Consider the following 112087-nt stretch of genomic DNA (forward strand, 5'->3'; position numbering starts at 1 on the left):
GGAGCGGGTTGGTTGGACGCCGCCGTCGTTCGGAAGGGGCCATTACTGCTTTCCACCCAGTCGGGACACCGCGTCCATCACCTGGCGCACACCGGCGGCCCGGTCCGCCAGATGCAGGCGCAGGACGGGGCGGCCGCCCTCCCGCAGCACGTTGGCGTCGCCGGCGGCCTGGGCATCGATCAGTTCGCCGAAGCTGAACTCGCGTCCCGGAATGGGGATGTCCGTCGCGGCCTCGCCGGTCAGCTGCAGGTAGACCCCGATGCCCGGCCCGCCCTTGTGGAACTGCCCGGTGGAGTGCAGGAACCGCGGGCCCCAGCCGAAGGTGACGGGCCGTCCGGTCGCCTCGGCCAGCAGGGGCCGGATGCGTTCCAACTCGGCCTGGCCGAAGCGGTCAAGGTAGGCCTGCACGCTCACGTAGCCGTCCGGCCCCAGGTGGCCCAGCAGGCCACGCAGCGCGTCGTCCAGCGACGCACCCATGGCCAGGCCGCTGCCGCGCACCTGGACGGAGCCGTCGGTGAAGTCGGGCAGCGCCGCTGCCGGGCGTTCGTCCAGCAGTCCGCGTGCCGCGGCCTTCGCCGCCTCGACGTCCGGCTGGTCGAAGGGGTTGATGCCCAGCAGGCGGCCGGCCACCGCCGTGGCGTATTCCCACAGCAGCAGCTGGCTGCCCAGGCTCCCGCCCACGGCAACCTCGTCGGCTCCGACCGTCACCTCGTGATCGGGGGAGACCAGCCGGACCACCAGCACATCCTTGGCTCCCGAGACGGTCTCCGGGTCGCCGGCGTTGACCACCACCGGCAGCAGTCCGGTTCCCTGTTTCCCGGTGGACTCGGCGATCAACTGCTCGGCCCAGTCCGCGAAGCCGACGATTCCGGAACCGTCGTCGGCGATGGCTACCTTGTTGCGCAGCGGCTCCGTGCCGGCCAGCGCGGCGCCCAGGGCCAGGGCCATGTTGTCGGCGGAATCCTCGGAGAGCACCTCGGCGGCCTCTTCGGCGTCGTCGAGCAGCCTCTCGATGTCCACGCCGGCCAGTCCGGCAGGGACCAGCCCGAACGCTGTCAGCGCGGAGTACCGTCCGCCGACGTTGGGGTCGGCGTTGAACACCGCACGGTACCCGGCTTCCCGCGCCGCCTCATCCAGCGGGGAGCCGGGATCGGTGACCACGATGATGCGTGAGGCGGCGTCCAGCCCGGCGTCGGCGAAAGCCTGCTCGAAGACACGGCGCTGGGAATCGGTTTCCAGCGTGGAACCGGACTTGGAGGACACTATGATGGCGCTGTCGGCCAGCCGTTCGGCCAGCGCGGCACCCACCTGCTGGGGATCCGTGCTGTCGAGCACGGTGAGCTCCACGCCGGCGGTATTGGCGATCACTTCGGGCGCCAGCGAGGAGCCGCCCATCCCGGCCAGCACAAAGCGCGTCACGCCCTCGGCCGCAAGCTCCTTGCGCAGCTCCAGGATCTCCGGAACCAGCGGCCGGGACAGCGCCGCCGCATCGACCCAGCCGAGGCGGACGGCCGCCTCGGCTTCTGCCTCCGGGCCCCACAGGGTGTTGTCCTGCGTCGCGATGCGGGACGCGACGCGGTCCTCCACCAGGGTGCCGATATGACGGCGGACGGCGGCCAGTGCGGCTCCCGACGCTTCGAAAGCCAGCGAACTCATGACTGCCGGGCTCCGTGCACCGAGTCGAGGGCGTTCTGGACGGTCTCCCGCAACTGCTGCCAGCTGGCCACGAACTTCTCCAGGCCCTCCTCCTCGAGCAGTTCCACCACCTCGTTATAGGAAATTCCGGCCTGCGCGATGTCGTCCAGCACCTTGTTCGCTTCCGCGTAGGTGCCGGTGACCCGGTCTCCCTCGACCTTCCCGTGGTCGGCGAGGGCTTCCAGCGTCGGCTCCGGCATGGTGTTGACCACGTTCGGGGCCACCAGTTCGGTGACGTACAGGGTGTCCGGGTAGTCCGGGTTCTTCACGCCGGTGGAGGCCCACAGCGGCCGCTGCGGCCGGCCGCCGGCAGCGGCCAGCACCTGCCAGCGTTCGGTCGCGAACTGCTCCTCGTAGATCTGGTACGCGAGGCGGGCGTTGGCGACGCCGGCCTTGCCCTTCAACGCGGCCGCCTCCGCGGACCCGGCGGCGTCCAGGCGCTTGTCGATCTCGGTATCGACGCGGGAGACGAAGAACGAAGCCACCGAGTGGATGGTCGACAGGTCCTTGCCGTTTTCCTTGGCCTGCTCCAGGCCCAGCATGAAGGCGTTGATCACTTCGCGGTAGCGCTGCAGCGAGAAGATCAGCGTCACGTTGACGCTGATGCCGAGCGCGAGGGTCTCGGCGATGGCCTCCAGGCCTTCGCTGGTGGCCGGGATCTTGATGAAGGCATTGGTGCGGCCCACGGCCTTGTGCAGATGCTGCGCCTCGGCGGCCGTGCCGTGCGCGTCACGGGCCAGCCGCGGATCCACCTCAATCGACACGCGGCCGTCGACCCCCTCCGTATCGGCGGCGAGCGGGGAGAACAGGTCGCAGGCCTCGGCCACGTCGGACGTGGTGATGGCGAAGACCGCCGTATCCACGTCCGCGCCGTCGGCGGCCAGTTGCTGGACCTGCGCTTCGTAGCTGCGGCCGTCCTGCAGGGCGGCGGCGAAGATGGAGGGGTTGGTGGTGACGCCCACCACGTTCCGTTCGTCGATCAGGGCCTTCAGGGTCCCGGAGTTGATCCGCTCCCGCGAAAGGTCGTCGAGCCAGATGGAAACGCCCGCGTCGGAGAGTGCCTGGGTATTCGGGTTGGACATTGCGTCCTCCTTAGGAATCGGTGGTCTGGGAGAGCGAGTCGCGGGCGGCCTCGACAACAGCCTCGGCCGTGAGTCCGAATTCGCGGAACAGGGTCTTGTAGTCGGCGGAGGCGCCGTAGTGCTCCAGGGACACGCTGCGGCCGGCGTCGCCGACCAGGCCGTCCCAGCACTGCGCGATGCCGGCTTCAACCGACACGCGGGCCTTGATGCCGGCCGGGAGTACGGACTCGCGGTAGGCGGGGTCCTGCCGGTTGAACCACTCGAGGCAGGGGACGGAGACCACGCGGGTGGCGATGCCGTCGGCCTGCAGCGTTTCGCGGGCCTGGACGGCCAGCTGCACCTCGGAACCGGTGGCGAGCAGGATCACCTGCGGCGTCGTGTCCGTGCCGCCGGACTGCGCCTCGGCCAACACGTAGGCGCCCTTTGCCACGTTCTCGGCGGAGGCGAAGCCGTTCTCGCCGCGCTCGTAGACGGGCAGGTTTTGCCGGGTGAGCACGATGCCGGCCGGGTTGCTGTGGTTCTCCAGCACGGCCTTCCAGGCCTGCGCCACCTCGTTGGCATCGGCCGGGCGGACGACGTCGAGGCCCGGAATGGCACGCAGGCTTGCCAGCTGCTCCACCGGCTGGTGGGTCGGTCCGTCTTCACCCAGCCCGATGGAATCGTGCGTCCACACATAGATGGAGGGAACGCCCATCAGGGCGCCCAGCCGGATGGCCGGCCGCTGGTAGTCGCTGAAGATCAGGAACGTGCCCGAGAAGGCGCGGGTGTTGGAGCTGAGCACAATGCCGTTCACGATGGAAGCGGCCGCATGCTCGCGGATGCCGAAGTGCAGCACCCTGCCGTACGGCCCGCCGGACCACATATCGGTCTGCCGCGACTCGGGAACGAACGACGGGGAGCCTTCGATCGTGGTGTTGTTGGACTCGGCCAGGTCCGCCGAACCGCCCCACAGCTCCGGCAGCACCGGGCCGATGGCGTTGAGCACCTTGCCGGAGGCGGCCCGGGTCGAGACGTCCTTGCCGGCCGGGAACTCGGGCAGCGCCGCCTCCCAGCCTTCCGGCAACTCGGACGCCTGCACACGGTCCAGCAGCGCGGCGTTCTCCGGGTTGGCCTCGCGCCAGGCCTGGTAGCCGGACTCCCAGTCCGCGCGGGCCTGCTTGCCGCGGACGGCCACCTGCCGGGCGTGATCCAGGACCTCCGGCTCGACCGCGAAATGCTGCTCCGGATCGAAGCCGAGCACCTCCTTGACGGCGGCGACCTCCTCGGCACCCAGGGCGGAGCCGTGGATCTTGCCGGTGTTCTGCTTCTTGGGGGCGGGCCAGCCGATGATGGTGCGCAGCGAGATGATCGAGGGCCGGGACGTCTCGGCCTTCGCAGCCTTCAAGGCCTCGAACAGGGCCGGGACGTCTTCGACGTATTCGCCGGTCTCGGTCCAGTCGACCCGCTGGGTGTGCCAGCCGTACGCCTCGTACCGCTTGAGCACGTCTTCGCTGAAGGCGATGTCGGTGTCGTCTTCGATCGAGATCTTGTTGTCGTCGTAGAGCACCACCAGGTTGCCCAGCTCCTGATGGCCGGCCAGGGAGGAGGCCTCCGACGTGACGCCCTCCTGCAGGTCGCCGTCGGACGCGATCACCCAGACCGTGTGGTCGAACGGGCTCTCGCCGGCGGCAGCATCGGCGTCGTACAAGCCGCGGGTGCGGCGCTGCGCATAGGCGAAGCCGACGGCGGAGGCGAGCCCCTGGCCCAGCGGGCCGGTGGTGATCTCGACACCCGGGGTGTGCTTGTACTCCGGGTGGCCCGGCGTGAGCGATCCCCAGGTCCGCAGCGCCTTCAGGTCCTCCAGTTCCAGGCCGTAGCCGGAGAGGAACAGCTGGATGTACAGCGTCAGCGAGGTGTGGCCGGGGGAGAGGACGAACCGGTCGCGCCCCACCCAGTGCGGATCGGTGGGGTCGTGGCGCATGAACTTCTGGAAGATCAGGTACGCGGCCGGGGCCAGGCTCATGGCGGTGCCGGGGTGGCCGTTGCCGACCTTCTCGACTGCATCCGCAGCGAGGACACGCACCGTGTCCACCGCCCGCTGGTCCAGCGATGTCCAGGACAATTCCTGATCTTCCATGTGTGGCACCGGGTGGGCCCCTTTCTGATCTACGTCTAGGCGGCAGCCGACGGTCCGGAAAACAGCCGTGGCCGCGGACCGATTGGGCCATTCGCCGTTGTTGCTGCCTCAAGCTTGTTGCGCCCATAACCGCGGATTGGCGCTCCTTCCCCACTCTATCCGTTGCGTCTGCAATGCGCAGGACGTGGTGCAGTGCCAGCAGTCACAGCGGTCACTGTTTGACGCCAGCGGCCGCCCCGGGCCCGCGCTGGTTTCGGCGAGGGCGGGCGACACCCGTTTCCACGGGCAGGAAACCGGTTTCTACGAGACATAGAAGGAGTATGATGTAGGTGCACCTTGGCCCGTCCTTAACGGCTGGGCGCTTTCGTGTGTCAGACGAACTCCAGCAGAACTGAGTGGTTTTTCCTTGAATATCCAGACCGTTCCGGACCAGGCGTTGGCCGTTCCGGCCAAGCCCGGCTTCTCGCGCAAGGCCAAGGCCTACCTGTCGCTCACGAAGCCCCGCGTGATGGAACTTCTGCTGGTGACCACCCTGCCCACCATGATCTTCGCCCAGGGCGGTTTCCCCGACCTCTGGCTGATGGCTGCCACGATGGTCGGCGGTGCCCTCGCCGCCGGCGCGGCCGGGTCCTTTAACTGCTACATCGACCGGGACATGGACAAGCTCATGCACCGGACCGAGAACCGCCCGCTCGTGACCGGGGAACTGACTCCGCGCGAGGCGCTGGTGTTCTCCTGGGTGCTCGCCGTGGTGGCCGTGGCGCTCCTCTGGTTCGGGGCTAATCCGCTGGCCGGCATGCTGGGCGTCGGCGCGATCTTCTTCTACGTCGTGATCTACACGCTGATCCTCAAGCGCCGCACCTCGCAGAACATCGTCTGGGGCGGCGCCGCCGGGTGTTTCCCCGTGCTCATCGCCTGGGCCGCGGTGACCAACACGGTGGCGTGGCCGGCGGTGATCCTGTTCATGGTCATCTTCCTGTGGACGCCTCCGCACTACTGGCCGCTGTCCATGAAATACAGCGACGACTACAACGCGGCCAACGTGCCGATGCTCGGCGCGATCGCCAGCGCACGGCAGGTCTCCGTGCAGGTTGTCCTCTATGCCTGGGCCACCCTGGTCTGCTCGCTGCTGCTGGCTCCGGTCGGCGGCGCCGGCTGGGTTTACACCATCGTGGCCCTGCTCAGCGGTTCCTGGTTCGTCTACGAATCGCACCGGCTCTACGCGCTGACCAAGCGCGGAACCGAAAGCACCGCCGTCACGAACAAGAGCGCCATGCGCGTGTTCCATGGTTCCATCAGCTACCTCACGGTGCTGTTCCTGGCCCTGGCCCTGGATCCCTTTATCGGCGGTCCCGTCTTCGGCTAGGCGCAACCCGCCCGACGCCGGCCTGCTGCCTCCCGGCGGTGCGCCGGGGGCCCTGCTGCCCCGTGCCGGGCCCTGCGGGGGCGGCCCTGCTGCCCTAAGATTGCGGCATGAATCCCTTCCGCGGCCTGATTGCCTATCCGGTGACCCCCTTCCATCACGACGGCGGCGTCAACCTCCCGGAGCTGATCCGCCATATCGCGGCCGTGAGCGAGGCGCCCGTCGACGCGATCACGGTGCTGGGCAGTTCGGGCAACTTCGCGTATCTGGACCGCGCGGAACGACGGGATGTCGTCACGGCGGCGGTGGAGGCGGTTAAGGCGGTCCGGCCCGGGCTGCCGGTGTGCGTCGGCGTGAGCGCGGTGGGCACCCGTGAACTCCTGCAGAACATCGACGACGCCAACGCGGCCGGTGCCGACGGCCTCCTGGTCTCCACGGTGTCCTACTATCCCCTGACGGACGAGGAAGTAGCGGCCCAGTGTGTTGCGGCTGCCCGCCGGTCCGGCCTCCCCGTTTGCCTGTACAGCAATCCCCGCACCACGCAGTTCAGCTTCAGCCTGGAGCTCGTGGCCGAGCTGGCCGCGGAACCCAACATCGTGGCCGTGAAAGAATCGGCACCCTCCGCCGAAGTATTCCGCGGCCGATATGAAGAACTCCGCGGCCTGCTGCCGGTCGGGGCCGGCGACTTCAGCCACGGCATGAGCGGCGACGCGCTGATCGCCGACGCCGACTTCGCGGCCGACGCGTGGCACGGCGGGCCGATCGCCGTGTTGCCGGCGCATTACCGGGTGTTGCGCGACGCCGTGGTAACCGGCGATGAGGAAACCGCCGCCGCGGCACGGGCCGCGTTGGCTCCGCTCATGGCCTATTTCGCGTCGCTGCGCCCGCTCAGCAATCTCTACTCGCTGGCGAGGGCCGCCGGGATCGATGCGGGCGATCCGCGGCTGCCGCTGCACCCATTGCCCGGGAGCAGCCGCCGCGAACTCGCGCGCCTCCTGGAGGATATCGAGGCGTTCCGCCCGGCAAACCGGGCGCCGGCAGGACAGTAGCGCCCGCCCCGCCGCCCGGCCGGACTAGAGCGGGAACTTGCCCGTCGACCGGCGGACTAGAGCGGGAACTTGCCCGTCGACCGGCGGACTAGAGCGGGAACTTGCCCGTCGAACGGTCCCAGACGTTCGTGGCCGCGACGGTCAGCAGGGCGGACCCGAGCATGTGCAGCAGCACGAGGCCGACGGGCAGGCCGGTGAAGTGCTGGAGGTAACCGATGCCGCCTTGCAGCACGACCACGGCGGCCAGCCACCAAAGAGCGGTGCGCAGTTGCGGGGAGGTGGCGCGGCGGTAGGCGAGCACCAGCGCCAGCACTATGGCCGCGACCAGCAGGTAGACCGGCACCACGTGGATCCGCGTGACCAGGTCGGCGCTGAAGTCGTGCCGCGGGGCACTGGCGTCGCCGGCATGCGGGCCGGTGCCGGTCACGATCGTGCCCAGCAGGATGGAGGCAGCGGAGGTAGCGGCGATGGTCCAGCCCAGGGTTGCCTGGATGCGCGGGACCGGAGCGACGGCCACGGCGGAGCGGCCGCGCAGGTACATGCCGGTGCGGTTCACCAGCAGCGTGGCCACGGCCACCAGTGCCGCCGAGGCCAGGAAGTGCAGGCTCACCACCCACGGGTTAAGGTCGGTCCATACGGTGATGCCGCCGATCAGGGCCTGCACCGGAATGACGCACAGCAGGGCCACCGCCAGGCCGAACAGGGTGCGGTGCGAACGGCGCATCCGCCACAGCGACACGAGCATGGCCACGGCGATAATGACCAGGATGAACGTCAGCGTGCGGTTGCCGAATTCGATCAGCCCGTGGATGCCCATCTCCGGCGTCGGCGTCATCGAACCGGGCACGCAGTTGGGCCACTCGGAGCAGCCCAGGCCGGACTTGGTCAGCCGCACGGCGCCGCCGGTGATGATGATGCCCATCTGCGATACCAGCGAGGCGATGGCCAGCCCGTGCACGGTTCGAGTGACCGAGACGGGCAGCCGATCCTTGAGGTCGCGGGACTTCGGGGTGGCGGTGGTCATTGACTTAGCTCCATTTGAACCAGCGGATGGCGGCAAGGCTGGCCACTACGGTCCAGGCCAGCAGCACGATTGAGGCGGTGAGATTGAACTGCGCGTCGATCAGGGCGCTGCGCAGGGCGTCGCCCAAGGCCGTCGAGGGCAGCACGTGGGCGGCCGGCTCGAAAACGTCGGGCCAACTGGCCACCGGAAAGAGGATACCCCCGGCCGCCGCCAACAGCACCCACAGCAGGTTGGTGATCGCCAGCGTGGCTTCCGGCCGGACGGTACCGGCGATCAGGAGGCCCAGCGAGGTGAAAGCAGCGGCACCGAGCACCAGTTGCGCGGTCGCCGGCAGGAGGCCGCCGAGCGCGGGCTGCCATCCGAGGAAGACGAGGGCTGTCCCGCCCACCACCACCACCTGGATGACCATGATGGCCAGCACGGCGAGGATCTTTCCCAGGATCAGGCCGCTCTGTCCCAACGGCGTGGTGGACAGGAAGCGGAGGACCCCGTAGCGGCGGTCGAAGCCGGTGGCGATTCCCTGGCCGGTCAGGGCCGTGGATACCGTGCACAAGGCCAGGACGCCCGGGGCGGCCATGGCGATCCTGTCGTCGGTGAAGGTGTCCAGCAGCGGCGTGACGGTCAGGCCGATGAGCGCCAGGAGCGGCAGGATGATGGCGATCAGCAACTGCTCGCCGTTGCGCAGCATGCCCAATGTCTCGTAGCGGCCCTGCAGGGCGATCCGGCGGAACAAGGCGGCGGGCGCGCTCATCGCAGGTCCTTCCCGGAAATATCGAGGAAGACATCTTCCAGTGAGCGCGGTGCCATGTGGATGGACGCCGGCATGACATTGTGGGCCGCCCACTCCGCCGCCAGTGCGGCCAGCAGCGCGGGGGTTATGTGGCCGGCCACCATGTAGCGGCCGGGAACGTTTTCGACGGCGGCGAACGGCTCGGGCAGGGTGAAGGACAGGCCCGGGGCGGCATCGAAGGTCAGCAGGCGTTCGACGCCGGCGCTCTCGTCCGTGGCCGCCGTGAGTTCGGCCACCGTGCCGTGCACCACGGTCCTGCCGGCATCGATGATGAAGACGTAGTCGGCCAGCCGCTGCGCGTCGTCCATCAGATGCGTGGTGAGGATGATGCCCAGCCCCTCGGCCCGCAGTTCCTGGATCAGGTCGAACACCACCGCCCGGGACTGCGGATCCAGGCCCGCGCTCGGTTCGTCCAGGAAGAGGACCTCCGGATCGCCGACCAGCGCGGCGGCCAGCGCGACCCGCTGCTTTTGGCCGCCGGAAAGCCTGCGGATGGGTGTGTTGGCGAAGCCGTTGATACCCAGCCGCTCCGCCAGTTCGTCCACGCTGCGGGGGTCCCGGTACATCCCGGCAACATGCTGGAGCAGGGCCAGCGGCCGGATGGCCTGCGGCAGGCCGCCTTCCTGCAGCATGACGCCCACCCGGCTGCGCAGCCCGGCTCCCGCCTGGTAGGGATCCTGGCCGAGCAGGCGGACCGTCCCGCCGTTGGGGCGCATCAGGCCCTGCGCGCAGGCTAAGGTGGTGGTCTTGCCCGCGCCGTTGGGCCCGAGCAAGGCCGTGACCTGCCCGGGATAGGCGCGCAGGTGGACCCCATCGATCACGCGGATCATCTTGTTGTCCAGGGCCTCCACCGGTCCCAGATCTTTCACGAGTCCCTGGATGTCCAGGCAGGGTTCGGAGGTAGGCACCCGAACATTCTACGGGACGTAGAGCGGTCGACGCAGAGCACGCTTCGCTAAGGCCTGCCTTACTGGTAGCGCGGAATAGAATACGTCATGATTGTGTTGTGTATTCCATGACCAGTAGTGCTTCTTTGCGTGCCCAGGCACCGGAGTCCGAGGAGCGGACCCGGGACCGGGTGTTGAATGCCGTTTTGGAACACGGACCCGTCAGCGCCGCCGGGCTCGGCGAGATACTGGGCTTCACGCCCGCGGCCGTGCGGCGCCATCTGGATGCGCTGTCCCGCAAGGGCCTGATCGAGGTCAAGCTCACCGCGAATTCGGCCACCGGTGCCGGTCGCCCGGCCCGCAAGTACGTGCTGAGCCGGCAGGGCCAGACGCGCCTCGGCAACGACTACCTGGATATTGCGCGCACCGCATTGGCGGCCCTGGGCGAGGCCGCCGGCCGCGAGGCGGTCGCTGAGTTCGCGCGGAACCGATACCGGGACATGGAAGAACGCTACCGCCCGGTGGTGGAGGCGGCAGGGCCCGGAATTGAAGAGCGGGCCAAGGCGCTGGCGGAGGCGCTGAGCGCCGACGGCTTCGTCGGGTCCACCAACGTGGTGGGAACCCAGGCGCCGCACAGCACCATGCTGGCCGTTCAGCTGTGCCAGGGGCACTGCCCTGTGCAGCAGCTGGCAGCGGATTTCCCGGATTTCTGCGACAGCGAAACCGAAGTTTTTTCCCGGCTGCTCGGGGTGGATGTCAGGCGACTGTCCACGCTGGCCAGCGGGGGACATGTGTGTACGACCCACATCCCGGTGGGTCGAACAAGGTCTGCGGTTCGACCCGTCGAACCGGCGACAGGCACGAGACGAGTATCCATCAATCTGCAAGAGAGGCCGTGATGACGGACCAAGTGGATCAGAGCATGAGGAACGCGGTCGGGACGACCGATGTAGCCGACACCACCATTTCCGAAATCCTGGAAAAGAACCCCGAGCTGCATGGCATCGGGACCTACGAATACGGCTGGGCCGACGCCGACACCGCCGGCGCCAACGCCCGCCGCGGTCTGAATGAAGAAGTGGTCCGCGACATCTCCGCCAAGAAGGGCGAGCCGCAGTGGATGCTGGACCTGCGTTTGAAGGGCCTGAAGTACTTCGACCGCAAGCCGATGCCCACCTGGGGCGCCGACCTGTCCGGCATCGACTTCGACAACATCAAGTACTTTGTCCGGTCCACGGAGAAGCAGGCCAAGACGTGGGAGGACCTGCCCGAGGACATCCGGGTCACCTACGAAAAGCTGGGCATCCCCGAGGCCGAGCGTGAGCGCCTGGTTTCCGGCGTCGCGGCCCAGTACGAGTCCGAGGTCGTCTACCACCAGCTGCGCGAAGACCTGGAAGCCCAGGGCGTCATCTTCCTGGACACCGACACCGGCCTGAAGGAACACCCGGAGATCTTCCAGGAGTACTTCGGCTCGGTCATCCCGGTGGGCGACAACAAGTTCGCCTCGCTGAACACCGCCGTCTGGTCCGGCGGCTCCTTCGTCTACGTCCCCAAGGGCGTCCACGTCGACATCCCGCTGCAGGCCTACTTCCGGATCAACACCGAGAACATGGGCCAGTTCGAGCGCACGCTGATCATCGCCGACGAAGACTCCTACGTGCATTACATCGAGGGCTGCACGGCGCCGATCTACAGCTCGGACTCGCTGCACTCCGCCGTCGTCGAGATCATCGTGAAGAAGGGCGCGCGCGTCCGGTACACGACGATTCAGAACTGGTCGAACAACGTGTACAACCTGGTGACCAAGCGGGCCATCGCCCACGAGGGCGCCACCATGGAGTGGGTCGACGGCAACATCGGCTCCAAGGTCACCATGAAGTACCCGGCGGTCTACCTCACCGGTGAGCACGCCAAGGGCGAAACGCTGTCCATTGCCTTCGCCGGTGCGGGCCAGCACCAGGACACCGGCTCGAAGATGGTCCACATTGCGCCGAACACGTCCAGCGCGATCGTGGCCAAGTCCGTGGCGCGCGGCGGCGGCCGCTCGGCCTACCGCGGCCTGGTCCAGGTGCGCGAGGGTGCGAAGAACACCAAGAACAGCGTGGTCTGCGATGCCCTGCTGGTGGATACCATCTCGCGCTCGGACACGTACCCGTACATCGACGTCCGCGAGGACGACGTCACCATGGGCCACGAGGCGACCGTGTCCCGGGTCAGCGAAGAGCAGCTGTTCTACCTGATGACGCGCGGCCTGGCCGAAGACGAAGCAATGGCCATGATCGTGCGCGGTTTCATCGAACCGATCGCCCGCGAGCTGCCGATGGAATACGCCCTCGAGCTGAACCGCTTGATTGAACTGCAGATGGAAGGATCCGTAGGTTAATGACTGAGATCACTGAGAAGGCACGCATCGGTGCTCCGGCCATCGACGGATTCACGGAGGAAGGCGAAAATCTTTCCCCGGCCAACGCTGCCGCAGGCCCGCTGGCAGGCGACAGCGCCAAGAGCCACAGCCACGGAGGCGGCGTCGGTGTTCCGGACAGCTCCCGCGCCGGCCGCCTGACCTCGTACAAGGCGGAAGACTTCGGCCCGCTCACCGGACGCGAAGAAGACTGGCGGTTCACGCCGCTCAAGCGCCTGCGCGGCCTGCAGAGCGACGCGCTGACCGGTACCGCCCCGGCCGTCACCGTCACCGGCCCCGAAGGCGCCGAGCTGCCGGCCGGCGTCCTGGTCGAGACCGTCGGCCGCGCCGATGCCCGCATCGGCGTCGCCGGCATCCCCGAGGACCGCGTCTCCGCCGCCGCCTGGGAGGCCTTCCGCGAAGCGACAGTGGTGACCATCCCGGCCGAGGCCCAGCTGGACTCCGGCGTCGCCGTGGTGGTGGAAGGCAACAGCACCGAGCTGTCCGCGCAGCACCTGGTCATCGTGGCCGAAAAGTTCTCCAAGGCCGTCGTCGTGCTGGACCACAAGGGCAGCGCCACGGTCTCGCAGAACGTGGAGATCGACGTGCAGGACGGCGCCGACCTCACCGTCGTCTCGGTGCAGGAATGGGCCGACGACGCCGTTCACGCCTCCTCGCAGCAGGCCCGCGTGGGCCGCGACGCGAAGTTCAAGCACGTGACCGTCAGCCTGGGCGGCGACCTCGTCCGCGTCACGCCGTCCACCCGGTTCACCGCCACCGGCGGCGATGTGGAAATGTACGGCCTCTACTTCGCCGACGCCGGACAGCACCTTGAGCACCGCCTGTTCGTGGACCACGCGGTGCCGAACTGCAAGTCGCGGGTGCTGTACAAGGGCGCCCTGCAGGGCAAGAACGCGCACACCGTCTGGGTGGGCGACGTGCTGATCCGCAAGGAAGCCGAGGGCACCGACAGCTACGAGGCAAACCGGAACCTGGTGCTGACCGACGGCGCGCGCGCCGACTCGGTGCCGAACCTCGAAATCGAGACCGGCCTGATCGAAGGCGCCGGCCACGCCAGCACCACCGGACGCTTCGACGACGAGCACCTGTTCTACCTGATGGCGCGCGGCATCCCGCAGGACGTCGCCCGCCGCCTGGTGGTCCGCGGGTTCCTCAACGAAGTCATTCAGCAGATCCGGGTGCCCGCCCTCGAAGAGCGCCTCAATGCGGCGCTCGAGCGGGAACTCGAGGCGGGCAACCTCTGATGAGCGGGACGCCGCGCGGCGAACTGGTGTGCCAGGCCTCCGACATACAGGTCAACCAGGCAGTGCGCATCCTGATCGATGACTACCCGGTAGCCATCGTCAGGGACTCCGAGGGCGAACTCCACGCCATCGGGGACACCTGTTCGCACGCGGACGTCTCCCTCTCCGAAGGCGACGTCGAAGGCTGCGCGATCGAATGCTGGGGCCACGGTTCACAGTTCGATCTGCGCACCGGCGAGCCGCTGAGCCTGCCGGCGTTCGAACCCGTCCCGGTGTTCGCGCTGGCGCTCGATGGCGACAGTGTCTACGTAGACGTCACGAACGTCCTCAACGGGGCGCCTGCCCCGGACCTCAACTAAAAACTTCCATCACGTGAACGGCGCCCGCCCGCACCGGGCGCAAAGGAGAAAGCAGACAGATGTCTACTCTTGAAATCAAGGACCTGCACGTCAGCATCGACACCGAGCAGGGCAGCAAGCAGATCCTCAAGGGCGTGTCCCTGACGATCAACACCGGCGAGATCCACGCCATCATGGGCCCGAACGGTTCCGGCAAGTCCACCCTGGCGGCCACCATCGCCGGACACCCGCGCTACAACGTCGACTCCGGCTCCATCACCATGGACGGCGAAGACGTGCTGGCCATGAGCGTTGACGAGCGCGCCCGCGCCGGCCTTTTCCTGGCCATGCAGTACCCGGTCGAGGTTCCCGGCGTGACCATGACCAACTTCCTGCGGACCGCCAAGACCGCCCTCGACGGCGAGGCCCCGAAGCTGCGTACCTGGACCAAGGACGTCAAGGAAGCGATGAGCCAGCTGCGCATCGACGCCGACTTCGCCCAGCGCAACGTGAACGAGGGCTTCTCCGGCGGCGAGAAGAAGCGCGTGGAAATCCTCCAGCTCGAACTGTTCAAGCCCAAGTTCGCCATCATGGACGAAACCGACTCCGGTTTGGACGTGGATGCGCTCAAGGTGGTCTCCGAAGGCCACAACCGCGTGCATGCCGGCGGCGCGATGGGCACCCTGCTCATCACCCACTACACGCGCATCCTGCGCTACATCAAGCCCGACTTCGTGCACGTCTTCGTGGATGGCCACATCGCCGAAGAGGGCGGCCCCGAACTGGCCGACCGTCTCGAAGAAGAGGGCTACGACCGCTACCTGACAGCAGCGAAGGCCTGATCATGACAGAAGCCAAAGCCCCGCAGACGTCCCTGGAGGACGTCGAGGAAGCGCTCAAGGACGTCATCGACCCTGAGCTGGGCGTCAACATCGTGGACCTCGGCCTGCTGTACGGGCTGAAGTACGCCGACGACGGTGCCCTGCTCATCGACATGACGCTGACCACCGCCGCCTGCCCGCTCACCGATGTCCTCGAGGAGCAGACCGGCCAGGCGCTGGACGGCGTGGTGGACGAGTGGCGCCTCAACTGGGTATGGATGCCGCCGTGGGGTCCGGAGCGGATCACCGACGACGGCCGCGACCAGATGCGCGCCCTCGGCTTCAATATCTGATTCGACGAATCGACGGCGGACCGGTCACCTTCGGGTGGCCGGTCCGCTCCTGTCTTGACGCCGTCCCGCGGGCTAGGATCGGGTCATGAGTGCGTCGAGTGCGTCGAGTGCGGCAACGAAGCGGCGGCGGGGACGCTATGACGAGGTTCACGTCGCCGCCGCCTACCACGGCCTGACCGCCCTGCTGGCCGTCGTGGGCCTCGCCGTCGGCATCACAGCCGTGCCGGCGGCGCCCGGCTATGGCGCCGACGCCGCGCATGCCTGGTGGAACTACGCCAGCGCCCCGGGGGTGCAGGCCGCGCTGCTCGTTTTTGTGGTGAGCCTGACGCTGCTGATGGATTCGACCACGGCCGGGGGACGGCTCTGGCGGGCAGCCCGGGCCGCCACCCTGGCGGCCATGCTGCTGGTCTTCCTGGCCCAGTTCACCCCGTTCCGGGGCTTTCCCGAAGCCGCCGGGCTGACCGCTGCCTGGGTGATGGCGGACCGGCTCCTGCATTACGTGCTGCCCGTCGTCGTCGTGACCGGCTGGCTCATCTTTGGTCCGCGGCCCCGCATCGGCGCCGGCGCCGTGACGGTCGGGCTGGCCTTCCCCGGTTTCTGGCTGCTCTGGACGGGCATCAGGGGTGCCGCGACGGGTTGGCTGCCGTACAGCCCCGGGACGGCGGGGCCGGGGGAGTTGCTGATGACGGGCATCGGCCTGATCCTGGTCTGGCTGGGGGCGGGCATGGTGTTCCTGCTGCTGGACACGACGATGGGCCGCGAGCCCGACGGATATCTTCCGGGATTCGGGCCCGGGGATCCCGACGAGGGCATGGCCGGGGCCTCCGGGGGCACCCCGCCGGCCGGGGTCTCCGGGGGTGCACCGCCGTTTGCCGCGGGCATCCGGGAGGCGGACCCCGTGGATCCACGGGACCTGTAGCCTTCGCGGGCTGCGTCCGGGACCTGCAGCCTTCGCACCTGCGTCAGGCGGGTCGGTCGAGGTCCGGGGCCGAGAACGTATCGCACCGGCCGGCGTCGCCGGTCCGGTAGCCGTGCAGGAACCAGCGCTGCCGCTGCTCGCTGGAGCCGTGCGTCCAGGTGTGGGGGTTGACCTGCCCCGCGGCGGCTTGCTGGATGCGGTCGTCGCCGACGGCGGCCGCGGCGGAGAGGGCGTCCTGCAGGTCCCGCTGGGTCAGCGGCTGCATGAAGGGTTCCCCGGTCCGTTCGTCGATCTGCTCGGTGGCGTTGCCGGCCCACACCCCGGCATAGCAGTCCGCCTGCAGTTCCACCCGGACTGCGCCGGATTCGGGTCCCTGGGGATCCTGCCGGGCGTAGTCGATGGCACCGGTGAGGTTCTGGATGTGGTGCCCGAACTCGTGCGCCACCACGTATTCCTCGGCCAGCGGCCCGCCGCTGGCGCCGAAGCGGGTGGTCAGTTCGGTGAAGAAGGAGGTGTCGAAATACGCGGTCTGGTCGGATGGACAGTAGAACGGGCCCACCGCGCTGCTGGCCCTGCCGCAGCCGGTGCTGACGCCGCCGTCGAACAGGACGGTCTGCGGGGCCGGGTACCGCATGTTGTAGCGGGGGAGATAGCCGGCCCAGAAATCGTTGAGGCTGTTGACGGCCCCCACGATGCGGCAGTCGGTGCGCTCGTTGGCGTCGGCGCCGGTGCGGCATTCTTCCTGCAGGGCCGAACCACCCGGCTGCTGCTGTTCCTGGCCGGCGCCCAGGCCGAAGCCTTCCAGCACTTCGGGCGAAACGCCCAGGAGGCTGGCAATGAGGACCAGGAGGCCGCCGCCACCGATGGCGATCTTGCCGCCCAGGCCGCCGCGGCGGTCCTGAACCTGTGACGTATCCAACTGGGAGCCGCGGGAGAAACTCATTCGCCTAGGATAACCGTCCGATCAGAGCGGGGCGGAGGGGTGGGGACGGCTTGGGTTGCCGGTAGACTGGAAAGGTTGATTTCCGCCCGTCCCGTCTGGACGGCGCCCGGGCATCCCTCCCGCACCCCTTCGAAAGGCTTCCACTGTGATTACCGTCAACGATCTTGAGCTGCGTGCCGGGGCCCGTCTGCTCATGGAGGCGGTGTCCTTCCGTGTGGACAAGGGCGACAAGGTGGGGCTGGTGGGCCGCAACGGCGCCGGCAAGACCACACTGACCCGCGTCCTCGCCGGAGAAGGCATGCCTGCCGCCGGGACCGTGGTGCGCACCGGTGAAATCGGTTACCTGCCCCAGGACCCGCGCACCCCCGACATGGAACAGCTGGCCCGCGACCGGATCCTCTCGGTGCGGGGCCTCGACGTGGTGACCCGCAAGCTGCGGGAAACGCAGTCGGACATGGCCAGCACCGACGCCGACGTCCAGGCCAAGGCGATGCGCCGCTACGACCGGCTGGAGGCCGAGTTCATCTCCGGCGGCGGTTACGCCGCCGAGGCCGAGGCGGCCGCCATCTCCTCCAACCTGGCCCTGCCGGAGCGGATCCTGAACCAGCCCCTGCGGACGCTGTCCGGCGGCCAGCGCCGCCGCGTCGAGCTGGCCCGGATCCTGTATTCGGGTGCCGACACCATGCTCCTCGACGAGCCGACCAACCACCTCGACGCCGACTCGATCAGCTGGCTGCGCGAGTTCCTGAAAAACCACCAGGGCGGCCTGATCGTGATCAGCCACGACACCGGGCTGCTGGAAGCGACCGTCAACAAGGTGTTCCACCTGGACGCCAACCGCGCCACCATCGACATCTACAACATGAACTGGAAGCGCTACCTGTCCCAGCGCGAGACCGACGAGCGGGCCCGCAAGCGTGAGCGCGCCAACGCCGAAAAAAAGGCCCAGGTCCTCATGGACCAGGCGAACAAGATGCGCGCCAAGGCCACCAAGGCGGTGGCGGCCCAAAACATGGCCAAGCGCGCCGAACGCCTGCTCAGCGGCCTGGACGAGGTGCGCGCACAGGACAAGGTGGCGGCGCTGCGCTTCCCCGATCCCGCACCCTGCGGCAAGACTCCGCTCACCGCCGAAGGCCTGAGCAAGTCCTACGGCTCGTTGGAGATCTTCACGGATGTGGACCTGGCCATCGACCGCGGCTCCCGCGTGGTGATTTTGGGCCTGAACGGCGCCGGCAAGACCACGCTGCTGCGCATGCTGGCCGGGGTGGACACCCCCGACACCGGCGATGTGCTGCCCGGCCACGGACTGAAGATCGGCTACTACGCCCAGGAACACGAAACCCTGGACGTGGACCGGACCGTGCTGGAGAACATGCGCTCGGCCGCCCCCGACCTGCAGGATGCCGAGGTGCGGAACATCCTCGGTTCCTTCCTGTTCTCCGGGGACGACGTGAACAAGCCCGCGGGCGTGTTGTCCGGCGGCGAAAAGACCCGGCTCGCCCTGGCCACCATCGTGGCGTCGTCGGCCAATGTGCTGCTGCTGGATGAGCCGACCAACAACCTGGACCCCGCCAGCCGGGCGGAAATCCTGGGCGCACTGCGCAACTACAGCGGCGCCGTCGTCATGGTGAGCCACGACGAAGGGGCCGTGGCGGCCCTGAACCCGGAGCGCGTCGTGCTGCTGCCGGACGGCGTCGAAGACCTCTGGAACGAGGACTACCTGGACCTGGTCACGCTGGCCTGATGCCGGGCACAGCGCCGTCGCAATCGAAATTGCCTAGGCGCGCATCGCCGAGCGAGGAACGAGCGCAAGGGAGCAGCGAGGGACCCGGTCTGAGCTTGCGAAGGCCGGGTAGCTGCGACCGCTAAGCGCCGTGCAATTTCGGTTATAGACGGCGCTGCAGTTCAGTCGTCGCGGCTGAGCAGGGTGCCGTCGGTGCGGAACCCCTGGGCGTCCAGCAGGGCGTCTTCCTCTTCTTCGGCCGTCGGCCGCTTGCTCCGGCGTTTCGGGGCAGCGGCGCGCGGCGCCGGATTGGCCTGGTGGTATCCGCTCAGCGCCTCCTCTTCTTCCGCGTACCGGCTGTGGTGCGCCTGCTGGCGGGCGGCATAGCCGTAGCCGACAAACAGGAGCACACCGAAGGCGTACCACTGCATGGAGTACGACAGGTGCGGTCCCTCGTCGATGGCCGGTTTGGGGATCTGCACGGGCTGTACGGCCGCGGCGGGGGATTCCGACGCCATCAGGCCGTAGCTGCCCGTATGCACCGGGTACCCCAGCTCGGCCGCATAGGCGTCCAGGTTAATGGACGCGAGCTGGCCGTCCGGGGCCCCGCGGCTGACCGGGCCTTCGCCTGGCTTGACCCGCGCGACGACGGTGACGTCGCCTTCCGGGGCGGCGGGAATGGTGTCCGGATGGCCGGCCTGGTGGTTGCCGATCGGGAGCCAGCCCCGGTTGATCACCACGGCGCTGCCGTCCTCGAGGCGCAGCGGGACAAGTACCTCGTAGCCAGGCCGGCCGTTCAGCGGGCGGTTGCGCACGATCCGCTGCCCGGCGTCGTCGTACTCGCCGGCGAGGACCACCGGCGTCCATTCCACCGCGTCATCGGCGCTGGCGAAGATGTCCGGCACCTCGCTGAACGGCACCGGATCGGCGTCGTAATTGTTCTCCACCGCTGCGATGACGTCGCGCGCCTGGTCCCGGCGGTCCATCTGCCAGTTGCCCAGCAGCACGCACACCGCGGCCAGCAGGGCAACGATCAGCAGCCAGCCCAGCCACTTGCCGCTGAGCAGGAATCGGTAGGACATTCAGGCACCTTCCAAGGGGAGCGTTTCGCGCCAGAGGCTGCGCTGGATGAGATAGTCCTGCAGCCACTCCCGGTGTCCACCGCACGCCAGCCAGATTTTGCGGCGCTCGGGGGTATGGATTTTCGGGTTGTTCCACAGCAGCTGCCACTGCGCGGCCTGACGGCAGCCCTTGCGCGAGCAGACGGGGGAGTCGGCCGCCAGCCCGCCGCCGAGCTGGTCCAGAAGATTCACGCGGCCGCCTTCCGCCGGCGCCGCTTGGTGACGGGGCTCAGGTTTCCGAGAAACGCGGACGGCTGGTCGTCGGCCTGGGGACCGTCGGCAGGAACGTCCCCTGGGGCTCGAGCGTCGGCTGCGGCGGGTGCGTCGGCCGCCGTCGGGGCCGGGCCCTGCGGCTCCGACCGGTCGGAGGCGGGGCGGACGGGCGGGGAGGACGGGCCGGGGCTGCCGTCCGGTCCCTGCCCGGCGTCGTCGATAAGTTCGCCGGTGAGGACTTCGTCCGGGTCGGCCCCTGCGTCTCCCGCCCGGGCGGAGGGGGCCTCCAACTCCGGCTGCGGCGCCTGGTCCAGCAGGGCGGTGCTGTGCTGCAGGTTCGATTTGTCGCTGCCGCCATTGGCGATGATCACGGCGATCCACGGCAGGAAAACGGCGCCGCCCACGAAGAACCAGCGGAACCAGCTGTCGATGAAGAAGAAGAGCAGCAAACAGGCCAGCCGGATACCCATGGCGAGCGTGTACTGGACCATGCGCCGGTGCATCTCATCGGTATGGCTTTCGGGGACGTCCGTAATGCTCAGGACTTCCGGCTTCTCGTCAGGCTGCTTGCTCATCACACTCCATCAGGGCTGTATCAATTCTCCCACGATGGCCGGAATGTCTAAAGCCGCGCGACGATGACCGGGCGGCGGATATCCCGGGCTAGGATTCCATAGGAAAACAGCAGCGTGATGGAGGTAAGAGTGAGCAACGAACAGCAGCCCGGCCGCAGCGTGCTGGTCACGGGCGGCAACAGGGGAATCGGGCTGGCGATTGCCCGGGCCTTCGAAGCGAACGGGGACAAGGTGGCGATCACCTACCGCAGCGGCGAGGTTCCCGACGGACTCCTGGGTGTGAAGGCCGATGTGACCGATGCCGGGTCCGTGGACACTGCCTTCACCGAGGTCGAGGCTGCCCACGGTCCCGTGGAGGTCCTGGTCGCAAATGCGGGCGTCACGCGCGACATGCTGCTGCTGCGGATGAGCGAAGAAGACTTTACCAGCGTGGTGGACACCAACCTGTCCGGTGCGTTCAGGGTGATCAAGCGGGCCTCCAAGGGCATGATCCGGCTGCGGAAGGGCCGCGTGGTGCTGATCTCCTCGGTTGTGGGCCTCTACGGGTCGCCCGGCCAGATCAACTATGCCGCGTCCAAGGCCGGCCTGGTGGGCATCGCCCGTTCGCTGACCCGCGAGCTCGGATCGCGCAACATCACCGCCAACGTGGTGGCCCCGGGCTTCGTCAACACGGAAATGACGGCCGTGCTGCCGGAAGACACGCAGAAGAACTACCTGGCGTCCATCCCGGCCGGCCGCTTCGCCGAACCCGAAGAAGTCGCGAAGGTGGTCCGCTGGATTGCCAGCGACGAAGCCGCCTACATCTCCGGCGCGGTGATCCCGGTGGACGGCGGACTGGGAATGGGCCACTAGGCAGCTCGGGCAGGTGTTCGGCCTGCGTTTTGTCGGCTCTCGACAACGGATAAGGCTTCGGGGACTGGCAAGATGGAACCCGAAGCCTTTTCCGGTTGGGCGTTCCCTACAACGCGCCCGGCCGGACCACTACTGAGAACCTCGAGGAGCAGCCATGGGCGCACTGGACGGCAAAGCAGCAATCGTAACGGGATCATCGCGCGGCATCGGCGCGGAGGTGGCCAAGCTCCTGGCCGCCGAGGGAGCGTCGGTGGTAGTCAACTACCGCCAGAAGGCACCCCGCGCCAACAAGGTAGTGGCGCAGATCGAGGAAGCCGGCGGCCGCGCCGTCGCCGTTGCCGCCGACCTCACCGCGGCAGAGGGGGCCGAGGCGCTGGTCGAGGCCGCCCGGGAGAACTTCGGCGGCGTCGATGTGCTGGTGCTCAACGCGTCGGGCGGCATGGAGTCCAGCATGGGCGAGGACTATGCCCTGCGCCTGAACCGCGACGCGCAGGTGAACATGCTCAAGGCCGCGGCCGAGGCGATGCCGGCCGGCTCCCGGGTTGTGTTCGTCACCAGCCATCAGGCTCACTTCATCCGTACCGTGCCGACCATGCCGGAGTATGAGCCGGTGGCCCTGAGCAAGCGCGCCGGCGAAGACGCGCTGCGCGAACTGCTGCCGGAGCTGGAGGCCAAGGGCATCTCGCTGGTGGTCGTGTCCGGCGACATGATCGAAGGCACGGTGACCGCGACGCTGCTGGACCGTGCCCGCCCCGGCGCGATCGAGGCCCGCCGGGCAGAGGCCGGCAAGCTCTACTCGGTGGAAGAATTCGGCGCGGAAGTGGCCAAGATGGTTACCGCCGATGTCCCCTCCGGTCACACGGAATACGTGGGCGGGGCCGAGTCCTTCGTGCAGGCGCAGGACTAAGGGCCCGCAAGAACCCGACTACTCCCGGACCAGTCGGCGCGCGGCGGCGGCTATGTGCCGCGCCGAGATGCCCGCCGCGTCCAGCAGGTCCTGTGGCGCACCGGAAGTCGGCAAGCCTTCCACGGCCAGCCGGACCAGTTTGAGGTCCGGTACCCGCGCCTGGGTCAGGGAATCGGCCACGGCCGAACCGAGCCCGCCTTCCGGATAGTGGTCCTCCACCGTGATGATCCGGCCGCCCGTGGCCCGGCACGCCGCCAGCAGCGTCTGGTGGTCGATGGGCTTGACCGAATAGAGATCGACCACCCGCGCGCCGATGCCGTCGTCGGCGAGCCGGGCGGCCGCGGCCAGGCATTCGTGCAGTGTGACGCCCGCTCCGACGAGGGTGACGTCGTCGTCGTCCGTAGCCCGGTGCACCTTCGCCCCGCCGATGGGGAATTCTTCGCCCTCCCCGTACAGCACGGGGTAATCGCCCCGCGTGGCCCGGAGGTAACAGATGCCGGAAGTGTCCGCCATGGCGCGGACCAAACCGGCGGTCGAGGGCGCGTCGGCGGGGTAGAGGACGGTCGAGGTGTGGATCGCCCGCATCGCGGCCAGGTCCTCCAGCGCCATCTGCGACGGCCCGTCCTGGCCGATTTCGACGCCGGCATGGGTGCCGACCAGGCGGATGTCCACCTCGGATACCCCGGCCATCCGGATGAAGTCGTAGCCGCGGGAGACGAGGAACGCTGCAAAACTGGCGGCAAACGGCACATACCCGCGCACGGAGAGTCCGGCCGCCGCCGCCACCATCTGCTGTTCGGAGATGAACATCTCGAAGAAGCGCTCGGGCGCCGCCTTGCTGAACTCCCCGGCCTTGGTGGAGTTGCCCACCTCGCCGTCCAGGACCACCACCTCGGGCCGGGCGGCGAGGGCAGCCAGAGCCTCGCCGAAGGCGGTCCGGGTGGCGACGGAATCGCCCGCCGTGTAGGCGGGCAGCGCGACGGCGGCCGCGGGGTTGGGTGTGATGGCCGGGTCGCCGGGTTCCGGCGGCAGCGGGGTGATCCGCAGCCTGGTCGGGCCGCCCAGTGCCTCGATGGCGGTCGCGGCGACGTCCTCCGGCAGCGCCTTACCGTGCCAGCCGTCCCTGTCCTCCACCGCGGGAACGCCCTTGCCCTTGACCGTGCGGGCCAGGATGACGCTGGGCCGGTCGGTGGTCTCACGCGCGGTGGCGAAGGCTTCGTCGATGGCGGCGAGGTCATGGCCGTCGATCGGCAGCGGCTGCGCGCCGAAAGCCCTGATCCTTGCGGAGTACCGGTCCAGGTCCCAGCCCAGTGCGGTCGGCCCGTTCTGGCCCAGCCGGTTCACATCCACGATCGCCGTCAGGTTTCCCAGCCGGTAGTAGGCGGCCTTGTCCAGCGCCTCCCACATGGATCCTTCGGTCATCTCGCTGTCCCCGCAGAGGACCCATGTCCGGTAGGGGAGCCGGTCCAGGTACTTGCCGGCCAGGGCGATGCCGACGGCCACGGGCAGCCCCTGGCCGAGTGATCCGGTTGCCACATCCACCCAGGGCAGGGCCGGCGTGGGATGTCCCTGCAGCCGGCCGCCGAACTGCCGGTAGGAATCGAGCAGCTCCGTTTCGTCGATCACTCCGGCGGCCCGGAACATGGCATAGAGCAGCGGCGAGGCATGCCCCTTGGAGAACACCAAGTGGTCGTTCGCGGCGAGCTCCGGCCGCTGCCAGTCATATTGCAGGTGGTTCGCCAGGAGCACCGCCATGAGGTCGGCCGCCGAGAGCGACGAGGTGGCGTGGCCGGAGCCGGCGCGGGTGGTGGCCCGGATGGAGTCGACCCGCAGCTGCGCCGCCAAGCGCCGGCACGTCTCGGCCGCGTCCGGATCCAGGGTGGCGGTTGGTGTGGAGTGCGTGACCATCGCTGGTTCTCCTTCACGGCAGGTTCCGGGAACCCCTGCCCGGAGGCCGGCAGCACGGGCGCGGTCCGGGGAGGTTCAACCGACCCTACTCCGGCACGTGGCCCTGCGGTAGGGTCAGCGTCCGGCGAAAACCGGCCGGCACGGGATGGCGGGTCCGGCCGTCGCGGGCGGGGTCAGACTCCGCGGGCGGTGTCAGACGCCGGCGAAGTAGCGGGCCACATCCAGGTAGGGGATGTTGATGGCGGCGTCGGCGGCCGCCCGGACCGCCGGCTTGGCGTTGAACGCCACGCCGAGACCGGCGGCCGCGAGCATGTCCAGGTCATTGGCGCCGTCGCCGATGGCAATGGTCTGCGCCAGGTCGATGGCCTCCGCGGCGGCCCATTCGCGCAGCACTGCCTCTTTCACCGCCCGGTCCACCACGTCACCGTCCACCGTGCCGGTCAGCAGCTCCGCGTCGATGCCCAGCAGGTTGGCCCGGTGGTAGGTCAGCTTGAGCTCGGCGGCCAGCGGATCCAGGATCTGGCTGAAGCCGCCGGAGACCACGGCCACCGCGTGGCCGGCGGCCAGGAAGGCCTCCACGAGTTCCCGGGCGCCGTCCGTCAGCCGCACCGCGGCACGGACACGGTCGATCACGTCGAGCGGTAGGTCCTTCAGGGTGGCCACCCGGGCGTGCAGGCTCTGGGCGAAGTCCAGTTCACCGCGCATCGCCGCCTCGGTCACGGCGGCCACCTCCTCGCGCTTGCCCGCATGCTCGGCCAGCAGTTCGATGACCTCCTGCTGGATGAGCGTGGAGTCCACGTCCATGAGCAGCAGCTTGCGCTGCGGCCCGGCCAGCGACGCGTCCATCACGGCCGTGCCCAGCTCGTCGGTGAGGACGGGGGCCAGCGCCGCCCGCAAGGCTGCGACGCCGTCGGAGGCACCGCCGTCGTACTCCACCGTCAGGACGGTGACCTGGAAACGGTCGTTGGCCGCGTTCTCCAGCTCCCTGATGCTCCCGCCGGCTCCGGTGACCGCTGCCTGCACGGCAGCGAGGTAGGCGTCGGGGAGTTCCCGGCCGTAGGAGACGACACGGAGGAGCGAGGGCATGGTGATTCCGTTCTACGCAAAGCTTGGGGGAGGGCCGGGTCCATCATGGCAGGCTCCGGCGCCGCGTTTGGCGAATACTACGCGTTTTAGCCTACTGTCTACTGATATGAGCGATGTACTTGAATTTGCCGGGGTCACTGTTGTCCGCGGGCGGAAAACCCTGCTCGACGGCATTGACTGGCAGGTCAAGGAGGGGGAGCGCTGGGTAGTGCTCGGCCCCAACGGGGCGGGCAAGACCACGCTGCTGCAGATCGCCGGCGCACGCCTGCACCCCACCCGCGGGATCGCCGGGATCCTGGACGAGACCATGGGCAAGGTCGACGTGTTCGAGCTGCGGCCGCGGATCGGCCTGGCCTCCGCCGCGCTGGCGGGCCAGATCCCCGAGCACGAGCAGGTGCTCAATGTGGTGGTCACCGCCGCCTACGGGGTGACCGGCCGCTGGCGCGAACAGTACGACAAGATGGACGAGCGCCGGGCCTTCCGGCTGCTGGACGCCTGGGGCATGTCCACCTTCATGAACCGCACCTTCGCCACCCTGAGCGAGGGCGAACGCAAGCGCGTGCAAATTGCCCGGGCCCTGATGTCCGATCCCGAACTGCTGCTGCTGGACGAGCCGGGTGCCGGCCTGGACCTGGCCGGCCGCGAGGATCTGGTGCGGCGGCTGAGCGAACTGGCCCGGGACGAGGACGCGCCGGCGCTGGTGCTGGTCACCCACCACCTGGAGGAAGTGCCGCCGGGCTTCACCCACGCCATGCTGCTGCGCGAGGGCGGGGTGGTGGCCCAGGGGCCCATCGCGGAGGTGCTGACCGAAGAGAACCTGAGCACCGCCTTCGACATGCCGCTGAGCGTGAAGCACGACGGCGGCCGCTACACTGCCGTAGCCAAGCGCGCCTAGGCGGCTCCCGCCTCATGGATGTGCTGAACGCTGCCCTGATCGGGCTGGGCGGGCTGTGGGCCGGCACCATCAACAGCATTGTCGGCTCCGGCACGCTGGTCACGTTCCCCATTCTCGTGGCGCTGGGCTATGCGCCGGTGACCGCGACCATTTCGAACGCGATGGGCCTGATCGCCGGCAATGTGGGCGGCGTCTACGGCTACCGAAGGGAACTGGCCGGGCTGCGCCGCACCCTGGCCATCCTGCTTCCGGCCTCACTGCTGGGCGGGATCACCGGCGCTTGGCTGCTGCTGCACCTGCCGGAGGAAGTCTTCGGCGTGGCGGCCCCGTTCCTGATCGTGGTGGCGCTGCTGTTCGTGGTGTTCCAACCGAAGCTCCAGGCCTGGGTGCGGGACCGCCAGGCCGCGCAGGCCCGGACCCGGCCGCGGCCGTGGCTGCTGCTGGGGCTGGTCTATTTCGCCGGTGTCTACGGCGGCTACTTCGTGGCCGCGCAGGGCGTGCTGCTGGTGGGAATCCTCGGGGTCTTCCTGCACGGCACCCTGCAGCAGGCCAACGCGGTGAAGAACGTGCTGGTGCTGGGCGTGAACATCATCGCCGCCATCTCCTACATGCTCTTCGCGTTCGACCGGATCGACTGGCCGGTGGTGCTGGTCATCGCCATCAGTTCGCTGATCGGTGCGCTGATTGGCTCCGCCGTGGGACGCCGGCTGAAGCCGGTGGTGTTGCGCAGCATCATTGTCACCCTTGGCCTGGTGGCGCTGTTCGTGCTGGTCAGGAACCTCTTCGCATGAACCTGGTGCGCCTGGACTCCGCCGCCGATCCGCGGGTGGCCGACTACGCGCAGCTGACGGACACCGCGCTGCGCCGCCGCCGCGAGCCCGCCGAGGGGATGTACATCGCCGAAAGCTCCAAGGTGCTGCGCCGCGCCATCGCCGCCGGCCACACCCCGCGGTCTTTCTTCCTGACCGACAAGTGGCTGGACGACCTGCGCGATGTGATCGACCGGTTCCCCGAGGTGCACGTGTTCGTCGGGACGCCCGAGGTGCTGGAGACGATCACCGGATTCCACCTGCACCGCGGCGCGATGGCCGCCATGCACCGGCCCGCGCCGCTGCCCGTCGAGGACGTGCTGGCCGGTGCCCGCCGGGTGGCAGTGCTGGAGGACATCGTGGACCACACCAACGTGGGCGCGATCTTCCGATCCGCCGCCGCCATGGGCATGGACGCGGTGCTGCTCAGTCCACAGTGCGCCGACCCGTTGTACCGGCGCAGCATCCGGGTCTCCATGGGCACGGTCTTCCAGATTCCGTGGGCCCGGCTGCCGGAGTGGCCGGAGGGTGTTGCCGCGCTCCGCGACGCCGGGTTCATTACGGCGGCGTTGGAGCTGACCGAGGACGCCATCGCCCTGGATGAGCTGGAACGGCGCAGCTACGACAAGCTGGCGCTGGTGCTGGGCACCGAGGGTGCCGGCGTGAAGGAGCAAACGCTCGACCGGGTGGATCTGACCGTGATGATCCCCATGCGTGCGGGAGTGGACTCCCTGAACGTTGCGGCCGCCAGCGCGGTCGCGTTCTGGGCCTGCCGTGTCACTTCGACGTGAGCCCGCCGAATGCGGTAGAGTTGTGTGCTGGCCCTGATGGGGCTGCCATCTTTCCATCCTTCTAGCCGCTGGCAAAATCCAGGGGCGCGTAGAAAAGGTACAACTATGAAGTCTGATATCCATCCGGCATACGCCCCGGTCGTGTTCCGCGACCTGGCCTCCGGCGTTTCCTTCCTGACCAAGTCCACCGCGACGTCCAAGCGGACGGTGGAGTGGGAAGACGGCAACAGCTACCCGCTGATCGAGGTTGAAATCTCCTCGGAGTCCCACCCGTTCTACACCGGCAAGCAGCGCATCATGGACAGCGCCGGCCGCGTGGAGCGCTTCAACGCACGCTTCAAGGGCTTCGGCGGCAAGAAGTAACACTTCTCCCCGCAAGTCTTCAGCGAAGCCCGCACCGCCCGGTGCGGGCTTTGCCGTTTAATGCGGCGGCCTATTGGCTCGGGTTTGTGGCCCGGGGCCCGGCGCGTCGTGCACCGGCTCCTGGCGTCCCCTGCCGGCCGCGACGTTAGGCTGCTGGCATGGCACCAACTCCACACCGTGAAGCGGTCCGCACTGGGCGGCACCGGGACCATCGCCGCCCGCGGGCGATCGGGGGCCCGGTCACGCTGGCCGTTTCCGCCCTTCTGCTCACGGCATGCGCAGCAGGGCAACAGCAACTGCCGGCCGAAATCACCTGCACCACGCAGTACCGTCCGGACTTTGGCGGCAGCGTCGGAGAGGAGGCCGGCCAGTTGGTCCTGCCCAGGGTCGACGGCACGACGGGGGACCGGCAGCAGTTGATCGCCGGCTCGTTCCGGCTGTCCGGAAGCTACACGGGGGAGGCCCCGGACGGCCGCGCCGTCTCGCTGGCCATTACCGACGAGTCCGGCAAAGCGCTGGCGACCATGCTGTACCAGCTGGAGGACGGCGCCTCCCTGAAGTCCCGCTTCGCCGGGGGACACGGGTTCACAGGGCTGCACTACATCCGTGACGGAGACGCTGAACTGCAGCTGTTCTGCGCCGCGGACGGGTAAGTTGCCGGGCGGGAGTTGATCGCGGATCCCAACCGGCGGAACAGCGCCCGGACCGGCTAGTCGAGGGGCGGGCAGTGGCTGTGCTCAAACTTCATCCGTGTGACATCGCCGCTCTTGGCCGGGTCGAGCACATAACCCTTCCACACCTGCTCGGGGTCTTCGAAAATCTGGGTGAAGTACGGATCCGAAACCCAAGTGTCGAGCATGGCAAGGGCTGCGGCCTGCCGGCCCTGCTCATTGCTCTCGAAGGCGCCAAGGAATTCACCCTCCCAGGCGCAACGCCAGTAATGCGAGGCAATGGATTCGCCGAGCCCACCCGACTCATACAGCCCGGTCGGGTCGTCGTAACCGCCGGGAATGCCGGCAGGCCAATCGACCCCGGCGGGAAGGGGATGGGGAAAGTCATCGAGCGCGTTCCGGTACAAAGCGGGAATCTCGGCCATGCTGACAAACCCGGAGACGCCCGCGGGTGGTTCCGGCAGCGGGTCGGACGGTGGGGTGGACGCCGGCGTGGAGGGTGGAAGCGAGGTGGACGCGGGGGAAGATGCTGCTGGCGGGAGGTCCTGTGTTGCTTGCGCGGTCGCTTCCGCACACCCGGCCACTGCGATGAACATTGCGCTGACCGCCGCAACGCTGAGGAATTGAGTGGATCGTTTCCTTTTGACCCCCGACATAAGCCCCTGCTTCTTCCCAATGGCCGTGACCTGCCACCTGACGGGCGGGTTTCGGAACAGCATATGCGAAGTATGGGGGTGCGGCATCGCTCATCTGTAGACTGCCCTGTCATGAACAGGACACCGTGGGACGGAGCGTACAACCTCAGCGACCTCGGCGGCATGCCGCTGCCTGCAGGTGGTCTAACACGCCGGGGGCAGTTATGTCGGTCCGGGGCGCGCGAGTACATGTCTCTCCAGGGGTGTGGCAGGATGCGCTGGACTCCGGCCTCACCACCGTGATTGACCTTCGAAACCCCGGCGAAATCAAAAGAGAGCGGCATCATCCCGTTATCGACGAAAAGGTGCTCGAAGACCTGATGATCGCTAACTTGCCTCTGCTGGATCACACTGCGTCCTACGGGGACAATCTTGCCTTCTATCCCGAGAAGTTTGCCCAAATCTTCCGGACGATAGCCCACGCCGAAGGAGCGGTCCTGTTTCACTGTGCAGGCGGTCGCGATCGGACCGGAATGATCGCCGCCGTTCTCCTCGCACTTGCCGGAGTGCAGGTTGAAGCGATTGCCAGCGACTATGGGGGTGCGGTTCGCAGCGTGGACAAACACGCGCGCCGCAACCGGACGCACAGCAAGGTCAGGGTGCACTCCATCGAAGAGTTAGAGGACCGTATTGCGGAGCGACGGACGGAACTCATTACCTGGCTGGTAGGATTTGATCTCCGCTCCTATCTTCGCGAAGCAGGGCTCAGTCAAGAAGAAATCGAGCTTCTGAAAAGTCGCTTGGGACCCGCAGGATCGGCAGGGGCGTAGCTCACTCCGTGCGGGCGCCAGCTGGTTCATGGCTCGGTCGGCGGTAACCCCGCAGACCAGCAGCCGTCTTGCGGCCCACGATGCCACGTCTGTCGGGGACCTTCCCATTCCCGTGCCACGTCGGTGAGCCAGATCGTGGTATCGGGGTTCCACCCGGCGATGACACTTGCCGTGGCTGAATCAATCCAAAGCGGGCGCGTGGCGCCGTTGAGATATGCGACAACAGTCAGGTGGACGGCATCCCATTCCTGCGCAACTTGTGCCCAGTCCGGAATCACCCATCGGCCGGTCCCTCCGGTAGTGCGGTACCAGTCGTGCCGGCGGGAGGCGGTAACCTCCAGGGGGAAGGCGCGGCACAGGCGGATCCAGTCATCCCCCGTGCGGATCTCATAGGTTAGGCCCACTCCACGGACCGGGATGGTGGTGGCATCTTCCCAGCCAAGGCTGTCTTCGACGAGGTCCAACCCTGACGGAATCTGCCCGACGGTCTGGAGCAACCCCTGCGGGATAGACCACCACGTGCCGGACCAAGGTGCCCCGGGGTCATCGGGCCGGTCTTTCGCAGCCCGAGCTTCTTCGGCTCGCTCTCCACGTCCCCACTCAGCCAAGCTGCGCTGAGGGTCTTTGGGCAGCGGCGACGGATCCTCCGCCGATCGCCAGTCAATTGCCCACTGCTCGGTCCGGCGAGGCAGACCCCATTGCCGCCCCGTCGATGAATCCATGACCTCTTCGGCCACGGGGTAGAGGGCGGCGACGACGGCGGGATGTCCGGCGAGCACGTCTTCACCCTCCGGCTCCTGCCAGTACCTGGCCGACGCAACGGCTAGTTGCAGCGCCGATTGAATGACTACACCCTTCAGGGCGCCCGGATTGATGGAAGCAATCGCTGCTGCAAACTCTTTCAGTGATGCAGGAGGGAGAGTAACACCTTGACCGGCGGTCAGCAGGACTGTTGAGGAGCCCCTTCCAGGATCGAGTTCGTATGCCAGCCTGGATGCGGCCGTTCTGACGTCCGGGCTGAGCGCCTTCGCCAGCTCGAGGCATAGGCGTCGCCCGCGCGGTCCCTCGAGGAGCAAGTCGGCCCTGTTCTGCATTCGATCATCGTCGCACTTGGAGAGGCCGTGCGGTTGGTTTCAGACCGCGGCGCGGCCTGGCAGGGCACAACTCCGTGTTACCTGCCCACTCCTTTGAGGGTTTGGGGCGGCCCGTGTTGCCTACTCAGCGGCGCTGGAGCCCCTGCGGAATGCGCCCGCCAGTGATCTTCGGGTTCCGCCATGTAGTGGAGCCGTTCGGCGCCAGGGCGGCATCCCCTTCGATCATCTCCAAACTGCAGTCCCGCGGGAGTTAGGTACGGTGTCTCGGGCAAGGGGGTACAGCACTACGACTCAGAGGGGCCCATATGTTTAATGAGGAACTGGCTGGTGAGTCGTACCCAGCTCGCTAGGAAGTCGCTGGGCTCGTCCCCATGGAGAAAACGAAGCCCACCTGTGACTAAAGCCATGCCTTCGGATTGTTCTGCATCGGAAAGAGTATCGCTGCCGAGTACAACGCTTATCTCTTCCAACAAATGGTTTATTAGATTTATGTTCGTCTTGGTCAGGTTGACTGACGGTTCATGCCGAGCCGGTGGGGTTTCGCGCTGGTCAAGTCGTTCCACCTTCAATGCGAGCTTATCCAACGCCCTAAGCAACACCTCATCCGTTCCCCCTGATTCGCCGACTTTTTGTCGATCGGTCCAGTCCTTGAACGCAGTGGCAACTGGGTTCAGCATGTTTCTGAAGGCACCATCGGGTGGCGTATGATCAACTTTCTTTCGCAGCTGCTTCACGGCTTCGGCGGACTGATCCACACGTAAACCGTATTTAATGACACGGAAATCCTTGATATCGAAAGGCGTCGGCCTGTCGTCGCTTGTCATGACGATCACTTTCTTATCGGCAGCATGTGCCAGCGCGAGTTCGTACATGACATTCGGGTTCAATCCAGTGATATCTGCGACACAGATATCAGCATCCAAAATCTTTCCAAGCATTGATTCTGTAATGGCGTAGGGAGAGTCGTCTTCGTCAGCCCTACTTACTTCGAAGTCTGAGTCTGGCAACGCTGTGCGAACGATGTGCTCCAAAAATAGGTCGGCGTTCTCACGGACTTCGCTCTGATCGCCACCGATAGGGGATATGACGAAGACCTTCTTTTTTTCCGATTGCTCTGTCGGTTGCACGGACTTTCACTCGCTCCTTGTCGTGGGTGACGTTGTTCACCGACGCTAAGAATAGTCTGGTTTTGTGATCCCAGAGACACCAAAACACGTGCTCTCCTGATCATGCTACTGGAATGCTTGTTTGGTTATTGGGAAGTCTCAATGAGTTGCGGTCATGGGTGGCCCTGATGGAACGTCCTGTGGACTGCGTGTGTGTGATTCTCAGCCTTGGCCACACTCACCACGAGCTTGCGCCGAGCCGGCGCGCGGACATGCACCCGGTGCCCCCTACCCTCCTGACCCCCCCCCAATCAGGCCCGCCACCGGAGGCGGCTGTCCGTGGAGGACGCCTTGCAGGTGTAGGTCTTGCCATTTGTTTTGCCGATGCCCTTCTTGCCCTTCATGGACGAGGCGCAGAAAGCACCGGGGGAGACCTTCAATGCAGTGGAGGGCTTGGCGGCCTTCGTCGGCGTTGCCTTGCTGGCCGGCTTGATGGCGGTGACCTTCACCGTCTTCTGCCCGGGGCAGGAGGTGAGGACCCGCTTCATAGCGGCCTTCTCGGCGGGAGTGACCGACAGGGCGTACTTCTTCTTGACCGCGATTTGGGTGGCGACGAGGGGACAACGGAAGGACTTGTTCTTGGGCAGCCACGCACTGGCCTCGCGGTCGCCCTTCGCCCGATTCGCGGAGGAATCCACGGCCAGCAGGTTCAGCGGGTCGTTGGCCAGGGCGGTGCGCTGGGCGGTAGAGAGCTTCTGGGCACCGGACACCCAGGCCTGGCTCAGTGCCACGACGTGGTCGATGTCGACCTTGTTGCCGCCGCGGACGTAGCTGATGGTCTTGCCGGTGTAGGGATCCTTCAGGGTCCCGGAAGCGATGACGCAGTTATTCGTGCCGGGCTTAAACCTGTCCTTGGTGAGGTCGCGCTTGAGGATATCGTTCCGGGTATCACAGCCGTTGCGATCGGTGTCCTTCCATGAGGGTCCGAACTTGTCCCGGGAATAGCCGGTCTTGGCGGCCTTGCCCTTGACCGGCAGGGTGTTCAGCACCGAGGAGGCGCTCGGCCCCGTGGCTTTCGGCCCGAGGGCCTCAGCCGGGGCTGCGGCCGTGAACCCGCCAAGCAGCAGGGCTCCGGCGGTAACGATGGAGGCCAGCATTCGGCCCGGATTCTTGCGCAAGTATTCCCCCAATATGTCCGGCATCAGTCACGCACGGATTCAGTGCGATTGCCTGGGAATTATCCTGCCATACAAAAGGCCTGCCTTTGTGCGGCAGGCCTTCCTTTCCCACGTCGAAGATCCGGAGCTCATCGGTTATGTAGACGGAATGGCCCTCAAGCAGGCCGAAATCCAACTAGCGATAAAACCAGGCAGGGCGAGTAGGAAAGTGGTTTCGCTTGGCTGAGCGCAGGTTATTGGAATTCCCGGGAAGGCGCTGCGGGAAAGCCTAGGGGCGGTGCGGTTCCCCAGGGATTTCGCGGGGTGAGCGTGCGTCTGCGTTCTTGAGGGCCTCAATGAACTGCAACCGCTCATCATCATCGATGACCAACTCTGCATGCGTTCCTCGGGGAGGGGCGAGGAGTCGTGGGCCTGTGTAGGTGGCGCCCAGGTATAAATCGTTGAGCGTCTCTCCGGGCTCCGCCATCGGTTGAGTGATGCTCTTTCTACCTCCAAGCGCAAGCCTGGCTACAAATACCACCACGGCGATGAGCATCAAACCCTCGATGGCATATCCTCCCCATTTCGTATATCCAATGAAGAACAACCCGGCGCTGACCAGGATCATGCCGATTACTAAGGCAACCGCGATCTTAAATGTTCTACGCATTGCCCTCTTCCAATTTCGGCCTTCCAGCGCCCAGACTTTTCTGATCAGGGTATCCCGACAGGACGTATCATTCGATAGTTCGAGGAGTGGCCGTCCGTTCAATGTCCCAAGGAGTCCGCAGCATGCACCTAAAACGCAGCGAAAGGGGCCGGCAGTTCATGAAAAAAATCCCCGTTGCGGCAGCCTTCGCATCCGGCATCTCCATGGTGTTCCTTGGCCTCGTGTTGGCCTTGTTTACGTGGATTGGTTTCGGGGGAATCAGCGAGGCCGATCAAGGACTGGCTCCTGCCCCTCTCAGGATCGGTTTCGTTCTGGTTTTCCTCGGGCTAGGCGCGCTCGGCTTCGTGATTGCAGTTGTATCGGCCCTTCGAGCTGCGTGGCACCTGGCGAAACGCAGGAAAGCAACAAACGATTAGAGGGCCATCAACGACCGGGGCCAGGCCACAGGCCGGTGAGGTTGGCCACCAAAGCTGCGCACCGGCGTCGTACTTTGCTATTTTCAAGTCCAAGACCTGTTCCTTGGGTCTCCGGACGACGGTTCAGTACCCGGTGTGCGACAAGACTGGCCAAAGGAATCACACATGGAATGGCTGATACTTGTTCTGTCCGGCGTCCTGGAAGCCGTCTGGGCCACGGCCCTGGGCGCATCAAAGAATTTCCGCCGGCTCTGGCCCACCATCATTTTCGTAGTATCCATGGCCCTGAGCATGGCCGGCCTGGCCTACGCCATGACTGCCATACCGGTAGGGACCGCCTATGCGGTCTGGGTCGGCATCGGTGCGGTGCTGACCGCGGCGGTTGCCATGGTCACCGGCGCCGAGAAGGCGACCTTGATACGCGTCCTCCTGCTGCTGGGCATCATCGGCTGCGTCGTCGGCCTCAAGGCGATCGGCTAAGGGGGCTGGCATGCATTGGACTGTCTTGTTAATCAGCGCCGTCCTGGAAGCTGTGTGGGCAACAGCGCTGGGGATGTCGGACGGACTGAGCCGCACGGTGCCCGCCGTGGTGTTCTTCGTGGCCTTGACCCTGAGCATGGTGGGCCTGGGCTATGCCATGCGCGGCATCCCCATCGGCACGGCATATGCGGTGTGGACCGGAGCCGGGGCAGCGCTGACCGTCGGCTACGCCATGCTGTTCGGCGGAGAACCTGCGAGCGTGCTCAAACTGCTGTTCGTTGCCGGGATCATCGGTTGCGTGATCGGGCTGAAGCTTGCCGATACGGGCGACGGGAACAAGTCATGAAAAAGCGCCGGCGGGTAGTGGAGAGGTTGGGGGAGTTACTCCATACCCGCCGGCGCTTGGACCGGGCACGTCCGGCCCCTCTTTCACTCGCACCGTGATGAGGTGTCTATGACACTACGAGCGGGTTCTGGGCACAGCCCCGGCAGCAGCTGGGAGGAACCTGAGTCCCGCGCCGCACGGGCCGCCCCCGGGCCTTGATTAGACTGGGAAAACCGACGACCGCGCCGCCTGACGGCCAACACCGTCCGCCGCCAAGATAGCCCCAAGACAGCCAAGGAGTGCACATGACCGACCACCGCCATGGAGAGTACAAGGTCCAGGGCGGCAAGCTCGTGGTCGTGGACTTCGAGGTGGCGGACGGACAGATCACCCGGCCGTCCGTCAGCGGAGACTTCTTTCTGGAACCGGATGAAGCACTGGCAGACATCAACGCAGCGCTTGACGGGATGAGCATCGAAAGCGCCCACGGCCACTATGCCAGCGCGATAAACGCTGCATTGCGGCCGGACGCGCAAATGTTTGGTTTCTCGGCCGATGCGGTTGCCGTGGCCGTGCGCCGCGCGCTCAACAAGGCCACCGGTTGGCTTGACCATCAATGGCAGGTTATTCCACCCACCCCGCTGCCGACGCACCTGCATGTCGCGATGGACGAGGTCCTGACCCGCCAGGTGGGGGCCGGGAAGCGCCCGCCGACGCTGAGGTTCTGGGAATGGGAGGCGCCGTCGGTGGTGATCGGCAGCTTCCAATCGGTCCGCAACGAAGTGGACCCGGACGGGGTGGAACGCCACGGCATCACCGTGGTGCGCCGGATCAGCGGCGGCGGCGCCATGTTCATGGAACGCGGTAACGCGATTACCTACTCGCTGTACCTCCCACAGACTCTGGTGGACGGGCAGAGCTTTGAAGCGTCCTACGCGTACCTCGACGCCTGGGTCATGGCGTCGCTGGAGAAGGTCGGCATCAAGGCGTTCTACCAGCCGCTCAACGACATCGCCACGCCGGAGGGCAAGATCGGCGGCGCGGCGCAGAAGCGGTTGGCCAATGGCGGGATGCTGCACCACGTAACCATGTCCTACGACATCGACGCGGACAAGATGACCGACGTCCTTCGGATCGGCAAGGAAAAAATCTCCGACAAGGGCATCGCCAGCGCCAAGAAGCGGGTGGATCCGCTGCGCCGGCAGACCGGCCTGACCCGCGAAGAAATCATCGACGTGATGATCCGAACCTTCAAGGACCGCTATGCCGCCGAGGACAGCGGTTTTTCCGAGGAAGAGTTGGCCATGGCCCGGGAACTCGTGGAGACCAAGTTCGGCACGGAAGAATGGCTGCACCGCGTACCGTAGGTGAGCGGCGGAAGCCAAGCGGCCGGGCTACCGGTCCCTGCTCCTGACCAAGCGGGCGTGAGCCGCGGCAGGCGAGGCGGCGAATTCGACGCATTCGTAGCCGAGAGCCGCGGCGTCCAGATCGTCGAACACGCGCTCGCCGGAGCCGAGCAGAACGGGCACCATGGCCAGGTGCAGTTCGTCCACGAGCCGCGCTCGCAGGTATTGACGGACTGCAGATGCGCCGCCGCCGAGCCGGACGTCCTGCCCGGCGGCGGCGTCGAAGGCCTTGCGCAGGGCGGACTCGATCCCGTCGTCGACAAAGTGGAAGACGGTCCCGCCGGCCATGGTGATGGGCGGCCGCGGGTAGTTCGTCAGCACGAAGACCGGATGATGGAACGGCGGGTCTTCACCCCACCAGCCCCGCCACTCCACGGAGGGCCACTCGCCGCGCACCGGCCCGAACATGTTCCGGCCCATGATGGTGGCCCCGATGCCCTCTCCTGCCCGGCCTCGACAAAGTCGTTGTCCAGCCCGGTGGAACCCCCGGCCTCGCCGCCCATCCGCTTGCCGGCCGCGGTCCGGAACACCCACTCGTGCAGCTGTTCGCCGCCCACTCCCAACGGGTCCTCAACGCTCTGGTTCGGGCCGGCTGCGTAGCCGTCGAGCGATACGGAAAAATTGTGCACTCGCAGTCTCGGCACGATTCCTCCTGCTCCTGAACCCCGGCGTCCGGGGGTCCGGGTACCTGGAAGACGACAGCCTATTCCACGGAGGCTGCGCAGGGAACCGTGCGGCGGCTACCGGCCGCCAATGGCCGCCGATGCGCCTGCAGCCGCTCGCCCGCCGTCGTCCGCCGTCGTCCGCTGTGCCGCTGTGTGCGCTCAGCCCCGGGTGCCGGCCTGCTGCGCGCGGAGTGCCCGGAGCAGATGGTCACGCTGTTCAATGACGATGCGGCGAAGCGCGGCCGGCGCCTCCGCGTGGCTGTCGAGCCAGGCATCGGTGCGTACGACGACGGGGTGGTCCGCAGGGGCCTGTCCGGGGACCAGGTCCTGCGCGATGGGGTAGAGCCCCCGAACCAGCCTGCCCGCTATCTCGATGCTCTTAACCGACCAGATTCGATCGAGTTCCTCAAAGTACGGTTCGGCATACCCTGCGTGAAGCCCGGGCGGGCCCTGGCAGAAACCATCGATGGTGGCGTCCAGCAGCTCGTTGGACAGCGAATCGGTATGCACCGCGGTGTGCCAGGCCTGGGCCTTCACCTCCGGAAGGGGCCGCGCGGTCATGGCTGCCAGGTGGCCGGCACGCGCCGCCGCGCTGCGGTCGGCTTCCAAGGCCGCATCCAGCTCCGCCGCCGAGGCGTGGCCGGTGGCCGCCAGCGCCTGCCAGAAGCGCCAACGTAAATCGGTGTCCAGCTTCAGCCCCTCCAGCACCGTGGTCTTGTCCAGCAGGCCGCGCAGGAAAGGCGCCTGGCCGTCATCGGCGCGCGCGACCGCCGCCAGCGACCGCGCCCAGGTCAGCTGCCGGTCGCTGCCCGGCTCCGCCGCTTCCGCCTCCCCGCGGGCGGCGGCCAGAAAGGCTTCCCGCAGGCCTGTCCGGAGTTCCGCCGGCGCGTAGCGGTCCATCGCCGTCTTGGCGCAGTCCAGGACCACCTGCAGCACGCTGTTCTCGGTTTCTGCCGGCGCGAAGCGCTGCACAGCCTCCACGTAGTCGGCGGCCGGGAGGCGCCCGTCGCGGGCCATGTCCCACAGGGTTGACCAGCACAGGGCGCGGGCCAGCGGATCGGTGACCTTGTCCAAGGAGGAAAGCACCGTCTCCAGGGAGCCGGTATCGAAGACGACCTTGGCGTAGCTCAAGTCCTCATCGTTGAGCAGCAGCAGGGCGGGAACCTCGCGGCCCGCCAGTTCCGGAACCTCGGTCCGCGGCCCCGCCACGTCCAGCTCCAGCTGGTCCGTGCGGACCAACCGGCCGGAGGCGTCCGGGTTGTACAGGCCCAGTCGCAACCGGTGCGGCCGGAAGGACGGCTCCTGCGTCACCGGATCCACCGCCTCCTGGACGACGCCCGCGGAGGCGATCGCACCGCCGTCGTACTCGAGGTCCACGCCCAGCGTGGAGATGCCGGCGGTTTGCAGCCACTGCCGCGCCCACTGCTCCATGTCCCGGCCGGAAGCCGCGCTGAGAGCGGTGAGGAAATCGGCCAGCGACGTATTGCCGTAGGCATGTTCGCGGAAATACCGGCGCGAGGCGCCGACGAAGGAGTCGAAACCGGCATAGGCCACCAGCTGTTTGAGCACCGAGGCGCCCTTGGCATACGTGATGCCGTCGAAGTTCTGCTTGGCCGCTTCCAGGTCAGGGATGTCGGCGACGATGGGGTGGGTGGTGGGCAGCTGGTCCTGCACGTACGCCCACCCCTTGCGCCGGTTGGCGAAGGTGATCCAGGCGTTGGTCCATTGCGTAGCCTCGGCGGACGCCAGGGACCCCATGTAGTCGGCGAACGATTCCTTCAGCCAGAGGTCGTCCCACCACTTCATGGTGACCAGGTCGCCGAACCACATGTGCGCCATCTCGTGCAGGATGGTGTTGGCGCGGGCCTGGTACTGGGCGTCGGTGGCCCGGGAGGAGAACACGTAGGCCTCGGTGAAGGTGACCAGGCCGGGGTTCTCCATGGCGCCCAGGTTGTATTCGGGCACGAACGCCTGCTCGTACTTGCCGAACGGGTAGGGGTAGTCGAAAAGTTCGTGGAAAAAATCCAGGCCGGCCTTGGTGACGGCGAAGATCCGCTCCGGATCGAAGGAGTCGGCCAGCGAGGCCCGGCAGTAGGCGCCAAGCGGCACACTCAGTTGTCCGCCGTCGGGCAGGGTGCCCTGCCAGGTGTCCGTGGCCGCGTGGTAGGGCCCGGCCAGGACGGTGGTGATGTAGGTGGAGATGCGTGGCGTCGGCTCGAAGCGGCGCACGGAGTAGCCGGGCGTGGAGCCCATCGGCTCGGTCACGGCCACCGCGGCGTTCGAGGCCACCAGCCAGTGGGCGGGGGCGGCGACGTGGAAGCTGAAGCTGGCCTTCAGGTCCGGCTGCTCGAAATTGGCGAAGACCCGGCGCGCGTCGGCCGGTTCGTATTGGGTGTAGAGGTACGTTCGGGCGTCCACCGGATCGACGAACCGGTGGAGCCCTTCGCCGCTGCTGCTGTACAGCGCGGTGCCCGTGATCGTGGCCTGGTTCTCGGCCTCGAGGCCGGGCAGCGTGATCCGGGAACCGTCCACCACCTCGTCGAGGTCCAGGGGCCGGCCGTTGAGCGTGACGGAGTGGACACCGCCGTGGATGAAGTCGGCAAACACGGTCGCGCCCGGTTCGCTGCAGCTGAACGTGATGACGGTGCTGGAGACGAAACCCGGCGCGTCGGGGTCCTCGGCAGTGCGCAGGTCCAGCGAGACCTCATAGCTCTCCACCTGCAGGATGCGTGACCGCGCGGCCGCTTCGTCGCGGCTGAGGTTCTGGTTCGTCATCCGGCCCATTTAACCATGCGCGGACCCGGTCGGGGCCCCCTCAGCGTGCGCCCATCGCCAGCCAGGCCGCGCCTATGCCCAGTGCTGCTATCAGCAGCCAGGAGAGCAGGGCCGTGGAGATGGCCGGCAGCGAGGAGCGGAGCAGTTCCCGCAGGCGGACTGCCGAGCCCAGCCCGAACAGTGCCGCGGCCAGCAGGAGTTCCTGCACGGACGCCGTGCCGTCCAGGACCGGCTGCGGCAACCATCCCGCGCTGCGCAGCATCATCAGGGCGAGGAACCCGAGCACGAAGAGCGGCACCAGCGGCGGCTGCTTGCCGGGCACCGCGGTCCCGTCTCTGTGTGCGGCTCCGGCCTTGGCCCTCCGCCGGCTGTGCAAGGCCGAGGCGGCCGTGACGGGTGCCAGCATCACCACGCGGGCGAGCTTGACGACGACGGCGATGGTCAGGGCCGCCGTGCCGGCACTCTGGGCGGTGGCGACCACCTGTCCGACGTCGTGCACGGAGGCCCCGGCCCAGAAGCCGAACACTTCCGGGGTCATGCCGGTGACCGCCATGACGGCCGGCAGGACGCCGATGGCCAGCGTGCCGCACAGCGTCACCAGGGCGACGGGCATCAGCGTGTCCTGGCTCCGGCTGCCCCGGGCCGCGGCGACGGCGCCGATGGCCGAGGCCCCGCAGATGGAGAATCCGGCGGCCAGCAGCACGGGCTGGTCGCCGGGCAAACGATGCCAGCGCGCCAACAGGAAGGTTCCGCCGAACGCCAGCAACAGCACCAGGACCACCAGCACCAAGGCGAACCAGCCCAGCTCGGCCAGGTCCGAGAGCGCCAGCCGGGCGCCCAGCAGCACAATCCCTGCACGCATCAACGTCCGTCCGCAGAAGGCCAGCCCGGGAAGTGCCGCTCCACGCGTCCACGAAGCAGTAGGCGGCAGGTTCGCCGCCAGGATACCCAGGACCACGGCGATGCTCATCACCGGGACGGCCGGCGCGAGCCAGTGCAGTCCGTGGGCGGCAACTACGGCGGCCGCCGCAAAGAGCAGCCCCGGTCCGACGCGGAGCAGCCAAGGCCTGGCGCGCGGCCCCGGATCCTGCGGCCCGGCCGGCGGATTAGGCCGAGCAGGGCGGGGCTCCGGTGACTGAGGTTGAGGCACTTCGCTACCGTACCGCCTGCAGTCCGCGGTCCGGGCGCAATCGGCACCCTCCCTTCAACAGAAAGGGTGAGCAGCGGGACAAGGTCATGAACTTGTGCCCGCTGTTACAAAGAAGCTGCCTTGTGCTCGGCGCTCGCCGTCGGGCCGAGGATGACCTTCTGGTCCTTGCTTAGGACGGTCAGCCCGGACTCGGTGACCGTGAAGCCCCGCGCGCGGTCCAGTTCGGGATCGACGCCGATGGTGGCGCCGGCCGGGATACGGACGTTCTTGTCCACGATGGCCCTCCGGACCACGGCTCCCTCGCCCACCGTCACCTTGTCCAACAGCACGCTCCCGTGGATTTGGGCGCCCTCGGCGACGAAGACGTCGGTGGAGAGCACCGACTCGGTGACTTCTGCCCCCGAAACCACCACGCCCTGGGACAGCAGGGAGTCGTGCGCGGTGCCCGCGGTGCCGCTGACTCCGCGCACCAGCTTGGCCGGGGGAGACACCGACTGGCGCGTATAGATCGGCCACCGCAGGTTGTAGAGGTTGAAGGCGGGCAGCGGGCTGATCAGGTCCATGTGGGCCTCGTAGTAGGAATCCAACGTGCCGACGTCGCGCCAGTACTGTTGGTCGGCCCCGGTGGAACCGGGAATATCGTTCGCGGTGAAATCGTAAACGGCCGCTTCGCCGCGTTCCACGAAGTAGGGAATGATGTCCCCGCCCATGTCGTGGTTGGTGTCCAACCGCTCGGCGTCGGCCTCCAGGGCCTCCAGCAGAGCGTCCGTGTTGAAGACGTAGTTTCCCATGGACGCCAGGAAACTGTCCGGGTCATCCGCCAGGCCGGGAGTGGTTGCAGGCTTCTCCACGAAGGCGCGGATCTTGGTGGGTGCATCGGGCTCGGACTCGATCACGCCAAACTGATTGGCCAGCGCGAGCGGCTGGCGCACCGCGGCCACGCTGGCGGCCGCACCGGACGCTATGTGCTCCTCCACCATCTGGGAGAAGTCCATCCGGTAGACGTGGTCCGCGCCGACCACCACCACGATGTCCGGCCGGGCGTCATGGATCAGGTTCAGGGACTGGTAGATGGCATTGGCGCTGCCCAGAAACCAGCTCTTGCCCCGCCGTTGCTGCGCCGGTACCGAGGCAACGTAGTTGCCCAGCTGCGCGGCCATGCGCCAGGTTTCGGAAATGTGCCGGTCCAGGCTGTGCGATTTGTACTGCGTCAGCACCACGATCTCCCGGTATCCGGAATTGACCAGGTTGGACAACGCGAAATCGATCAGCCGGTAGCTGCCCGCAAAGGGCACGGCCGGTTTGGCCCGGTCCGCTGTGAGCGGCATCAGGCGCTTTCCCTCGCCGCCGGCTAGCACAACGGCCAAAACCTTCTTCTGTGGCATCGTCCATCCCATCGCATTCGCGGTCCAGTGCCGGACCGACACACGTCCCCCTTGTCAACACACAGTAGAGGAAGGGCCGGGCGTGCACTACGTTAGGTGTCGTGCGTGTAGACATTGTGACAAAAGAATTCCCGCCGGAAATCTACGGCGGAGCCGGCGTACACGTGGCCGAGCTCAGCCGGGTGCTGGCCGGCAGAGTGGATCTGCACGTGCATGCCTTCGGGGCCGACCGGCCGTCCGACTTCCATGGCGCGACGGTGCGCAGCTACGGGGTCCCGGCCGGACTGCGGAAAGCCAATGCCGCGGTGCAGACCCTCGGCGTCGACCTTGAGATGCTGGACGGCTTCGCCGGTGCGGACTTGATTCATTCCCACACCTGGTATGCCAATATGGCCGGGCATTTGGGGTCGCTGCTGCACGATGTGCCGCACGTGCTGAGCGCGCATTCGCTGGAGCCGTTGCGGCCGTGGAAGGCGGAGCAGTTGGGTGGGGGCTATCGGCTCTCGTCCTGGGCGGAGCGCACCGCCTACGAGGCGGCCGCTGCGGTCGTTGCCGTGTCGGCCGGGATGCGCAGGGACATTCTGCGCAGCTACCCCGACGTGGATCCGGACAGGGTGCACGTGGTCCACAACGGCGTGGACGTGCAGGAATGGAAACCGGATTACGACGACGACGCGGTGCGCGCCTTGGGAATCGACCCTGACAGGCCCAGCGTGGTCTTCGTGGGGCGGATCACCCGGCAGAAGGGCGTGCCGTACCTGCTGCGCGCAGCGGCGTTGCTGCCGCCGGAAGTGCAGCTGGTGCTGTGTGCCGGCGCCGCCGACACCCCGGAACTGGCGGCCGCGGTGAATGCCCTGGTGGCCGGGCTGCGCGGGACCCGCGACGGCGTCGTGGTGATCGAGCGGATGCTCCCGCGGCCGGAACTGATCCAGGTGCTCAGCCAGGCCACCGTCTTCGCGTGCCCGTCGATCTACGAACCGCTGGGCATCGTGAACCTTGAAGCCATGGCCTGCGGCGCCCCGGTGGTGGCCAGCGCCACCGGCGGCATTCCGGAGGTCGTCGACGACGGCGTCACCGGCACCCTGGTGCCCTTGGAGCAGGCGAGCGACGGGACGGGCACCCCGCTGGACGAGGAACAGTTCGTCCGCGACTTCGCCGCCGCACTCAACAAGACGCTGGATGATCCCGCCGCCGCCCGCCGCCAGGGCGAGGCGGGGCGCCGGCGCGCCGAGGAGCACTTCTCCTGGGACTCCATCGCCGAGAAGACCCTGGGTCTTTACCGCAGCGTGCTCGCGTAGGAGGCGCAGCCCGCTACTGGCGTTGGGGGAACCGGCGCACAAACCGTCGCCGGCACGGGGTTTCGACGGCGCCGGGGCGGTAGTGCTCACGGACGTAGCGGGTGGCCTCGGCGGCGGGAACGCCGTCGAGAATCGCAATGCAGGCCAGCGCCGTGCCGGTCCGCCCCCGGCCTCCGTAGCAGGCGACCTCCACCCGTTCGTCCCCGGCGCGCAGCCAGGCTTCGCGGAAGGCCGCCTCGGCGTCCGACAGGTCTTCCGGCAGCCGTAGATCGCGCCAGCGCACCCACCGCTGCTCCCACAGGGTGGAGGCCGGAGCACGGTGCTTCAGGTACAGGGCGAATTCCGGCGCGGGACCCGGCGGCAGCGGAACACGCAGCGCACGGCCGCGCAGCAGCCTCCCGGACGGCAGCCGCAGCACCCCCGGCAGCCCGGGATCCCACGGTGATCCCATGCCAGAGAGGATAGCCCCGACGGCGCGCCACGTCTCACCGTGTGGATGCCTAAGCGTTTGCGCAGCTGTGAGAAGAATGCAAGTAAGCCATATCCGTTGTAGGCGTGGCAGCGATGAGAGGCTGCTGGGTTCCGCCCTCAATCTCGCTGACCGGCTGCGCATAGCGTTCCGGCGTGTCGGTTACTCGATCCCCGCTGAATGCGGCATGAAAGGGGCTACACCTTGCCGTCTCGGCAGTACGTCTGCGGATGAACGTACGCTTCGCCACTCACCTTCGCCCGACGTCCCGCGTTGCAAACTGCTCCGGAGATGTCTCGTCCTGCGTTTTCGACAGACAAAAGTCGACGTCGATTCTGATAACGAGCGCAATGATCAGTCTCAGTACCGTGAGAAGGTTTGAAAATAATCGTACTGGTTTTCACAGATTAATTGCGATCCGTGGAGGTGCTTCTAGGGCGTCACCGCGAACGACGTGGTCCGGCTTCATTTGTAAAGGCACTCTGGTCGTTTCCTCGGCTTCGCTGAGGTCGCGTATCCCATGGCGTTGTCATGACGCTGCCTCCACCTGTCTTACGTCCTTAAAGTGTAAAGGGACTGGAGATAACGGCTATCTCGCACTCATCCGGTGCATCCTTAAGAAAGCGGCTCCCGAGAGGCTCTGACTTTGGGTGCCAACAGAGCGGAAAGAGGACTCAGAACGTCCGCTTCCGGTGTCTAAAGCAGCGGGTGTGACCTCCCATCGGACGGACCTGCCTTCACGGTTACGTCACATCTCGATCACCTTTTCCACAGCTTCGGGCTGGGGGCGATAAGGTTTATTGGTCTTATGTAGTAATGGGGCTTGCCTTGAATTCTCTGGCTATCGCCTCCAGAGCAGCAGGTCACATCAATAATCGCTACTTGGAGCGATCCAATCAGGGGGTTTTCATGAAAAGCAACACACCACTACCTAACGGTAAGCCGTCGGATCAGCGTCCCGGAGGAGAGCAGCCCGTGGGGACAGCCCAAGTTAAGACTGCCCGTCCCTGGTACAAGAAGAAGCGCGTAATCATCCCGGCCGGTGTACTGGCACTGATCATCGGCATCGGCAGCTGCGGCGGCGAAGATCCAGTCTCGTCCGACCAGAGCAGCCAGGTTCAGGAAACCCCGGTGGCGGCCGAGCCCAGTGTGGACGCTGAGGCCGAGGCCCAGGCCAGCGCTGAAGCTGCCGAGAAGGCCGAAGCGGAAGCCGAGGCAAGAGCAAAAGAAGAAGCGGAAGCAGAGGCTGCCAAACAGGCTGAGGACGAGGCTGCGGCCAAGGCTGAAGCAGAAGCCAAGGCGGCTGAGGGTACGGTCAGCCAGAAGAACGCCCTGCGGTCCGCTCAGAACTACATCGACTTCCAGGCTTTTTCGCGCACTGGATTAATCCAGCAGCTGGAGTTTGAAGAGTACTCCACTGAGGACGCGACGTGGGCGGTTGACCGTGTTGAGGTCGACTGGAACGAGCAAGCAGCCAAGGCAGCCCAGAACTACCTCGACTTCCAAGCTTTCTCCCGCCAGGGGCTGATCGACCAGCTAATCTTCGAGGGCTTCACGCCGGAGCAGGCAGAGTATGGAGTGAGCCAAACGGGTCTCTAATTTTTAGTAGATGTGTTGCCCCGATAGGGCTTGTAGTCAACCGTCGAGCGGCTATGAGCCCTATCTGGTTGTCGTTGGGAAAGCCGTTCATACGGGATCACAACGGATAACAGGAGCGCGAGCCTGCCCGGGAACTCCGTGGAACTCGGCGGTCCAGATGGTTTAAGGTGTCGCCGAGGCTCGTAAACAGCCATCGACGGGCCAAGGGCCCGCTCACCGTGACCAAGACCCACGATAAGCCAGACCGTGACCTACGAGGTCACCAGTCTGAAGCGAACGGAGAAGCAATCGCCACGCGCAAGGTCCTCTGCAGCCAGAGTTGCGCCCAGACGGCAGCCAACATCGCTGTCACCAAGGCATCCAAGGATGCCTCCGTGAAGTTCGTCAAGGACTAAGCCGAAACGAAAGCCCAGGCAAAGGCCAAGGCGAAGATCACCAGCACGCTGAAGGCGTAGGCTAAAGGACGCGAAAGCCAAAGCACTCAAGGCCGGTAGCGCGCAGACGCAGACGTAGTCGATTCAACAGGAAGCCCCCTGGTGGTCATTCCGGCGGAAATTCACCCGCTCGACAACGCACGGCAGGCCTTCGACGCCACGTCCCGCGCCGAGCACTGCCGCTCATGTTGCCGTTTCATGATGAGCACGTGCCTGCATTCGCCAGCGACGCGGCAGAAGATTTCGCTCCCTAGTGGCAACCTGCGTTCTCGACGTCGCACTGGGCGACAACGCAATCCGCTGAACGTGGAGGTCATCGCCCTGCTCCACAGTGGCCACTTCGCCTCCGGCCCTTCCCGGTTCACCAAGGCCCTCGCTGCCGCCCCCAAACGCAGCGCCATGTCCCACCGCACTAGGCCATAGCCACGGGTGCCGACGTTTGCGCGGGCCCAAGGCCGGTATTCGGCGGGGAAACAGGCTACCCGGCAGCTTATGAATCAGGGGGCAGGATCGGCGTCGCGTCCCGGCGGGTGATGGCCGGCTGTGGCGGCCCGGACGTCGCCCTCTTCATGCCCGCCCTTGTTCTTGCCGAAGGGCAGCACTTTGAGCAACGGGTGCAGGATTGCCATGACGACCAGGCCCCAGGCGAGTCCGAGGACGGCCGAGCACAGGGTGTTCACGAGCCAGGCCAGGAAGCCGCCGGCCACCGGGATCCCGGCGAACGGGCCCTCGAGGACGTGGACCAGGTCATAGGGAGCGTGCCAGCCGAGGTCGTATGCCCCCTGGAGCATGATGTGGCCGCCGACCCAAAGCATCGCGATCGTGCCGACGAAGGTGATCGCGGCCAGCACCGCGGGCATGCCCTTGACGAGCAGCGCGCCGAAGCGCTGCGAGCCCGCGGAGTCCTTGGTGGTCAGGTGCAGGCCGATGTCGTCCATTTTGACGATGAGCCCGACGGCGCCGTACACGAGCACCGTGATCGCAATCGCCACGACGACCAGGATGAGCGCCCGGACCCACAGAGAGGCGTCGCCCACCTCGTTCATCGAGATCACCATGATCTCGCAGGACAGGATGAAGTCGGTGGTGATGGCGCCCTTGACGACCTTGGACTCCGCCTCCGGACCCCGCTCGACCGCCGGCGCCTTGTCGGCCTCGTGGTGGCCGCGAACCTTGTGCCAGACCTTTTCGGCGCCCTCGTAGCAGAGGTAGGTGCCGCCCAGCATGAGGATGAACGGGATCGCCCCCGGGATGAAGGCGCTGACCAGCAGCAGCGCCGGCAGGATGATCAGCAGCTTGTTCCGGAGCGAGCCCCAGAAGATGCGCTTGATCATCGGCAGTTCGCGGGAAGGGTCCGCCCCGGACACGTACTGCGGGGTGACGGCGGCGTCGTCGATCACCACGCCGGCGGCCTTGGCCCCGGCCTTGGCGGCGCCCGCCGCGACGTCGTCCACCGAGGCGGCCGCGATGCGGGCCAGGGCCGCGACGTCGTCGAGCAGGGCGACGAGACCGCCGCTCACAGATCGCCTCCGCGTTGCTCGATGGCTGACTGCTGGACGTAGAGGCCACGGTTGAGGTGCGTGATCGGCATGCTCAAAAGTATACGGCGGCGCGACGCCCGTCCGCCCGGGGGAGTGCGTTGATGGAGGCCAGGCGGGAGGCGTTCATCGAGGTCGGCCAGGGACGAGCAATCAGCGCAACACGATGTCCACCGGCCGTGCCAGGGAGTGGCCGCGTTCCAGGATGCCCGACCGGTTGGCGGATTCGTCGCGCAGGACTTCGGTGACCGAACCGAGGAAGCGGGCCAGGTCCACCTTGTCCTCGGGGGCGGCCAACAGCAGCTGGAAACCGAATTCGTGCAGCGCGTTGATGCTGGCCTCGGCAAACGCCAGCGATGATTTCACGAAGGCCTCGTCCATCATCACCGTGCCGAAGGTGCTGAAGCCCTGCCCGGCGATGCCCAGTTGGTAGGCCAGCGCCGACGCCATGATGAACGCGGTGAAGCGCTGGCCCTCGCCGCCGGACATCAGGCTGGCCTGCAGGTTGGTGTAGGCGCGGCCGTCCGCCAGGAGATTGGTGCAGGTGATGTCCACGTGCGACCGCACGTCCAGGACCTCGGCGCGCCAGCGGCGCTCGTCCTCGGAGGCCAGCCTCTCCACAATCCGCTCCAGGGCGAGGTAGCGGGCGTCCATGTCCTCGGCGGTCTGCCGCCTGCCCATGACCGGCAGCGCGTTCTTCAGGTCAGTGCGGAACTTGTGCGAGGCGTCGGGCACCGCGTTGGCGATCTCAATCTGCAGGTGGCTGTCCTCGTGGTACTTCACGCGCCGCAGGATTTGGTTCAGCGGCTGCAGGCGGGACGCAATGCTGCGGCGTTCTTCGTCCAGCAACTGGAGCAGGTCGCTGAAGCGTTCGTAGGTGCGGTTGTTGAAGTACTCGCGGAACTCCGTCTCCCGCTGCGGCAGCCCTTCGCCCACGATGTCGTGGTAGCGCGCCTCGTAGTCGGCGGCGGCCTCCAGCGACGTGCCGTGGTCTGATCCCCACTGCCTGCCGTAGGACTCGAAGATCTTCACCAGCTGGTTGCCGGCCTCCAGCCGGGTCCGCTCCAGCAGGCCGCGGGAGTCCAGCAGCGCGCGCTCCACCCGGGTGCAGACGTCCCCCAAAAAGGCCAGGTCGGTGATCTCCCCGTACGGGGCAAAGAGGTCGTCCAGCTCGGCGGCCAGTTCGTCGGTCAGCTGCCCGGCGGTCTCACCGGTGGCGGCCAGGGCGTCCCGGCGACTGCGCGCGGCGTCCAGTTCGGCGGTCAACCGGGCGGCGTCGCCCTTGAGCACACCGATCTTCTCCGTGGCGGCCGTGAGGTCCAGTTCCGCCGTTTCCAGCTCGAACCGCAGCTGCTCCAGGTCCGCGTTGGCATCCCGGGCCTGCTCCAGGCGTTCCGCCGCCGCTTCCACGGCGGCGGCGTGTGTTTCGGCGGAAACCTCCGCCCAGTCGCGGGTGTCGGCCGCCACGGCCTTGGCTGCGGCCAGCCGGCGGCCCAGATCCTGCTGCTCGCGGGCGCGTTCGGCGGATTCGGCATCCGCCGTGCCGTACGTCTCGCGCAGTTCCAACAACCGCGCGGCGAGGGCCGCAATCTTGTCCTGATTGTCGAAGCCGAGCAGATAATCGGACGCCCCGGTGTGCCGGTCGTCCTTTTCCGTGGTGCTGCTGCTGCGCTTTACCGCGCCGCCCAGGGTGACGCCGCGGGCGACGTGTGCCAGTTCGTCCGGGTCGTCGACGCAGACGTAGTCGTAGTGCGCCGTGATCTTGCGCCGGACCCAGTGCCCCATGGCGGTGTCCTTGGTGACCAGTTTGGTGACCAGGTCATCGTCGCCGGCGTCGGCCTTTCCGTCCAGCGGGGCGCTGACGTCGATGATCCGCAGGAAGCCACGGATATTGTGCTCGTTCAGGTAGCGGGTGACGGCCTTCATCCGGTCGCCCGGTACCAGCATTGCGGCGGCCAGCGACCGCAGTGCGCGTTCGGCGGCCGGGCGCCAGCGGGCCTCGGCGGCGGCCATGTCGATCAGCTCGCCGGCAAACGGAAGTTCCTCTTCCGCGATGCCCGTGGCGGCACAGACCTGCCGGCGGCGCTCCAGGCTGTCGAGACGGATGTTGCTGGTACGGCGGCGGAAGGACTCGATTTCTTCCTCCAGCGCACGGATCCGGCCCTTGAGGGTCCAAGCCTCGCCCTGGGCATCGTTGCTCCGTTCGCGGGCCGACTCGGCCTCCTTGGCCAGGTCCTTGGCCAGCACGGCGGCACGGCTGCGCGCGGCGGCGAGGCCGGCGGGACTGAAATCCGCTTCAATCCCGGCGGCCGCCATCTCGCCCCGGAGGGCATCTTCGACGGACTGACGGGCCCGCAGCTCGGCCTGGGCCGCCGCCAGCTCCCGTTCCAGGGTGGCGACGGCGGAGCCTCCTTCGCTGCCGTAGCGCGCCCTGAGCGACGCCGCCTTCTCCCGGAGCCCGTCGCGTGCCGCTTCGGCGGTTGCCAGCGCGGCCGTCGCCGCCGTTGCTTCCGCTTCCAGCCGGTCGATCTGCCGGCCATGGCAGTCCAGCGCCAAACGTCGCCGGTAGAGCGGCAGGGCCTCGTCCGCCAACACCTGGTTGCGCTCCAGCCCGGCCTGCGCCTGCTGCAGCTCCCGATGCAGGCGGGGCACGGGGGCCAGCAGGTCCCGCTGCTGCCGGGCGCGTTCCAGCTGCCGCCTGATGCTGCTGAGGTGGCTGAAGTCTTCCACGGCCTCCTCCGCGGCGGCCAGCGTCCGGGGCGTGTCCAGCACGTGGTTGCGGAAGAAGTCGTTCACGGTGCCGCCCAGGCCCCTGCCCGTCTGCAGCGTCCGCAGCAGGCCGAAGGCCTTTTCCTGGTCGATGCCCAGCGCTTGCCGGAATCGCTCGGCAAACGCCTTGTGCGAATCAAAGACCTGGCTGCCCGGCAACAGGGCCTCCAGCGAGGTCTTGCTGAACCGCCCCAGCATGCGGGCCTCCAGGGCGGGAATGTCCAGCGCCTTGTTGTGCAGCACATAGAAACGGCCCATATTGTGTTCGGTCCCGTTGGCCGGCAGGTCCAGCAGCACGGACAGGCTGGTGGTCTGCCCCAGGGCGTTGTCGAAGGTCAGGCAGACCGCCGACCAGGTGGCACCGGGACGCTGGTAGAACGTGGCGTTCCGGGACCCGTCGCCGTCCGCCGGCGTGGCGCCCAGCCGTCCGCGCATGTAGCTGAACGCGGTGCGCCGTTCCTCGGCGGCGCTGCCGGCGCTGGTTTGGGCAGCCTCGTTCATCTTTGGCCGCGCGTCCAGCACCTGGAGCATGCCGTCGAAGATAGTGGACTTGCCCACGCCGGAGCCGCCGGTCAGCAACGTTCCGGCGCGGTCCACGCGGATGGTGTGGGAGCCGTCGAAGGTGCCCCAATTGACCAGCTGCACGCGGCTGAGGCGGTGTTGGCCGGGATTGAGCAGCCCGTCCAGGGGCAGGATCGTCTCGATGCTCATGTCAGGCCTCCTCGCCGTCGACAGCCAACTGGTCGGTCTCCGGTGCCTCGCCGGCCGGCGGGAGAGTACCGGCCATTAAGCCGATCACCGCCGGAATGTCGCCGATGTTCTCGAAGGGCAAGGCCAGCGGCAGGGCCGGGGAAATGACCCACACGTCCGAAAGTTCGGTGGCTTCCAGCAGCCGGCGCTCGTTGGACAGCTTGCGGATGGAGGCATCGGCCAGGTCCTCGACGTGTTTGGCGTCGTGCTGTTCGGGGTCCACGTAGTCCTGCAGCACGTCGATCACGTCGGCCCGGCTGATCAGCGGCTCCGTCCCGGTGCCGGCGTGGCGATCCTGGATGAGCCGCATGCGCAGGAGCAGCAGCGTCTCCTCGCGCGTCATCTCCCGCTGCCGCTGCAGGGCGTTGGTGTGCGGTTCGGCCATGGGGACCGGCCGCAGCATGGCAACCTTGCGGTCTTCGTCGATGACCAGTTGCAGGAACAGCTCGCTGAGCCGGGAGGCGAGGACGCGGCGGTGTTCCACCACGGTGTCGTAGACCCGGTCCGTGGAGCCGGCGTGCAGGTATGGGCCGCGCAGCAGCCGGACCAGGGCCTGGCGCAGCTTCAGGGGCAGCTTGCCGGTATCGCCGTCGAAGAGTTCGGGCCCGTCCACAATCTCGTTGCGGGCGGGCGCCTCGTCAGCCTCGGCGGAGTCCGCCTCCTCCGGCCCGTCAGCCTGGGCGGGATCCGCTTCCTCCGGTGCGGCCCCGTCCTCGGGCCCTGCGGACGGATGGGCGGAAACCCCGGTCAACTCGTCCTCGGTCAACTCGTTCATTAGTCTGCAGCTTTCGTGAAAGTGACGGCGGGCAGCACCGCGGTTCGTTCGCTGCCGTCGATTTGGATCAGGGTCACGCTGTCGGTCGCGTCCGGATCAAGCACGCCGCCGGTATTCAAGGCCCGGTGCAGCAGCCAGCGCAGGCTGTTCAGGTGCCGGTGTTCCGGTTCCAGCTGGTCGTAGACCGCCGACAACGGCGCCGGCCCGCGTGCTTCGACGGCCGTGCGCACCGCCCGGGAGAGCACCTCGGCGTCAGCCTGCGGCGTGCGTACCGCGCGGCGGATGTCCGCTTCGGTGAACTCGGGCGGCGGCGGCAACTTCGCCGGCGCCTGGTGATCCTGCGGGTCGTAGAGCCGGATCATGCTCACCGATTCGAAGCCGGAGCCGTACAACTGCGGCGCCGGTACCACCGCACGCCGGCCCGGCAGGCTGTGCCGCGACTTGAAGATCGCGGCCTCGGCAGCCCGGATCGCCTGGCGCAGCTGGACCGATTCGCGGTAGTCGTCCGACTGCACGAAGGTGTGCATGCTCTCCGAGAGCCGCCCGTAGATGCGGTGGATCTCGGCCGCCTGCGCCCGCAACTGGGGCATGAGCTGCTGCAGGGCCCTCCGGTCCTCCGGCTCCAGGCCGTCGGCGAAGTCCCGCTCGAGCACGTCGGCGATTGCCTGCCGGAAACGCTGCTGCTGGTCCTCGTCGTTCAGGAACGCCGTGAAGCTCTCGTACGTCCGGCCTTCGCTGGTGCCGCGCAGCCGTTTGTCGGCGTCGAGCACCTCGCCCATGGTGATGCCCTTGGTGGCATTCGACTCGACGATTTCGGCGCGCAGCGTGTGCAGCATGCGCTCCAAGCCGTCGCGCATCCGCTTGAAGTCGGCCGGCAGCCCGGCCGCCAGCGCCAGGATGTCGCGTGCCGCCTCCGCTGCCGCGGCTGCGGGCACCGCCGCCGGCGCGTCGCCTGCTTCCAGCGCGCGGATCTTTTCCTGCCGTTCGGCGATTTCGGCCCGGAGCACGGCAATGCGCGCCTCGGGGTCGGGATCGGTCTCATGGGCCAGGGCCTCGACCCGGGTGAGCAGCGTGGCCAGGCGGGAGCTGTTCAGGGAGGAGGAGGCCCCGGTCAGGCCGTCCAGGTACTCCAGGAAGCGCACTGTTGCTTCGGTGGGCTCGTAGACGAACCGGCCGCCCTCGCGCAGGCGGGAGAGGAACCTGCGGCCCACCCAGTCGTCGGCGTACTGGCGGGCGGACCAATCCTCGCGCAGCGACACCCCGGCGCGCCGCAGCTCGGCCAGGAACGCGTCGGTGTTGCGGTGGAACTCCTCCAGCGGCAGCTGCGGCCGGGAGCGCGTGAAAGCGGTCCGGAACAGCGCGGGCACCCACGGGCTGGCGGCGGCCAGCTTGAGGCCCGGCGTCGCGGACAAGGCCTGCAGCTCTTGCCAGCGGGCAAGGGCGTTCTGGGTGAAGGACATGCTGTGCTTTCCGCCCGCGGAAGGGAAAAGCGGGCCCAGAAGATCTTAGCCGCTCCTACTGCGCTGACGACGGCGGCGGCCGCCACGGGTGGGCCGTGTCGCCCGGGGGTATACCTGCTGACGACGGCGGTGTGCCCGCCACATGTGGGCCGTGTCGCCCGGGGATACCCCGCTGACGACGGCGGTGTGCCGGTGTGCCCGCCGTGGCGAAACGGATCGCCTCCGGCCTGGGCCCCGCCGTCGTTCGCCTAGCTGCTTGCCGGCAGCTTCTGGCGTCGCGCGGCGAGCTTTTCGGCGGCCTTCCGGCGGGCGACGAGCACCTTCTCGTCCATCGGGGCGTCGCCGCTGGCCCGCCGCGAGCGGGAATAGGCCATGGCTTCGTCCTGGCGTTCCTGCTCGTCGCCGGTGGCAATCTTCGCGCGCAGATGCTCGGGCCCGTAGCCAAAGGCGTCCACGAGGTCGCGTGCGTGCGGGCGGAGCCTGGACAGCAGACGGTTGATGTACCCCCCGAGGATGCGGGCGCGCTGGGCGGAGAGCCGTCCGTGCATGAGGTACCAGCCCAGGTTTTTCTCCACCAGCGACAGGCCGAACAGGTCCCGCAACCACGTCAGCACCTGGCGGGTACCGTCGTCGTCGATCTGCCCGAGTGCGGCGGTAAAGGCCTCCCACTGCAGCAGTTCCGCGTGTGCGCGGGCGGCCTCGATCAGCTCGTGCTGGTGTTCGTTGAACAGCGCCGCGGCCTCCGCCTGCGGCAGCCTCGTGGCATTGCGGAGCGCGCCGCCGATGCCGGCGACCATGGTGGAGACCCGGTCGGTGAGCAGCTGGCGCTGCGACTCCGGATCCTTCAGGTAGTTGGCGCTCTTGCGCTCCGAACCGCTGTCCGCGAACGTCTGGGCCACCTGGCGCAGGCCGGTGCGGTGGAAGGTGGCGTCGGCCGCCTGGTGGGCAACCCACCGGGCCATCACGCCGAAGTCTGCGTGGCGGAACTCCTTGGCGTAGTCCGCGAGCAGCCGCTTGGCGACCAGCTGCAGCAGCACCGTGTTGTCGCCTTCGAAGGTCGCGTAGATGTCCAGGTCGGCGCGCAGCGCCGCGAAGCGGTTTTCGGCCAGGAACCCTGCCCCGCCGGTGGCCTCCCGGCATTCCTGCAGGGTGTCCAGCGCGTGCCACGTGCTGAGCGACTTCAGGGCGGCGGCCAGGGTTTCCAGGTCCTGCCGGTCCTCGTCGGTGTCGTGGGCGCCGGAGAACACGTCGTCGAACTTCTCCAGCAGTTGTTCGTGCGCCAAGGACGCCGCGTAGGTGGTGGCCAGCCGCGGCAGCAGACGCCGCTGGTGGCGCTGGTAGTCCAGCAAGACCTCTTCGGAGGTGTCCGAGGACGCATTGAACTGCCGGCGCTCGGTGCCGTAGCGCACCGCGATGGCCAGGGCTACCTTGCTGGCGGCCACCGCGGCGCCATCGAGCGAAACGCGGCCCTGCACCAAGGTTCCCAGCATGGTGAAGAAGCGGCGGCCCGGGCTGGCGATGGGGGAGGTGTAGGTGCCATCCTCGGCCACGTCGCCGTACCTGTTCAACAGGTTGGTGCGCGGGATGCGGACATGGTCGAAGTGCAGGCGGCCGTTGTCGATGCCGTTGAGTCCGCCCTTGTAACCGTCGTCTTCGCCGCCGATGCCGGGCAGGAAGTTGTGCTGTTCGTCCCGGATGGGCACATAGAAGGCGTGGACGCCGTGGTCGACGCCCCGGGTGATGAGATGCGCGAACACCACCGCGGCCAGGCCGTCGTTGGCGGCGTTTCCCAGGTAGTCCTTCCACGCGGCCCGGAACGGTGTGTGGATGACGAATTCCTGCGTGGCCGGTTCGTAGGTGGCGGTGGTGGCGATGCTGGCCACGTCGGATCCGTGGCCGGTTTCGGTCATGGCGAAGGCGCCCGGCGTCTTGAGGCTCATGATGTCCGGCAGCCACTGGTCATGGTGTTCCCGGGTGCCCAGGTGCAGCACCGCCGCGCCGAACAGGCCCCACTGCACACCGGCCTTGATCTGCAGCGAGGGGTCGGCGGTGACAAGTTCCTCGAAACCGGCCACGTTGCCGCCGTGATTGTCTTCGCCGCCGAGCCGTGCGGGGAAGGCACGGTGCACGGCGCCGGTGTCCACCAGGTACTTCAGCTGCCCGAAGACCCGCTGCCGGTGCTCCTCCATCGTCAGCCCGTCAATGCGGTGGAGTTCCGGGCGGCCGGCCAGGTCGCGTGCCGCCTGGCGGATGTCGGCCCAGCGGCCCAGCAGGAGCCGGCCGAGTTCGGCCACATCCACGGTGGCTCCGTTGTCTTCAACCGGTTCCGGGGTTTCCAGGGCGGGCGTATACGTCATCGGATGATCCTTCGGTCGTCAGGTGTGTGTCGGTGGGGCCGGGGAAGGCGGCGGGGCGGGGCGGCCGGGTGCGGGCGGTCAATCCATGCCCGGGGTGTTGCGGGAACGGCCGGGTGGCCCGGAGCCCGCTGCGGGAGCTCCGTTGTCCGGTGCGACGCCACCCAGCAGCCATTGGGTGAGCAGGCCCGTCATGACTTCCCGGCTCGGCTTGGTTCCATCATCGGAAGCCGCCAGCCAGCATTCACCGGCGGCACGCACCATGCCGATGGCGGCCCGGGGCCAGTAGGAAGCGGCGGCCAGTTCCGCGGCACTTCCCGCTGCCGCGGCCAGGTGGCCGCGCAGCGGGGCCTCGATCATGGCGGTGACGTTGGCGAAAAAGTCCTGCAGGACGGCGGAACTGCCGTCCTCCGGTGCGGCAGCCGGCCGCGCATCGTCCCGACCGGGTTGCGGTGCGGCCGGCGGCTCGGACGGCGCGGCGCGGGTAACGAACGCGTACACGTGCGGCGAGGATTCGGCCATTTGCAGGTAGACCGACACCATGGCGTGCAGGCCCTCCCGGGCCGTGGTCGCGGTGGCGGCGGCCTCCTGGAGCCGGGCCTGCATCCGGCCGATCACCACCTCGCCCATGGCCCGCTGCAGGCCGGCCTTGTCGCCGAAGTAGCGGTAGAAGACGGGCTTGGACGTCCCGGCCGCCGCCGCGATCTCCTCCATGGACGCATCGGGCCCAAGCCGGTGCACCGCGTGCCGCGCCGCCCGGATCAGCTCCCGGCGGCGTTCCGTCCGGTGACGGTCCCAACGGGCCGAGCGGCCGTCCGCGGGCGTCGCCGGATTCGAGGCGGCCTGGCGGCCTGTGGCGGTGTTCACGTAACTCAGCGTATCAGGTACGCTTGGTTACGGTAACTGTCGTTTGTTCCGCTCCGCACCCAATCGAGGAGAGCCCACATGGCCACTTCACCTGACGCCACCGGCACCCGCTCCGCCAACGGACTGCGCAGGGCAGTAGTCGTCGGCGGCAACCGCATCCCCTTCGCCCGCGCGAACGGAGCCTACACCCAGGCCAGCAACCAGGACATGCTCACCGCGGCCCTGGACGGGCTGGTGGCACGGTTCGGGCTGCAGGACGAACGCATCGGCGAGGTGGCCGCCGGCGCTGTCCTTAAACACTCGCGCGACTTCAACCTCACCCGCGAGGCGGTGCTCGGCTCGGCGCTTTCACCGCAAACACCTGCGTACGACCTGCAGCAGGCGTGCGCCACCGGGTTGGAAACCGTGATGGGCCTGGCGAACAAGATCAAACTGGGGCAGATCGACTCCGCCATCGCCGGCGGCGTGGACTCCGCCTCGGACGCACCGATCGCCGTCAGCGAGGGCCTCCGGGCCGTCCTCCTGGAACTGAACCGCGCCAAGAGCATGCAGCAGAAGCTGACCGCCATCGCCAAGTTGCGCCCCAAGGATCTGGCCCCCAACGCGCCGGGCACGGCCGAGCCGCGGACCGGGCTGTCGATGGGCGAGCACCAGGCGCTGACCACCGCAGCCTGGAACATCAGCCGCGACGCGCAGGACGAACTTGCCCTGGCCAGCCACCACAACCTCGCGGCAGCTTACGAGCGCGGATTTTTCGATGACCTCATGACGCCCTACCGGGGCCTGGCCAAGGACTCCAACCTGCGCGCCGACACCACCTTGGAGAAGCTGGGCAAGCTGCAGCCGGTGTTCGGCAAGAACCTCGGCGCCGAGGCAACCATGACGGCCGGCAACTCCACGCCGCTGACCGACGGGGCCTCCACCGTGCTGCTGAGTTCGGAAGAGTACGCCCGGAGCAACGACCTGCCGGTGCTGGCGGAGGTAGTGGACTCCGAGGCCGCCGCCGTTGATTTTGTGCACGGCAAGGAAGGACTGCTGATGGCGCCGGCCTATGCCGTGCCCCGGCTGCTGGCCCGGCAGGCCCTGACGTTCGCCGACTTCGATTTCTTCGAGATCCACGAGGCCTTCGCCGGGACGGTGCTGTGCCACTTGGCCGCGTGGGAAAGCGAGGAGTTCTGCCGCAACAAGCTGGGCCTCGAGAAGCCCTTGGGCGCCATCGACCGGACCCGCCTCAACATCAATGGCTCCTCGCTGGCCACCGGCCATCCCTTCGCGGCCACCGGTGGCCGCCTGGTGGCCAGCCTGGCCAAGATGCTGCGCGAGAAGGCCGACGCCGAGTCCCGCACCACCCGAGGCCTGATTTCCGTCTGCGCCGCAGGCGGCATGGGCGTCGTCGCCATCCTGGAGGCGAACTGATGACCGACCGGTACGTGGATTTGGTCAACGCCGGACCGGTGAAGAGCCTGGCCAAGAAGCTGGGGCTGCCGCAGCCCGCCGTGCTGCGGCGCTACCGGCCGGGCGCACCGCTGCTGCCCGGACCTGTCCTGGTGCTCGGCGCGGGCGCCGGCGCCGACACGGTGGCCAAGGAAATGCTCGGGTGGGACCTCGACGTTCGCCGGCATGCGGCACCAAAGGAACGCGTCGGCGGCATCGTGCTGGTGCTCGACGAGCTGGAATCGCCCGAGGACCTGTCGGAGCCCATGCTCAGCGCCGGCGCCAGCCTCAGGGACCTGGCCCCCGGCGGCCGCGTGATCACCGTATCCCGGCCCGCCGACGGCGCCGCCCGGCCCGCGCAGGCCGCCGCGCGCCAAGCGGTGGACGGGTCGCTGCGGTCACTGGCCCACGAGCTGCGCGGGGGTGCCACCGCCAACGGCATCCTGCTCGGCGAAGGCGTGGACGCCGGAGCATCGGCCGTCCTGGGACCCCTGCGCTTCCTGCTCTCGGCCCGGAGCGCCTACGTCAGCGGGCAGTTCCTGCTGGTCGGCTCCGACGACGGCTCGCTCCCCGCGGATCCGGACCGTCCGCTCGCCGGCAAGGTCGCCGTCGTCACCGGCGCCGCGCGCGGCATTGGCGCTGCCATCGCCGAGACCCTGCACCGCGACGGCGCACAACTCGTCGTCGTCGATGTCCCCGCGGCGGGGGAACAGCTGGCGCAGGTCGCGAACCGGGTGGGCGGCACCGCCCTGCAGTTGGACATCACCGCGGCCGATGCCGGCGCGAAGATCGCCGCCCATGCCGTGGAGCGGCACCACGGACTGGACATCGTGATCCACAACGCCGGCATCACCCGCGACAAACTGTTGGCCAACATGGACCAGGCCAAATGGGACTCCGTGATCGCCGTCAACCTCACCTCGCAGCTGACGATGAACGGGCAGCTGCTGGCCTCGGGCGCGTTCCGCGGGCGGCCGCGCGTGGTTTCACTGGCCTCAACCAGCGGCATTGCGGGCAACCGCGGGCAAACCAATTACGCCGCGTCGAAGGCGGGAATCATCGGCATGGTCCGGGCCTCGGCCGCCGGGTTCGCCGACGCCGGCGGCAGCATCAACGCCGTGGCACCGGGCTTCATCGAGACGGACATGACCGCCCGGATGCCGTTCCTGACCCGGGAAGTGGCACGCCGGCTCTCCTCGCTGCAACAGGGCGGACAGCCGCGCGATGTCGCCGAGGCCGTCTCCTTCCTGGCCAGCGATGCTGCGGGCGGCATCAACGGCCAAACCCTGCGGGTCTGCGGGCAAAGCATGGTCGGCGCATGAACGAAGTCATCCTGGGGGAGATGCCCACGCTCTCGCGCCTCTACCTGACGGCGGCGTCGACTGCCGCGCGGCACAAGCTGGGCGTGGGACAGCACGCCGAGCAGGTCCCGGCGGCGCGGCATACCCTGCACGGAGTTCAGATCACCCCCGAGCGGATCAGCGGGTTCCAGCAGTTGGTCCACGGCACCGTGCGGGACACCCTGCCCTCCGTGTTCCTGCACTCGGTCGCGTTCCCCGTGGCGATGAGCGTGATGACGCGGCCGGACTTTCCGCTGCCGCTGCTCGGCATGGTCCATCTGGCCAATCGGGTGCGGCACTTGCGGCCGGTCCACTTCACCGAGCCCCTGGCCGTCACGGCCTGGGCCGAGGGCCTCCGCGGCCACCACGCGGGCACGCAGGTCGAACTGCACACCCGGATCGAGGCCGACGGCGAGGCCGTGTGGGAAGGTGTCTCGGACTACCTGGCCAAGGCGGTCTACTTGCCCGGCCTGGACAAGGCAGCCCGCCCGGAGCGCGCCGATTTCACGCCGCCGCAGCCGACGGCCCGCTGGCGGCTCGGGCCGGAGGCCGGGCGCGAGTACGCCGGGGTGTCCGGCGACTTCAACCCGATCCACCTGAGCGCGGTGTCCGCGAAGATGCTGGGGCTCAAGCGGTCCATCGCCCACGGGATGTACCTGGCCTCACGAGTCCTGACCAGCGTGGAAGCCACGGCCAGCGAACCCTTCAGCTGGCGCATCGACTTTGCCGCTCCGGTCTTCCTGCCCGCCACCGTGGCCGTCAGGATCCATGACACGGAACGCGACGGGTCCTGGGAAGCTTCCGAGTTCACCGGCTGGGGGGAGCGCAGCCACCGGCTGCACTTCACGGGCAGCGTCCACACGCTCGCCGGCTGAGTGGCGTGGCCGGACCGGGTCAGCCGGTGACGGCCCGGCGTTCGAGGACCTCCCGTTCGCGATCATTCTTCGCCAGCGCGGCGGCGGCGGCGAACTCGGAGCGGGCCTCGTCCGCCCGGCCGAGCCGGGCCAGCAGCTCGCCGCGGACGCTCGGGAGCAGGTGGGAGCCGCTCAGGGCGCCTTCCGAGGCCAGCCGGTCCACGATCGCCGGGCGGTGGCGGGGCCGGTGGCCATGGACACTGCCACAGCACGGTTGAGCTCCACCACCGGGCTCGGCGCCACCCGGCCAAGCGCTTCGTAGAGCAGCACGATCTGCGCCCAGTCGGTGCCGGCGACGCTGGGGGCGGCCGCATGGCATGCGGCGATGGCCGCCTGCAGGGCGTAGCTGCCCCGGCCGCGGCCCAGCGCGTCGGCCCTGGCCAGGGCGGCTCGGCCGCGTTCAATCTGGGCGCGGTCCCAACGCGTCAGGTCCTGGTCGGCGAGCAGGACCGCGCTGCCGTCCGGCTGTGTGCGGGCGCCGAAACGCGACGCCTGGAACTCCATCAGGGCCACCAGTGCGTGCGCTTCGGGCTCCCGGGGCACCAGCGACACCAGGAGGCGTCCGATCCGCAGGGCTTCGCCGGCCAGGTCCGACCGGATCCAACGGTTCCCGGAGGTCGCCGCGTACCCTTCCGTGAACAGGAGGTCGACCACGCGCAGGACGGCGCCCAGCCGCGGGCCCCAGTCGTTCGGTTCGGGGACTTCGAAGGGGACCTTCGCCGCGGCCAGGGTTTTCTTGGCCCGGACGATGCGCTGTTGCACCGTGGCGACCGGAATCACGAAGAGCCGGCCGATCTCCTCGGCAGACAGGCCGGCGACGACCCGCAGCGTCAGGCATACCTGCGCTTCCCGCGAGAGGACCGGGTGGCAGGCGGTAAAGACGAGCCGGAGCACGTCGTCGGGTACGGGGTCCCAACGCAGGTCTTCTTCGTCCCGCAGCCCGCGGGCCAGCACCTGGTAACGGTCCTCCAGGCGTTCGGCCCGCCGCCAGGAGTCGATGGCCCGGCGCTTGGCCACGGTGGTCAGCCACGCCGCCGGGTTGCGGGGGACGCCGGCGTGCGGCCACCGGGCCAGCGCATCGGCCACGGCTTCCTGCGCGACGTCCTCGGCGAAACCGACATCCCCGGTGGCACGGGCCAGGGCGGCGACAGTCCGGGCGCCCTCGATCCGCCACAACGCATCGATCCGGCGCCGGATTGCCGCTTGGGCCTCGGCCCCCGCCTCCCCGGGCTCCTGGGCCTCGGATCCCGCCGCCCCAGGCTCCTGGGCCTCGGCCCCCGCCGCCCCGGGCTCCCGGGCCTCGGCTCCGGGGGTCAGGCGTTCTCCGAGCGGAGCCTCGCCTCTTCCTCGCGCCATCCTTCTTCCTTCCGGATGTACTCGTTGTCGGCGAAGTCCGCGAAATCGGCGGCCTCGGTCACGCGGCGGACCTCCAGCTTTGAGCCCGGTCCCAGCGGGCAGCGGCTGGCCCACTCCGCGGCTTCCTCCTTGGAGGCCACCTGGACGATCCAAAAACCGTTGAACAGTTCGTGCGTTTCGCCGTACGGGCCGTCGGTCACAATCGGCGGCTCCTCCGAGAAGTCCACGACGAATCCGCTGCCGTCGGAAAGATCCGCCAGGCCTTCTCCCGCCAGCATGACGCCGGCGTTGATCATCGCCTCGTTGTAGGCGCCCATCTTGTTGATCATTTCTTCGAACGGCATGGATTTGGACGCCTCAAGGGCTTCATCCGTGGACCGCATGATGAACATGTACTTCATGGCTTTTCTCCTTCTCGGAACGAGACGCAGGCATGCGCCTTCTACTATGCCGTCGAACGGGGGCCGTGGATATCGACATGCCCGGGAATTATTTTCGGAATCTTCGCGCCGCGGTTCGGCGGCCCCGCGGCAGCCGCCTCTATGCTTGCCGTATGACCAACGACGATCAGTTGCGTGACCGCGCCCGGATGCTTGACGCCGCAGACCCGCTGGCCGGATACCGGGCCCGGTTCGCGGGCCACGACGACGACGCCGTCGTGGCCTACCTCGACGGCAATTCGCTGGGCCGGCCGCTGGCCGCCAGCATCGAGCGCGTCCGGGACGTCATGGCGCAGCAGTGGGGCGGCCGGCTGATCCGGGCCTGGGACGAGGTCTGGCTCCAGCTGCCGGAGCAGATCGGCGACGAGCTGGGCCGGGTCGTGCTGGGAGCCGCGCCGGGCCAATGCGTGGTGGCCGACTCCACCACGGTGCTGCTGTACAAGCTGGCCCGCGCCGCGATCGATGCGCGGCCAGGGCGCCGGCGCATCCTGGTGGACCGGGACAATTTTCCGTCCGACCGCTTTATCGTGGAAGGCATCGCCGCCGAGTGCGGCCTGGAGCTGGACTGGCTCGAGCCCCCGCACGCCGGGGGAGTGACGGCAGAAGCGGTCCGGGGCGCCGTGGGGCCCGACACAGCGCTCGTGCTGCTCAGCCACGTGGCCTACCGCTCCGGCTATGTTGCGGACATCCCGGCCATCACCGCCGCCGCGCACGACGCCGGTGCCCTGGTTTTGTGGGACCTGTGCCATTCCGCCGGGGTGCTGCCCGTGGAACTGGACGGCTGGGGCGTCGACCTGGCCGCAGGCTGCAGCTACAAGTACCTTAACGGCGGTCCGGGCGCCCCGGCCTGGGCCTACGTGCGGACCGAGCACCAGCACCTGAGCCAGCCGATCCAAGGCTGGTTGGGCAGCGCCAAACCCTTCGAGATGGGTCAGGGGTACCAGCCGGCCGGCGGGATCCGCCGGTTCACGTCCGGAACTCCGCCGATCATCGGCATGACCGCCCTCCAGGACATGGTCGCCCTCATCGACGAGGCCGGGCTGGCGGCGGTCCGGGAAAAGTCGATCGCCCTGACCGGGTTTGCCGTCGAGGCCGTGCGGGAGGCGCTGGCCGGTTTCGGCGTCGCCATCGCCTCGCCGCTTGATCCGGCGGAACGCGGCGGCCACGTCACCATCGACCACCCGGACTTCAAGCAAATCACCGGCAGGCTCTGGGAGCAGGGAGTGATACCGGACTTCCGCGAGCCCGACGGCCTCCGGCTGGGGCTCTCGCCGCTGTCCACCAGCTTCCAGGAGGTGTGGCGCGGCATCGCCGCCATTCGCGCCGAGCTCGAACGGATGTAGCCGAGCTCGAACGGGTTCAGCCGCCCCGCCGGACCATCCGGATCTCGTGCAGGCCTTCCCACAGGCCGGTCAGGGGCTCGCGGCGTCCGTCCGGGCCGAATCCGTGCTTGCGGTAGAACGCCTGGGCGCGCGGGTTGTCCTCGAGGACCCAGAGCAGCGCGGGCCCGCCACCGATCGCCGCCTCCAGCAGTTGCCGCCCGAGCCCGGTCCCGTAGGCCTCCGCCAGCACGTAGAGCATCTGCAGTTCGTGCGGCACGCCGGCGTCGGCGTCGTCGTCCTGCACGGGGCCGCCGCCCGAGCAGCCGATGATCCGTCCGGCGGGGTCTTCGGCGACCCACAGCTCCGCCCCCGCCGCCAGCCCGCGCGACCACCAGTCGATCTGCTGGTCCCGCCGGGCCGCTTCGGCGGCGAAGAAGCTCTCCGGCCGCTGGGACGAGTAGGTTTCCCGCCAGGCGGCGAGCTTCATGTCGAGCGTGGCGGGGATGTCGTCTCGGGTGGCGCGGCGGATGCGGAAATCGGGGGTTGGCACCCATGAATCCTAGCCGTGCGGCTGCCCGGATCCCAGATCATGCCGGCACCGCAAGGCTCAGCGGCGGAAGTGGTCGACCGCGAGCTGGTAGCTGTGCGCCGTCAGCGCGGCGGTCTGCTCCCAGCCAAAGGACGAGGCGTGCACCGCGGCATTGGCGCCCAGCCGCCGGCGGAACTCCGGGTAGTCGTGGAGCTCGCGGAGGGCCCCCGCCCACCGGACCGGGTCGTGCCCGTCCACCAGCAGCCCGGTGAGCCCGTGGCTGACCGCCACCGGCAGCCCGCCCACGTTGGTGGCAACGACGGGCGTACCGCACGCCTGCGCTTCCAGGGCGACCAAGCCGAAGGATTCGCTGAAGGACGGGACCGCCACCACATCGGCGCTGCGGAAGGTGGCCGCCAAGGCGCGCGGCTCCACGGGGGGCGAGAGCGTCACGGTGTCCGCCAGCCCCAGCTTCCCGGCCAGCGCCGGCAGGTCAAGCCCGGCGGACCCGCTGATCTCGCCGATGATGGACACGCGCAGCCGGATGTCGGGCCGTTGGCGGCGCAGTTCGGCCGCGGCGGCCAGCAGGACCTGCGGCCCTTTCAGTACCTGGATGCGGCCGGCAAACACCAGGTGGAAGGTATCCGGCCCGATGCCCGCCGCCTCCCGGTCCGCGCGGCGGCCGTCGGGGCGGAAGGTGTGCAGGTCCACCCCGGGCGGGATCACGTCCACCGTCCCCTCGTCCGCGCCGTAGAGATCGACCAACTCGGCCGCCTCGGTCAGGGTATTGGCGATCAGCCGGCCGGCTCCGGACGCTATGGCTTGCTCCCCGTCGATCCGGGAGGCCGGCTCGGGCAGTTCGCCGGGCTGCAGGTGCAGGTTTTTGACCAGCCCCATCGTGTGCATCGAGTGCACCAGCGGAATGTGCCAGTCGTGCTGCAGCCGCAGCCCCACGGCACCCGAGAGCCAGTAGTGCGAGTGCAGCACGTCGTACCGTGCCCCGTCCTGCTGCGTGAACTGCCGCAGCGAAGCCTCCAGCGCGGCCAACCGCTGCGGCAGGTCTTCCTTGGTTACCGCGTCGGCGGGGGCTCCGTCCAGATGGATCACGCGGACGCCGGCCCGGGGATGTTCCACGGGTTCCTGCCCGTCATGCAGGGAGCGGGTGAAAACGTCGACGGCGGTGCCCAGCGCCGCCTGTTCCCGCGCCAGGGCGCGCACGTAGACGTTCATCCCGCCGGCATCGCCCCCGCCGGGGAGGGCCAGCGGCGAGGTGTGCAGCGACAGCACGGCGATGCGCTCCGCGCCGACCATGCCCACCTCCAGACCGTGTCAGCCGGGACGTCTCCGGCTCGGGAAAATCGACGTGCCGCCGAATTTGTCTAGCAGCCACTTTAGCCGCCCGGGTAGGCCCCGGCCGCTTGATGACGGATCAGTGCATGGTGAAGCGGCTGGCCACCGTGTCCTGCACTCCGGGGAAGCGGGTGAGGGTGCTGAACAGGCGGTTGCGGGCCGCGAGCACCGGCGGCGGCAACGGCCTGCCCAGGGCCATGTTGAGGTGCGCCTGCCAGACGGCGGTGTTGGCCGCCCGCCGCCGGTCCGCCTCGAATCTCCGCAACGCCATGCCCGTCGGCTCGCCCGCCAGGGCCGCGGCCACGATCGGAGCCAGGGCTGCGGCATCCAGCCAGCCCAAATTCATGCCCTGCCCGCCGATCGGACTCACCTGGTGTGCTGCGTCGCCGACCAGCGCGACGCGTCCAGCTACCAGCCGCCGCGGCGTCCGGGAGCTGACGGAGAAGGCGCTGAGCATGGAGCAACTGCCAGGGTCCGGGCCCGTCCCGGTGCGCCGCGCGACCAGGGAGGCGAGGCCGTCCGGCGTCGGATGGCTGACCACGCCGGGCATCCTGGCCACCCAGCGCCGGGTACCCCCGGGGAGCGGGAAGGATTCGACGATGCCGCCGGCCTCCATATAGAGCACGGCGGTGCTGCCGTCGCCGGTGGTGTCGGCGAAGTCTCCCATCAGGTAGGCGTCCGGATACACCCGCGTTCGCACCGGGACGCCGAGTTGGCGGCGCAGGGCGGAATAGGCGCCGTCGGCCGCCACCACCAGCCTTGCCCGCACCGTCTCCGCAGCGGCAGCCGGTGCCACGCCGGCAGGCGGTGCCGGTCCCGCGCCCCGGCGACAGGACAACGTCACGGTCGCGCCGTCGTCGTACGCCCCCTGCACCGCCACCGCGCGGCGCACCGCCCCGGGACGCAGCGCCTCCAGCCGTTCTTCCAGCAGCCGTTCGGTGATGACCTGCGGCACGGCCAGCACGTAGGGATGCGCGCCGGGAATGCCGTCAAACGAGAGCGACGCGACGTCCCGGCCGCGGCTGCGGGCCACGCCCCGGCGGATGCGGACGCCGGCCGCCAACAGCTCCGGACCCACGCCCGCGTCGTCGAGCACGGCCAACGCCGGCGGATGGATCCCGATCGCACGGGAGTGGCTGCTGCGGGCGCTGCGCCGTTCCAGGACCGCGACGTCCACCCCGCGCCGGGCCAGCAGGATGGCCATCAGCAAACCCACCGGGCCGCCGCCGACCACGGCGACATCGAGCAGGCGGCCGCCGGGCGATTCAACAGGCCGGCCCCGGGGGAGCGCCGCCTCAGGCATCGGGCTCATGGATCACCAGCTGGCGGAAACGCGAATCGGGCAGCACCCGCCACTCCGGCGGGAGGGCGGCGCGCAATTCCTCCGGGGTGTAGCTGCGGCGGATGGAGGTCAGCCCGTCCCGGCGGATGAAGGAGCGGTGGAAAAACGGCAGCGTCCCGGCGGCGAACAGCACATACGCCGTGCGGCTGCGGATGATGTCGCTGTGGACTGCGAGGACGCGCGACAACCGCTGCGAGTCCGCCAGCAGGCCTGCCAGCTCGGGGGCGGTCAGGTGGTGCAGCAAGTGGTTGGACACGACGGCGTCGAAGCTGCGTCCTTCTGCCACCAGCTCCGAACTGAACGCCTGCCGGAACTCGAGGCCCGGCGACCGCGGCCGGGACACGGCGAAGGCATGCGCGCGCGGATCGGGATCGATCGCCGTGATCCGCAAGTCGAGGCCGTCCCGGGCGGCCAGGCGGGCGAGCAGCCGGGGAACGTCGCCGCCGCCGGAGCCGATATCGAGCAGGGTGGGGGCCTCGAGGCCGGCCAGGCGCGGGCGGAGCAGGCGCCGGTAGATGCCGTGCCAACCCGACACCGCCCGGTTGATCAGCGGAAACTGGGCGTAGGTGCGCCGAAGCATCGCGGGGTCGCAGTCCGGCTTGTCCATTTCCTCCACGGCGTCTGTGGCGCGGAGGGCCAGGAACGTCGACGCCTTGCGATCCGGCGGGCGGGCGGCCACGGCGGTCGGTTCCCGCCCTACACCGACGCTGCCGCGGAAACCTGGCGGGCCCGGAGGGTGGCGGCGGGCACGGTCTTGGTGAACAGGCCGGTTTCCACGGTCAGGCCCGGGCCGAAGGCCATCGAGCAGATCCGCTCCTCCCCGGACCCTGCCGGCTGCTCCAGAATGTGCTTGAGCACAAACATCACGGTGGCGCTGGACATGTTCCCGTACCGCCGCAGCGTTTCCCGGGCCGGCACGAGCTGTTCCCCGGTCAGCTCCAGCTTGGCCTCGACCTTGTCCAGGATGCTGCGGCCGCCCGGATGGATCGCCCAGTGCTCAATATCGCGGTATGGTCTTGCCGCCACGTCCGGTTCACGGGCCAGCAACGGCTCCAGCGCACCAACGATGTGTTCGTCGATAATGTGCGGAACATAGGTCCCCAGGACCATCTCGAAGCCCTCGTCACCGATGTTCCAGGCCATGGATTCCTCGCCGACCGGGGTGAGGACGGTTTCGAAGTGGTCCAGCCGGATGGCAGGACCGGTCTCGTCCAGGCCGCGCGCGGTGATGACCGCTGCCGCCGCGCCGTCTGCGAACAGGGAGGACCCGACAATGGTGTCCGGGTCGTTGGACGTGCGCACGTGCAGCGTGCAGAGTTCGGCCGATACCACCATCACCACCGCCTGCGGATCGGCGTCGCAGAACGACTTGGCCGCCCGCAGGGCCGGGAACGCCGCGTAGCAGCCCATGAAGCCCAGATGGTAGCGCTGAACGGCGGGATTGAGCCCCAGAGCACGCACGATCTTGTAGTCGGGTCCCGGGTTGAAGAACCCGGTGCAGGAGACGGTGATGAGGTGTGTGATGTCCGCCGGGCCGATTCCCTCACAGGAGGCAAGCGCCTTGCCGGCCGCCTCGATGAACAGCGGGGTGGCCTTGTCCGCGAAGATGTCGTTGCGCACCTTCGTGCTGGGAGAGAGCAACTGCCGGGATTCGGCGTCGAAGAACACCGGGTTGTCCGCCCGCTTGGCCGTCGTGAGTTCCTCGACGGCGGTGTACCGGGTGTCGATGCCCGACTGGTCGAACGATGTGGTCACCAGGCGCTGTCCCAGGCGCGTCAGGCCCGGTTGCGTGGAGAACACGTCCCGCGCCTCCGACTGGATCAGGATGGTATCCGGAACAGCGGTTTCCAGGGCTCTCAGCGTGGCCGTCATAGTCCATTCATAGAGCAGGCAGCCGGGTAAGACAATGGACCGGCTGCCCGGCTCCCGGCTGAACCGCTACGTAACACCCGGGCGTCTTACCGGTTGACGGGCCAGGTCTGGGACACAAGGAGCGGATCCGGTGGAGTACGAAATCAATTCCCTGCCGCTGCACGTGCTCCTGGTCCACGCCACCGTGGTGTTCGTTCCGCTGGCGGCTTTGTGCGTTGCGCTCACCCTGCTCTGGCCGGCGGCGAGGCGGCGCCTGGGGATTGCCACCCCGCTGATCGCCCTGCTGGCCCTGGTGCTGGTGCCGGTCACCCAACAGGCCGGCCACTGGTTGTTCCTCAGGATCGACCAGACGCCGCTGGCCGTCGAACACATGCGGTTGGGCGACATGCTGCTGCCGTGGGTGGCCGGTCTTTTCGCCGCGGCGCTGGGACTGTGGCTGTGGTTCCGTTACGGAACGACGGCGGACGCCTCCTCCCGGCGCAGGCTTGGCGCCGGATACCGCGTCATTGCGGCGGTGGTCGCCGTCGCCGTGCTGGCCGTGTGTGCCGGCGCCACGGTGGCAGTGGTGCTGACCGGTGAATCCGGAACGCGGGCGGTCTGGGAAGGCGCCTACTCCGGGCCGCCGGCGCTGCCCTGACCAACTCCGGCCTCGCCGGCTCGGGTCGTGGCCCGGCGCTTTTAGCGGCCCAGGCGCCGGTAGGAGGAGCCGAAGTGGATGAGCGGGTCGGCGCTTTCCGCACCGGCAGCGTCCCGGCCCATGGCCAGCACCTCGCCGACGATCAGCAGGTGGGTGGCCGCCGGATGCACCGCCGTCGTCCTCAGCTCGAACCACGCGGGGGCTCCGCCGATCACGGCGGCACCGGTGGCCGGGCCGCGCCGGTACGGCACCTGGTTGAGCAGGCCTTCCACCGGATTGCCCGGGCTCGCCAGCCAGTTCGCCGTGCCCTGGTGCTGCGAGGCCAGCAGGCTCAAGGCCCAGGTCCCCGAGTCGGCCACGGCGTCGCAAATCCTCGACTCCTCGAAGAGGCTGACCAGCATGGTGGGCGGATCGTAGGACACCGAGAGATAACCGCTGACGGTCGCCGCGTAGTCCCGGTTCCGCCACCGCGTCGACACCACCGCGACGCCCGCTGCAATGTCGGCGCTGAGCGTGCGGTACAGGTCGATGTCCCGCTGATCCGCCGCGCCCTGCCTGACGGGATGGGCCGCCAGTTCTCCGTCCAGTTCCATGCCGCCATCTTTGCATGCCGGCCGCGGGGCGGCTCAGGGACGGTTCAAAACGGAGGCAGCGGATGATAAGGATGTTAAACAGTAAGCACCCTGAGAATTGCGAGTGGAGTGGATATGGCCCAGCGGCTCGTTGCAGACCTTATTGTCGATCGGCTTCGCGCGTGGCAGGTGTCGCGGATTTTTGGCTACAGCGGGGACGGCATCAACACGTTCATGGGCGCGCTGCGGCGCGCGGGGACGGTCGAATTCGTCCAGGCCCGGCACGAGGAAAATGCCGCCTTCATGGCGGTGGGGCACGCCAAGTACACGGGCGGGGTGGGGGTGGTCACGGCCACCCAGGGTCCCGGAGCCGTGCACCTGCTCAACGGCCTGTACGACGCCAAACTCGACAGCGTCCCGGTAGTGGCCATTGTCGGGCAGCAGTCGCGCACCGCGCTCGGCTCCGGGTACATGCAGGAAGTGGACCTGGCCAACCTGACGAAGGACGTGGCCACCTTCCGGCAGCAGGTGAGCACCCCTGAGCAGGTTCCGCTGGTGCTGGACCGCGCCTTCAAGGCGGCCCTGAGCGGCCGCGGCCCGGCCGTGGTGATCATTCCGCACGACATCCAAAAACTTCCCGCCCCCGAACTTGAGCACACCCACGGCGTGGTGGCCACCGCGCCGATCTGGCGTGCCGCGCACGTGGTCCCGGACCCGGACGACCTGCGCGCGGCCGCGGCCGTGCTCAACGCCGGGCAGCGGGTTGCCCTGCTGGTAGGACAGGGAGCGCGGGATGCCCGCGGGCAGGTGGTTGCGGTGGCGGAGAAGCTCGGGGCCGGCATTGCCACCAGCCTGCTGGGCAAACCCTATGTGGACGAGTCGCTGCCCTTCGCGGCCGGAACCATGGGGCATCTGGGTACCGCCGCCAGCGGCCAACTGCTGGGACACTGCGACACCTTGCTGATCGTGGGCTCCAATGACCCCTGGACGGAGTTCTACCCGCCGCCCGGTGCCGCGCGCGCGGTGCAGATCGACAATGACGCCAGTGCCATCGGCAACCGCTATCCGGTCGAGGCGGCGCTCACCGGCGACGCCGCCACCACCCTGGCGGCGCTGCTGCCGCTGCTTGAGGACCGCGCAGGCGGCGGGTGGCGCGAGCAGGTGGAAGGCTGGGTGCGGCAGTCGCGCGAGCTGTCGCGGCAGCGGGCCATGACGCCGGCGCAACCGGTCAACCCGGAACGGGTGGCCTTTGAGCTGAGCGAAAGATTCCCGCCGGACGGCCTGCTCGCCGTCGATGTCGGCAGTTCCGTCTACTGGTATGCCCGGCAACTGCGGCTGCCGGCAGGGGCCCAGGCGCACCTTTCCAGCACCTTGGCAAGCATGGGTTGTTCGATACCGTACGGCATCGCCGCCAAGCTGGCCGCCCCGGAACGGGTGGTTGTTGCCCTCACAGGAGACGGGGCCATGCAGATGAGCGGCCTGGCCGAACTGATTACCGTCGGCCGGCTCTGGCAGCGGTGGATGGACCCCCGTTTTGTGGTCTGCGTCCTGAACAACCGGGAACTCGCCGAAGTGACCTGGGAACAACGGGAGATGGAGGCCGAGCCGCGGTTTGCCGACAGCCAGGCCCTGCCCGATGTCGACTACGCGGGCTACGCACGGTTGCTCGGACTGCACGGGAAGCGGGTCGAGGACCCCGAGCAGCTCGGGGCCGTATGGGACGAGGCGCTGGCCGCCGACCGGCCGTATCTTATCGAGGTGCTCACCGACCCCGACGTTCCGCTGCTCCCGCCGTTCCCGGCCGGCCGGGAGAACGCGGAAACCATGCAGCGGACGCTGGATCAGGAAGGGCAGGTGGCCGGGGGCGCGAAAGACCTGCTGCGCACCTACACCGGCCAGGAAGAAGCCGGTCACGAACGGGCGTCCGGACAGGAAGAAGCCGGCAACGACCGGGCATCCGGACAGTAAGAAGCCGGCAACGACCGGGCATCCGGACAGGAGGGTAGCGGCCGGGACGGTGAGTGAATGAAAGAATTGCTGGATGAGCGAGGCGGCAGAATTCATCGACCGCACGTTGCGGCGGGAAGCCTCCTGGGCACGGGCGAAAGCGCAGAACGAGGCGGGCGACGGATTGCGCTACTACGGTGCGTCGGTCGGTGCGGTCCGGGGTACGGTCCGGGACGCCGGGCGGAAGTTCCGGCTGCTCTCGCACGACGAGGTGACCGCCCTCAGCTCCGAACTGTGGGCCCGGCCGGTCTTCGAGCGGCGCCTGGCCGCCGTCGTGCTGCTGCAGTCGAACCAACGCCTGTTGCGAAGCTCGGACCTCACCCGGCTGGAAGGCTTCCTGCGCGACGCGCGCCTGGCGGCCTTGGCGGACCCGCTCGCCATTGACGTCGTCGGTCCCTTGATCCAGGGGCTGACCGGCCGGTCCCGCATGCGTGCGGAAGCAATCCTCGATCGGTGGGCGGAAGACGAGGACCCGTGGCTGCGCCGGGCCGCCTGTGCTCTTCGCGCGCTGCGGGCACAAAAAAGCCCCGGAAGTCCGGGGCTTTCTCTGTGCGCAGGAAGGGACTCGAACCCTCACCCTCAATAAGAGGACTAGCACCTCAAGCTAGCGCGTCTACCATTCCGCCACCCGCGCAGGTGGACTTTCGCCGGTTCTCCAGAGGCCCTCAGGCGCACCGATTCCGTCGAAAGCAGCGAGAAAAACTCTAACATGTTTTGCCCGAACTGTTGAATCGGCCCTCCGGGCGCGCGACGGAGCCGGCACCGGGGCCCACTCCGGCTGTACCAACTGCGGCGCCACCTGCGGCGCCCCTGCGGCCAACTGCTGCCCTCGACTGCTCCCGCTCGTTAGGCTGGGGACAGACATCGATTCCGAGGAGCCTTCATGACTGTACCGAGCCCGCACGAAGAAGTGGCCGAGATCTGCCAGGAACTGATCCGGATCGACACCTCCAACTACGGCGGCAACGAGGGGCCGGGCGAGCGGCTGGCCGCCGAGTACGCCGCCGGACTGCTGGAAGAAGCCGGACTGGCCACCGACGTGTTCGAGTCCGCGCCCGGCCGGACGTCGGTGGTCACGAGGATGGCCGGCACGGACCCCTCGGCGCCGGCGCTGGTCGTGCACGGCCACTTGGACGTGGTGCCGGCGCAAGCCGATGACTGGCAGGTGGATCCGTTCAGCGGCGAGGAGCGGGACGGCCTCATCTGGGGCCGGGGCGCCGTGGACATGAAGGACATGGACGCGATGATCCTCTCGGTGGCGCGGCACATGGCACGCAGCGGCACCCGGCCGCGCCGAGACATCGTCTTCGCGTTCTTTGCCGACGAAGAGGCCGGCGGCACCTACGGGGCGCGCTGGGCGGTAGAGAACCGTCCCGAGCTTTTCGACGGCGCCACCGAGGCCATCTCGGAGGTGGGCGGCTTCTCGGCCACCATTGGCGGCCGCCGCGCCTACCTGCTCCAGACCGCGGAGAAGGGGATCGCGTGGCTGCGGCTGGCAGTCGCCGGCCGGGCCGGGCACGGTTCCCAGATCAACACGGACAACGCGGTAACCACGCTGGCGGCGGCGGTGGCCCGGATCGGGGCCCACCAGTGGCCGATCGAGCTGACGGACACCACCCGCCGGTTCCTCGACGGGGTGACCGAGCTGACCGGCGTCGAATTCGACCCGGACAACCCGGACATCCTGCTCAAGGAACTGGGCACCCTGGCCCGCTTCGTCGGCGCCACCCTGCAGAACACGTCCAACCCCACGGTGTTGAAGGCCGGCTACAAGGAAAACGTGATCCCCGGGCTGGCCGAGGCGCGGATCGACGCCCGGACACTGCCCGGACAGGAAGAGCTCGTGCTGGCCACCATCCGCGAACTGGCGGGCCCCGACGTGCAGGTCAGCTACGTGCACCAGGACAGGTCGCTGGAGGTGCCGTTCGCCGGGAACCTGGTGGACGCCATGATCGATTCGCTGGCGCACGAGGATCCGGACGCCGTGGTGCTCCCGTACACGCTCTCCGGCGGCACGGACAACAAGGCGCTGGCCCGGCTGGGCATCACCGGCTACGGCTTCGCTCCGCTGCGGTTGCCCGACGACCTGGACTTCACCGGGATGTTCCACGGCGTGGACGAACGGGTGCCGGTTGACTCGCTGAAGTTCGGCACCCGCGTCCTGCAGCGCCTGCTCACCACCTACTGACCACTTGGAACGACGACGAAAGGACCACCGGCATGCCCGCCAGTGTTGAAGAACTGCTCCCGGACGACCTGCTTGAGACCATCAGGGGCCGGGCCGCAGGTTACGACGAAGCGAACAGCTTCTTCCACGAAGACTTCGCCGACCTCGTCGAGGCGGGCTACCTGAAAATGTTCGTCCCGGAGGAAGACGGGGGCCTGGGCTACACGCTGGAGGAGGCAACCCGGGCACAGATGCGGCTGGCCACCGCGGCGCCCGCCACGGCGCTGGCCGTCAACATGCATCTGGTGTGGACCGGCGTCGCGCGGGTCCTCAAGGCCCGCGGCGACGACAGCATGGACTACGTCCTGGCCGAGGCCGGCCGCGGCGAAGTCTTCGGGTTCGGGGTCTCCGAGGCGGGCAATGACCAGGTCCTCTTTGATTCGCGCACCGTCGCCGCACCCCGCGGGGACGGCGGGTACGGGTTCACCGGCACGAAGGTGTTCACCAGCCTCTCGCCCGCCTGGACGCGGCTCGGTGTCTTCGGCCGCGACGATTCCGGCACCGAACCGCAGCTGGTGTGGGGGTTCATCGACCGGGACAAGCCCGGCTACCGGATCAAGGACGACTGGAACACGCTGGGCATGCGCGCCAGCCAGTCCAACACCACGGTGCTCGAAGGCGCGGTCGCGGCGCCGGAGCGGATCTTCCGGAAACTGCCGGTGGGACCCAACCCGGATCCGTTGATCTTCGGCATCTTCGCGTGCTTCGAAATCCTGCTCTCGTCCGTCTATGCGGGGATCGGCACCCGGGCCCTGGATCTCGCGGTGGAAGCCGTGCACCGCCGTCGTTCGCTGAAAACGGGCAAAAGCTACGCGCAGGATCCGGACATCCGCTGGCGGGTGGCCGACGCCGCCCTGGCCATGGACGGGCTGTACCCGCAGCTGGCGTCCATTGCCAGGGACGTGGATACGCTGGCCGACCACGGCAAGTTCTGGTTCGCCAAACTGTCCGGCATCAAGATCAGGGCCACCGAAACCGCCAAGGACGTGGTGGAGAAGGCCGTACGCGTCTCCGGCGGCGGCGGGTACTTCCGCGGCGGTGAACTGGAGCGGCTGTACCGCGACGTGCTGGCCGGGCTCTACCACCCCTCGGACGACGAGTCCGCGCACAGCACCGTTGCAACGGCCTGGCTGGGGCCGCTGGAAGACTGACGCGGGCCGCGCACCGCCTGCCGGGGGTCAGGCGGTGCGTTCGACCTTCAGCACCCTGCGGCGGAGCCAGTACTTGCGGCCGCCGCCCAGGTACAGCCGGGTCCGGACCAGATCCCACTTGCCGTACTCGGCGTGCTCGGTCAGCGCGCGGCGGGCCTCGCCGACGGATTCGTCTTTGTTCACGGTCAGGACCAGGTATTCGTACTGCCGGGCGTAGTCGCGTTCGCGGGTGACGGCGGCACCCAGAAATTGTTCTCTCATTGCCCTCCTGTTCTCTTCACTTATTCTCCACAATGCGGCTAACGTCTACAGCATGAGCATTGATCCGCGCGTCGCACTCGAGTCACTGGTTTCCGCCCTGCAAGAGCACCTGGCCGCCGCATCCAGCCGCCGGGGTGATGACGATCCTGCCGTGGAAGCGGCCTTCTCGTCCATTATGGAATCGTTCGAAACCTACGAGGACGCGCTCTACGATGCTTACGGCGAAGTGACCCCGCTGGTCATTTACGACGAGTCGGACGACGAGGGCATGGACGAACCCGACGACGTGGTGGACCCCTTCGACGACGATCTGGAGATCGAAGAAAAGTAGCACGCCCCCGAGGCCGCCCGGACCCGATCAAGCGTTGACGGGCCGGCGCCGCCGCGCCCGGGACGGAACGTTACGGCGTGGAAATCTCGTCCAGCGCCTGGCCAATCGCGGCGGGCAGGGCGTCCAAGGGCGCCTTCAAGATTTCTGCCAGCTGGGCGGGCGTGCGGGGACCCACCACGGCCGTGCCGACGGCGGGCCGCTGCAGCACCCAGCTCAACGCCAGGTCCAGCGGCCGGACGTCCAGGCCGCGCGCCGCCGTGGCCAGCGCATCCACAATCCGGGCCGGCCGGCCGCTCAGGTACGGTTCCACGTACCCGGCGCGCTGCTCGGAGGCGGCCCGGGAATCGGCCGGAATGCCGGAGCGGTACTTGCCGGTCAGGACGCCGCGTCCCAGCGGCGACCAGGCCATCAGGCCCGGCCCGAGGGCCCGCGCCGCCGGAATGACTTCGTGTTCGGCCCGGCGGTGCAGCAGCGAATATTCGTTCTGCACCGCGACCAGCGGAACCGGGCTGATCGAGGCAGCCCGGGCCAGCTGCCAGCCGGAGTAGTTGGAGACTCCCACATAGCGGGCGCGGCCCGACGACACCGCGTGCTCGAGGGCGGACAGGGTCTCTTCCAGCGGCGCGCCGCCGTCGTCCCAGAGATGGACCAGCCACAGGTCCAGGTAGTCCGTGCCCAGCCGGGCCAGGCTGGCGTCCAGGCTGCGCAACATGGCGCCGCGGGACGTGTCCACCTCGCGCCGGCCCTCGCTGCGCGTCACGCCCGCCTTGGAGACCACCAGCACCTCCTGCCGGGGAACCAGTTCGCCCAGGAACGCCCCGAGCATGGCCTCGCTGCGGCCTTCGGCGTACGGCGCGGCGGTGTCCAGGAGCGTGCCGCCGGCGTCCAGGTAGGCGCGCAGCATGGTGCCCGCGGCCTCCTCGTCCGTTTCCTCTCCCCACGTCATCGTTCCCAGCGACAGCTGCGGGACCTTCAGCCCGCTGTGACCCAAACGATTGTGCTCCATAAAGCCAGCTTATGGCCTGCGCTGCCGCGCCCTTGGCAGCGGCCCGCCGACGCAGGCGCGTGCCTCGTCCTCCCGCACGGGCAGCCCATCCGCCCCGGCCCCACGCCGGGTGCCCGGCGTCGTGCCGTGGGCGGATCTTCGCGCCGCGGCTGTGTCCGTTTCCGTTCCGTGGGCCTTGGTGCCATAAGGTCGAGGATGTGAATTGGCTAGAAGCAATCATCCTGGGGCTCGTGCAGGGCCTGACCGAGTTCCTCCCGATCTCATCCAGCGCGCACCTGCGCATCATCGGAGAGGTTCTGCCCGGTGCCGCCGATCCCGGGGCCGCCTTCACCGCCATCACCCAGCTGGGCACGGAAACCGCCGTCGTCGTCTATTTCTGGCGCGATATCGTCAACATCATCAAGGCCTGGTTCGGCTCCCTCACCGGCAAGGTGCCGCGGAACGACCCGGACGCCCGGATGGGCTGGCTGGTCATCATCGGCTCGATCCCCATCGGTGTGCTCGGGCTGCTGTTCCAGGACCAGATCGAATCCACCTTCCGCAGCCTGTGGATTGTGGCCAGCATGCTGATTGTCTTCGGCGTGTTCCTGGCCATCGCCGACTCCATCGGCCGCCAGGTGCGCACGCTGGACAAGCTCACCTACAAGCACGGCATCCTGTACGGGCTGGCCCAGGCGCTGGCTCTGGTCCCGGGCGTCTCCCGCTCCGGCGGCACCATCACGGCCGGCCTGTTGATGGGCTACACCCGCGAGGCCGCCGCCCGGTATTCATTCCTGCTGGCGATTCCGGCGGTCTTCGCCTCGGGCCTGTACCAGCTGGCCAAGAGCTTCGGTGAACCCGGGCCGTACGGGCTGGGGGAGACGGCGCTGGCCACGGTGGTGGCCTTCGGCGTCGGCTTCGTGATCATCGGGTGGTTCTTGAAGTATGTGTCCACCCGCAGCTACCGGCTCTTCGTCTGGTACCGGATCGCCCTGGGCGCGCTGTTGTTCGTGCTGCTGGGCGCCGGAGTCATCAACGCCTGACCCGCGGGAATTTATCCGGCTCCTGCATTCTTGAATGTTAGGAGCGTCATTTACGACGGCGGCCCCGCCCGCCATCCGCGTCCGTTCACCTCATCGGAAGGAAACCCAAGAGTGCTTGGTTGGAATGCCCGTGCTGTACCCGAAATTCCGGGCGGCAAAGACGAACTGACCATCCACGACACCTCCGTGGGGTCGCTGGTACGGCTTGAGCCGTCCTCGACGGGAAGCCTGTACGTCTGCGGCATCACCCCGTACGACGCCACGCACATGGGCCATGCCGCCACCTACGTGGCCTTCGACCTGCTCAACCGCTATTGGCGCGACGCCGGGCGCACCGTCAACTATGTGCAGAATGTCACGGACATTGACGATCCGCTGCTGGAACGTGCCGCGGCCACCGGCATGGACTGGCAGCTGCTGGCGAAGGACCAGACCGAGCTGTTCCGCACGGACATGGAAGAACTCAACGTCATCCCGCCCGGCGAGTACATCGGAGCGGTGGAATCGATTGAGTGGATCGTTCCGGTGGTGGAGGACCTGCTGGCCCGCGGCCTCGCGTACCGCGTACCGGGCACCGACGGCGAGCCCCACGGCGACGTGTACTTCGATTCCGTTGCCGCAGCGGGACCGGGCTGGCACAACGGCGCCACCTCCAGGCTGACCGAAGATCAAATGCTGCCGCTCTTTGCCGAGCGCGGCGGCGATCCGGAGCGCCCGGGCAAGAAACACCCGCTGGACGCACTGTTGTGGCGCGTCGCCCGTGACGGCGAACCCGAGTGGCCGGGCGCCTCGCTCGGCCCCGGCCGCCCCGGCTGGCACATCGAGTGTTCGGTGATCGCGCGCAAATTCCTGCCGGAAACCTTCGACGTCCAGGCCGGCGGCTCGGACCTGAGTTTCCCGCATCACGAAATGAGCGCCGGGCACGCCTATGCGATGACCGGCAAGCCGCTGGCCAAGCACTTCATGCACGCTGGCATGGTCGGCCTCGACGGCGAAAAGATGAGCAAGTCCAAGGGCAACCTCGTGCTGGTCTCGGCCCTGCGCGAAGAAGGCGTGGAGCCGGCTGCGATCCGCACCGTGCTGCTGGGCCAGCACTACCGCAGCGACTGGTTCTGGACCGGGGATCTGCTCCGCCAGGCGCAGGCGCGGCTTTCTGCGTGGCGCGGCGCGGCCCCCTATGTGCAGGCCGAACAGGTACCCGAGCTGGCACAGCAAATCCGCCAGGCGCTCTCGAACGACCTCAACGCACCCGCGGCCCTGGCCGAAATCGACGGCTTCGCCGAGCACTCCCGGCAGCAGGCCGGAGGGCAGGCCGGTGACGGCGCCGGGCAGTTCGCGGCGCTGCTCGACGCGCTGCTGGGCATCCGGCTCTAAGCCAAGAGTTAGGGCCGGAGGCGGGAACCACTAAGCCGCGCATCGCCGAGCGAGAAGGGCGGGGCGGGCAGGGACCCGGCGTGGCGACGAAGTCGACACGACTGGGCCCGCCCCAACCGGCTAAGCGGCGTGTGGTTCCCGTGGAGGCCCCTACTCTTTACCGCGCTTTTTGAGGTAGCGCTCGAATTCGCGGGCGATGGATTCCCCGGTTGCCTCCGGCAGCTCGGCCGTGTCCTTGGCCTCCTCCAGCTGCCGCACGTAGGCGGCGACTTCCGGATCCTCGGTGGCAAGTTCGTCCACGCCGCGCTCCCACGCTTCGGCTTCTTCGCTCAGGACGGACACTTCCAGCGGGACCTGCAGGATGTCCTCCAGCCGGTGCAGCAAAGCAAGCTCGGCCTTGGGGGAGGGCGACTGTCCCACGTAGTGCGGCACCGCGGCCCAGACGGACATCGTGGGAATGCCGGCCAGCGAGGCGACATCGGACAACACTCCGACGATTCCGGTGGGGCCTTCGTACTGGCTGGACTCGGTATTCAGGGCGCGGCGGACGTCGTCGTCGTCGCTGGTGACCGTGACGGGAATGGGACGCGTGTGCGGCACGTCGGCCAAGAGGGCGCCTACCAGGATGATGCAGTCCACGCCCAGCTCTTCGGCGTGGGCCAACAGTTCCGCGGTGTACGCCCGCCAGCGGTAGGACGGCTCCACCCCGTGGACAAAGATAATGTCCAGCCGGCTGCTCGGGATGCTGCTGCGCGTCAGTTTCGTCGTCGGCCATTTGATCCGGCGTTCCCCGGAGGCGGTGCGGTGCACCACCGGCCGGGTGAACTGGAAGTCGTAATAAAGATCCGGGTCCACCGTGGCCACCTTGTGGCTGTCCCAGAGCCGGCTCAGGTACTTGACGGCGTCCGTGGCGGCTTCGCCGGCATCGTTCCAGCCTTCGAATGCAGCCAGCATCACGGTATAACGCCGCGGTGTCTCGCCGGGCTTCGTCTGCGGGAACAGCAAGTGCAAACCGCGCTGCTCGCCGTCGCCTTCCGTGGGCAGGTCGCCACTGTCCTGAGTACTCACGGTTTCACCCTAATCCTCCCGGCACGGCTTGTCAGTGAGCCGACATTCGATTCGCGCCCAGCATAGCCCCCGATTCCGGTGCCGTAGCCCCGTGCCGGAGCCCGTGATGGGGCCGATGCCGGGGCCGGGCAGGAAGGGCCCGTAGACTGGATGCATGCCCGAAATTTCCCCTTCCCCCGCTGCGTCCAGCCATCCGTCGTCCGGCCTGCAGGCCGTTTTCTGGGACATGGACGGAACGCTCGTCGACACCGAGCCGTACTGGATCGAAGCCGAAACCGAATTGGTTGCTTCGTTCGGCGGGGTGTGGGACGACGAACTGGGCAAAAAGCTGGTGGGCAATGCGCTGGAGACATCCGCCGCCGTGCTGCAGCAGGCCGGCGTCGAACTGGGCATCCGCGAGATTGTCGACCGGCTGATCGACGCCGTGACCGAACGCGTCCGCGGGCGCATCCCGTGGCGCCCCGGCGCACGGGAGTTGCTCGCGGAGCTGGCCGGGGCAGGCATTCCGTCGGTCCTGGTGACCATGAGCGAGACCAAGCTCGCCGCCGAAGTGGTCAGGGCGCTGCCCGAGGGCAGCTTCCGCCACGTCGTCACCGGTGACATGGTCACGCGCGGCAAGCCGGACCCGGAACCGTACCAGCAGGCCTTCGACTGGCTCAGCGGCCACCTGCCCGGCGCCGACAAGCAGTACGTCGTGGCGCTGGAAGACTCGGTTCCCGGGGTTGCCTCCGCCGAAGCCGCCGGCCTCGTGACCGTGGCCATCCCACACGTCGTGCCCGTTCCGCCGGCACCGGGGCGCCCGCACTGGGACAGCCTGGCCGGAAAGGGCCTGGCGGACGTGGAGGGCGTCCTGGTGGGCGCCGCCCAGGAAGCAGGAGTATGAGCACGCAAACCCCCCGGCCGGCCGAGGAAAAGGAACGCAGCGAAGGCATTCCCCTGGGCCGCATGTTCGGCGTCCCGGTGGTCCTGGCCTGGTCCTGGTTCGTGATCGCCGCCTTCATCGTGCTGATCTTCGGCCCCCAGGTGCAGCGCCTGATGCCGGAGATCGGCGTGGGAGCGTACGCCGTGGCGTTCGGTTACGCGCTGCTGCTGCTGTTCTCGGTGCTGGTGCACGAACTCGCCCACGCCCTGACGGCCCGGACCTTCCGGTGGCCGTCGGCCAAGATCGTGCTCAATCTCTGGGGCGGCCACACCCAGTTCGACAACTTCAACGCCACGCCGGGCAAGTCCCTGCTGGTGGCCTTGTCCGGTCCCGTGGCCAACTTCGCGCTGGCCGGCGCCGGCATGCTCGTCCTGCCGCTGTTCCGCGGCGAACCGATTCCGTTCCTGCTGACCGACATCTTCATCTGGGCCAACTTCCTGGTGGCCGTCTTCAATATCCTTCCGGGGCTCCCGTTGGACGGCGGGCGTCTGGTGGAGACCGCCGTCTGGAAGGCGACCGACAGCCAGGAAAAGGGGACCGTGGCGGCGGGCTGGGCCGGTCGCGCCATCGTGGTGCTGCTGGTGATCGGCGTGATCGGCGTCCCGTTGCTGCGGGGCGGCACGCCGGACCTCCAGCTGGTCGTGCTCATGGTGCTGGTGTGCGGTTTCCTCTGGATGGGCGCCAGCTCGGCCATCTCGCACGCCCGGATGCGCTTGCGGCTGCCGTCCGTCAGCGCCGGGCAGCTCAAGCTTCCGGCCGCGTCGCTGCCCGCCACCGCCACGGTGGACCAGGTGCGGCAGCTGATCCAGGGGCACCCCGGGCTCTCCGTGGTGCTCACCGCCGCGACCGGCCAACCCGAAGCAGTCGTGGACCGCACGGCGCTGGACCAGGTGCCGCCGCCGGCAGCCCCCCGGACTCCCGCCGCGGCCGTCTCCCGGGCCCTGGCGCCGGGGGCCTACGTGCCGGAGGCGGCCGCCGGCCAGGAGCTGGTGCAGTACCTGGCCCGGCTGGCCGGCAGCGAGTACGCCGTGATCGACGGCGAGGGCCGCGTCACCGGCGTGCTCCAGCAAAGCACGGTGGTCCGCGCCATCACCGGCAAGGCCGGCAGGCTCTGATCCCGCCGGTCGGCGCCGGGAACACGGCCGCCGGCCGGAATACAATCGACGAACCGGCCCGACACACACCGCCGGGCCGCACACACAACGACCGGAAGTGATCCACGCATGAGCTCCACCACCAGCGCGCACGGCGCCGACCAGCGACGCGGGCCGTTCCGGCCCGGGGAACGGGTCCAGCTCACGGACGAAAAGGGCCGGATGAACACCATCACCCTGACGCCCGGTGGCGCGTTCCATACGCACAAGGGCTTCCTGCCGCATGACGAGGTGATCGGACGGCAAGAGGGAACGGTCGTGGCCAATACGGTGGGCCACCGGTACCAGGCCCTGCGCCCGCTGCTTTCGGACTTCGTGCTCTCCATGCCGCGCGGTGCCGCCGTGGTCTACCCCAAGGACGCCGCCCAGATCGTGACCATGGCGGACATCTTCCCGGGCGCCCGGGTGGTGGAGGCCGGGGTCGGTTCGGGTGCCCTGAGCATCTCGCTGCTGCGCGCCGTGGGCGACGGCGGACGGCTGCACTCGTTCGAGCGGCGCGAGGAATTTGCCGACGTTGCCCGCGGCAACGTGGAAACGTTCTTCGGCGGACCGCACCCCGCCTGGCAGATCTCGCTGGGAGATTTCCAGGACGAAGTCGTCAAAGCCGAGGAGCCCGGCAGCGTGGACCGGGTGGTGCTGGACATGCTGGCGCCGTGGGAGTGCCTGGACGCCGTGGCGACGGTGCTGGCGCCCGGCGGCGTCTGGATCAGCTACGTCGCGACCGTTACGCAATTGTCACGTACTGCCGAGGCGATCCGGGCCGACGGCCGGTTCACCGAGCCCGACGGCTGGGAGTCGATGGTCCGCGGCTGGCACCTGGAGGGCCTGGCCGTCCGGCCCGACCACCGCATGGTGGCGCACACCGGTTTCCTGCTCACGGCCCGCCGGCTGGCCGGCGGCGAGACGGGACTGACGCCCAAGCGCCGTCCGTCCAAGACCGGCTTCGCCGCCGAGGACGTGCAGGCGTGGACCGGCAACGAGGACGATTGGAATGCCGAGGCACTGGGGGAGCGGACCGTGTCCGACCGCCGGCTTCGCCGCGCTGCCAAGGATGCCGCCTCCACCGTGCAGCGCGGAGCGTTCAAGGACATCAACCCCGAAACCGACTGAGGGCGGGACGCGGGCCGCTTCCGTGGGGGCGTCGGAACAAGATGTCTCGGTTTGGCGTTTTCTTTCGTAGACAGGTGCAGCCGGGGCGGGGGCCGGTTAGTGTCTAGGGAAGGAACCGATCACGGAAGCAGGTCGCGGTGATGAACGACCAGAACCAGAACAACCAACCGGCACCGGCTGAACGGCAGGACGACCAGCGTGACGCGTTGACGGTCGCCCAACGCCAGATCAACGTCCTGCGCGACAAACTCCGCCACCTGGACAAGCAGTTGGCCGCGGCCACCCAAAACAATTCCCGCCTCGTCTCCACGCTCGAGACCGCGAAGAGCGAAATCGTCCGGCTTAAGTCCGCCCTCGAACGCGACGGCGAAACCCCCTTCAGCTTCGCGACCATCACCCAGGTCAACAAGGCGCAGCGGCCGCGGCCCGGCACGAGCAACGCTGCCGTGGTGCAGGAGAGCGTCGACATCGTGCAGTCCGGGCGCAAGCTGCGCGTCGCGGTCAGCCCTTTGGTGAAGATGGACCACCTCGCCCCCGGCCAGGAGGTCCTGCTCAACGAGTCGCTCACAGTGATCGCCGCGCTCGGCTTCGAGCGCTCCGGCGAACTGGTCACCATCAAGGAAATGCTCGACGGCGACCGCGTCCTGGTGGTGGGACGGGCCGACGAGGAACGGGTCGTCAAGCTGTCCGGCGCCCTGCGGACCGAACGGCTCCGGGTCGGCGACGCCGTGTCCATCGACGCCCGCAGCGGTTACGCGCTGGAGAAGATTCCCCGCAGCGAGGTGGAGAACCTCATCCTCGAGGAGGTGCCGGACATCTCCTACGAGGACATCGGCGGCCTGGGCCCGCAGATCGACCAGATCCGCGACGCCGTCGAGCTTCCCTTCCTGCATCCCGACCTCTACCGCGAGCACGGCCTGAAGGCCCCCAAGGGCATCCTGCTCTACGGCCCTCCCGGCTGCGGCAAGACGCTGATCGCCAAGGCCGTGGCCAACTCCCTGGCCGCCAAGGCCATCGAGCGCAGCGGCACGGACACCCGCAGCTACTTCCTGAACATCAAGGGACCGGAACTGCTGGACAAGTACGTGGGCGAGACGGAGCGGCACATCCGGCTCATTTTCGCCCGGGCACGCGAGAAGGCATCCGACGGCAGCCCGGTGGTGGTCTTCTTCGACGAAATGGATTCGCTGTTCCGCACCCGTGGCACCGGCGTGTCGTCCGACGTCGAAACGACCATCGTGCCGCAGCTGCTGTCCGAAATCGACGGCGTCGAGAAGCTGGAGAACGTCATCGTCATCGGCGCCTCCAACCGCGAGGACATGATCGACCCGGCCATCCTGCGCCCCGGCCGGCTGGACGTGAAGATCAAGATCCACCGGCCCGACGCCGAGGCGGCCGCGGACATCTTCGCCAAGTACCTCACCACCAACCTCCCCATCCATGCCGAGGACCTCGCCGAGCACGGGCAGGACCGCAAGGCGACCATCGACGCGATGATCCAGCGCACGGTCGAGGAAATGTACTCCACCGACAAGTCGAACGAGTACCTGGAAGTCACCTACGCCAGCGGCGACACGGAAATGCTCTACTTCAAGGACTTCAATTCCGGCGCCGTCATCCAGAACGTGGTGGACCGGGCCAAGAAGAACGCCATCAAGGACCTGCTGACCAACCAGCAGAAGGGCCTGCGGATCGAGCATCTGCTCAGCGCCGTGGTGGACGAATTCCGCGAGCACGAGGACCTCCCCAACACCACCAATCCGGACGACTGGGCCCGGATTTCCGGCAAGAAGGGCGAACGGATCACCTACATCCGCACGATCGTGCAGGGCAAGGCCGGGCAGGAGGCCGGCAAGGCCATCGAAACGATGTCCAACACCGGGCAGTACCTGTGAGCGTCTATCGCGTGATGGGTTCGGAGACGGAGTATGGCATCCATGCTCCCGGCGAACCCCTGGCCAACTCCACGGTGCTCTCCTCGCAGGTGATCAACGCGTACGCGGCGACCATGCGGAAGGGCCTTGGGAACCTGGCCGGCACCCGGTGGGATTACACCGACGAGGAGCCGCTGCACGATGCCCGCGGATTCGACTTGTCGCGTGACCAGGCGGACCCATCCCAGCTCACCGATGTCCCGCCGATCCTCGACGCCGAGCAGATAGCGCTGGCCGGCGGCCGCGCGGCCGGCAACGAGTTCTACACGGACGAATCCTCCGGCGTGCTCATGAACATGGTGCTCAGCAACGGGGCCCGGCTGTACGTGGACCACGCCCATCCGGAATATTCCTCGCCCGAGGTGACCAACCCGCTGGATGCGGTGCGCTGGGACAAGGCGGGCGACGCCGTCGTGCTCGCCGCGATGCGCAGGATCGCCGCCACGCCGGGATTCTCGCCGGTGAACCTGTACAAGAACAACACCGACAACAAGTCGGTCTCCTACGGCGCGCACGAGAACTACCTGATGCCGCGCAGCGTGCCGTTCAACCGGATTGTCACCGGCTTGATTCCGTTTTTCGTGTCCCGGCAGGTCGTGTGCGGTGCCGGGCGGGTGGGGCTGGGCAGCAACGGCCGCACCCCTGGCTACCAGGTCAGCCAGCGCGCGGACTTCTTCGAGGCCGAAGTGGGGTTGGAGACCACCATCCGGCGGCCCATCATCAACACCCGGGACGAACCGCACGCGGTCGCGGACAAGTACCGGCGGCTGCACGTGATCATCGGCGACGCGAATCTGAGCGAGGTGTCGATTTTTTTGAAGATGGGCACCACCTCCGTCGTGCTGTCGATGATCGAACACGGCGAGGTACCGGACGTCCAGCTGGCCGACCCCGTGCAGGCGCTGCAGGCGATCAGCCACGACCCCTCCCTGCAGCAGAAGGTACCGCTCAAGGACGGCAGCATGGTCACCGGCCTGGACCTGCAGGAGATCTACCTGCAGGCAGCGGTGGAGCATTGCCGCCGGCACGGGACCGACAGCGGCCAGACCGCGGACGTGCTGCGGCGCTGGGCTGCGGTGCTGGACACGCTCCGCCGGGACCCGATGGACGCCGCCGGCCAGCTGGATTGGGTGGCCAAGCTCAAACTGCTGCAGGCCTACCGGGACCGGGACGGCATGGAGTGGGGCGACCCGCGCCTGGGCCTCATCGACCTGCAATATGCCGACGTGCGGCCCGAGAAGGGCCTCTACCACCGCCTGGCCGCACGCGGCCGGATCCGCCGGCTGCTCTCGGACGCACAGATCGACGCCGCCGTGGGCGAGCCGCCCGAGGACACCAGGGCCTACTTCCGCGGGAAGTGCATTCAACACTTCCCCCGCGAGGTCGTCGGGGCCAGCTGGGACTCGGTGATTTTCGATCTTCCCGACCGGCGCCGGCTGCAGCGCATCCCCACCCGCGAGCCGTTGCGCGGCAACCGCGCACTGACCGGCAGGCTCTTCGAGGAAGCTTCGTCGGCAGAGGAGTTCATCACGGCGTTGCTGGGCCCCGCGGACGAGCCCCACGTGGCAACATAAGCACTAGGACAGAGTCGATCGTCCCACCAGAAGGAGGCCATCATGGCAACCCAGGACCGCAAGAACGTGGACTCGCGCCGCGACGACGAAGAGTACGACGACGAGCCCACGCCCGAGCCTGCCGCCGCACCGGCCGCGCAGGCCGAGACCGAAGGCACGGATGATCTGCTGGACGAGATCGACGGCGTGCTGGAACAGAACGCGGAAGAATTCGTGCGCGGTTTCGTGCAGAAGGGCGGCCAGTAATTGATGGACATGCCGGCCGGCGGTCCGGGCTCGGTTTTCGCCCACATTTCCCATTCAGCCACCGCCTCCTTCAGCGAGTATCTGGCGCGCACCGCCCCGGATCTGCTGCCGGGCGCCCGGGGGGCCCAGCAGCTGCCGGCGGGGACGGCACCGATGGTGCCCCACGGCACCACCATCGTGTCGATGACGTTCGCCGGCGGCGTGCTGATGGCCGGCGACCGGCGGGCAACCATGGGCAACCTGATTGCCAGCCGGCACATTGAAAAGGTCTTTCCGGCCGATTCCCATTCGCTGCTGGGCATCGCCGGCACCGCCGGCATCGCCCTGGACATCACGCGGCTCTTCCAGGTGGAACTCGAGCACTACGAGAAGATCGAAGGCACGCTGCTCAGCCTCGACGGCAAGGCCAACCGGTTGGGCGCGATGATCCGGTCGAATCTCCCCATGGCGATGCAGGGCCTCGCAGTCATTCCGCTCTTCGCCGGATTCGATGCCGAGCGGCGGGTTGGCCGGCTGTTCTCCTACGATGTCACGGGCGGACGCTATGAGGAGCAGGAGCATCACAGCGTGGGGTCCGGGTCGGTCTTTGCCCGCGGGGCGCTGAAGAAGCTCTGGCAGCCGAACCTGGAGGAGGCGGCAGCGGTCCGGGTGGCCGTCGAAGCCCTGTACGACGCCGCCGACGACGACTCGGCGACCGGGGGACCGGATGCCGTCCGGCAGGTGTGGCCCGTGATCTACACCGTCAACGCCGCCGGCGCCCGCCGGATCCCGGACCGGGAACTCGCCGCCACGTCCGAGGCCGTCATCGGAGCGCGGGCCGCGGCCGGACGGGAGGCCTGAGCATGACGCAACAGTTCTACGTCTCGCCCGAACAGCTGATGAAGGACCGGGCGGACTTCGCCCGGAAAGGCATCGCCCGGGGCCGTTCCGTGGTGGTGCTCAGCTGCTCCGACGGAATCGCGCTGGTCGCCGAAAACCCCTCGCCGGCGCTGCACAAGATCGGGGAAATCTACGACCGGATCGCGTTCGCCGCGGTCGGCAAATACAACGAGTTCGAAAGCCTGCGCCAGGCCGGGGTCCGCTACGCCGACGTGCGCGGCTACTCCTACGACCGGGATGACGTCACCGGCCGCGGCCTCGCCAGCGTGTACGCGCAAAGCCTGGGCGCCGTGTTCACCGCCGACAGCAAGCCGTTCGAAGTGGAGCTTGCCGTCGCCGAGGTCGGCGATACGCCGGGCGACGACCGGCTGTTCCGACTGACCTTCGACGGGTCCATCGCCGACGAGCGCGGCTTCGTGGTGATGGGTGGTTCGGCCGAGGCGGTGGGCGAGAGGCTGCGCGGCAACCCGGCCGCGGACCGGGACTTTCCCGGCGCGGTCCGGGCGGCGGTGGCCGCCCTGTCCGGCGGGACCGGCGAGCAGGACGCGGGGCAGGGCAGGGAACTGCGTCCCGAGGGCCTGGAAGTCGCCGTCCTGGACCGCGACCCGCTGTCCACCCGGGGGAGCCGGCGCGCCTTCCGCCGGTTGCCGACCGCTGAACTGCACCGGATATTAGGCGAGGGAATGGACGGCTAGCCATGGACCGACGCATCTTCGGGATCGAGACCGAATTCGGCATTTCCTATTCGGCGCCGGATTCGCGCCCGCTCTCGCCCGAAGAGGTGGCCCGCTACCTCTTCCGCAAGGTGGTCACGTGGGGCAGGTCGTCGAACGTGTTCCTGACCAACGGGTCCCGGCTGTACCTGGACGTCGGGTCCCATCCCGAGTACGCGACCGCGGAATGCGACGACGTCGCCCAACTGGTGGCGCAGGACCGGGCGGGGGAACTGATCCTCGAAGACCTGATGAACGAAGCCCAGGAGCGCCTGGCGCGGGAGGGCTTCGGCGGCAGCGTCTACCTGTTCAAGAACAACACCGATTCTGCCGGGAATTCCTACGGCAGCCACGAAAACTACCTGATCCCGCGCAAACTGGAATTCTCCCGGCTGGCCGACATCATGATCCCGTTCCTGGTGACGCGGCAGATCCTGGTCGGCGCCGGCAAGGTGCTCAAGACGCAGAACGGCTCCATCTTCGCCTTCTCCCAGCGCGCCGACCACATTTGGGAGGGCGTCTCGTCCGCCACCACCAGGTCACGGCCCATCATCAACACGAGGGACGAACCGCACGCAGACGCCGAGTACTACCGGCGGCTGCATGTCATCAACGGCGACTCAAACATGTCCGAGTCCACCACCATGCTCAAGGTCGGGACGGTGGACCTGCTCCTGCGGATGATCGAAGCAGGGGTCATCATGCGCGACCTCCGGCTGGAAAACCCGATCCGCAGCATCCGGGACATCTCGCACGACCTGACCGGCCGCAGGCCGCTGAAGCTGGCCAGCGGGCGGGAGATGTCTGCGCTGGCCATGCAGCAGGAATACCTGGCCAAGGCGCGCGGGTTCGTCCAGGCCAACGGGGCACACAGCCCGCACGTGGAACGCATCCTCGATTTGTGGGAACGGACCCTGGCGGCCGTCGAATCGGGCGACCACCGCGGCATCGAGCGGGAGATCGACTGGGCCATCAAGAAGCGGCTGATCAACCGGATCATGGACCGCCAGGCCATCGACCTGGATCACCCGCGGATCGCGCAGGTGGATCTGACCTACCACGACATCTCCAGCCGGCGCGGCCTCTACCACCTGCTGCAGGCACGCGGGGAGGTGGCCCGGGTGGTGGAGGAACAGGACGTCAAGGACGCCGTGGACCGGCCGCCGCAGACCACCCGCGCCAAGCTGCGCGGCGACTTCGTCCGCGCGGCCCGGGAAAACGGCCGCGACTTCACGGTCGACTGGGTCCACCTGAAGCTCAACGACCGCTCCCAGCAGACCATCCTCTGCAAGGATCCGTTCAAAAGCGAGGACCCCAGGGTCGAGGCGCTGCTCGCCACCTTGTGACCTCCGCCCCGTATTCCAAGCGGATCACCAGATTTCTCTGCGAGAATGTCCCGTGCCCGCAAGTTCCGCGATAAGAAAGTCGATTGTGCGCAAAATACTCTCCATCCTCCTGCCGGCCGCCCTGCTGCTCACCGCGTGCGGCGGCAACGGCGATTCGGGTTCGGACAGCCTGGATGACATCTCCGTGACCTCCGGCGCCGAAGGCGCCGCCCCCGCCGTCGAATTCGCCGCGCCGCTGGAACTGCCCGAATCCCGGGCCGAAGTCATCACCGAAGGCGAGGGGGACGGTGCTGCCGCGGGCCAGTGGATCCGCTACCGGCTGCTGGCCAAGGACGCTGTCACCGGGGAACAGTTGGTCGAGACCTACTCCGGCCTGGCGGACCAGACGGTGGAACTGAGCAAGGATCTGGAAGCTGCCGATCCGACGCTGTACGGGGCTCTGCTGGGCTCCAACCCGGGCAGCCAGATCGCTTACTACCTGCAGCCTCTGGAAACCGCCGGCGCGTCCGCGCCGGCGCAAAACCCGCAACTGTTCGTCCTGACCGTGGAGGATGTCAAGGACAAGGCCGTCAAGGCAAGTCCCGCCGAGGTCGCCGAGCTGGAGAAGGCCGGCAAACTTCCCGAGATCACCCTCGACGGCAAGGGCGTCCCCTCGGTCAAGATCCCTGAAGGCAACGACGCGCCGGAGAACCTCATCGTCAAGGTCATCGAAGAAGGCAAGGGCAAGGAAGCCACCGCTTCCAGCACGGTTAAGGCCAATTACGCCGGATGGAACTGGGCCAAGGGCACCGAATTCGATTCCAGCTATTCCCGCGGGGAAGCCACCGAGTTCCCGCTCAACCGAGTCATCGAAGGTTGGACCAAGGGTTTGACCGGCCTGAAGGAAGGTGCCAAGGTCATGCTGTCCATTCCCACCGAGATGGCCTATGTGCAGGGCCAGGGAGATGCCGTGGGGGATCTCATCTTCTATGTGGAGCTTACGGACGTCCGGTAGGGGATGCCGCACCGTGCGGTAACGTAGCCGACGCAGCACCAGATACACGTCAAGCAAGAGAGGTTCAGCATGTCTTTTGGCAAGCGCGAATACGACCGCACCAAACCCGAGATCGACTTCCCGGGGACCGAAACCCCGCAGGACCTGGTGATCGAAGACATCATCGTGGGAGACGGCGCCGAGGCCAAGGCCGGCGACACCGTGTCCACCCACTACGTGGGCGTCGCCTGGTCCACCGGTGAAGAGTTCGACGCATCGTGGAACCGCGGCGCACCGCTGGACTTCCGCGTTGGCGTCGGCCAAGTCATCCAGGGCTGGGACCAGGGCCTGCTGGGCATGAAGGTGGGCGGCCGCCGCCGGCTGGAGATCCCGGCGCACCTCGCATACGGCGACCGCGGCGCCGGGTCCGCGATCGCGCCGGGCGAATCGCTGATCTTCGTGGTGGACCTGCTCGGCGTCCGCTGAGCCCACAGACCGGCAGCCGGGGGCGGAGCGACGGAGAACGTTAGTTCATCGTTACTCCGCCCCTTCGGCGTTGACTTCGCCCCGAAACCCTCCAGCCAGTAACGTTTCAACTATGTCCGCCTCCAAGACCGAACGACTCCTCAACCTGCTGATCGCGCTGCTGGAACGCCGCCGGGGCTACAGCAAGGAAGAGCTGCGCGCGCTGATCCCGCCGTATCGCGAGGCGACCAGCGACGACGCCTTCAACCGGCTGTTCGAGCGGGACAAAGAGGACCTGCGGGAAATGGGCATCCCGGTGGAGACGTTCCCGGACGACACGCTCTACGAAAACGACAACAGCGGGCTGCGGTACCGGATCGACCGGCACAAGTACCGGTTGCCGGAACTCCACTTCACCGCCCGGGAGAGCGCGGTGCTCTCGCTGGCCTCCCGCTTGTGGCAGCAGGCCTCGCTGGGGTCGGCAGCCGCCCGGGCCGTCCGCCGGCTCGACGTGCACGGAGCCCTGGCCGACGGCGATCCACTGATCGGGGTGGAACCGCGCATCCGCACCGCGGAGCCGGCCTTCGAACCGCTGCTCAAGGCGGTGTTGGACCACACCCCGGTCTCCTTCGACTACCGGTCGCCCAAAGACGGCCGGCCGCAGCCGCGGCGGGTGGAGCCCTGGGGGCTGGGCAACCGCTACGGCCACTGGTACCTGGCCGGCCGCGACCTGGACCGGGACGCCCAGCGCACCTTCCGGCTGTCCAGGATCACCTCCACCATAAAGAAGCTGAACGGGACCTACAGCATCCCGGAAGGCTTCGCCATGCGCACGGTGCTGGACGGGCTGCAGGCGCCGGAGGACAACGGGACCGCCGTCCTCCTGCTCCGGCAGGACAAGGCCAACTCGCTGCGTGCGGCCGCCGCACCCGCCGAGGACGTCCGGCCGCCGGCGGGCTGGGACGCCGTCACACTTGGCTACGGCGACGCGGAGGTGCTGGCGGAGGAAATTGCCTCGCACGGTGCCAACGCTCTGGTCCAGGGTCCGGACGAGCTGCGCGGCGCCGTGGTGCGCCGGCTGGAAGGCGCCCTGGCCGCCGCCACCCAGGCACCGCCGTCGTACACCCTGCTGGAGGACAGCTCACGGCCGGCACGGAAGACGGGGTCCCTGGACCATCTGCCGCGGCTGCTGGATCTGGTCTCTTACGTCACGGCGAATCCGGGGGTGCCGCTGGACGCCACCGCCGAGAAGTTCAAGATCAGCAAGAACCAGCTGATCAAGGACCTGAACCTGCTGTTCGTCTGCGGGACTCCCGGCTACGGCCCGGACCAGCTCATCGAAGCCTTCTGGGAAGACGGCACCATCTCCATCAACAACGCCGACGAGATCGACAAGCCGGTGCGCCTGAGCCTGGACGAGGCGCTCTCGCTGGTGGTCGGCCTGCAGGCCCTCGAGACGGTGCCCGGGGTGGGGGAGCAGCCCGCCCTGCGCAGCGCGCTCAGCAAGCTGTTGGCGGCGGCCGGCGGGGTTGCCGCCCGCCACACGGCCATCGCCGCGGATCTGGCGGCCGAGGACAGCACGCCCGAGGTGCTCGCGCTGCAGGAAGCCGCGGCCGCCCGGCGCAGCGTGGACATCGACTACCTCGTGCCGTCCCGGGATGAGATGACGAACCGCCGGATCGATCCGCTCCGGGTCTTCGCCGTGGACGGCCACTGGTACACCGAGGCCTGGTGCCACCGCCAGCAGGCCGTGCGGCAGTTCCGGGTAGACCGCATGCGCTCCCTGGCCGCCACCGCCGAGCACTTTGAGCCGCTGGCCGAACGGAGCAGCGAATTCCCCGACAGCCTGTTCACCCCGCAGGAGACGGACCAGGTGGTGGTCCTGCGGATCTCCGAGCGTCTGGCCGAACTGGCCGACCAATACAATGCCCGGCGCCGCGCGGTCCTTGCGGACGGTTCGCTCGCGGCCGAAATCCGGCTGTCCAGCACGGCTATGCTGCCCGGCCTGGCGGCACGCCACGGCGGCGAAGTTGCCGTGCTGGAACCGGCGGAGGCGGCCGGCCAGACCCGGGAATGGCTGCGGCAGGCGCTGGAGGCCTACCGCGCGGCCCCGGCTTCGGCCGGAAGCTAGAGTGGACAGCATGCCCCTTTGGTTCTGGATCCTGCTCTGGGTTGCCCTTTGCGTGCTGGCCCTGGTGTTCATCGCCCTGCTCGGCTGGCGGATTTTCCGCCAGTTCATGCGAACTTTGCGTGAATTCGAGGCGGCGGCCGACCGGCTGGCCGGCGGACTCCAGACGGAACGGCAGCCCGCCGACCCGCACCGCCCCCGGCTGGCACTCTTCGCCGACTCCGCGGTACTCAAGGAGGAATACGTCCAGGGCAAGGAGCGGAGGCGCGAGGAGCGGAGGCAGCGCAGGTTCGCCCGGCGCGCCGCCCGCGGCCAGCGGCAGTCCCTCCGCGATCTGCGGCTGTCCTGACCCGCCGATGGCATAGGATGGACTAGACGAAAGGAACCACGCATGGGACGACTCTTCGATAACCCCTGGACCATCATTATTCTGGTGATCATTGTGCTGCTGCTCTTTGGCGCACCGAAGCTGCCGGGCCTTGCCCGGAGCCTGGGCCAGTCCATGCGGATCTTCAAGTCCGAGGTGAAGCAGATGAAGGACGACGACGCGTCCACCGCCGCCCCGGACTCGGAACCCGTCGAGGGCCGCGTGGTCAACCCGCCGCGGAACAACACTGACAACCGCGGACAGCAGCCGAATGCGAACGGCGGATCCCCATCGCCGCACCAGCAGTAAGGGCCGTGGCCGGTAAGAAAGGCCGGAAGGCCAACCCTGAGGGGCGGATGCCGCTCAAGGCCCATCTGAAAGAACTCCGCAACCGGCTCATCGTTTCCGGCATTGCCGTCCTGCTCGGCGCGGTCGCCGGCTGGTTCCTGTACGACCCCGTGATGGTCGCCGTCCAGGCACCGCTGATGGAAATCTCGGCGGAAGAGGGCCGGCGTGCGGAAATCAACTACGGCAGTGTCGGATCTCCGTTCGACCTGAAAATCCAGGTCTCCATCTTCCTGGGGCTGCTGGTCAGCTCCCCGGTGTGGATCTACCAGGTGTGGGCCTTCATCACGCCCGGCTTGAAGACCAAGGAACGCCGCTACACGCTCGGCTTCATGGTCGCCGCCGTGCCGCTGTTCCTGCTCGGGATCTACTTCGGCTGGATCGTGCTCCCGGAGATCGTCAAGGTACTGACCATGTTCACGCCGGAAGGCGGCGTGAACCAGATCCTGGCCACCGACTACCTCACATTCGTGATGCGGATGTTCCTCTCCCTCGGCATCGCGTTCCTGCTTCCCGTGGTGTTGGTGGGGCTGAATTTCGCCGGCCTGCTGTCCGGCCGCCGCGTGATCAAGAGCTGGCGGATCGTGGTGTTCGTGGTCTGCCTGGTGGCGGCGATGGCCGCCCCCGGCCCGGATGCCATGTCCATGTTCCTGCTGGCGGCCCCCTTGCTGGCGTTGTTCTTCGTGGCAACCGGCATCAGCCTGCTCAACGACAAGCGGCGGGACAAGCGGCGCAAGGTCCGTGAAGCGGAAGTAGCCGCCGGCGTCGACCAGGCCACGCCGCTCGATCAGCTGAAGGCCGACAACCCGGAGCAGGACGGAGCCAAATAGGCTGCGGCCCGGCCAGGGGCCGGCGGCACCCATCGGGCCGGCGGATTTAAGCGGATAGGCTTTTGCTATGAGTTCCCCCTCCGAACGCTACCTTGCGGCCGCCGAACGGGTGGCCTTCTCCAAGACCCGGCTGTACTCGTTCAGCCAGACGCTCGGATTCGAACTCGACCCCTTCCAGCGCGAGGCGTGCGAGGCCCTGGAGCGCGGCCGCGGCGTCCTGGTCGCGGCCCCCACCGGCGCCGGCAAGACCGTCGTCGGCGAGTTCGCCGTCTACATGGCCCTGCAGCGGGGACTCAAGGCGTTCTATACGACGCCGATCAAGGCCCTGAGCAACCAGAAGTACAACGAACTGGTGGCGACCTACGGCGCGGAGCGGGTGGGGCTGCTCACCGGGGACACCTCGGTCAATCCGCACGCGGACGTGGTGGTGATGACCACCGAGGTATTGCGGAACATGCTGTACGCCAATTCCGACACCCTGCTGGACCTGGCCTATGTGGTGATGGACGAAGTCCACTACCTGGCCGACCGGTTCCGCGGCGCCGTGTGGGAAGAGGTCATCATCCATCTGCCCGACGACGTGCAGTTGGTCTCACTGTCCGCGACCGTCTCCAACGCGGAGGAATTCGGCGCCTGGTTGGACACCGTCCGCGGCGACACCGACGTGGTGGTGTCCGAGCACCGCCCGGTGCCGCTGTGGCAGCACGTCATGGTCGGCTCGGACCTGTTCGATCTTTTCGCCGGCGACGTCGCCTTCGACGAAACCGCGCAGGAATCCGGCACCGGCAGTGGCCGCGCCTACGAGGTGAACCCCGAGTTGTTGAAACTGGCGTCGGCCGAGCACCGGCTCAACCGCAGCGCCAACTGGGGCCGTTCCGGCGGCCGGCGCGGGCGGCGCGCGCCCGAACCCCCGCGGCAGGCGCTGACCCGGATTCGGCGCGCCAGCCGGCCGCAGGTCATCGCCAAGCTCGACAGCGAGGGACTGCTGCCGGCCATCACGTTCATTTTCTCCCGCAACGGCTGCGACGCCGCCGTGAAGCAGTGCCTGGAATCCGGGTTGCTGCTCACCACGGAAAAGGAACGCGCCGTCATCGTCCGCCGCGTGGACGAGGCCGTGCAGGACATAGCCGAAGAGGACCTGGACGTGCTGGGCTTTTGGACCTGGCGCGAAGGCCTGTCCCGCGGCTTTTCAGCCCACCACGCCGGCATGCTGCCGACGTTCAAGGAAGTGGTCGAGAAGCTCTTCGCCGGCAACCTGGTCCGCGCCGTTTTCGCCACGGAGACGCTGGCGCTGGGCGTCAACATGCCGGCGCGGACGGTGGTGCTGGAGAAACTGGACAAGTTCAACGGCGAGGCGCACGTCGACATCACGGCAGGGGAGTACACGCAACTCACCGGCCGCGCCGGCAGGCGGGGCATCGACGTCGAAGGCCATGCCGTGGTGCTCTGGCAGCCCGGCACGGATCCGGGAGCCGTAGCCGGCTTGGCGTCGCGGCGGACGTATCCGCTGAACTCCAGTTTCCGGCCCACCTACAACATGAGCATCAACCTGATCGCGCAGTTTGGCCGCGGCCCGGCCCGGGAGATCCTGGAAACCTCGTTCGCGCAGTTCCAGGCCGACCGCTCCGTGGTGGGCCTTGCCAAGCAGGTGCGCAGCCGGGAAGAGTCGCTGGCAGGCTACGAGAAGGCCATGAGCTGCCACCTGGGCGACTTCAACGAATACGCCCGCCTGCGCCGGGACCTGAACGAGGTCGAGAAACGCGCCTCCCGCACCCAGTCCCGGCACTTGCGCTCGGCGGCGGCATCGTCCCTGGACCGCCTGCGCCGCGGCGACATCATCGACATTTCGGCGGGCCGGAACCTCGGCTACGCCGTGGTGCTGGACCGGGACGAAGCCGCCCGCGAGCCCCGCCCCACGGTGCTGACCCAGGAGAAGCACATCCGCCGCATTTCCGTCGACGACTTCCAGGGCCCGGTGGAGGTACTCTCCACCATCCGGATCCCCAAGACCTTCAACGCGCGCAGCCCCAAGGAACGCCGCGACCTGGCGTCCTCGCTGCGCAATGCGCTGCACGACAAGCGCCCGCCGCGGCGGGGGAGCGAGCACCGTGACTTCATCGTTCCGGGCGGGACCCAGGCCGAGCGGCAGATCAACGACCTGCGCCGCAAACTCAAGGCCCACCCCTGCCACGGCTGCAGCGACCGGGAAGACCATGCCCGCTGGGCGGAGCGCTGGTGGAACCTCCGCAAGGAAACCGACCAGCTGGTGACGCAGATCCAGGGCCGCACCAACACCATCGCCAAGACCTTCGACCGGGTCTGCCAGGTGCTGGACAGCTATGGCTACCTGGAGACCGGCGGCGACGGTGTCGCCATCAGCCCCGCCGGGGAACGGCTGCGGCGCATCTACGGCGACCGTGACCTGCTGGTGGCGCTGTGCCTGGAGCAGGACGCCTTCGCCGGGCTCACCGCCGCGGAACTGGCGGCCTTCGTGTCCTGCCTCGTGTACCAGGCCAAGCGGGAAGAGGCCGGCATCCGGCCCAAGATGCCCTCGGCCGCCATGGAAGCGTCGGTCATGATCGCCGTCCGTGAATGGTCGCAGCTGACCGATCTTGAGGAACAGCACCGGCTGCCGCTCACCGGCGAGCCGGAGCTCGGACTCGCCTGGCCGATGTACAAGTGGGCCAGCGGCCGGTCCCTGCAGACCGCGCTCAAGGGCACGGACCTGGCCGCCGGCGACTTTGTCCGGTGGGCCAAGCAGGTGATCGACCTGCTGGACCAGCTGATCAAAGTGCCCGCCCTCGATCCTCAGCTCGCGGCCCGCGGCAGGCAAGCCATTGGCTTGGTCCGCCGGGGCGTCGTCGCCTACGCCGCCGTGGCCGAATAGCCCGGCTACCGCGGGCACACCACCTTCTGAAAGGATTTCCATGAGCGAATCTGTCCTGCCCGCTGCCACGGGCCTTACGCTGTACCGCAACGGCAGCGTCTACAGCGCCGCCGACCCGTACGCCACGGCGATGCTCGTCGACGGCGGCACCGTGGCCTGGATCGGGTCGGAGCACGCCGCGACGTCCATTGCCGACGGCAGCATGCGGGTGGTCGACCTCGATGGACGCCTGGTGGCGCCCGGTTTCGTGGACGCGCACGCCCACGTGACGCAGACGGGGCTCGCCCTGTCCTCGCTCGACCTGACCGGCTGCGCGTCGCTGGTGGAACTGCTCGACGCCGTCGCCGCCGCTTCCCGGCAGGACGGCGGCCCCGTCCTGGGCCACGGTTGGGACGAAACCCGCTGGCCCGAGAACCGCGCCCCCTCCGCCGCCGAACTGGATCGCGCGTCGGGCGGGGCGGATGTCTTCCTGACGCGGGTGGATGTCCATTCCGCGGCCGTCTCGGCCGCGCTGGCGACCCGCCTGTCGCTCTCGGAGTTGCCCGGCTGGTCGGAGACCGGGACGGCCAGCGGGCCGGCCCTTGCACGGGCCCGGGCCGCGGTCCAGATCCCTGCATCCGGCCGGCGCGAAGAGCTCCAGCGTCTGGCCCTGCGGCACGCTGCGTCCCGCGGGTACGTCGCCGTCACGGAAATGGCTGCCCCGCAGCTGGGTCCCGCCGAGGACCTGCTGGCGCTGCTCGAACTCGGCGATGCCGAGCCCGGGCCGAGGATCCTGCCGTATTGGGGGGAGCTGATGACCTCCGCCGAACAGGTCAAGGAAACGGTGCACTACTTCTCCGGCCGCCTGCGGGGGCTGGGCGGGGACCTGACCATGGACGGGTCCGTCGGATCGCATTCGGCGGCCGTCAGTGCGGGCTACGCCGACCTCCCGGGGGAGCACGGGACGCTCTATCTCGACACCGAGGCTGCTGCGCGGCATGTGGAACTGACAGCGGAGCAGGGCATCCAGGCGGGTTTCCACGTGATTGGCGATGCCGGGTTGCTACGGGTGCTTGACGCCCTGGACCTGGCCGCCAAACGTGTCGGGGACGCGGCGGTACGGTCGGCCCGCCCGCGCCTTGAACATGTGGAAATGGTCCCCGAGGGGGCGCTGGAGCGGATGCTCCGGCACGGGGTGACCGCCAGCATGCAGCCGCTCTTCGACGCCTATTGGGGCGGGGCGGAAGGCATGTATGCCACGCGGCTGGGCGCCGAGTCTGCACTCGCCATGAACGCGGTGGGAACGTTGCAGACTGCGGGCGTTCCGGTCGCGATCGGGTCCGACGCCCCGGTCACGGAACAAAGCCCGTGGGCCGCCGTGAAGGCGTGCCTGGAGCACCATAACCGGTCCGAGCAGATCTCCGCCCGGGCGGCGTTCCTGGCGCACACCAGGGCCGGTTGGCGGGCCGCGGGCGAACGGAACCCCATGGAGGGCCAGCTGGCTCCGGGTACTCCCGCGACGTTCGCCGTCTGGGACGCGGACGAACTCTCCATCCAGACTCCCGACTCGCGGGTGTCCGCTTGGAGCACCGATGCGCGTGCGGGCACGCCGATGCTGCCCTCTCTGGACAGCGGCAGGTTGCCGGTGTGTGTCCGCACGGTGATGAATGGAGTAACCATTTATGACGGCTCCTGAGGCAGTTCCGTTTTCGGCGGTCGCGGAAAAATCTGAACGATTTGTTTGATTTCGAGAACTTTCGACCGCCGGGAGCCCCGCTCTGACGTGCAGGTATGGACAAAACCGCAGGTCAGAGCGGTATTGACACATCCCGCACAACCAGTAGGCTGAACTCTCAATGGGCCGGTATTTCTTCGCGGATACCGGTCCGTGCCGGGGAGAGAGGCTGCTGGCGGCACCTGCCTGCGGGCGGTTGCGCCCGACGTCCCTTGACGAACCGGCACTTCCGGGGTAGGTCCGCACGTCAGTAGAAAACATGTCTGCGTTCCCCCACAGGTTTGCTTTCGTGGCCCGAAGGCGTGTGGACCTACCCTTCCTTTCACCTTCAGGCCGCGCGGCCGGGCGTGCCCGCCGGCCTCCGGTACAAACTCATGGCCTATACTGGACCGTCGATGCGGAAGCCTCCGGGTATCTCCGGCACGAGGAAATCTGCGGTTTGCAGCACAACGTTCGAAAGGCCACTGAGTGCGGGTCGTCACCATCATCCCGACGTATAACGAGATCGAGTCCCTCCCGAAGACAGTAGCCCGCCTCCGCACCGCCGTACCCGGCTCGGACATCCTGGTGGTCGACGACAATTCCCCGGATGGCACCGGAACCTTGGCCGATCGGCTGGCGGCCGATGACTCCGCCATCCATGTCCTCCACCGCGAAGGGAAAGCGGGGCTGGGCGCCGCCTACATCGCCGGCTTTCGCTGGGGGCTTGACGCCGGGTACGACGTCCTGGTGGAGATGGACGCCGACGGCTCACACCAGCCCGAGGAACTGACCAGGTTACTGGGCGCACTCGATGGCGGCGCGGACATGGTCAAGGGCTCGCGGTGGATTCCGGGCGGGAAGGTCGTCAACTGGCCACTCCACCGCAAGGCCATCTCGTTGGCCGGCAGCCTGTACTCCCGGCTCATGCTCGGCGTGGCTATCCGGGACATCACCGGCGGCTTCAACGCTTTCAAGGCCGGGACCCTGCGCGCCATCGATCTCGACAGCGTGGAATCGGTTGGTTACTGCTTCCAGATCGACCTCACCTGGCAGACGCTGAAGGCAGGACTGGCGGTCCGTGAAGTGCCGATCACCTTCGTCGAACGCGAATACGGCGACTCGAAAATGAGCGGCGGCATCGTGCTGGAGTCCATCCTGCTGGTCACCAAGTGGGGGATCGCGGACAAGTGGCGGAGACTCCGCGCCCGCAAAGGCTGACCGCGACCGCACAAAACCCCACGGCACAAAGAGAGGGAGCGCGCCCCCGGCGGGCGCGCTCCCTCTCTTTAAGGACGGGGCGGTCAGGCCTTAAGCCGTGCGCCGTTCCCCGCGGCGTTCGCGCAGCTTGGTCAGGCGGTCCTCGAGGATCTGTTCGAGCTCCTCAACGCTGCGGCGTTCCAGCAGCATGTCCCAGTGGGTGCGCACCGGCTTGGCATTCGGGTCGACGGGCTTTTCTCCGTTGACCAGGAGTGCTTCCTTCCCCGACTTGGAAACCCATACCGGGGGGATCTCGGCTTCTGCGGCAAAGGTCACGAACACCTGCTCGCCGTCCTCGCAACGGTACTCAACGCGCTGGCGCGGAGCCGGTTCAACACCGGATTCAGTCTCCATGCTCTGCGCTCCGAGGCGCATACCCCGCAGGCTACGATCGCTCATGATCTCTCCCTCTTGTCTTGTGGCGGACAGGCGGCTGGACCGCGTCCGCGATGGCTCGCTAACACTCTCAACGTCGGCGGGCGGCCGTCTGTTCCCGGCCGCGATGATAACGCGAATCCCGCCTGCGTCAAGGATGGTTGTAGGCGGCAACTTCCCGGCAAACCACCCATTATAGTCCGGGCGGCGGTCCCGGGTAAACCGAAGCAGGGGCGCGGAGCATCCGACCGGCTGACGCTCCGGGCTCCCGGCCCCGTGCCTGTTTTCTGCTGTGTCAGCCGCGCAGCTCGCTGCCGATTGTTGAGGCGGCCGGGGCCGTCTCGCTGTCCGGGGTGGCCGTTCCCAGCAGGCTGCCGATGCCCTTGAGCGCCTCGCCCACCTCGCTGGGGATGATCCAGAGCTTGTTCGACTCGCCTTCGGCGATCTTGGGCAGCGTCTGCAGGTACTGGTAGGCCAGCAGCTTCTGCGTGGGGTTGCCCTTGTGGATGGCGTCGAACACCTTCTGGATTGCCTGGGCCTCGCCGTCGGCACGCAGGATCGCTGCCTTGGCGTCGCCTTCGGCGGCGAGGATGGCCGCCTGGCGCTGGCCTTCGGCCGTCAGGATCTGGGACTGTTTGGTGCCTTCAGCCGTCAGGATGGCCGCCCGGCGGTCGCGCTCGGCCCGCATCTGCTTTTCCATGGAGTCCTGGATGGAGTGGGGCGGGTCAATCGCCTTGAGTTCCACGCGGGAGACGCGGATGCCCCAGCGCCCGGTCGCCTCGTCCAGGACGCCGCGGAGCTGGCCGTTGATCTGGTCGCGTGAGGTGAGCGCCTCTTCCAGGTTCAGGCCGCCCACCACGTTGCGGAGCGTGGTGGTGGTCAATTGCTCCACTGCCTGGATGTAGTTGGCGATCTCATAGGTCGCGGCGCGGGCATCGGTCACCTGGAAGTAGACGACGGTGTCGATGGAGACCACCAGGTTGTCTTCGGTGATGACCGGCTGCGGGGGAAAGGACACGACCTGTTCGCGCAGATCCAGCAGCGGCAGCAGCCGGTCCACGAAGGGGATCAGGATGGTCAACCCGGGGTTCAGCGTGCGCTGGTACTTGCCCAGCCGTTCCACGACGCCCGCCCGTGCCTGCGGGATGATCCGCACGGCGCGGACGAGCACGATCACGACGAAGACGATCAGGACCAGCAGCACGATCCAGATTCCGATATTGCTATCCATAGTTCCCCTCTAAGAGTGGTTTCAGTGGGTCACGGTGCCGGCACGATGCCCGCCCGGGTCTTACTGGGCCGGCAGCGGCCCGTCCGCGCGCTGCGGAGTCACGACGGCGGTCGCCCCCTCGATCCGGGCGACCGAAACGCGCTGGCCGGCCGGGATGGGCGAGCCGTCCGCCGACCGGGCCGACCACGTATCGCCGCCGATCTTCACGACGCCCGAATGATCGGTGACGGATTCGAGGGTCATCGCCGATTCGCCGATCAGCCGGTCAACGTTGGTAGCCAGGTCCCGCGGTCCGCTGCGCAGATGCCGCAGCGCTACCGGTCGGACGAAAAGGACCATCAGCAACGCGACCACGCAGAAGATGACCACCTGCATCCAGAAGGGCAGGCCGACCAGTGCCGCGAACAGGGCCACGAGCGCCCCGGAGGACATCATGATGAAGAACAGGTCCAGCGTCATCATTTCGACGATGGCCAGGATCAGGAACACGGCCAGCCAGAGGACCCAGCTGTTGGCGACGAGCCATTCGATCATCAGTACCCCCTGATGTTGGAGCAGCCGCCGTCTCCCGAGCCTGCCTCTTGCACGCATGCATGAAACCGCGGGCTGCCGGTGCCCTTAGTACCTCCATCATGCCCGACGACGGCGCGCGGCGGAGTGAAATCCGTCACTTCCGGACGCTCCGAGACGTTTCGTGGCCAAGTTGTGACCAGATAGGCCGTCCCGCGGGCCTGGGTGCGTTGCCGGATAGGATGATCCAGTGCTGAACACCGCGCCCTGCCGCGCACCCCGGAACCGGCCATGCGAACCCTGCTGACCAGCAATCGGCTGTCCCTGCGGACGCTGCGGCTGCTGGCCGGCCTCTTCGCCTACGGGATCGCCATCGCGCTGATGATCAGGGCCAATCTTGGCTCGGCCCCCTGGGATGTGCTCAGCCAGGGCGTCGCCAAGGCCACGGGCATCAGTTTCGGCTGGGCCACGGTGGCGATCAGCGCGGCCGTGCTGCTGTTGTGGATCCCGCTGCGGCAAAAGCCGGGCGCGGGAACGGTCGCGAACGCCATCCTCGTGGGGTTTTTCGCCGACTTCGGGCTGCTGCTCATCCCGGTTTGGGATCACCTGGCCGCGCAGGTCCTCTCGTTCACGGCCGGACTGGTCCTGCTGGCGGCGGCCAGCGCGCTGTATATCGGGGCAGGCCTCGGACCCGGACCCAGGGACGGCTTGATGACCGGCCTGCACGCCGCGACCGGTTGGCAGGTCTGGATAGTCCGCACCGGCATCGAAGCAGCGGCAACCCTCGCCGGGTGGCTGCTCGGCGGCGTCGTGGGCCTCGGCACCCTGGTGTTCGTCCTGGCCATCGGACCCTTGATCCAGCTGTTCCTGAAGTGGATGTTCGTCGACCTGAATCCGGGCGTGCGGAAGAAATCCCCCGCCAGGCCCGGCCGCGGCTAGGGGGCGCTCGGACACCGGCGGCGGCTAGCCGGCGGGGCGGACGGGCTCCCCGCCGCGGCCGCGGCGCCGGTACGTGCTCACGGTGAAACGCGCGGTGACCTGCAGCGGCCGTCCGGCATCCCCGACGGCCGCACGCACCGCGTCGGCGTCGGTGTGGTGGGCGTTGGGCCCCATCATGACCAGCCGCACGATGTCCTCGGCGCCCAACTGAAGCGGCACCTGCAGCGGATCGGCGGCCAGTTCTTCGAAGTCGCCGCCCAGGGCCGCCCCCAGCCGGTCGGCCTTGTCGGTGTCGACGGCCAGCAGCGGGACCACGTCACGCAGCTCGTCCAGGTGCCCCGGCGCAGCGGTGGCGACCACCAGGTGCCCGTTCGGTTTCAGCACCCGGGCGAATTCGGCCGGGTTGCGGGGCGCAAAAACGTTGAGGATCAGGTCCACGGTCCCGGCCGCCAGCGGCAGCGGCTTCCAGAGGTCCCAGACCAGGCACAAGGCGTCCGGCAGCATCCGGGCCGCGCGCCGGAGGGCGAACTTGGACAGGTCCAGCGCCACGGCCCGCCCGTCGCCCAGCCCCTTGAGGACGGCCGCGAAGTAGTAGCCGGTACCGGCGCCGGCATCCAGCACCACGGGAGCGGGGGAGCCGGGCTGGAGGGCGCGGACCGTCCGGGACAGCTGGTCCGCCAGGGGTGCGTAGTGGCCGGCGCCCAGGAACGCCTCCCGGGCGGACACCATTTCGGCCGTGTCCGGGGTGAACCGGGTGCCGCGCCCGGTGAGCATATTGACGTAACCCTGCCGGGCGCCGTCGTACTGGTGGCCTTCCGCGCAGCGGAGACCCTGGGCCGGGGTGGGCCCGGCGGCCAGCAGTCCTTCCCCGCAGACCGGGCAGAGCAGCAGCGGGATCAGGTCCTGGAAGTGCGGGGCGGAGGGCATGCTCCATCCTAGGCAAAGCCGGACCACGATCTGCCGATTGGCTCCGGCCTGCTGGTGAGACTAGGCTCACAGTCGTGCGATCTGAAGACATTGCTTTATTAAATTCCGTGTCCGCCCCGACGCTCCATCCGAACGGCGGCCGGGCCGCGGTTTCGGCCACGCATCCCGACTTCGCGTCGGACAGCTACGTGGGGCAATTGTGGGAAGTCCCGCTGGACGACGGCGGCGGTGCGCCCCGCCGCCTCACGCGCGGCTTTAGGGACACAGCACCCGTCTACTCGCCCGACGGGCTCTGCCTGGCGTTCCTCCGCGCGGCCGGACCGGGGGAACGGGCGCAACTGATGGTGGTGGACAGTCGGGGCGGGGAGCCGGTCGCGGTCACGGACGAGAAACTGGGGGTCTCCTCGTTCGTCTGGTCCCCGGACTCACGCCGCCTGGTCTTCGCGGCCCGGGTCCCCGCGGACGGGCGCTACGGCACGATGGACGGCGTTGGCCCCGGCGCCGAGGATGCCCGGCTGGTCACCGGCTACAAGTACCGCCTGAACGGGGTCGGCTACACCGGCGACAAGCGGGCCCAGCTGTTCGCGGTGGACGCACCGGATCTGCAGGCCGAACCGCCGGTCGCCCCGGTGGGCCGCGCCGCCCGGCAGGCAAGCCGGGACGGCGAAGCCGCTTTTACCGCCGTGCCCGAAGCACGCCGGCTGACGTTCGCGGACGCCGACCATGACTGCCCGGCTTTCAGCCCGGACGGCCGCACGCTCTACTTCACCGCCGCCCTCCACCAGGGAGCCGACGAGGACCTGCGCCGGGACGTGTACGCGCTGGAGCCCGACGCTGCCGGCGGCAGCCCGCGGCTGATGTCCAACCTTTCCGGCCCGCTCCTGGCCGCCGCGTCACCGCAGCCCAGCGCCGACGGCCGCTGGCTGTTCTACCTCGGCAGCCTCATCGGCGGCGGGAGGGACTTCGTCGCGCAGAATGCCGCGCTGTACGCGGCTCCGGTCTCCGCCCCCCACGAGGTGCGCCGCCTGACCGATCCGGAGGGGACGGACCTGGGCGAAGGCACGCTGGTGGCGGCCGGCCCGGATGCGGTGCTGGCCCTGAACCGGCAGCGCGGCGCCGTGCAGCTGGTGGAGGTCTCGGCAACCGGCGGCATGGCGGTCCTGGTCGACGGGCCGCTGAACGCAGCGGCGGCGGACCGGGCGGCGGGCCGCACCGTCGTCAGTTTCTCCGACGCGTCGACCGCCGGTGATCTGGGGCTCGTGGCCGGCGGCGGACTCAACCGGCTGACCGACTTCTCCGCGGAGCTGCGGAAATCCGGCCTCATTGCGCCGCGGGAAGAGACTTTTGCTTCGGCCGACGGATACCCGGTGCACGGCTGGGTGCTGCTGCCCGAGGGCCGGGGGCCGCATCCCGTGCTGCTGAATATCCACGGCGGGCCGTTCGCGCAGTACGGCTGGGAGGTTTTCGACGAGGCACAGGTCTACGCCCGGGCCGGCTACGCCGTCGTCATGTGCAACCCGCGCGGATCCGCGGGCTACGGGCAGGCGCACGGGCGCGCCGTCAAGGGAGCGATGGGAACCCTCGCCATGGCCGATGTCCTGGCGTTCCTGGAGGGTTCCATCGCCAAATACCCGCAGCTGGACGGTACGCGGCAGGGCATCATGGGCGGATCATACGGCGGCTACCTGACCGCCTCGACGGTGTCCCGGGACCACCGGTTCACGGCCGCGATCGTGGAGCGGGGCTACCTGGATCCGCCGTCGTTCGTCGGCTCCTCGGACATCGGCTGGTTCTTCTCCGAGGAATACACGGGCACGGATCCGGAGCAGGTGCGTAGCCAGAACCCGTTCGCCCGGCTGGATTCCGTCCGGACGCCGGTGTTCGTTATCCACTCCGAAGACGACCTGCGCTGCCCGCTGGACCAGGCCCAGCGCTACTACGTGGGCCTCAAGCAGCGCGGCGTGCCCACGCAATTGCTGATCTTCCCCGGGGAGAACCATGAGCTGTCCCGGACCGGTACGCCGTGGCACCGGAAGCAGCGCTTCGACGAGATCCTGCGCTGGTGGGCGGCCCACCTTCCCACGGCGCAGAACAACGACGGCGGACGGGCGGCAGCCGCCGAACCGGACCCCGCAGCCCGGGCGTAGCACGGCGGCCGGGCCGTTGCGGTCCTAAAAGACCAGGCCGGCGCGTGCCAGGTCAATAGTCGGCTGCGCCCAGTGCCGGGTGTACTCGTCATTGCCGCTCAAAGACCGGGGCTGCATCTTGTCCACGTAGATCGTGCCCGAGAGGTGGTCCGTTTCGTGCTGCACAATTCGGGCCTGCCAACCCGAGAAGGTCTCGCGCACGCGGACGCCGTCGGGCCGCTCGAAGTCGAGGTCGACGCTGCGGGGGCGTTCCACCACCGCCTGGTAGCCCGCGAAGGACAGGCACCCCTCGTAAAATGCGGCTGTCTCGTCGCCGCGGGCGCGGTAGGACGGATTGATGATGGCGAAGTAGGGCAGCGGGATCCGTTCCCGGGTCGCGGCCACCTCGGGCGTCGGTGGGAAGGCATCCTCGAGGACCGCGATGCGCAGCGGGATGCCGATCTGCGGCGCCGCCAGTCCGACGCCGGGCGCCGCGTGCATGGTCCGGCGCAGGAGTGCGAGCAGGGCGTTCAGTTCCGCGTCGTCCAATTGCCCGTCGAACGTCGCGGCAGGCTGCCTCAGCACGGGCTCGCCGACCTGCAGGATGGGCGCCGGGTCGCCGGAGGCGGCCAGCGAATGAACGAGATCGCGCAGGCGTTCCGCAGGGTAGTCAGTCACAGCTGTCAGTGTAGGGGCGCCGGCCCTTGCTGCGCTGCTGGCCGCTCCGTCCCATCCTGCCCCGCTAGCCGCTCCGGTCGATCCTGCGCCGCTAGCCGCTCCGGTCCGCCGAGGAGCAGGCGTCGGCGATAAACCGGTATACCTCGCGGGTGAAATCCCGTCCGCCGTCCAACCGCAGCACGCCGGCTCCGCCCGCCGTCCTGATCGTTACCGGAATCTTGGTGCCCAGCTTGTCTTCGGCCAGCGCATGGGGATCGCAGCGGGCCGGCACGACATGCAGGGCCAGCCGCGACGCCGGATCCGTCCCGGCCACCCGGATGTTTTTGGGCCACGGGTGTTCGGCGTCTTCGCTGAGCAAGGTGGTGGTCCCGAAGGATTCGATCACCAGCGAGCCCTTCCCGCCGGACGGCCGGACCTCGACTTCGACGACGGCAGCGCGGCTCCCGGCCAGCACCTGAAGCCCGGAGTTGACCCGAAGCCCGGCCACCGAAGCCGCCGCCTGGGCCAGGCAGTCCCCGGTGTGGTTGCGCGCGAGGACACCGTGCGGATCCCCGGCAGGGACCTCCACCGTGCCCGGCGCGGGGCCCTCGCCGTCAAGGGTCACGGTTATCCGGTACTCCGCCGCAGTCGGGGACGGACCGGCGGAGCACCGGGCGGCCGGCAGGTCGGCCGGCAGGCTCACCGTCGCACCGGGGGCCACCTTGGTCCCGCCGGTGCGCGTTGGCTTCCAGTCGGCGGCGTCGTCGTAAAGCGGGGAATGCAGCGCCGCGGAGGTGACGAGCAGGGGCTGCGCGGAGGTGTTGGTGATCATGAGGCTGACCACCCGGTCCGTGTAGTCCGCCCGGCTCTGGTCCACGGCAGCAGTGATCACGTTCCGGGCACTCGGGGAAGCAGGAGAGAGGCTCCCGGGAGCGCCCGAACATGCGGCCAGCAGGGCCGCCGTCATCGGCAGCACCACCAAGCCGCTGCGGTACCGCAGGGGACCGGGAGCCATGCCACTAAGGTAGTACCAACTCCCGTGGACGTGCTCCTCACCGGCAGCGAAAGGGCAACCTGTGGCCGAACGATTGATGCTCCTCGACACCGCGTCGCTGTACTTCCGGGCCTTCCACGCCCTGCCGGACACGATCAAGGCCAAGGACGGCACCCCCGTGAACGCCGTGCGCGGGCTGCTCGACATCATGGCCCGGCTGATCACCGACTACCGGCCCACCCGGCTGGTGGCCTGCTGGGACAACGACTGGCGCCCCGCCTGGCGGGTTGAGCTGCTCCCCACCTACAAGAGCCACCGCGTGGCCCGGCGCGTGCCCGACGGTCTCGATATCGAGGAGACACCCGCGGGCTTGGTCGAGCAACTGCCCCTGATCCGCGAGGTGCTCGACGCGCTCAATGTCGCCGTCGTTGGCGCGGACCATCATGAGGCCGACGACGTCATCGGCAGTCTCGCGGCCCAGGCCGATGTGCCGGTGGATATCGTCACAGGGGACCGGGACCTCTTCCAGCTGGTGGACGACGACCGCGGTGTGCGGGTGATCTACACGGCGCGGGGCATGAGCAACCTCGAGGTGATGACCGACGTGTCGGTGGTGCGCAAGTACAGCGTGCTGCCCAGTCAGTACGCGGACTTCGCCACGTTGCGCGGGGACACGTCCGACGGCCTGCCCGGAGTTGCGGGCATCGGCGACAAGACGGCGGCCGGGCTGCTGAAGGACTACGGCAGCCTCGGCGGGATCGTTGCGGCGGCAGCGGATCCCACGGCTGTCATGGCGGCACGGATGCGGGCCAGGATCACGGAGGCCGCCGATTACCTCGACGTCGCGCCGACCGTTGTCGGCGTCGTCCGCGACCTGGAGCTCGGGACGTTCGATGCCACCCTCCGGCCGCTGCGCCCCGAAGAGGCAGAGCGGCTTGAGCAGCTCGCGAAGGACCTGAACCTGGGCGGACCGTCCCGCCGCATCCGCCAAGCACTCGAAGCGGTCGGCGAGGCCGCGGAGTAACGACCGGCCGCGCGGCGGACCAAAAATCCGGAGCGGGTTCCGGGCTGGTCCATTAAGGTAAAGAGACGTAACCGTTGCCGCGTCGGGCGGAGGGGCGCCCGCAGGCAAGGCACCCCGAACCGAGCGGACAGCGGTCTCGCCGGCGCAGGGTCGGGCCGTGCGGGCGAGGCACCCAAGGGATGGAGACAGCAATGAGCACGGCCACGACGAGGGACCTGCAGCAGCCGTCGCTGCATTCGGCGGACAGCCACGACCAGATCCGGGTGCAGGGCGCGCGGGTGAACAACCTCAGGGACATCAATATCGAGATCCCCAAGCGGCGGCTCACGGTGTTTACCGGGGTCTCGGGATCGGGCAAGAGTTCGCTGGTGTTCGGCACCATTGCCGCGGAGTCGCAGCGCCTGATCAACGAGACCTACAGCGCGTTCGTCCAGGGCTTCATGCCGACATTGTCGCGTCCCGAGGTCGACTTCCTCGCCGGCCTGACCACCGCAATCATCGTGGACCAGGAACGCATGGGCGCCAACCCGCGTTCCACCGTGGGCACGGCCACCGACGCCAACGCCATGCTGCGGATCCTCTTCAGCCGGCTGGGAGACCCGTATATCGGGTCGCCCAACGCCTTCTCCTTCAACGTCCCGTCGGTCAAGGCCAGCGGGGCCATCACGGTCGAGCGCGGCGGCAAGACCAAGGCGGAGAAGGCCACCTTCAACCGCCTCGGCGGGATGTGCCCGCGTTGCGAAGGCATGGGCTCGGTCAGCGATTTCGACCTGTCCGCGCTCTACGACGACACGAAGTCGCTCTCCGAAGGCGCACTGACGGTACCCGGCTACAGCATGGACGGGTGGTACGGCCGCATCTTCAGCGGTGCAGGACTGCCCATGGACAAGCCGATTGCGAAGTACACGAAGAAGGAGCTCCACCAGCTGCTTTATTCGGAGCCGACCAAGATCAAGGTGGAGGGGATCAACCTCACCTATGAGGGCTTGATTCCCAAGATCCAGAAATCGATGCTCTCCAAGGACCGTGAGGCGATGCAGCCGCACATCCGGGCCTTCGTGGACCGCGCAATCACCTTCGCCACCTGCCCCGAGTGCAACGGGACCCGGCTCGCGCAGGAGGCGCTGTCGTCGAAAATCCGCGGCAAGAACATCGCGGATCTTTGCCAGATGCAGATCAGCGACCTGGCCGACTGGATCCGCGCTCTGGACGAGCCGTCGGTCGCGCCGCTGCTCACCGGGCTGCAGCACCTGCTCGATTCGTTTGCGGAGATCGGGTTGGGATACCTGTCACTCGACCGGCCGGCGGGGACGCTGTCCGGGGGAGAGGCACAGCGAACGAAGATGATCCGCCACCTGGGCTCGTCGCTCACCGACGTCACCTACGTGTTTGACGAACCCACCATCGGGTTGCACCCCCATGACATCGAGCGGATGAACCAGTTGCTGCTCCAGTTGCGGGACAAGGGAAACACCGTGCTGGTGGTGGAGCACAAGCCCGAGACCATAGCGATTGCCGACCACGTCGTGGATCTCGGGCCGGGCGCGGGCACGTCG

103 protein-coding genes, 1 tRNA gene, 1 pseudogene and 1 riboswitch (2 of these 106 running past the window's edge) are annotated in these 112087 nt (G+C 68.1%); of the genes and pseudogenes, 58 read left to right on the forward strand and 47 right to left on the reverse strand.

The window, feature by feature from the left end; all coding sequences use genetic code 11:
* The 4 genes in view from zwf to tkt are tightly spaced (at most 10 nt apart) and all read right to left on the reverse strand, a layout consistent with a single transcriptional unit that may run on beyond the window.
* Positions 1-43: the beginning of a glucose-6-phosphate dehydrogenase gene (zwf, locus tag AC5RWG_RS01320; RefSeq protein WP_494166255.1), read on the reverse strand. Its footprint begins 1517 nt before the window's first position; 43 of the gene's 1560 nt are visible here — the first part of the coding sequence; the start codon lies at positions 41-43; the stop codon falls past the left edge of the window.
* On the reverse strand, positions 43-1656 hold the full coding sequence (locus tag AC5RWG_RS01325) for a phosphoglucose isomerase-related protein (RefSeq protein ID WP_494166256.1): 1614 nt from the start codon (positions 1654-1656) through the stop codon (positions 43-45). The genes zwf and AC5RWG_RS01325 overlap by 1 nt, the downstream gene beginning before the upstream one ends.
* Complete coding sequence (gene tal, locus AC5RWG_RS01330) at positions 1653-2777, reverse strand: transaldolase (protein WP_494166257.1); 1125 nt, start codon at positions 2775-2777, stop codon at positions 1653-1655. The genes AC5RWG_RS01325 and tal overlap by 4 nt, the downstream gene beginning before the upstream one ends.
* A gap of 10 nt (positions 2778-2787) precedes the next feature.
* Complete coding sequence (tkt, locus tag AC5RWG_RS01335; protein ID WP_494023135.1) at positions 2788-4893, reverse strand: transketolase; 2106 nt, start codon at positions 4891-4893, stop codon at positions 2788-2790.
* A 406-nt stretch (positions 4894-5299) separates the two neighbouring features.
* Between tkt and AC5RWG_RS01340 the strand changes: the two genes are divergently transcribed.
* On the forward strand, positions 5300-6259 hold the full coding sequence (locus AC5RWG_RS01340) for a heme o synthase (protein WP_493978526.1): 960 nt from the start codon (positions 5300-5302) through the stop codon (positions 6257-6259).
* A 107-nt stretch (positions 6260-6366) separates the two neighbouring features.
* Positions 6367-7305, forward strand: coding sequence for a dihydrodipicolinate synthase family protein (locus AC5RWG_RS01345; protein WP_494023134.1), 939 nt, complete (start codon positions 6367-6369; stop codon positions 7303-7305).
* An 88-nt stretch (positions 7306-7393) separates the two neighbouring features.
* Here the strand turns inward: AC5RWG_RS01345 and AC5RWG_RS01350 are convergent, their stop codons facing one another.
* The 3 genes from AC5RWG_RS01350 to AC5RWG_RS01360 are packed head-to-tail and all read right to left on the reverse strand — an operon-like array spanning position 7394 to position 10027.
* The gene (locus tag AC5RWG_RS01350) at positions 7394-8329 is read right to left on the reverse strand and encodes a COX15/CtaA family protein (RefSeq protein ID WP_494166258.1); all 936 of its coding nucleotides are present in this window, start codon (positions 8327-8329) and stop codon (positions 7394-7396) included.
* A 4-nt stretch (positions 8330-8333) separates the two neighbouring features.
* Complete coding sequence (locus AC5RWG_RS01355; protein WP_494023132.1) at positions 8334-9080, reverse strand: ABC transporter permease; 747 nt, start codon at positions 9078-9080, stop codon at positions 8334-8336.
* Positions 9077-10027: an ABC transporter ATP-binding protein gene (locus AC5RWG_RS01360; protein ID WP_494109225.1), complete on the reverse strand. Its 951-nt coding sequence runs from the start codon at positions 10025-10027 to the stop codon at positions 9077-9079. Before AC5RWG_RS01360 ends, AC5RWG_RS01355 begins: the two co-directional genes overlap by 4 nt.
* Positions 10028-10125: 98 nt before the next feature.
* Between AC5RWG_RS01360 and AC5RWG_RS01365 the strand changes: the two genes are divergently transcribed.
* The 7 genes from AC5RWG_RS01365 to AC5RWG_RS01395 all read left to right on the forward strand — a co-directional run bounded on the left by AC5RWG_RS01365 (position 10126) and on the right by AC5RWG_RS01395 (position 16103).
* On the forward strand, positions 10126-10905 hold the full coding sequence (locus tag AC5RWG_RS01365; RefSeq protein ID WP_494109226.1) for a helix-turn-helix transcriptional regulator: 780 nt from the start codon (positions 10126-10128) through the stop codon (positions 10903-10905).
* Positions 10905-12389: a Fe-S cluster assembly protein SufB gene (sufB, locus tag AC5RWG_RS01370; protein ID WP_493999653.1), complete on the forward strand. Its 1485-nt coding sequence runs from the start codon at positions 10905-10907 to the stop codon at positions 12387-12389. The genes AC5RWG_RS01365 and sufB overlap by 1 nt, the downstream gene beginning before the upstream one ends.
* A complete protein-coding gene (gene sufD, locus AC5RWG_RS01375; RefSeq protein ID WP_494013932.1) occupies positions 12389-13672 on the forward strand; it encodes a Fe-S cluster assembly protein SufD in 1284 nt (427 codons plus the stop codon). The genes sufB and sufD overlap by 1 nt, the downstream gene beginning before the upstream one ends.
* Positions 13672-14031: a non-heme iron oxygenase ferredoxin subunit gene (locus AC5RWG_RS01380; RefSeq protein ID WP_493999655.1), complete on the forward strand. Its 360-nt coding sequence runs from the start codon at positions 13672-13674 to the stop codon at positions 14029-14031. Before sufD ends, AC5RWG_RS01380 begins: the two co-directional genes overlap by 1 nt.
* Positions 14032-14090: 59 nt before the next feature.
* A complete protein-coding gene (gene sufC, locus AC5RWG_RS01385; RefSeq protein WP_493999656.1) occupies positions 14091-14852 on the forward strand; it encodes a Fe-S cluster assembly ATPase SufC in 762 nt (253 codons plus the stop codon).
* Between the two features lie 2 nt (positions 14853-14854).
* Entirely contained in the window at positions 14855-15184 is a 330-nt protein-coding gene (locus AC5RWG_RS01390; RefSeq protein WP_493978517.1) for a metal-sulfur cluster assembly factor, read from the forward strand.
* Positions 15185-15269: 85 nt separating this feature from the next.
* Positions 15270-16103 (forward strand): Pr6Pr family membrane protein, encoded by an 834-nt coding sequence (locus AC5RWG_RS01395; RefSeq protein ID WP_494166259.1) that lies wholly within the window; start codon positions 15270-15272, stop codon positions 16101-16103.
* Positions 16104-16146: 43 nt separating this feature from the next.
* On the opposite strand, the gene ypfJ is transcribed toward AC5RWG_RS01395, so the two are convergent.
* Positions 16147-17046: a KPN_02809 family neutral zinc metallopeptidase gene (ypfJ, locus tag AC5RWG_RS01400; protein ID WP_494074519.1), complete on the reverse strand. Its 900-nt coding sequence runs from the start codon at positions 17044-17046 to the stop codon at positions 16147-16149.
* 145 nt (positions 17047-17191) lie between these two features.
* Between ypfJ and abc-f the strand changes: the two genes are divergently transcribed.
* The gene (abc-f, locus tag AC5RWG_RS01405) at positions 17192-18790 is read left to right on the forward strand and encodes a ribosomal protection-like ABC-F family protein (RefSeq protein WP_493999660.1); all 1599 of its coding nucleotides are present in this window, start codon (positions 17192-17194) and stop codon (positions 18788-18790) included.
* A gap of 161 nt (positions 18791-18951) precedes the next feature.
* On the opposite strand, the gene AC5RWG_RS01410 is transcribed toward abc-f, so the two are convergent.
* Genes AC5RWG_RS01410 through AC5RWG_RS01420 form a run of 3 tightly spaced genes read right to left on the reverse strand, consistent with a single transcriptional unit; the run spans position 18952 to position 20678 of the window.
* Positions 18952-19851, reverse strand: a complete 900-nt coding sequence (locus AC5RWG_RS01410) for an SURF1 family cytochrome oxidase biogenesis protein (protein WP_494166260.1) — start codon at positions 19849-19851, stop codon at positions 18952-18954.
* A complete protein-coding gene (locus tag AC5RWG_RS01415) occupies positions 19852-20082 on the reverse strand; it encodes a hypothetical protein (RefSeq protein ID WP_493999662.1) in 231 nt (76 codons plus the stop codon). It abuts the gene before it with no gap.
* The gene (locus tag AC5RWG_RS01420; protein ID WP_494166261.1) at positions 20079-20678 is read right to left on the reverse strand and encodes a DUF3099 domain-containing protein; all 600 of its coding nucleotides are present in this window, start codon (positions 20676-20678) and stop codon (positions 20079-20081) included. The genes AC5RWG_RS01415 and AC5RWG_RS01420 overlap by 4 nt, the downstream gene beginning before the upstream one ends.
* A gap of 117 nt (positions 20679-20795) precedes the next feature.
* On the opposite strand from AC5RWG_RS01420, the gene AC5RWG_RS01425 reads away from it, so the two are divergent.
* Together AC5RWG_RS01425 and AC5RWG_RS01430 are read left to right on the forward strand one after the other, a co-directional pair.
* Positions 20796-21530: a beta-ketoacyl-ACP reductase gene (locus AC5RWG_RS01425; RefSeq protein WP_494167082.1), complete on the forward strand. Its 735-nt coding sequence runs from the start codon at positions 20796-20798 to the stop codon at positions 21528-21530.
* Positions 21531-21684: 154 nt separating this feature from the next.
* The gene (locus AC5RWG_RS01430; RefSeq protein WP_494166262.1) at positions 21685-22437 is read left to right on the forward strand and encodes an SDR family oxidoreductase; all 753 of its coding nucleotides are present in this window, start codon (positions 21685-21687) and stop codon (positions 22435-22437) included.
* A gap of 18 nt (positions 22438-22455) precedes the next feature.
* Here the strand turns inward: AC5RWG_RS01430 and AC5RWG_RS01435 are convergent, their stop codons facing one another.
* Positions 22456-24345 carry a transketolase gene (locus tag AC5RWG_RS01435; protein WP_494166263.1) on the reverse strand — a complete coding sequence of 630 codons (1890 nt, stop codon included), beginning with the start codon at positions 24343-24345 and terminating at the stop codon, positions 22456-22458.
* Positions 24346-24537: 192 nt separating this feature from the next.
* Positions 24538-25431, reverse strand: coding sequence for a phosphoserine phosphatase SerB (serB, locus tag AC5RWG_RS01440; protein WP_493999666.1), 894 nt, complete (start codon positions 25429-25431; stop codon positions 24538-24540).
* A 106-nt stretch (positions 25432-25537) separates the two neighbouring features.
* Between serB and AC5RWG_RS01445 the strand changes: the two genes are divergently transcribed.
* The 5 genes from AC5RWG_RS01445 (at position 25538) to AC5RWG_RS01465 (ending at position 28942) form a co-directional block, all read left to right on the forward strand.
* Positions 25538-26326 carry an ABC transporter ATP-binding protein gene (locus tag AC5RWG_RS01445; protein ID WP_493999667.1) on the forward strand — a complete coding sequence of 263 codons (789 nt, stop codon included), beginning with the start codon at positions 25538-25540 and terminating at the stop codon, positions 26324-26326.
* A 14-nt stretch (positions 26327-26340) separates the two neighbouring features.
* Positions 26341-27117 (forward strand): sulfite exporter TauE/SafE family protein, encoded by a 777-nt coding sequence (locus AC5RWG_RS01450; RefSeq protein WP_493999668.1) that lies wholly within the window; start codon positions 26341-26343, stop codon positions 27115-27117.
* Complete coding sequence (locus tag AC5RWG_RS01455) at positions 27114-27926, forward strand: TrmH family RNA methyltransferase (protein WP_494166264.1); 813 nt, start codon at positions 27114-27116, stop codon at positions 27924-27926. The genes AC5RWG_RS01450 and AC5RWG_RS01455 overlap by 4 nt, the downstream gene beginning before the upstream one ends.
* Positions 27927-28031: 105 nt before the next feature.
* Positions 28032-28289, forward strand: coding sequence for a type B 50S ribosomal protein L31 (locus tag AC5RWG_RS01460; protein ID WP_493978504.1), 258 nt, complete (start codon positions 28032-28034; stop codon positions 28287-28289).
* 158 nt (positions 28290-28447) lie between these two features.
* A complete protein-coding gene (locus AC5RWG_RS01465; protein WP_494166265.1) occupies positions 28448-28942 on the forward strand; it encodes a hypothetical protein in 495 nt (164 codons plus the stop codon).
* A gap of 56 nt (positions 28943-28998) precedes the next feature.
* On the opposite strand, the gene AC5RWG_RS01470 is transcribed toward AC5RWG_RS01465, so the two are convergent.
* On the reverse strand, positions 28999-29385 hold the full coding sequence (locus AC5RWG_RS01470) for a hypothetical protein (RefSeq protein WP_494023119.1): 387 nt from the start codon (positions 29383-29385) through the stop codon (positions 28999-29001).
* A 473-nt stretch (positions 29386-29858) separates the two neighbouring features.
* Between AC5RWG_RS01470 and AC5RWG_RS01475 the strand changes: the two genes are divergently transcribed.
* Positions 29859-30425, forward strand: coding sequence for a tyrosine-protein phosphatase (locus tag AC5RWG_RS01475; RefSeq protein ID WP_494166266.1), 567 nt, complete (start codon positions 29859-29861; stop codon positions 30423-30425).
* A gap of 26 nt (positions 30426-30451) precedes the next feature.
* On the opposite strand, the gene AC5RWG_RS01480 is transcribed toward AC5RWG_RS01475, so the two are convergent.
* From AC5RWG_RS01480 to AC5RWG_RS01495, 4 genes are all read right to left on the reverse strand, one after another.
* Complete coding sequence (locus AC5RWG_RS01480; protein ID WP_494166267.1) at positions 30452-31519, reverse strand: hypothetical protein; 1068 nt, start codon at positions 31517-31519, stop codon at positions 30452-30454.
* A 284-nt stretch (positions 31520-31803) separates the two neighbouring features.
* On the reverse strand, positions 31804-32646 hold the full coding sequence (locus tag AC5RWG_RS01485) for a hypothetical protein (protein ID WP_494166268.1): 843 nt from the start codon (positions 32644-32646) through the stop codon (positions 31804-31806).
* 290 nt (positions 32647-32936) lie between these two features.
* On the reverse strand, positions 32937-33782 hold the full coding sequence (locus AC5RWG_RS01490) for an HNH endonuclease family protein (protein ID WP_494166269.1): 846 nt from the start codon (positions 33780-33782) through the stop codon (positions 32937-32939).
* A 289-nt stretch (positions 33783-34071) separates the two neighbouring features.
* A complete protein-coding gene (locus AC5RWG_RS01495) occupies positions 34072-34452 on the reverse strand; it encodes a hypothetical protein (RefSeq protein WP_494166270.1) in 381 nt (126 codons plus the stop codon).
* A 122-nt stretch (positions 34453-34574) separates the two neighbouring features.
* Between AC5RWG_RS01495 and AC5RWG_RS01500 the strand changes: the two genes are divergently transcribed.
* The 4 genes from AC5RWG_RS01500 (at position 34575) to lplAB (ending at position 37040) form a co-directional block, all read left to right on the forward strand.
* Positions 34575-34868, forward strand: coding sequence for a hypothetical protein (locus AC5RWG_RS01500; protein WP_494013949.1), 294 nt, complete (start codon positions 34575-34577; stop codon positions 34866-34868).
* Between the two features lie 89 nt (positions 34869-34957).
* Positions 34958-35023, forward strand: a riboswitch (guanidine-III (ykkC-III) riboswitch).
* Between the two features lie 10 nt (positions 35024-35033).
* Positions 35034-35348, forward strand: coding sequence for a DMT family transporter (locus AC5RWG_RS01505; protein WP_493978495.1), 315 nt, complete (start codon positions 35034-35036; stop codon positions 35346-35348).
* A gap of 10 nt (positions 35349-35358) precedes the next feature.
* A complete protein-coding gene (locus AC5RWG_RS01510) occupies positions 35359-35694 on the forward strand; it encodes a DMT family transporter (protein ID WP_494013950.1) in 336 nt (111 codons plus the stop codon).
* 284 nt (positions 35695-35978) lie between these two features.
* Positions 35979-37040, forward strand: a complete 1062-nt coding sequence (lplAB, locus tag AC5RWG_RS01515) for a lipoate-protein ligase LplAB (RefSeq protein WP_494127880.1) — start codon at positions 35979-35981, stop codon at positions 37038-37040.
* A gap of 27 nt (positions 37041-37067) precedes the next feature.
* Here lplAB and AC5RWG_RS01520 read toward each other — a convergent pair whose 3' ends face one another.
* From AC5RWG_RS01520 to glgC, 4 genes are all read right to left on the reverse strand, one after another.
* On the reverse strand, positions 37068-37499 hold the full coding sequence (locus tag AC5RWG_RS01520) for a dihydrofolate reductase family protein (protein ID WP_494166271.1): 432 nt from the start codon (positions 37497-37499) through the stop codon (positions 37068-37070).
* A gap of 404 nt (positions 37500-37903) precedes the next feature.
* Positions 37904-40519 carry an aminopeptidase N gene (gene pepN / locus AC5RWG_RS01525; RefSeq protein WP_494166272.1) on the reverse strand — a complete coding sequence of 872 codons (2616 nt, stop codon included), beginning with the start codon at positions 40517-40519 and terminating at the stop codon, positions 37904-37906.
* Positions 40520-40559: 40 nt separating this feature from the next.
* Positions 40560-41579, reverse strand: coding sequence for a YeiH family protein (locus AC5RWG_RS01530; RefSeq protein ID WP_494167083.1), 1020 nt, complete (start codon positions 41577-41579; stop codon positions 40560-40562).
* Positions 41580-41773: 194 nt separating this feature from the next.
* Entirely contained in the window at positions 41774-43066 is a 1293-nt protein-coding gene (glgC, locus tag AC5RWG_RS01535; RefSeq protein ID WP_494166273.1) for a glucose-1-phosphate adenylyltransferase, read from the reverse strand.
* A gap of 89 nt (positions 43067-43155) precedes the next feature.
* Here glgC and glgA point away from each other — a divergent pair, with 89 nt between their 5' ends.
* Positions 43156-44352, forward strand: coding sequence for a glycogen synthase (glgA, locus tag AC5RWG_RS01540; protein ID WP_494166274.1), 1197 nt, complete (start codon positions 43156-43158; stop codon positions 44350-44352).
* A gap of 13 nt (positions 44353-44365) precedes the next feature.
* Here the strand turns inward: glgA and AC5RWG_RS01545 are convergent, their stop codons facing one another.
* The gene (locus AC5RWG_RS01545) at positions 44366-44803 is read right to left on the reverse strand and encodes a protein-tyrosine phosphatase family protein (RefSeq protein WP_494166275.1); all 438 of its coding nucleotides are present in this window, start codon (positions 44801-44803) and stop codon (positions 44366-44368) included.
* A gap of 834 nt (positions 44804-45637) precedes the next feature.
* Here AC5RWG_RS01545 and AC5RWG_RS01550 point away from each other — a divergent pair.
* Entirely contained in the window at positions 45638-46420 is a 783-nt protein-coding gene (locus tag AC5RWG_RS01550) for an Ltp family lipoprotein (protein WP_494166276.1), read from the forward strand.
* Positions 46421-47351: 931 nt separating this feature from the next.
* Here the strand turns inward: AC5RWG_RS01550 and AC5RWG_RS01555 are convergent.
* The 6 genes from AC5RWG_RS01555 to AC5RWG_RS01580 form a co-directional block, all read right to left on the reverse strand.
* The gene (locus AC5RWG_RS01555) at positions 47352-48374 is read right to left on the reverse strand and encodes a DUF808 domain-containing protein (protein WP_494074508.1); all 1023 of its coding nucleotides are present in this window, start codon (positions 48372-48374) and stop codon (positions 47352-47354) included.
* Between the two features lie 171 nt (positions 48375-48545).
* Positions 48546-51872 carry an ATP-binding protein gene (locus AC5RWG_RS01560; RefSeq protein ID WP_494166277.1) on the reverse strand — a complete coding sequence of 1109 codons (3327 nt, stop codon included), beginning with the start codon at positions 51870-51872 and terminating at the stop codon, positions 48546-48548.
* 1 nt (position 51873) lies between these two features.
* The gene (locus tag AC5RWG_RS01565) at positions 51874-52686 is read right to left on the reverse strand and encodes a DUF4194 domain-containing protein (RefSeq protein ID WP_494166278.1); all 813 of its coding nucleotides are present in this window, start codon (positions 52684-52686) and stop codon (positions 51874-51876) included.
* The gene (locus AC5RWG_RS01570) at positions 52686-54146 is read right to left on the reverse strand and encodes a DUF3375 domain-containing protein (protein WP_494166279.1); all 1461 of its coding nucleotides are present in this window, start codon (positions 54144-54146) and stop codon (positions 52686-52688) included. The genes AC5RWG_RS01565 and AC5RWG_RS01570 overlap by 1 nt, the downstream gene beginning before the upstream one ends.
* A gap of 248 nt (positions 54147-54394) precedes the next feature.
* Complete coding sequence (locus AC5RWG_RS01575) at positions 54395-56503, reverse strand: acyl-CoA dehydrogenase family protein (protein WP_494166280.1); 2109 nt, start codon at positions 56501-56503, stop codon at positions 54395-54397.
* Positions 56504-56581: 78 nt separating this feature from the next.
* Entirely contained in the window at positions 56582-57367 is a 786-nt protein-coding gene (locus AC5RWG_RS01580) for a TetR/AcrR family transcriptional regulator (protein WP_494166281.1), read from the reverse strand.
* A gap of 78 nt (positions 57368-57445) precedes the next feature.
* Between AC5RWG_RS01580 and AC5RWG_RS01585 the strand changes: the two genes are divergently transcribed.
* The 3 genes from AC5RWG_RS01585 to AC5RWG_RS01595 are packed head-to-tail and all read left to right on the forward strand — an operon-like array spanning position 57446 to position 61016.
* Positions 57446-58783 (forward strand): acetyl-CoA C-acetyltransferase, encoded by a 1338-nt coding sequence (locus AC5RWG_RS01585; RefSeq protein WP_494013966.1) that lies wholly within the window; start codon positions 57446-57448, stop codon positions 58781-58783.
* Positions 58783-60123 carry a 3-oxoacyl-ACP reductase gene (locus tag AC5RWG_RS01590; RefSeq protein ID WP_494166282.1) on the forward strand — a complete coding sequence of 447 codons (1341 nt, stop codon included), beginning with the start codon at positions 58783-58785 and terminating at the stop codon, positions 60121-60123. The genes AC5RWG_RS01585 and AC5RWG_RS01590 overlap by 1 nt, the downstream gene beginning before the upstream one ends.
* A complete protein-coding gene (locus AC5RWG_RS01595; protein WP_494025906.1) occupies positions 60120-61016 on the forward strand; it encodes a MaoC family dehydratase in 897 nt (298 codons plus the stop codon). The genes AC5RWG_RS01590 and AC5RWG_RS01595 overlap by 4 nt, the downstream gene beginning before the upstream one ends.
* 19 nt (positions 61017-61035) lie before the next feature.
* On the opposite strand, the pseudogene AC5RWG_RS01600 reads toward AC5RWG_RS01595, so the two are convergent.
* Together AC5RWG_RS01600 and AC5RWG_RS01605 are read right to left on the reverse strand one after the other, a co-directional pair.
* Positions 61036-62252, reverse strand: a pseudogene (locus AC5RWG_RS01600) (RNA polymerase sigma factor).
* A gap of 116 nt (positions 62253-62368) precedes the next feature.
* Positions 62369-62812 (reverse strand): YciI family protein, encoded by a 444-nt coding sequence (locus AC5RWG_RS01605; RefSeq protein WP_493999698.1) that lies wholly within the window; start codon positions 62810-62812, stop codon positions 62369-62371.
* Positions 62813-62964: 152 nt separating this feature from the next.
* On the opposite strand from AC5RWG_RS01605, the gene AC5RWG_RS01610 reads away from it, so the two are divergent.
* Positions 62965-64194 (forward strand): kynureninase, encoded by a 1230-nt coding sequence (locus AC5RWG_RS01610; RefSeq protein WP_494166283.1) that lies wholly within the window; start codon positions 62965-62967, stop codon positions 64192-64194.
* Between the two features lie 16 nt (positions 64195-64210).
* On the opposite strand, the gene AC5RWG_RS01615 is transcribed toward AC5RWG_RS01610, so the two are convergent.
* The 5 genes from AC5RWG_RS01615 to AC5RWG_RS01635 form a co-directional block, all read right to left on the reverse strand.
* Positions 64211-64723: a GNAT family N-acetyltransferase gene (locus AC5RWG_RS01615; protein ID WP_494013972.1), complete on the reverse strand. Its 513-nt coding sequence runs from the start codon at positions 64721-64723 to the stop codon at positions 64211-64213.
* A 57-nt stretch (positions 64724-64780) separates the two neighbouring features.
* Positions 64781-66013: a D-inositol-3-phosphate glycosyltransferase gene (gene mshA, locus AC5RWG_RS01620; protein WP_494166284.1), complete on the reverse strand. Its 1233-nt coding sequence runs from the start codon at positions 66011-66013 to the stop codon at positions 64781-64783.
* 118 nt (positions 66014-66131) lie between these two features.
* Positions 66132-67364, reverse strand: coding sequence for an FAD-dependent oxidoreductase (locus AC5RWG_RS01625; protein WP_494166285.1), 1233 nt, complete (start codon positions 67362-67364; stop codon positions 66132-66134).
* Positions 67348-68073, reverse strand: coding sequence for a class I SAM-dependent methyltransferase (locus tag AC5RWG_RS01630; RefSeq protein WP_494109243.1), 726 nt, complete (start codon positions 68071-68073; stop codon positions 67348-67350). Before AC5RWG_RS01630 ends, AC5RWG_RS01625 begins: the two co-directional genes overlap by 17 nt.
* Positions 68074-68090: 17 nt before the next feature.
* On the reverse strand, positions 68091-69266 hold the full coding sequence (locus AC5RWG_RS01635) for a type III polyketide synthase (protein ID WP_494166286.1): 1176 nt from the start codon (positions 69264-69266) through the stop codon (positions 68091-68093).
* Between the two features lie 130 nt (positions 69267-69396).
* On the opposite strand from AC5RWG_RS01635, the gene AC5RWG_RS01640 reads away from it, so the two are divergent.
* Positions 69397-69903, forward strand: a complete 507-nt coding sequence (locus tag AC5RWG_RS01640; RefSeq protein ID WP_494155061.1) for a hypothetical protein — start codon at positions 69397-69399, stop codon at positions 69901-69903.
* A 41-nt stretch (positions 69904-69944) separates the two neighbouring features.
* Here the strand turns inward: AC5RWG_RS01640 and AC5RWG_RS01645 are convergent, their stop codons facing one another.
* Positions 69945-70496 (reverse strand): flavin reductase family protein, encoded by a 552-nt coding sequence (locus AC5RWG_RS01645; protein ID WP_494166287.1) that lies wholly within the window; start codon positions 70494-70496, stop codon positions 69945-69947.
* Positions 70497-70610: 114 nt separating this feature from the next.
* Here AC5RWG_RS01645 and AC5RWG_RS01650 point away from each other — a divergent pair, with 114 nt between their 5' ends.
* Complete coding sequence (locus AC5RWG_RS01650) at positions 70611-72443, forward strand: thiamine pyrophosphate-requiring protein (RefSeq protein ID WP_494166288.1); 1833 nt, start codon at positions 70611-70613, stop codon at positions 72441-72443.
* A 73-nt stretch (positions 72444-72516) separates the two neighbouring features.
* Positions 72517-73068, forward strand: coding sequence for a DNA alkylation repair protein (locus tag AC5RWG_RS01655; protein ID WP_494166289.1), 552 nt, complete (start codon positions 72517-72519; stop codon positions 73066-73068).
* On the opposite strand, the gene AC5RWG_RS01660 is transcribed toward AC5RWG_RS01655, so the two are convergent.
* Positions 73033-73116: transfer RNA gene (locus AC5RWG_RS01660), tRNA-Leu, on the reverse strand. The genes AC5RWG_RS01655 and AC5RWG_RS01660 overlap by 36 nt on opposite strands.
* Positions 73117-73365: 249 nt before the next feature.
* Between AC5RWG_RS01660 and AC5RWG_RS01665 the strand changes: the two genes are divergently transcribed.
* Together AC5RWG_RS01665 and AC5RWG_RS01670 are read left to right on the forward strand one after the other, a co-directional pair.
* Positions 73366-74670, forward strand: coding sequence for a M20/M25/M40 family metallo-hydrolase (locus AC5RWG_RS01665; RefSeq protein ID WP_494067822.1), 1305 nt, complete (start codon positions 73366-73368; stop codon positions 74668-74670).
* Between the two features lie 32 nt (positions 74671-74702).
* Positions 74703-75860 (forward strand): acyl-CoA dehydrogenase family protein, encoded by a 1158-nt coding sequence (locus AC5RWG_RS01670; protein WP_494023084.1) that lies wholly within the window; start codon positions 74703-74705, stop codon positions 75858-75860.
* A 27-nt stretch (positions 75861-75887) separates the two neighbouring features.
* Here AC5RWG_RS01670 and AC5RWG_RS01675 read toward each other — a convergent pair whose 3' ends face one another.
* Entirely contained in the window at positions 75888-76121 is a 234-nt protein-coding gene (locus tag AC5RWG_RS01675) for a DUF5703 family protein (RefSeq protein ID WP_493999711.1), read from the reverse strand.
* Positions 76122-76173: 52 nt separating this feature from the next.
* Here AC5RWG_RS01675 and AC5RWG_RS01680 point away from each other — a divergent pair, with 52 nt between their 5' ends.
* Positions 76174-76452, forward strand: a complete 279-nt coding sequence (locus AC5RWG_RS01680) for a hypothetical protein (RefSeq protein WP_493978463.1) — start codon at positions 76174-76176, stop codon at positions 76450-76452.
* Positions 76453-76522: 70 nt separating this feature from the next.
* Here AC5RWG_RS01680 and AC5RWG_RS01685 read toward each other — a convergent pair whose 3' ends face one another.
* A complete protein-coding gene (locus tag AC5RWG_RS01685; protein ID WP_494166290.1) occupies positions 76523-77458 on the reverse strand; it encodes an aldo/keto reductase in 936 nt (311 codons plus the stop codon).
* 197 nt (positions 77459-77655) lie between these two features.
* Here AC5RWG_RS01685 and AC5RWG_RS01690 point away from each other — a divergent pair, with 197 nt between their 5' ends.
* Positions 77656-78480 (forward strand): undecaprenyl-diphosphate phosphatase, encoded by an 825-nt coding sequence (locus AC5RWG_RS01690; protein WP_494166291.1) that lies wholly within the window; start codon positions 77656-77658, stop codon positions 78478-78480.
* A gap of 111 nt (positions 78481-78591) precedes the next feature.
* A complete protein-coding gene (gene mshC, locus AC5RWG_RS01695) occupies positions 78592-79854 on the forward strand; it encodes a cysteine--1-D-myo-inosityl 2-amino-2-deoxy-alpha-D-glucopyranoside ligase (protein ID WP_494109249.1) in 1263 nt (420 codons plus the stop codon).
* 150 nt (positions 79855-80004) lie between these two features.
* On the opposite strand, the gene AC5RWG_RS01700 is transcribed toward mshC, so the two are convergent.
* Entirely contained in the window at positions 80005-80865 is an 861-nt protein-coding gene (locus AC5RWG_RS01700; protein ID WP_494167084.1) for a PAC2 family protein, read from the reverse strand.
* Between the two features lie 211 nt (positions 80866-81076).
* Between AC5RWG_RS01700 and AC5RWG_RS01705 the strand changes: the two genes are divergently transcribed.
* The 18 genes from AC5RWG_RS01705 (at position 81077) to AC5RWG_RS01790 (ending at position 101709) form a co-directional block, all read left to right on the forward strand.
* A complete protein-coding gene (locus tag AC5RWG_RS01705) occupies positions 81077-81805 on the forward strand; it encodes an HAD family hydrolase (protein ID WP_493999715.1) in 729 nt (242 codons plus the stop codon).
* Entirely contained in the window at positions 81802-82959 is a 1158-nt protein-coding gene (locus AC5RWG_RS01710) for a site-2 protease family protein (protein ID WP_494166292.1), read from the forward strand. Before AC5RWG_RS01705 ends, AC5RWG_RS01710 begins: the two co-directional genes overlap by 4 nt.
* 108 nt (positions 82960-83067) lie before the next feature.
* Entirely contained in the window at positions 83068-84108 is a 1041-nt protein-coding gene (locus AC5RWG_RS01715) for a tRNA (adenine-N1)-methyltransferase (RefSeq protein WP_494013985.1), read from the forward strand.
* A gap of 206 nt (positions 84109-84314) precedes the next feature.
* Positions 84315-86003 (forward strand): proteasome ATPase, encoded by a 1689-nt coding sequence (gene arc, locus AC5RWG_RS01720; RefSeq protein ID WP_493978557.1) that lies wholly within the window; start codon positions 84315-84317, stop codon positions 86001-86003.
* 14 nt (positions 86004-86017) lie between these two features.
* Entirely contained in the window at positions 86018-87616 is a 1599-nt protein-coding gene (gene dop / locus AC5RWG_RS01725) for a depupylase/deamidase Dop (RefSeq protein ID WP_494167085.1), read from the forward strand.
* Positions 87617-87658: 42 nt separating this feature from the next.
* On the forward strand, positions 87659-87862 hold the full coding sequence (locus AC5RWG_RS01730) for a ubiquitin-like protein Pup (protein WP_493978456.1): 204 nt from the start codon (positions 87659-87661) through the stop codon (positions 87860-87862).
* 3 nt (positions 87863-87865) lie between these two features.
* The gene (gene prcB, locus AC5RWG_RS01735) at positions 87866-88702 is read left to right on the forward strand and encodes a proteasome subunit beta (RefSeq protein WP_494166293.1); all 837 of its coding nucleotides are present in this window, start codon (positions 87866-87868) and stop codon (positions 88700-88702) included.
* Between the two features lie 2 nt (positions 88703-88704).
* A complete protein-coding gene (prcA, locus tag AC5RWG_RS01740) occupies positions 88705-89436 on the forward strand; it encodes a proteasome subunit alpha (RefSeq protein WP_494166294.1) in 732 nt (243 codons plus the stop codon).
* Between the two features lie 2 nt (positions 89437-89438).
* Positions 89439-90800, forward strand: coding sequence for a Pup--protein ligase (pafA, locus tag AC5RWG_RS01745; RefSeq protein WP_494013987.1), 1362 nt, complete (start codon positions 89439-89441; stop codon positions 90798-90800).
* Positions 90801-90885: 85 nt separating this feature from the next.
* Entirely contained in the window at positions 90886-91794 is a 909-nt protein-coding gene (locus tag AC5RWG_RS01750; protein WP_494166295.1) for an FKBP-type peptidyl-prolyl cis-trans isomerase, read from the forward strand.
* A 69-nt stretch (positions 91795-91863) separates the two neighbouring features.
* Entirely contained in the window at positions 91864-92259 is a 396-nt protein-coding gene (locus AC5RWG_RS01755) for an FKBP-type peptidyl-prolyl cis-trans isomerase (protein WP_493978452.1), read from the forward strand.
* A gap of 112 nt (positions 92260-92371) precedes the next feature.
* Positions 92372-94369, forward strand: coding sequence for a helix-turn-helix transcriptional regulator (locus AC5RWG_RS01760; protein WP_494166296.1), 1998 nt, complete (start codon positions 92372-92374; stop codon positions 94367-94369).
* Between the two features lie 10 nt (positions 94370-94379).
* Positions 94380-94715 (forward strand): hypothetical protein, encoded by a 336-nt coding sequence (locus tag AC5RWG_RS01765; RefSeq protein WP_494166297.1) that lies wholly within the window; start codon positions 94380-94382, stop codon positions 94713-94715.
* Positions 94716-94757: 42 nt separating this feature from the next.
* The gene (gene tatA, locus AC5RWG_RS01770) at positions 94758-95042 is read left to right on the forward strand and encodes a Sec-independent protein translocase subunit TatA (RefSeq protein ID WP_493999724.1); all 285 of its coding nucleotides are present in this window, start codon (positions 94758-94760) and stop codon (positions 95040-95042) included.
* Positions 95043-95047: 5 nt separating this feature from the next.
* Positions 95048-95908, forward strand: a complete 861-nt coding sequence (gene tatC / locus AC5RWG_RS01775) for a twin-arginine translocase subunit TatC (protein ID WP_493999725.1) — start codon at positions 95048-95050, stop codon at positions 95906-95908.
* A 67-nt stretch (positions 95909-95975) separates the two neighbouring features.
* Complete coding sequence (locus AC5RWG_RS01780) at positions 95976-98795, forward strand: DEAD/DEAH box helicase (RefSeq protein ID WP_494166298.1); 2820 nt, start codon at positions 95976-95978, stop codon at positions 98793-98795.
* A gap of 40 nt (positions 98796-98835) precedes the next feature.
* Positions 98836-100470, forward strand: a complete 1635-nt coding sequence (locus tag AC5RWG_RS01785) for an amidohydrolase (RefSeq protein WP_494166299.1) — start codon at positions 98836-98838, stop codon at positions 100468-100470.
* A gap of 507 nt (positions 100471-100977) precedes the next feature.
* Positions 100978-101709 carry a polyprenol monophosphomannose synthase gene (locus AC5RWG_RS01790; RefSeq protein WP_493999728.1) on the forward strand — a complete coding sequence of 244 codons (732 nt, stop codon included), beginning with the start codon at positions 100978-100980 and terminating at the stop codon, positions 101707-101709.
* A 90-nt stretch (positions 101710-101799) separates the two neighbouring features.
* Here the strand turns inward: AC5RWG_RS01790 and AC5RWG_RS01795 are convergent, their stop codons facing one another.
* The 3 genes from AC5RWG_RS01795 to AC5RWG_RS01805 form a co-directional block, all read right to left on the reverse strand.
* Complete coding sequence (locus tag AC5RWG_RS01795; protein WP_493978444.1) at positions 101800-102147, reverse strand: RNA polymerase-binding protein RbpA; 348 nt, start codon at positions 102145-102147, stop codon at positions 101800-101802.
* A 271-nt stretch (positions 102148-102418) separates the two neighbouring features.
* Entirely contained in the window at positions 102419-103354 is a 936-nt protein-coding gene (locus AC5RWG_RS01800; RefSeq protein ID WP_494013994.1) for an SPFH domain-containing protein, read from the reverse strand.
* A gap of 60 nt (positions 103355-103414) precedes the next feature.
* Entirely contained in the window at positions 103415-103888 is a 474-nt protein-coding gene (locus AC5RWG_RS01805) for an NfeD family protein (protein ID WP_494166300.1), read from the reverse strand.
* A gap of 267 nt (positions 103889-104155) precedes the next feature.
* Between AC5RWG_RS01805 and yczE the strand changes: the two genes are divergently transcribed.
* Entirely contained in the window at positions 104156-104803 is a 648-nt protein-coding gene (gene yczE / locus AC5RWG_RS01810) for a membrane protein YczE (protein WP_493999731.1), read from the forward strand.
* 24 nt (positions 104804-104827) lie between these two features.
* Here yczE and AC5RWG_RS01815 read toward each other — a convergent pair whose 3' ends face one another.
* The gene (locus AC5RWG_RS01815; protein WP_494166301.1) at positions 104828-105730 is read right to left on the reverse strand and encodes a methyltransferase domain-containing protein; all 903 of its coding nucleotides are present in this window, start codon (positions 105728-105730) and stop codon (positions 104828-104830) included.
* A 74-nt stretch (positions 105731-105804) separates the two neighbouring features.
* Between AC5RWG_RS01815 and AC5RWG_RS01820 the strand changes: the two genes are divergently transcribed.
* Positions 105805-107877 carry a S9 family peptidase gene (locus AC5RWG_RS01820; protein WP_494166302.1) on the forward strand — a complete coding sequence of 691 codons (2073 nt, stop codon included), beginning with the start codon at positions 105805-105807 and terminating at the stop codon, positions 107875-107877.
* Between the two features lie 24 nt (positions 107878-107901).
* Here AC5RWG_RS01820 and AC5RWG_RS01825 read toward each other — a convergent pair whose 3' ends face one another.
* The gene (locus AC5RWG_RS01825; RefSeq protein WP_494166303.1) at positions 107902-108534 is read right to left on the reverse strand and encodes a peptide deformylase; all 633 of its coding nucleotides are present in this window, start codon (positions 108532-108534) and stop codon (positions 107902-107904) included.
* A 91-nt stretch (positions 108535-108625) separates the two neighbouring features.
* On the reverse strand, positions 108626-109528 hold the full coding sequence (locus AC5RWG_RS01830) for a putative periplasmic lipoprotein (RefSeq protein ID WP_494166304.1): 903 nt from the start codon (positions 109526-109528) through the stop codon (positions 108626-108628).
* Positions 109529-109589: 61 nt separating this feature from the next.
* On the opposite strand from AC5RWG_RS01830, the gene AC5RWG_RS01835 reads away from it, so the two are divergent.
* The gene (locus tag AC5RWG_RS01835) at positions 109590-110531 is read left to right on the forward strand and encodes a 5'-3' exonuclease (RefSeq protein ID WP_494166305.1); all 942 of its coding nucleotides are present in this window, start codon (positions 109590-109592) and stop codon (positions 110529-110531) included.
* A gap of 191 nt (positions 110532-110722) precedes the next feature.
* On the forward strand, positions 110723-112087 hold the 5' portion of the coding sequence (locus AC5RWG_RS01840) for an ATP-binding cassette domain-containing protein (RefSeq protein ID WP_494166306.1). The gene runs 1023 nt beyond the window's last position; only the first 1365 of its 2388 coding nucleotides appear in the window; its start codon is at positions 110723-110725; the stop codon falls past the right edge of the window.

The organism is Arthrobacter sp. Y3221160 (genome assembly GCF_059092585.1).

What these genes read in the sequence shown, in the direction of transcription:
- AC5RWG_RS01390 (WP_493978517.1), top strand. Translation starts at nt 14,855, where the DNA reads ATGACAGAAGCCAAAGCCCCGCAGACGTCCCTGGAGGACGTCGAGGAA.
- dop (WP_494167085.1), top strand. Translation starts at nt 86,018, where the DNA reads ATGGGTTCGGAGACGGAGTATGGCATCCATGCTCCCGGCGAACCCCTG.
- AC5RWG_RS01380 (WP_493999655.1), top strand. Translation starts at nt 13,672, where the DNA reads ATGAGCGGGACGCCGCGCGGCGAACTGGTGTGCCAGGCCTCCGACATA.
- sufD (WP_494013932.1), top strand. Translation starts at nt 12,389, where the DNA reads ATGACTGAGATCACTGAGAAGGCACGCATCGGTGCTCCGGCCATCGAC.
- serB (WP_493999666.1), bottom strand. Translation starts at nt 25,431, where the DNA reads ATGCCCTCGCTCCTCCGTGTCGTCTCCTACGGCCGGGAACTCCCCGAC.
- AC5RWG_RS01605 (WP_493999698.1), bottom strand. Translation starts at nt 62,812, where the DNA reads ATGAAGTACATGTTCATCATGCGGTCCACGGATGAAGCCCTTGAGGCG.
- AC5RWG_RS01665 (WP_494067822.1), top strand. Translation starts at nt 73,366, where the DNA reads ATGACTGTACCGAGCCCGCACGAAGAAGTGGCCGAGATCTGCCAGGAA.
- AC5RWG_RS01490 (WP_494166269.1), bottom strand. Translation starts at nt 33,782, where the DNA reads ATGCTGGCCTCCATCGTTACCGCCGGAGCCCTGCTGCTTGGCGGGTTC.
- AC5RWG_RS01800 (WP_494013994.1), bottom strand. Translation starts at nt 103,354, where the DNA reads ATGGATAGCAATATCGGAATCTGGATCGTGCTGCTGGTCCTGATCGTC.
- AC5RWG_RS01565 (WP_494166278.1), bottom strand. Translation starts at nt 52,686, where the DNA reads ATGAACGAGTTGACCGAGGACGAGTTGACCGGGGTTTCCGCCCATCCG.
- AC5RWG_RS01575 (WP_494166280.1), bottom strand. Translation starts at nt 56,503, where the DNA reads ATGACGTATACGCCCGCCCTGGAAACCCCGGAACCGGTTGAAGACAAC.
- AC5RWG_RS01350 (WP_494166258.1), bottom strand. Translation starts at nt 8,329, where the DNA reads ATGACCACCGCCACCCCGAAGTCCCGCGACCTCAAGGATCGGCTGCCC.
- tatA (WP_493999724.1), top strand. Translation starts at nt 94,758, where the DNA reads ATGGGACGACTCTTCGATAACCCCTGGACCATCATTATTCTGGTGATC.
- AC5RWG_RS01780 (WP_494166298.1), top strand. Translation starts at nt 95,976, where the DNA reads ATGAGTTCCCCCTCCGAACGCTACCTTGCGGCCGCCGAACGGGTGGCC.
- pepN (WP_494166272.1), bottom strand. Translation starts at nt 40,519, where the DNA reads ATGACGAACCAGAACCTCAGCCGCGACGAAGCGGCCGCGCGGTCACGC.
- AC5RWG_RS01680 (WP_493978463.1), top strand. Translation starts at nt 76,174, where the DNA reads ATGAGCATTGATCCGCGCGTCGCACTCGAGTCACTGGTTTCCGCCCTG.
- tkt (WP_494023135.1), bottom strand. Translation starts at nt 4,893, where the DNA reads ATGGAAGATCAGGAATTGTCCTGGACATCGCTGGACCAGCGGGCGGTG.
- AC5RWG_RS01655 (WP_494166289.1), top strand. Translation starts at nt 72,517, where the DNA reads ATGAGCGAGGCGGCAGAATTCATCGACCGCACGTTGCGGCGGGAAGCC.
- tal (WP_494166257.1), bottom strand. Translation starts at nt 2,777, where the DNA reads ATGTCCAACCCGAATACCCAGGCACTCTCCGACGCGGGCGTTTCCATC.
- AC5RWG_RS01815 (WP_494166301.1), bottom strand. Translation starts at nt 105,730, where the DNA reads ATGCCCTCCGCCCCGCACTTCCAGGACCTGATCCCGCTGCTGCTCTGC.
- yczE (WP_493999731.1), top strand. Translation starts at nt 104,156, where the DNA reads ATGCGAACCCTGCTGACCAGCAATCGGCTGTCCCTGCGGACGCTGCGG.
- AC5RWG_RS01435 (WP_494166263.1), bottom strand. Translation starts at nt 24,345, where the DNA reads ATGGTCACGCACTCCACACCAACCGCCACCCTGGATCCGGACGCGGCC.
- prcA (WP_494166294.1), top strand. Translation starts at nt 88,705, where the DNA reads ATGACGCAACAGTTCTACGTCTCGCCCGAACAGCTGATGAAGGACCGG.
- sufC (WP_493999656.1), top strand. Translation starts at nt 14,091, where the DNA reads ATGTCTACTCTTGAAATCAAGGACCTGCACGTCAGCATCGACACCGAG.
- AC5RWG_RS01590 (WP_494166282.1), top strand. Translation starts at nt 58,783, where the DNA reads ATGACCGACCGGTACGTGGATTTGGTCAACGCCGGACCGGTGAAGAGC.
- AC5RWG_RS01625 (WP_494166285.1), bottom strand. Translation starts at nt 67,364, where the DNA reads ATGAGCCCGATGCCTGAGGCGGCGCTCCCCCGGGGCCGGCCTGTTGAA.
- AC5RWG_RS01505 (WP_493978495.1), top strand. Translation starts at nt 35,034, where the DNA reads ATGGAATGGCTGATACTTGTTCTGTCCGGCGTCCTGGAAGCCGTCTGG.
- AC5RWG_RS01705 (WP_493999715.1), top strand. Translation starts at nt 81,077, where the DNA reads ATGCCCGAAATTTCCCCTTCCCCCGCTGCGTCCAGCCATCCGTCGTCC.
- AC5RWG_RS01710 (WP_494166292.1), top strand. Translation starts at nt 81,802, where the DNA reads ATGAGCACGCAAACCCCCCGGCCGGCCGAGGAAAAGGAACGCAGCGAA.
- AC5RWG_RS01610 (WP_494166283.1), top strand. Translation starts at nt 62,965, where the DNA reads ATGACCAACGACGATCAGTTGCGTGACCGCGCCCGGATGCTTGACGCC.
- AC5RWG_RS01455 (WP_494166264.1), top strand. Translation starts at nt 27,114, where the DNA reads ATGAACCTGGTGCGCCTGGACTCCGCCGCCGATCCGCGGGTGGCCGAC.
- AC5RWG_RS01495 (WP_494166270.1), bottom strand. Translation starts at nt 34,452, where the DNA reads ATGCGTAGAACATTTAAGATCGCGGTTGCCTTAGTAATCGGCATGATC.
- AC5RWG_RS01425 (WP_494167082.1), top strand. Translation starts at nt 20,796, where the DNA reads ATGGAGGTAAGAGTGAGCAACGAACAGCAGCCCGGCCGCAGCGTGCTG.
- AC5RWG_RS01560 (WP_494166277.1), bottom strand. Translation starts at nt 51,872, where the DNA reads ATGAGCATCGAGACGATCCTGCCCCTGGACGGGCTGCTCAATCCCGGC.
- AC5RWG_RS01785 (WP_494166299.1), top strand. Translation starts at nt 98,836, where the DNA reads ATGAGCGAATCTGTCCTGCCCGCTGCCACGGGCCTTACGCTGTACCGC.
- AC5RWG_RS01760 (WP_494166296.1), top strand. Translation starts at nt 92,372, where the DNA reads ATGTCCGCCTCCAAGACCGAACGACTCCTCAACCTGCTGATCGCGCTG.
- AC5RWG_RS01430 (WP_494166262.1), top strand. Translation starts at nt 21,685, where the DNA reads ATGGGCGCACTGGACGGCAAAGCAGCAATCGTAACGGGATCATCGCGC.
- AC5RWG_RS01795 (WP_493978444.1), bottom strand. Translation starts at nt 102,147, where the DNA reads ATGAGCGATCGTAGCCTGCGGGGTATGCGCCTCGGAGCGCAGAGCATG.
- AC5RWG_RS01685 (WP_494166290.1), bottom strand. Translation starts at nt 77,458, where the DNA reads ATGGAGCACAATCGTTTGGGTCACAGCGGGCTGAAGGTCCCGCAGCTG.
- lplAB (WP_494127880.1), top strand. Translation starts at nt 35,979, where the DNA reads ATGACCGACCACCGCCATGGAGAGTACAAGGTCCAGGGCGGCAAGCTC.
- AC5RWG_RS01670 (WP_494023084.1), top strand. Translation starts at nt 74,703, where the DNA reads ATGCCCGCCAGTGTTGAAGAACTGCTCCCGGACGACCTGCTTGAGACC.
- AC5RWG_RS01345 (WP_494023134.1), top strand. Translation starts at nt 6,367, where the DNA reads ATGAATCCCTTCCGCGGCCTGATTGCCTATCCGGTGACCCCCTTCCAT.
- mshA (WP_494166284.1), bottom strand. Translation starts at nt 66,013, where the DNA reads ATGGTCGGCGCGGAGCGCATCGCCGTGCTGTCGCTGCACACCTCGCCG.
- AC5RWG_RS01500 (WP_494013949.1), top strand. Translation starts at nt 34,575, where the DNA reads ATGCACCTAAAACGCAGCGAAAGGGGCCGGCAGTTCATGAAAAAAATC.
- AC5RWG_RS01805 (WP_494166300.1), bottom strand. Translation starts at nt 103,888, where the DNA reads ATGATCGAATGGCTCGTCGCCAACAGCTGGGTCCTCTGGCTGGCCGTG.
- AC5RWG_RS01830 (WP_494166304.1), bottom strand. Translation starts at nt 109,528, where the DNA reads ATGGCTCCCGGTCCCCTGCGGTACCGCAGCGGCTTGGTGGTGCTGCCG.
- AC5RWG_RS01445 (WP_493999667.1), top strand. Translation starts at nt 25,538, where the DNA reads ATGAGCGATGTACTTGAATTTGCCGGGGTCACTGTTGTCCGCGGGCGG.
- AC5RWG_RS01460 (WP_493978504.1), top strand. Translation starts at nt 28,032, where the DNA reads ATGAAGTCTGATATCCATCCGGCATACGCCCCGGTCGTGTTCCGCGAC.
- AC5RWG_RS01635 (WP_494166286.1), bottom strand. Translation starts at nt 69,266, where the DNA reads ATGACGGCCACGCTGAGAGCCCTGGAAACCGCTGTTCCGGATACCATC.
- AC5RWG_RS01765 (WP_494166297.1), top strand. Translation starts at nt 94,380, where the DNA reads ATGCCCCTTTGGTTCTGGATCCTGCTCTGGGTTGCCCTTTGCGTGCTG.
- ypfJ (WP_494074519.1), bottom strand. Translation starts at nt 17,046, where the DNA reads ATGAGTTTCTCCCGCGGCTCCCAGTTGGATACGTCACAGGTTCAGGAC.
- AC5RWG_RS01595 (WP_494025906.1), top strand. Translation starts at nt 60,120, where the DNA reads ATGAACGAAGTCATCCTGGGGGAGATGCCCACGCTCTCGCGCCTCTAC.
- AC5RWG_RS01650 (WP_494166288.1), top strand. Translation starts at nt 70,611, where the DNA reads ATGGCCCAGCGGCTCGTTGCAGACCTTATTGTCGATCGGCTTCGCGCG.
- AC5RWG_RS01480 (WP_494166267.1), bottom strand. Translation starts at nt 31,519, where the DNA reads ATGCAGAACAGGGCCGACTTGCTCCTCGAGGGACCGCGCGGGCGACGC.
- AC5RWG_RS01520 (WP_494166271.1), bottom strand. Translation starts at nt 37,499, where the DNA reads ATGGGCCGGAACATGTTCGGGCCGGTGCGCGGCGAGTGGCCCTCCGTG.
- glgC (WP_494166273.1), bottom strand. Translation starts at nt 43,066, where the DNA reads ATGGGATGGACGATGCCACAGAAGAAGGTTTTGGCCGTTGTGCTAGCC.
- AC5RWG_RS01510 (WP_494013950.1), top strand. Translation starts at nt 35,359, where the DNA reads ATGCATTGGACTGTCTTGTTAATCAGCGCCGTCCTGGAAGCTGTGTGG.
- AC5RWG_RS01645 (WP_494166287.1), bottom strand. Translation starts at nt 70,496, where the DNA reads ATGGAACTGGACGGAGAACTGGCGGCCCATCCCGTCAGGCAGGGCGCG.
- AC5RWG_RS01545 (WP_494166275.1), bottom strand. Translation starts at nt 44,803, where the DNA reads ATGGGATCACCGTGGGATCCCGGGCTGCCGGGGGTGCTGCGGCTGCCG.
- AC5RWG_RS01585 (WP_494013966.1), top strand. Translation starts at nt 57,446, where the DNA reads ATGGCCACTTCACCTGACGCCACCGGCACCCGCTCCGCCAACGGACTG.
- AC5RWG_RS01410 (WP_494166260.1), bottom strand. Translation starts at nt 19,851, where the DNA reads ATGTCCTACCGATTCCTGCTCAGCGGCAAGTGGCTGGGCTGGCTGCTG.
- pafA (WP_494013987.1), top strand. Translation starts at nt 89,439, where the DNA reads ATGGACCGACGCATCTTCGGGATCGAGACCGAATTCGGCATTTCCTAT.
- AC5RWG_RS01715 (WP_494013985.1), top strand. Translation starts at nt 83,068, where the DNA reads ATGAGCTCCACCACCAGCGCGCACGGCGCCGACCAGCGACGCGGGCCG.
- AC5RWG_RS01420 (WP_494166261.1), bottom strand. Translation starts at nt 20,678, where the DNA reads ATGAGCAAGCAGCCTGACGAGAAGCCGGAAGTCCTGAGCATTACGGAC.
- sufB (WP_493999653.1), top strand. Translation starts at nt 10,905, where the DNA reads ATGACGGACCAAGTGGATCAGAGCATGAGGAACGCGGTCGGGACGACC.
- AC5RWG_RS01570 (WP_494166279.1), bottom strand. Translation starts at nt 54,146, where the DNA reads ATGTCCTTCACCCAGAACGCCCTTGCCCGCTGGCAAGAGCTGCAGGCC.
- AC5RWG_RS01395 (WP_494166259.1), top strand. Translation starts at nt 15,270, where the DNA reads ATGAGTGCGTCGAGTGCGTCGAGTGCGGCAACGAAGCGGCGGCGGGGA.
- AC5RWG_RS01550 (WP_494166276.1), top strand. Translation starts at nt 45,638, where the DNA reads ATGGGGCTTGCCTTGAATTCTCTGGCTATCGCCTCCAGAGCAGCAGGT.
- AC5RWG_RS01450 (WP_493999668.1), top strand. Translation starts at nt 26,341, where the DNA reads ATGGATGTGCTGAACGCTGCCCTGATCGGGCTGGGCGGGCTGTGGGCC.
- AC5RWG_RS01675 (WP_493999711.1), bottom strand. Translation starts at nt 76,121, where the DNA reads ATGAGAGAACAATTTCTGGGTGCCGCCGTCACCCGCGAACGCGACTAC.
- AC5RWG_RS01470 (WP_494023119.1), bottom strand. Translation starts at nt 29,385, where the DNA reads ATGGCCGAGATTCCCGCTTTGTACCGGAACGCGCTCGATGACTTTCCC.
- AC5RWG_RS01465 (WP_494166265.1), top strand. Translation starts at nt 28,448, where the DNA reads ATGGCACCAACTCCACACCGTGAAGCGGTCCGCACTGGGCGGCACCGG.
- prcB (WP_494166293.1), top strand. Translation starts at nt 87,866, where the DNA reads ATGGACATGCCGGCCGGCGGTCCGGGCTCGGTTTTCGCCCACATTTCC.
- AC5RWG_RS01755 (WP_493978452.1), top strand. Translation starts at nt 91,864, where the DNA reads ATGTCTTTTGGCAAGCGCGAATACGACCGCACCAAACCCGAGATCGAC.
- AC5RWG_RS01325 (WP_494166256.1), bottom strand. Translation starts at nt 1,656, where the DNA reads ATGAGTTCGCTGGCTTTCGAAGCGTCGGGAGCCGCACTGGCCGCCGTC.
- AC5RWG_RS01355 (WP_494023132.1), bottom strand. Translation starts at nt 9,080, where the DNA reads ATGAGCGCGCCCGCCGCCTTGTTCCGCCGGATCGCCCTGCAGGGCCGC.
- AC5RWG_RS01730 (WP_493978456.1), top strand. Translation starts at nt 87,659, where the DNA reads ATGGCAACCCAGGACCGCAAGAACGTGGACTCGCGCCGCGACGACGAA.